The sequence below is a fragment of the Paraburkholderia tagetis genome (genome assembly GCF_022213065.1).
GTDB classification, from domain to species: Bacteria; Pseudomonadota; Gammaproteobacteria; order Burkholderiales; family Burkholderiaceae; genus Paraburkholderia; species Paraburkholderia tagetis.
Window position 1 is genome coordinate 1 of record NZ_JAKLJA010000022.1, and the last position, 115343, is coordinate 115343.

The following is a 115343-nucleotide window of genomic DNA, read 5'->3' on the forward strand; positions in this document are numbered from 1 at the left end:
CTGACTTACTTTAGTGTGAGACTCTTGATACTTTCGCTACTCCCGATAACCCCGAAGAATCATCAGGTCACGAAACCCGTCAAGCGCCCACACTTATCGGCTGTAAATTTTTAAAGAGCAATTCGTCTTAATCGCTTCGTTTTCGTTCGCAGCGATCAGCGAAGGAGGCGAATTATGCGGGTCATTCTCGAAGTCGTCAAGCGCCTTTTCGAAAAATCTCTAAAAATCTTTTCGGGCCATATTTCACCCTCGTCCGAGCCCAATAGCAAACGCCGTCACACTCCATGGCAGCGAGCCACCGTGGAATGTAACGGCGCATCTACGGCAGGCAGGCGCCGCCGCAAGGCAGAACCGAACGCGCTATTCCACCGTAACCGACTTCGCGAGGTTACGAGGCTTGTCGATATCGGTCCCGCGCAAGCACGCCACGTGATACGCCAGCAATTGCAGCGCCACCACATGAAGCACCGGCGAAAGCGCCCCGAACCAGGCCGGCATGTGAATCAGGCGCAGGCCGGACTCCACCGTCAAACCCGTGTCCGAATCGGCCAGCACGAATAGGCGTCCGCCTCTTGCCCGCACTTCCTCCATATTCGACTTTAGTTTGTGCAGCAGCGTGTCGTTGGGCGCGGTCACGATCACAGGCATCGCGTCGGTCACGAGCGCGAGCGGTCCGTGCTTGAGTTCGCCCGCCGGGTAGCCTTCCGCGTGGATATAGGAAATCTCCTTGAGCTTAAGCGCGCCTTCCAATGCAATTGGATAGTGAGTACCGCGCCCGAGGAACAGCGCATGATCGGATTGATAAAGCGCTTCAGCCCACGCCATGATTTCCGGTTCGCGCGCCAGCACATTGCGCATCGCATCCGGCAGCGCCGCGAGTTGGCGCATGTAGCTCGAGGCTTCGCTCTCGCTCACGTGCCCGCGCTGTTTGCCTATCTGGATCGCAAGCAGAAATAGCGCGACGAGTTGGGTCGTGAAGGCCTTGGTCGAAGCCACGCCCACTTCGGGGCCGGCCTCCGTGATGAATGACCAGCGGCATTGCCTGACCATCGCACTCGCCGCGACATTGCAGATCGCCAGCGTTCGCTCCTCGCCCATCGACTGCGTATAGCGCAGCGCCGCAAGCGTATCGGCCGTCTCGCCCGATTGCGAAACCGCGATAACCAGCGTATTCCCCGGCGAGACATAATCGCGATAGCGATATTCGCTGGAGATTTCCGCGCGCGCGGCAACGTTGGCAAAGCGCTCGAACCAGCCGCACGCAGTCAGCGCCGCGTAATGACTGGTGCCGCAGCCGAGCAGCAGCACGTTCGTGACATCGGCCAGTTCTTCCGGCTTCGGCATGCCCGTCTGATGCCGTTCGCGGTCGGTGACTGTTGCGATCGTGCGCGCCACCGCCACCGGTTGCTCGAAAATTTCCTTCTGCATGAAATGGCGGTAGGCCCCAAGCTCCGCATCCGACGCATGGCGCACGAAAGCAATCTCGCGGCGCGCAACTGCCTGTCCCGCCTTGTCGATAATCTTGACGTCCTTGTCTTCGATATCGACGAGATCGCCCTCCTCGAGATAAACGAATCGTTCGGCGCAGCCCGCAAGCGCGAACGTATCCGAGGCAAGGAAAACGCCCTCGGCTCCGATACCGATCACGAGCGGCGAACCCTGCCGCGCACCGATCACGCGTCCGGGCTCGTCGCGACACATCACGGCAATCGCATACGCGCCCTGCAGCAACTGTGTCGCGTTGTGTACAGCAGCGAGAATATCCCCGCAATAGTGCTCGTGAACGAGATGCGCGATGACTTCGGTATCGGTTTGACTCGTGAACTCATAGCCTTTTTTGCGCAGCGAATCGCGCAATTGCTCGTGATTCTCGATGATGCCGTTATGCACGACCGCGATCTGCTCGCCGGAAAAGATGGGGTGCGCATTGTCGATCACCGGCATGCCGTGTGTCGCCCAACGCGTATGCGCGATGCCGGTCGCACCATCGAGATCGACCGCACGCGCATCGGCCTCCAGCGTGCACACGCGTGAAAGCGTGCGAACCCGGCGTGCTTCGCCGCGCTGGAGCACCGCCACGCCACATGAGTCATACCCCCGGTACTCGAGCCGCTTCAACCCTTCCAGCAACGAAGGAACGATGTTGCGCTGGGACACGCCCGCAACGATTCCGCACATGATCGCCTCCTTTACTCGTTCGACACTTCCGACTGTTTTTGTGCGCTTTCGGGGCGGCAGCGATCCGATGCGGAAGGCGCCACTTCGTCGCGCACGTTGAAGTCCGCTTCACGCAAGCCCTCCGGCGAAAGCGAAACAAAATGAACCGTGCCGGGACCATCCGGAATACCGATCGCACCCGTGTTGCCCCATGCATACGGGGCACGCATCATGCCGCGCAAATCGATCGAGTCCTCAGTCAACGCAAGCGCCATCAAGCGACCATCGCGCGTGGGTACATACGCGACGTTATCGTTCACCGCGATGCCCGCTTCGCGCACCGAAGCGGGCAGACATCCGAGTTTCGCCGTGATGCGCCCCTCCTCGTCGATCAGCAATATCGAAGAACGCCCGTCCTCCAGCGTTGCCTCGATAACGAAGCGATTCACCGCCGGCACCCAGGCCGCGGCATAGGTGTAGTACTGCACACGGAAAACATTGAAGCCGTCCTTCGGCCGCACGAGCTTGCCGTTCACCGGGTCGTACACAGCGAATTGCAGTTGCGCGACAAGCTCACCGGGAATGTATTTCTGCCATACGAGGAGCGCCCGCGTTGGCGAGCCTGCAATCATCGGCCACCACTCCCGCACATGCGCCGCCACGTTCTCGTGGCGCAGCAACTTGCCCGAGCCGTTGTAGACCTTCACATACACGCCCTTGCCGGTTCCAAGGTTGTCGACGCCGCCGCCCTCCACCCAGTCTTCCGAATAGAACACGACAAAGCGCTCGCCGACCGCCGCTACGTGGCCGGAATGGCCGCCCGATTCGACATCGTTCGGATAGGGCTTGACGGGCGACAGGTTCGAACGATAGACACCGTAGCGCTGGCTGACTTCGTTCGGCGTATTCCAGCCGTCCTCGAAGCTGACAAAGATATTGCCCTGCGTGTTTTGCGCGATGGACACAGGTTCCTGCGCTTCGGGCTTGCTGATGAAAACATGAACGTTGTCGACGCGCCGATGTGCTGGCGACCATTCGCCGACATAAACGTCGTGCGGCCAGCTACCGTCACGAGTCGCTCCGCGCGGCGGCAGACCCGAGCTGCTGAAGAAGACCCAGCTCTTGTCGCCCCCGGCGCTGGCCCGGCCGATGCCGTGCATGAAGCGCCGCTCATCGCCAAGACCGGGCGCGGGCACGGCGACGACCGCGCCCGCCGGCGCACGCCACGCGCCGAGCACCTGCGCGTCAGCGCTACCGCCCGACGTCGGCCAGGCGGCGGCCGGAAAGGCAAGCCCAAGCGCCGCCAGCCAGTTGAACCAGCAACGGCAGCGGCAACGGCGACCGTGCCCGGCGCGCTCGATTGTGCGATCCATGTCGACGTCCGTTTCGTCCGTTTCGCTGTGGAATAGCGAGAGTCCGTCGACTCAATGCCGCGGCGGCCGGCGGGACGAATCGACCGGAGGTGAATACTCCGGCTGTTTCGCATTGCCGTATGCACCGCCACTGGCGGGCTGGCGCTCGCCCGCACCGTTTGTATCGGGCCCTGTCACGGACAGCACGCGCAGCGCCGCGATGAGTCCATTGGCATCGTGCGAGGCCACGAACACCCGCGCTACCGCGTTCAGGTCGCGCGAGGTTGCGCCGGTGAATGGCCCCGGCTCGACCGTAAGCCCCGCCTTGCGGCGCAGCAGACGCTGGGTACGCGACTTCGAAGCAAACGGGTGAGCCACGCGCGCGAGAATCATCCACATCGTCAAGACTGAAGCGATGGCGCCAATCGCCGCGAAATACGACACCAGTTCGGGCCACGAAAGGTCGCCCTGCTCGAACGGCAGCAGATACCGGTACGCGTAGATCGTGATGCCCGCCCACATCGAACCGACGCAGGCTGGCCGCAGCAGCCTGAACCACAGCACCAGCAGGACACCGCGAGCGATGCCCTGGTCGGAGATGATCTGTTGCGGAGCGCGAAGGGAGAGGTCAATGACGGGCGTGTTGTTCATGCTGAATACCTCGATCAGGGCTAGTCCAGACTGCACGCTTGCCGCGGCGCCCGAAGACGATGACCGGCAGCGCGACAACAGTGGTGATCATGTTGATCAGCCAGAAAGCAAGCGGATACCAAACGGTGTCCATCACGTAGAGCAGCAGCTTCTCGTCGTAGCGCCGATCGATCACGCATCCAACGATGATCTGCAATACGCAGGTCGCCACCAGCAACATGCCGTGCCAGTGCGGCAGCAGGGAGACGTGCCAGTCTGGCGGCAAGGTGTAGAACGCGTTGAGCAGCGCGAGCAGCAAAATGAACGCCATCGAATAGGCCCATGCGATGCCGAGCGCGTACTCGATGAAGAGTGGCCACATCATCACGCGCGGCCCGAACAGGAGTCTTCCCGCGTACCTGAACAAAACCTGAATCCCGCCCTTGGCCCAACGCAGGCGCTGCTTGTACAAGCCCTTGACCGTCTCCGGCATGAGGATCCAGCTCAGCGCATGCGGCTCGTAGGCGACGCGCCAGTCGTTGCACTGGAGTTTCCAGCTGATGTCGATATCCTCGGTCAGCATGTCCGAGCTCCAGTAGCCGACATCGGCGAGCGCGCTCTTGCGAAACATCGTGATCACGCCGGAGACCGTGAAGATGCGCCCATAAACTTGCTGCGTGCGCTTGATTAGTCCGACGATCGACGAAAACTCGCCTACCTGCATGCGCCCAAGCAGCGACGTGCGCGTGCGGATGCGCGGGTTGCCCGTCACCGCGCCCACGTTCTGGTCGGAAATAAAGTGCTCCAGCATCCATTCGATCGCGTCGTCGCCAAGAAGCGAATCGCCGTCGATGCACATGAGGTAGGGCGCGTTAGTAAGCGCCGCGGCAGTGGTCAAGCCAATCGCCTTGCCCTCGTTCTTCGAATGATGGATCACGGTCAGGTGCGCAATTTCGGTGGCGAGCTGGTTCAGGACCTCGCCGGTGCGATCACGGCTGCCGTCGTTGACTGCGATGATTTCGTAGTTGGGATACTTGAGCGTCGCCAGATGCTGAAACACGCGACGCGCATTCGACTCTTCGTTGAAGCACGGCACGATGACGGCGACCTTCGGCATCCCCGACATTCTCAATGCGCTGGGCGAGCGGGAGCGGCCGTGCTCCAGCGCGAGAAAGTGGACCGTTCCCCCGATCATCCACAAATACGACATGAAGAACGGGTAGAAGAAAATAAAGTCCTGCAGCCGGTTGATCACGAGATGCATCATTGCCGCACTCCTCCGCCTGGGGCGCTATGGAGCAGCGCATTGATCGATGTGGGATCGAGACGCTGACGCGTCGACATGACGTCACGTAATGCGACCACGCTCGGCAAATCGTGAGCGAAGTTGTCGGGGTAGTACCCGTAGCTCACCATTCCCACCCCGCGCAAATGGCGCATCTGGTCGACAAGGCGTGTGCTCGGCACGCTGTCGCCCGTGCGCGAATCAGTTGCTTCGAGCAGAAAGACCGTTCGGCGCGGTCCATCCGGCACGGCCTGCACCACGCGGCCGAGCTTGTCGAGCCAGCTATCCACGGACGTGATGCCCTGCCGCGACGGCAAGGCGAGCAGCCCAACGAAGTCGTATGCGCTCACAAAGGTCGGATAGTTTTGCGCATAGCGCGACTCGTTGTCGGGGTCGAGTACGGCATCGGGAAAGATCGTGCGCACGGTCAGCACTTCGTCGCTGTTCTGGCTGTCGAGCACGACCTGACGAATCTCCTTCGTGAAGTCAAGCAAATAGCGGGTTTTACGGGTACTCCAGCGCTTCAGCATTTCCGGATTGGCACGAATTTGCTCAACACTGCCTGGCAAGTTCCAGCTCGCATAGGTCTGGCGGGCATAGCGCCCATCGTCCTCGAAATCGCTGAGCGTCGCGTCCTCGCCGAACAGCACGCCGTTGAAGGCGGAGTATTTGCCGAGGTCCTCATACAGTTCGCGGATGTAATTACGCGCAGCCGGATCGAAGGGGCTGAGCCGCCGCACACCGGACGCGCCGGGCGGCGCAGTAGCGCCATTGGCCGCCGTGACGAACTCGACGCGCCCGTTGAGCTTGTCCGGCACTGCGAATGCAAGCACTGGCATCCACGCATAAACTTCCACATGCGCGCGCGTGTTCAACTGCCACGCCGCGCGGCAGAACAAATCGGAGCGCATCGGCAAATGCCGGTTCGGGAAATACAATGCCCGCGCGAGCCCCGAGCGCGAAGGGTCGGAGTAGGCTTGCAGGTACACCGAGCTCGGCTTCAATTGATACATCCGCTCGATCAGCCCACCGAGTTTCTTTTCCTGCACGTCGGGCGAAGGATCATAGACATCGTCTAGCGAAACCACCACGGCGCGCTCCACCGGATTGATCTGGCCGCGGTTTTGAGCGGGCTCGCGCACCGAGCGCTCGAAATCGCCCACGTTGATGTCGTATGTCGCGAGAATGCGGCGCAGCCGGTCGAGTGGAATGTCCGGTGTATTCGGGCCGGACTCGAGCGTGAATTGGGTGGGCATGCCAAGGCGCGAGGAAACAGTGCGCACCGTGAGGTTCTGCGCCCCGTAGGGCCACACCATCGCGCGAATCGACACGCCCGTCTGCTGCTTCACCTGATTCATGCAATTGCCCAGGTCGTTACGCACGCGCGACTCGAATTCGGCGTCGGTCTCATAACGCTGCTGATCTTTCAGGTACAGATGCGAGGTTGCCGCCGGCAATTCATTGCCCTGCGGATTGGCGAGCGCACCGTGATGCAGGTCGTGCGTGTGACACGCCAATTCGACGAGCCCCGACGAGGCCACATTGCGCACGTCGTCCCACGACATGAACGTATTGCGCGGCACGACGACGGTATTCGACAGTCGAATGCCCGAGTTGACGGGCGCATCGATCCACGACGTCACGATGCCCATGACAGCCGGATACTTGAACTGCTTGAGCAGCGGCAACACCTTGTCGTGGTGACTCCTGAAGCCATCGTCGAAAGTCAGCAGTACGGCGCGCGGCGGCAACGGCTTGCCGCCGTTGCGCGACGCCACGATTGCACTGAATGTCACCGGGTTGTAGCGGTTCGTATCGAGCCACGAAAAAATCGCTGTCAACGTGCCGGTATCGACCGCGTATGGGTCCATCACGTTGTTCCCGGTGAATTCCGCACGCAGGTTGTCGCGCACATCGTGAAAACAGATCACGCGAAAGGTCTTGCCATCGGCCGGGTCGGCCGGCGGGAGGATGTCGATCAGCTTTGCTGGCGCGAGGGACGGAAACAGCGAACAGCCTGCCATCGCACCCATACAGCTACAAATAAAACGTCGACGAGATTGCATCGCCCGCCTCCCTCCTCTCGGATTTCAAAGTCAGAACGGAACCGTGAGCGTGGCGTAAGCAAGCTCTGAAAATTCGCGTGAACCGTCGTAGGCATGGCTGAGCACGCCAAAACCATACCTGAGTGTGACGTCGTGGCTGAATGTCCAGTTGTGTTCGATGCGAGCCCCAAGCTCCGGGCTCGTACCAAAGCCGCGCTCGTTATACGCGCCCGCGGTCAGATAGACGCGCTGCACCAGGGACTTCTCCCCGCTGCGCCAGATCGCCCATTGATGCATGGCGACCACTTCCGCGGCGTAATCGCGCGCAGGCGCGTAATACGCCGCATTGTTTATCGTGTTGCTGCTGGTGCCGAGATTCAGCGAAACATTCACCAGTTGATTCGCGGCGGTGAATACACGCTGCGTCCCGCTCAACGCAATCTCCTGATTGAAGTTCGAATCGCTGTAGCGCGCGGCAGTGTAGGACAGTGATGCGGAACGCCGGTCGCCATCGTTGAAATTAATACTCGCCTGAGCGGTCTTTCCCCAAATGTGGTTGAGGTAGGCCTTCATTGGCAGCGAGTTGCTGTCACTGTCGACCCCAACGCTGGCCGACAAATAATCGTTGAACGCATACGAAACTTCGCCGTTGCCGCCCGTTCTTCCGTCGCCGCCCATTGAACGCGTGACCTCGCCGGTCACGTTCAGCGAACCGCTGCGATAGTCGCCCCCCACACCGGTGCGGGTACGGTTGACAGTGCCGATGTCCGTAACCGCATGACCATAAAACGTATGAGCAAATACGCGCCAGTTGTCGAAAATCGGCGGTGAATACAGGGTCGTGTCGATGCTGAACTGGGTGTCCGCCAGCTTCGAGGCACCATGCTCGCCGTTAACTTCGACCGTCAGGACCGGTGCACGGTACGCCTTATAGTCGCGCTGGAAGTTGCGCACGGAGCCGTTCTCGGGGAACGTATTGTCGAACGCGGTATTGATCCGGTGCGCGTTGGCATAGTCTTCCAGCGCAAGCGATGCGCGGCCGAGGCCAGCCATCGCCTCGACGTTGTCGGGGTGATCGGTCAAGGTGGCGACATACATGTCGCGTGCACTCCGCGTGTGGCCCAGGCCGAGCGTCGCGTCCGCCTGCGCGTCGCGCACTTCGGCGCTGAACGGCACCTGCTCTTCGAGCCGCTGCAATCCCGCCATGCCCTCATTCGTCTGGCCAATGAAAATCTGATACTGCGCGAACAAACGGTAATAGCGCAGGTAGTCGTCGTTAGCGGGATCGGTCGGAGCAAGATTCTTGGTCGGCGGCAGCGAGCCGCGAATGTCCTCGAGCACCTGATGCGCCTGCGCATATTTGTTCTGGTCGGTTAGCGCGTAGAAAAGGCCTTCGCGCAAATCGATCAGACGCGTGTGCGAACCGTACTGGTATCCGAGCGTTGCCGCGTCGCTGGGCTTCGCGAGCGTCTGTTGCACGGCGCGTCGATAAACCACCTCCGACTTCGCCGGTTGCTGGAGATAGGAATAAGCATCGCCCACCGACGCGAGGGCTTCGGCCGATACCTCGGCATTCGGCGGAATGGTCTCGAACACGGCGACGGCATCCTCCATGCGCCCGCGCGCTGCGTACGCAACGGTGCGATCACCCGCGAGCGACGTGCGCACTTGCGCGTACTCGGGCGTATTCGGCAAACGCTTGTCGAATTCTTCCGCATGACGAATGGCACCATCGAGCGCGTCGAAGCGGTCCACGCTGCTCATCGCGCGGACCTTGGAGCGGCCGCCCCGCACTTCCTGCCGGATGGCGAGTTCTTCGATCTCGGCGAGATCGACCGCCGAAAACATATCGGGTCGCTTCTTCGCTTCCTCGAGCGCGCGATTGGCGCCGCCGCTCGTTGCAAGGCCAAAGATCTGATGGCGCAGATCTTCACCAGCCTGCGGACCATTGCCGGTAGTGGGCAATTGCATTTCCGGCGTAACAGGCGCGGTTCCCGGTGCCGGCTGCGTGGGACCGCTTCCCTGCGCTTGTTGCGCGGGCGAAGATGCGGAGGTGGGTGGGGGTGCGGCCGCTGGAGCAATCGTCGGCTCGGTCTTCGGCGACACGACGGGTTCCGGCGCCGGCGACGAAGGCGCCTGGGCCAGCGTCGCAACGGGCGCCGCCGCAGCGCGCCCGGAAGGCTCAGTGACCGCAACGCCAGCCACGTCGCTCACTGTGCTTTGAGGCACGTCCGCCGACGCCAGGACGGCATAGACGGTACTTCCCCCAGCATCGGTCATCACGGGGTGAGCAACGGGATCACTGCTCGTGTTATCGGCAAGCGCGACCATGAAAACCACGGGCTTTGCCGTGTTGGCTTCTTGCGCGAAACCATTCTTGCTTTCGAGGACTGCATAGGCTGACAAAAGCATGACCGCCGCCGGTGCACATGCACTTAGAGGACGCCGGCGAGGCGACGTGTACAAACGTTTGTTCTCGTCCATTTTCTTATTCCCCTTGCAGTACGTTGTCGTTGATTACCACCACGCGGAGCAGTCGCAAGAGCCGTACCGCTTTCCGCGTACGAATATCACCTCTCCGCAACCTCCCCCAAGCAATGCCGTTCACGCGACCGAAGTGGTCTGAACGGCGGTCAATGGGCGGACCTGTCAACACGCAGCAAGGGTCGCCCCCAGCATCGCTCGCCCCATAGCAGGCGAGCGTCCCTCACTCGTCATTCATCTGATCGGTGAAGCGATTTTTATTGCGAACTCAATCAAATCTGCAATCAGGTTCCAATCACAGCCGGTCTGCTCTTCGCTCGCGAGCAGCGAAGAATTGGTCAGCACATCCTGGACTATCGAGCGCTACGGTGCGCTCGCGGATCGGCAGAACTGGAACAGCCGGTTTACGGCGTTCTTGCCATTGCCTGAGAAGGGCACTACCGGCATCGACACACCGGATAAGACATCGAAGCGTTGCAGACGTATTTCAATGTTTCGCGCCCGCTCGTTGCGTGCGCGCACTTCACCTGCCACAGAACCCTGCGGTACATGACAACACTCTAGCTCACGCTCATGAGCAATTCATTGGCGCGTTTCAACCAGTTACAAGTGCATGATCTTCTTCATTTAGTTAACACAACTATCCTGCATGAACTCGGGCTTTTTTTCTCAGTCCGGAAAACGTGGGAACACATACATGGGAACAAATTACTGACAAACCGTGAACAGTTGCTTTTCGCTCTCGCCGTTCCTATGCTAGTTGCACATCAAAAGAGGGAGATAAACATGGGGACATTGATGCAACGAGGTCTGCTTGTGCCCGCGGGCGTCTTGCTCATCGCCAGTGCATGTTCAGTATCTGCCTGGGCACAGATCGCCAGACCAGTCGGAACGCAAAGCGCGCAATCCACCACGCCAATGGCTCCGGCAACTCCATCGGCACCCGCTGCACCAACCGCTTCGCCCACCTCCGCTGCGGCCACTGCGGCTACTGCGGCCACGCCTCGAACGACCTCGCCAGCCGCGCCGCAGCAAATGCTCTATTACGTCTGTGGAAACACGAATATCGACGCTCACGTAACATCGCCGGATCCTCAGCACCCGTTCAATCTTGGCGTGACGTTCGTCTCTTCCTCGGGCGGTGCGCCCTTGGCCGACGTTTCCGTAAAAGTGAGGCGGCATGGCCGCGTGCTGATGGAGTTCGTCGCATCGGGACCGCATTGCCTGTTTTCCATGCCGGACGCGGAATACCGTGTCGAAGGGACCTACCGGGGCGAGATGAAATTCGAAATCGTTCAGACCGGCACCATGAATGCCCAGATCAAATGGTAAGCACACGATGGGGGTAAGCCCGCACGCGACAAAACCCGCTCTTCCATGGTTTCGGGAGCGGGATTCGCAGGGGCGCTGCCAGAATCACTAACGTTGCCTGTGCAAGCAAATTCCAACGAGGCGCGGGTGCCGTCCGGTGCGATATCTGCCGGAGCATGCTGGCGCGTCAAAGCGTAATGCAGCGCGGCTCGTTCACAAACGAGCCGTATTCAACCGCGTAAAGCTCAGGCACGCGCGAATTTGAGCGCGGTTTCTATAAAACGCCCCACTTCCTGCCCCGCCTCACCATAGGCCGAAGCGGTGCTCCAGTTGGAGATTTCCGCGAAGCGGCCCGCAATCGCTTCCGGGTTCAGGTCACTATCGGCGATATGGCACGGAGCGGTTTCAACCACCGTCGCCGCCGCAAACGAGCCTCCGCCCGCGGACAGCACGACACGCGAAGGCGCATCCTCGCTGCACAGGAAGAGCACGGCGGGCGTCACGCGTTCGGGCCGAATGGCTTGCAGCGCCGCCTCGGGCAGCAGCTCCGCAGTCATGCGTGTGGCCGCGATAGGCGCAATCGTGTTGACCTTGACGTTGTTCTTGATGCCTTCCTGATGCAGCACATTCATCAGCCCGACGAGCGCCATTTTCGCCGCGCCGTAGTTCGCCTGGCCGAAATTGCCGTAGAGTCCGGCCGCCGAGGTCGTCATCACGATGCGACCATACTTCTGCGCGCGCATCGTCTCCCATACCGCCTTCGTGCAATGCATCGAGCCCATCAGGTGCACGTCGAGCACGGCGCGAAAATCGGCCACATCCATTTTCGCAAAGCTCTTGTCGCGCAGAATGCCCGCATTGTTCACGAGAATGTCGATACGGCCAAACGCATCGATCGTCTGCGCGGCCATCGCCTCCACCTGCGCAAAGTCGGCCACGTCCGCGCCATTGGCAATCGCCGTGCCTCCCGCCGCGCGAATCTCCTCAACCACGGCCAGCGCCGCTTCCGACGTCCCGCCGCTGCCGTCGCGCCCGCCCCCGAAGTCGTTAACCACGACCTGCGCGCCGCGTGCCGCGAAGGCCAGCGCGTGCTCGCGCCCCAATCCGTCACCGGCTCCCGTCACAATGGCGACTTTGCCGTCAAAACGAATACTCATGTCCTGCTCCTCAGCGTCAGTGTTTCGATGTCGAAGGGAATTAGCGGAAGAAGCGCAGAATCGGCTCGGCCACGCACGCGGGCTTCGTTGCCCCCTCGCGCTCGATCGTCATCTCGATCTTGACCTGTACGGCGTGCACGGCGCCGTTGCCGATCGCGTCCCATTCGAGCAGCCGGAACCGGCCGCGAATGCGGTTGCCAACCCGTACTGGCGCCGGAAAACGAACCTTGTCCAGCCCGTAGTTCACGCCCGCCGATGTGCCGCGGACCTCGAAAGCCGAGGCGATGAGTCCCGGCATCAGGCTCAGTGTCAGGAAGCCGTGCGCGATGGGCGTACCGAACGGGCCGCTTTTGGCGCGCTCCACATCGACGTGGATCCATTGGTGATCGTCGGTCGCATCCGCGAACAGATTCACGCGCGCCTGGTCGATCAGCAGCCAGTCGCTCGTGCCGATGGTTTCCCCCTTCAACGGCTTCAACGCATCGGGCGTTTCATAAACTTTCATCAGACGTTCCTTGATATTCAGGTCAATGCGCGTTCGAGCGCGGCCGCGCAGGCCGCTTCATGCTGGTCGCTGCTGCCGAAGACGAGATCCGCCACCACGGCCCGCTTGAAGTAGTGGCCGATGGCATATTCCTCGGTCATGCCGATGCCGCCATGCAGCTGAATTGCTTGCCCGCACACATTCTTCGCGGCGCGGCAGACAAAGGCCTTGCACGCGGACGCTGTGTACTGCAGCGCGGTTTCATCACCGCCTTCGAACGCCGCGAGCAGCGCGAACAGCATCGAGCGCGCGAGTTCCATTTCCGCCGCCATATCGGCCATGCGGTGCTGGAGCGCCTGGAAGCTGCCGATCTGCACACCGAACTGTTTTCGCACTTTCAGATAGCCCGAAGTCGCCTCGATGGCCGCCTCCATGGCCCCGATCAGCTCGGCGCTCTGCGCGGCAACGGCATGAGCCAGCCCGAGGCGCAGCGCCGGCAGGCCATCGCCTCCGTAGCCGACGCGCGCGTCGGCACTCACTTGTACGCCGTCGAGCAACACGTCCGCGGCCCAAGTGCCATCGTGCAACGGCAGCGCCCGCTGCGTGAGCCCTGCACTGCCGGCTTCGACGAGGAACAGTGTGACGCGGCCCGCATCGCCCCCCGCGCCGTCAATGCGTGCGGACACCAGCAGCATGTCGGCCGCCGGCGCACCCACGACCAGCGTCTTGTGGCCGTGCAGCGCATAGCCGCCCGCATGGGGTACGGCTTTCGTCTTCACGCGCGCGGGATTACCACGCGCATCGGGCTCGCTGCAGGCGAGCGCGATGCGCAGCGTCCCTTCGGCAAGACGCGGCAGCAGGGCTTCCTTCTGCGCATCGGTCGCGCACGCGGCCAGCGTCTGGGCAGCGAGCACGCCCAACCCGACGAACGGATCGCTCACGAGTCCCCGCCCCAGCTCCATGCCGATCAGGACATTGTCGACCACCGTGCCGCCCAGGCCGCCATACGATTCGGGCAGCGCCGCCGCCAGCCAGCCGTTCTCCGCGAACGCCCGCCAGTTGCGCGCGCTGGCCGACGGCCCTGCCTTGATCTGCGCCATCCGGTTTTCGAAGCTGCACGCTTTCGTCACGAAGCGGCGCACACTGTCCTGCAGCATCTGCTGCTCGGAATTCAGATTGAAGTTCATGGTTGCGTCCCGCTCAGAGTTCGAACATCAGCTTGGCGATAATGCCGCGCTGGACCTCGCTGGTGCCGCCGTAGATCGTCGACGCGCGGCGGAAGAACATTTCACTGGCGATGCCGGGCCCCATGCCCGCACCGGGAACCGGCCACGCATCGCCCTCGTCCGCATGCGATTCCGGATAGGCAATCGCACCGTAGTCGCCGAGCGCCTCGACAAGGAACTCGCTCATCTTCTGCTGCAGTTCCGTGCCGCGTATCTTCAACATCGACCCCATCACATGAGCCGTGGGACGATGGTCCTGCTCCAGCACGGCAACCCGTTGCACCATCATCGAAACGGCTTGCAGCTCGGCCTCCAGGCGCGCGAGACGCAGGGCGAACGCCGGTTGGCGCACGAGCGGTTCGCCATTGGCGCGCAGCGTAGCCGCAAGCGCGCGCAGTTGCCGCTGGAAACGGACCAGGGTTGGCAGGTCGGCCGTCGCGGCGTGTTCGTTGTTGAGCAGGAACTTCGTGACGTTCCAGCCCGCGCCCTCGCCCCCCACGCAGTTGGCCACCGGCACGCGCACGTCGTCGAAGAACGTTTCGTTCAGGTGATGACAGCCATCGATCGACACGATCGGGCGCACCGTGATGCCGGGCGTCTTCATGTCGACCAGCAGGAAGCTGATGCCGGCCTGCTTCTTGACCGAGGCGTCGGTGCGCACGAGCAGGAAGATCCAGTCCGCCTGGTGCGCGTAGCTCGTCCAGATTTTCTGGCCGTTGACGACGTAGTGATCGCCATCGCGCACCGCCTGCGTGCGCAGCGAAGCGAGGTCAGAACCCGAGCCCGGCTCGGAGAAGCCCTGGCACCACAGGCGCGTACCGGCAAAGATATGCGGCAGGTGTTCGGCCTTCTGCTCCGGCGTGGCGAAGTGATTCAGGACCGGCCCGAGCAGACGCTGCCCAAAGACGTCCTGGCTCGGCGTGCCCGCAACCGCGCACTCCTCGTCGAATGCGAGCCGCTGTTGCGGCGTCCAGCCGGTGCCGCCATGCTCCTTTTCCCAGTAAGGCGCGCCCCAGCCGTGCTTGTTGAGGATGCCTTGCCAACGCACGAGCGCGGCGCGTGGCGAACGCACGCCATGTTGCGAGCCGGCCAGTTCGGCCGGCAGATGCGTGCGCAGGAAAGCGCGCACCTCCTCGCGGAATGCGGTCAAGCCCGCATCGGGTTGAAGGTCCATCGGACCATCTCCTGAATGGATTGAGTGATTCGCAGTCCGACAAATCAGACGCGTTCGTAGAGGGTCACCACGCAGGCGCCGCCAAGGCCCACGTTGTGCTGGAGCGCAAGGCGCGCGCCTTCCACCTGGCGATCCTGGGCCGTGCCGCGCAGGTGCTGCACCAGCTCGACGCACTGGGCAAGGCCGGTCGCCCCGAGCGGATGGCCCTTCGAAAGCAGCCCGCCCGACGGGTTCGTCACGTACTTGCCGCCGTAGGTGTTATCGCCGTCGAGCACGAACTTTTCGGCGCCGCCTTCCGGGCACAGGCCAAGCCCCTCGTAGGTCAGCAGTTCGTTGTGCGCGAAGCAGTCGTGCAGCTCGACCACATCGATGTCCTGTGGCGAGACGCCGGCCGCTTCGTAGACCTGGCGAGCCGCCGCCTTCGTCATGCCGACGCCCGCAATCTCGCGCATGTCGCGGGCCTCGAAAGTGGCGGCGAAATCGGTGGCCATCGCCTGGGCCGCGATGCGCACCAGGCGGTTCAGACCGTGGCGCTTCGTGAAGTCTTCCGAGCACACGACCGCCGCCGCCGCACCGCTCGTCGGCGGGCAGGCCATCAGTTTGGTCATCACGCCTTCCCAGACCATCGGCGCAGCCATGACGTCGTCCTCTGTCACGACGTTGCGGAACACCGCTAGCGGGTTGCGCGCAGCGTGCCGGCTCGCCTTGGCGCGAATCCTGGCGAAGGTCGAGAGCTTCGTCCCGTACTGCTTCATATGCGCGAGCCCAGCGCCGCCGAAATATCGCAGAGCAGGCGGAATGTCACTGGCGCCCATCAGTTCGTCGGTGAGGGCATCGATACGGTCGAACGGCGAGGGACGGTCCTTGAACCAGGTGCCAAGCGCGCCCGGGTTCATCTGCTCAAAGCCGAGGGCCAGCACGCATTCGGCTTCGCCGCTGGCCACGGCCTGGCGGGCCAGATACAGCGCGGTGGAACCCGTCGAGCAGTTGTTGTTGACGTTGATGACGGGAATACCCGTCATGCCCACCTCATAGATGGCGCGCTGCCCGGCGGTCGAATCGCCGTAGACGAAACCCGCATAGCACTGCTGGATCTGCTCATAGGCGAGACCCGCGTCCTTTAGCGCGAGACGCGCGGCCCGCGCGCCCATCTGCGGATACGGTTCGCAAGCGCCTGGCTTGGTGAAGGGAATCATGCCGATGCCGGTGACATAGACGTTTCGACTCATTGTGATGCACTCCTGATAGATTGATGTGTGCCGTCATGCTCTCAACCTGTTCCACGAGACGTTGAAAAGCGCGCGGCCGAAGGCTAGACGATCCTGCTCATCAAAGGCTGCGCGCGATGATGAGCTTCTGGATGTGGCTCGTGCCCTCGTAGATCTTGCACACGCGCACGTCGCGCGCATAACGCTCGACCGGGAAATCGCTCAGGTACCCGTAGCCGCCGTGAATCTGGATGGCGTCCGAGCACACCTTTTCAGCGATCTCGCTTGCATACAGCTTGGCGATCGACGCCTCCTTCACGCACTCGATGCCTGCGTCGCACAGGCGCGCGGCATGCAGCGCGTACTGGTACGCGATTTCGACCTGCACGGCCATGTCGGCGAGATCGAAGCTCACGGCCTGAAGCTCGGCAATCGGCTTGCCGTAGGCCTCGCGCTCCTTCGCATAGGCGACGGCCGCGTTCAGCGCGGCGCGCGCCACGCCCGCCGCGATGAAGGCGATGCCGATACGGCCATCCGAGAGTCCGCCCATGACGAGGCGATAGCCGTCGCCTTCCTTGCCGAGGATGTTCTGCGCGGGCACGCGATAGCCTTCGAGCGCGATCTGCGCCGTGTGCGCCGTGTGCTGGCCCATCTTGCTTTCCACGCGGGTCACGGCATAGCCCGGCTCTTTCGGGTCGATGATGAACATGCTCGCGCCACGCTTGCCCGCGGTCTTGTCCGTCACCACGAAAGCGAGGCCGACGCCGGCTTCATTGCCGTTCGAGATGAACTGCTTTGCGCCGTCGAGCACATAGTGGTCGCCGGCGCGGCGGCCCGTGGCGCGTAGCGCAGCCGTATCGGACCCCGCCTGTGGCTCGGACAGCAGGAAGGCGCCGATCGATTCGCCGCGCGCCATGGCCGGCAGGTAGCGGCGCTTCTGCTCCTCCGTGCCGTGCACGGCGATGCACAACGCCGCGAAGTTGTGAACGTGAAGGATCGTCGCGAGACCGGCATCCGCACCCGCGAACTCATACTGGGCCAGGCAGAAGTCGCTGACACTCGCACCGGCGCCGCCGTATTCCTCCGGCACCAGCATGCCGAGAAAGCCGAGGTCCGCGAGCGCCTTGAGTTCGGCATGCGGCCAGGCCGACGTGCGATCGCGTTCGGCGGCCGTCGGGGCGATCACTTCGGCGGCCACGCGCCGCGCCGAATCGCGAATCAGGATTTGCTGCTCAGTCAAAAAAGCGCTCGATGCGTCTGCCATATTCGTCTCCAAACTTTATGGGTGGTCGGCCAGTCACTGCGGCTGGCCGGTCATGTCTCGCTCTCGTCGCGCACGCCGTCCGATATACGCTCGAGTCACCCAGATTCTACTCATGAGTTAATCAAAAATCCATAGAGTTAATTTTGTGGTGTCAACCGCTGCGGCAAGGCAACGACCGGCCCCAGAGCCGGATATCACCCCATGAATGACGCAAGCGGATGCCACCAGCCGTCAGCACCGGCCGTCGGCCAGGCCACGCCCCGTCAAACGATCGACTACGTGGTAACATCGATATACTCAACCCTTACCCAACTAACCATGACCGCGACCGCCCCCAAACCCCGCGCTGCCCGCAAGCCGAAGGAGTCGACCGCGCGCTGGAAAGATGCACTGCCATCGCGCGAGGATCTCCAGAAGCTCAAGAAAACGGCGCTCATCCGCGAGGCCAGCCGTGCCTTCAAGGAAAAGGGCTTCCACAACGTCTCCCTGGACGATGTCGCGGAACGGCTCAACATTACGAAGGCGGCGCTGTACTACTACGTCAAGGGCAAGCGCGAACTGCTGTTCGAAACGCAGAGCGTCGCGCTCGATCTTGGCGACATCGCGCTTGCCGAAGCCAGCCGAGGAACAACGGGGCTCGAAAAAATCGCGCTGGTCATCAGCCGTTTCATCTTGCTGGTGACGGATGATGCGGTGCTCAGCGTGTTCGTGTCGCTGCTGGACGACCTGCTGCCCGAGCATCAGGAGATCGTCCGCAAACGGCGACGCGCATTCGACCTGCGTGTGCGCGAGCTCATCCAGGAAGGTATCAAGGACGGTTCCATCGCGCCCTGCGAACCCAAGCTTGCCGTCGCATGGCTGATGGGCGCCTTCAACTGGATTCCACAATGGTTCCGGCGTGACGGCGAACACAGCCCCGAGGAACTCGCGCAAACGCTCGTCCAGTTCATGACAAGAGGCCTCGCGGCGGACCCAGCCGGCCTCGACAATCGGTTCGCGCAGATTCTGACGCCCGCGCGGTGATCCGCAACGGGGGCGCAAGCGCCCCCGCCCGGACGGCCCGCCTCACTGCACGGCAACTTCCAGGTCGCTACTGGTCGCTACCTGGTCGCTACTGGCCGCTACCTGGCGCTCACCAGCGGCGGCGGCGCCCCGTTGCCCGACGCGATTCGCCTGCCTTGTCCAGTGAGCGCGCCAGCAGCATTGGGCCTTTTACTGACGCACAGTGTCGACGAGCGGTGGCGGATAGTAGGGTGCCCCCGTTGCCGTGGGTAATGCGCCATACAACCGGTAGGTGAGCGCGTAATGCTCGCCGGCCAGTGTCGGCAGCCAGTTCGACTCGGGCACGCCATCTGGCTTGTGCGGCCCGAACGCCAGTGTCAGCGAGCCGTCCGGATTGGCTTGCGGGTTGGCCTCGCGGTTGAGCACATACCGGCCGAGCGGGTTAGGCATGACCTTGTACTGAACAGCGTCAACGGCCGCGACCGACCAGAAGTAGTGGACCGTGCTCTGGGGCAACGCGCCCTTCGGGAAGGTCTGGAGGTAGGTTTTCCCGCCGTCCAGATGCGTCCTGCCGAAATAGATCACCTCGGCGGCGGTATTGGCCCAGATGCCGACGAGATCGATAATGCTGCGGCGAACGTAATCGCTGCCGTATGTGCCGACCGCAGCGGACCGGATCCAGCCGTTGCCGACCGGCCCGAGCGTGCGGAGGCGCTGCGCGAACATGGGCAGCGCAACCCGGCCGATAACGTCGTCGACGCGCTGCCGGCCGGCCTCGCCGGACTGCACGAGCGCCGTCACGGCCTGCACCTTGCGACGCACCTCGTCCATCCCCGGGTTGCCGTCCGGCGCACCGACGAGAATCGCCGGTGCGAAATCGAATGCCTGCGCTCGCGGCAACTTCGCATTGCTAAAGAGTGGCACGCGAACCAGGGGCTCGGGATTGACTGCGCCGATCGGCGTCAGCTTGATCTCGTGCTGAAGATGCACGGCCTTTTCCGGGTGCTCGCCCATCTCGATACGCGCCAGCGCCCGCACCGTGCGAACCGGGAGATCGACGCGCAGTGCGTCGGCGGGAATGTCGACATGGCTGCCTCTCAGGCACAGCGCGTAGCGGCCGTAGGGATGCTGCGGGAAGGTTCGCTCGTTGATGTTGAGGATCGTTTCGCCCCACCCGTCCAGCATTTGCCAGGTGTAGTAACGCCCCTCGATGCGCGGCAAGTCGAGCAGCACGCAGTTTTTTTCGTCGACCGAGATCCAGGCTTCCGAATAGACGACGTCGAGATTCGGGTTCGCCCACTCCACGCCACCCGGCTTGCGATGCACGATCTCGTTCCAATGGAAGCCGTCGCGCTCGAAGTCGAGCTGTTGCTGCCGCAGCACGGCCAGCCGGCCGAGCAGGTAGAACCAGGCATCCGTGATGTCCTCGTCGGACACCGCGTGCGCCGGTTGCTGAGCGAGCGCCGAGGGCTCCGGGGTTGCGGCCGGCTGGGTGACGCCCTGGCAACCGCCCAGCCCGATGGCAAACGACATCGCGCAGAACGCGGTACCGGTCATGGCAAACGCATTTCGCCTCATGGTTTCCTCCTTGTTATGCAATCAGCGCCCGGTGAAGCGCGGCGCCCGCTTTTCCTGGAACGCGGCAAGGCCTTCGGCAAGGTCCTCGCTGCGCTCGTGAAGCGCGACCATGACCAGTTCCTGGCGCAGCGCGACTTCCACCGGCTGCTCGAGCCCATCGTTCACGAGCGCCTTCATGCGGCTCACGCCAAGCGGACTCTTCACCGCGATCTTCGCGACCAGTTGGTCCACTGCTCCGGCCAACAGCCCGTCTTCCACCACCTGATTCACGAGGCCAGCGGATTCCATGGCCGCCGCCGAGACGAATTCGCCTGTAAACATGAGGTATTTCGCGCGCGCGGCGCCGATCTTGCGCGGCAGCCGAACCGAGCCGCCGCCACCCGGCAGGAGTCCGAAATTCGCGTGCGCGTCGCCGAAGCGGGCCGATTGCGCGGCAAGCACCAGGTCGCAACAGAGTACGAGTTCGAGGCCGCCCGCCAGGGCAAGCCCATTCACGGCGGCAATCACCGGACGCGGGAACCGTTCGAGACGGTTCAGCAACGCCAGCAACGCACCGAGGAACCGCGCGGAGTTCGATTCCCCGCTGGTCGTCTCGCCGCGCACGAACTTCAGGTCCGCGCCCGCGCAGAAAGCCCGCCCAGCCCCCGTCAGCACGACCACGCGCGCGTCGTCACGTGACAGGGCTTCGTCGAGCGCGCGATCCACGCCCGCGACCACCTCCGGCGAAATCGCGTTCATGGCCTCCGGCCTGTTCAAGGTGATCCACATCGCGCCGTTGCGCACTTCGGTGATGACGCCCTTCTCTTCCATGCCTGCTCCTCCAGCCACGAGGCTGATTCGTCGCCCACTCAGATACAAGATTAACTTCTAAGAATTAATATTAACTCATAAGTAGAAATATGCGACCATACGGTCGGACCCTACCCCGTTCACCCTGCGCTCGAAAAGCGCCCGCCATTCCAATCCGAAAGGAGACACCATGAGCCTGCCGCTCAAAGGCATCCGCGTCATCACGCTGGCCGAACAATATCCGGGACCTTACGCGACCCTCGTTCTCGCCGATCTGGGGGCCGACGTCATCATTGTCGAGCGCCCCAACGGCGGGGACCCCGCGCGCCAGTTGCCCGACTTCCACGCGGCCCTGAACCGCGGCAAGCGCGCGGTGGCGCTCGATCTGAAGAGCGAGGCGGACCGCGCAGCGCTGCGCCGGCTCATCGAGTCGGCGGACGTGTTCATGGAGGGCTTCCGCCCGGGCACCATGGCGCGCCTCGGGTTCGGCCATGACGACGTGGCGAAGATCAATCCGCGCACGGTCTACGTCTCGATCTCCGGCTTCGGCCAGACCGGCCCGTACCGCGACCGCCCGGCCCACGACCTCTCGTACCAGGCCATCGCCGGCCTGCTCTACCGCCAGGCGCAGACGGGCCAGATCGAGGCGTCGCCGGAACTGGCTATCGGCGACCTCTCCTCCGCGATGTTCGCCGTGGCCGGCTGCCTTGCGGCGCTGGTCGAGCGGGCCGCCACGGGCCGCGGCAAGTACGTGGACGTCTCGATGACGGATGGCCTCGTCTCGTGGATGAGCGTGTTCCTCGCCCCGGTCATGAACGGCGGTGAGCTTGGCATGGCGCACATCAACGGCCAGCCCGCCTACGGCGTGTTCCGCTGCGCGGACGACCGCCTGCTCACGCTCTCGATCACGCACGAAGACTGGTTCTGGGCGCCGCTGTGCGAGTTGCTCGGGCTGCGGGAGCTTGCGCCCATCAAGGGCCCCGAACGCACGGCGCGAGAGGGCGAGCTCAAACCGCTGATCGCCGCCGCCTTGCTCAAGCGGCCCCGCGACGAGTGGGGCCCCATGCTGGATACGGCCGGCGTTGCCTGGGGCCCGGTGAACAGCCTCGTGGAAGTCGTGCAGGACGCCCACTTCCGCGAGCGCGGCATGTTCCGCCAGGTCGCGGAATACAACGGCAAGACATCGTGGTACGTCGCACAGCCGCTCGTCTTCGACGGCGGCGAGCATCCGGGGCCTGCCGCCGGCGTGCCGGGGATCGGACAGCACAACGAAGGGATCCTCGCGCCGGCAACTCACCCGGAAACCCTGGGGTAAACGTCACAGCTTTCTCTATAGACACATTTTTTACTCGTGAGTAATCTATGTGTCAATCCGGTCGCGGAATCGAAAATTACATCAGGACAAACCTAATGAAAGACATTTATGTGGTTGGCGTCGGCATGACGCCGTTTGGCCGCCTGCTCGACCAGAGCATGAAATCGCTGACTCGCGTCGCCACCGAGGCGGCACTGAAGGACGCCGGCATCGCGAAGGAAGTCATCGACGCGGCCTTTTTCGGCAACACGTCGCAAGGACACATGGAAGGCCAGCAGATGATCCGCGGCGAGATCGCGCTGCGCGACATGAGCATCGGCGGCGTGCCGGTCGTCAACGTGGAGAACGCCTGTGCGAGCGGCAGCAGCGCTTTCGTGCTCGCCGTCAATCACCTGCGCGCGGGCGCGGGCGAAGTCGCGCTCGCGATCGGCGCGGAAAAGATGTTCGCGGAAGACCGCGCGCGCATGTTCTCGGTGTTCGACAGCGCGCTCGACGTCTCGCGCTCCGAGGCGATCTTCGCCGAGCTGCGCAAGATCGGCGAGGGGCTCGAGATTCCGCCAGGCACGACCTCGCCGCGTCCGTACAGCGTCTTCATGGACGTCTACGCGGCGTTCTCGCGCGCGCACATGAAGCGCTTCGGCACGACCCAGCGCCAGATCGCGGCCGTCTCCGCCAAGAATCACCAGCACTCGGTCCACAACCCGCTTTCGCAGTACCGCAACGCCTACACGATCGACGAGATTCTCGCGGCCCCGCCGATCACCTACCCGTTCACCGTGCCGATGTGCTCGCCGGTCTCGGACGGCGCAGCCGCCGCCATCCTCTGCACGGGCGACGCGCTCAAGCGCCTTGGCATCGACCCGAAGCGCGCGATCCGCGTGCTGGCTTCGGTCATCCAGACCGGCACCGACCGCGCGCCGGACGATATTGAACAGCACGTGACCGTGCGCGCCGCGCGGCTCGCCTATGAACTCGCCGCGGTGGGCCCGAAGGACGTTTCGGTGGCCGAAGTACACGACGCGACGGCAATGGGCGAGATCGTCCAGATCGAAAACCTCGGCTTCTGCGAATTCGGCGCGGGCGGCATGCTCTCCGAGCGCGGCGACACGACGATCGGCGGGCGCATTCCGGTGAATCCGTCCGGCGGCCTCGAATCGAAGGGCCACCCGGTCGGTGCGACGGGTCTTGCGCAGGTTCACGAATTGGTGACCCAGCTGCGCGGCGAGGCCGGCGCCCGCCAGGTCGATAACGCCCGCATCGCCGTGGCCGAGAACGGCGGCGGACTGTACGGCGTGGAAGAAGCGGTCGCCTGCATCACGATCCTCGGCCGCTGAGGCGAAACCGGGCCGGCGCGGCGGCGGCAGCCCCCGCCGGCCCGCGTAGCATACTAACGAAAGCGTGGCGCGCGTCGCTACGCCATTGGAAGGAGACTCAAGTGCGCCTCGCGGACTATTTCGATTGCGCGGTGTCCCGCAACCCCGACCGTGTCGCCTTCGTCGACGGCCCGGCACGCGTCACGTTCACCGAGGCGCAGCGGTTCGTCCATTCGGTCGCAACCGCGCTCGTCAACGACAGGACGATCGCGCCCGGTGCGCACGCCGCCATCTACGCGCCCAACGACTACCGCATCAGCCTGCTGCAGATCGCCATCAACCGGGCCGACATGGCATGGGTTTCGGTCCACACGCGCAATACGGTGGAAACCAACGCCGCAGTGCTCAACTTCGCGGATTGCGCGCTCGTGTTCTTTCACAGCGCCTATGAAGCCATTGTGCCGACGCTGAAGGCGGGTTTGCCTGCCGCTTGCCGCTTCATCTGCATCGACCGCGCGTCGGTGCACGGCGAAGCCCTGGATACCTGGCGTGCCAGCGCGCACACGCGCTTCATCGCGCCCGCCGAGGATCCCGAACGCCCAGCGATGCTCCAGCCCACCGGCGGCACGACCGGACCGTCCAAGGGCGCGCTGCACAGCAACCGGTCGCTCGAGATGGGGCTGATCTCCGTCTTTTCCACCCTGAACATCGACCAGAATTCGCGCGTGCTTGCCGTGGCGCCGCTGACGCACGCGGCGTGCATGCTGACGCTGGCCGCCGCCGTGCGTGGCGGCTGCACGGTGGTCCTGCCCGGCTTCGACGTGAAGACCGTGCTGCGCACGATCGCCGAAGAGCGCGTCACCCACCTGTTCCTGCCGCCCACGATCGTCTACGCGCTGCTGAGCGACCCGGCGCTGGCCGACGCCGACCTTGCGTCGCTGCGCTGTCTGGCGGTCGGCGCAGCGCCTATCGCGCCCGAGAAGCTCAAGGAAGCCGTGCGCCGCTTCGGCGCCGTGATCCACGAAGTATATGGACAGAGCGAATGCGGCTTTCCCGTGGTCGCCAAGGTGCCGACGGACTATCTGTGCGAGAACGGCAGCTTCGACGAAGCCGCGTTACGCTCGGCCGGCAAGGCCGCCCAGTTCGCATGCGTCGAAATCATGGATGACGACGGCAGGATTCTCGGCCCCGGCGAGCGCGGCGAAATCGTGGTCCGCTCCGCGACCGTGATGCTCGGCTATTACAAGAATCCCGAGGCGACGGCGGAAGTCTCGCGGTTTGGCTGGCACCACACGACGGACATCGGCATCAAGGACGAACGCGGCTTCATCACGATCGTCGACCGCAAGAAGGACATGATCGTGAGCGGCGGCTTCAACGTCTTTCCGGGCGAGATCGAGGCCGTGATCAATTCGCATCCTGCCGTGCTCGACTGTGCCGTTATCGGCGTGCCGGACGAAAAATGGGGCGAGTCGGTCAAGGCCATCGTCCAACTCAAAGCCGGCGCGAAGGTGGACGCCGAATCCCTCGAAGCCCTGTGCAAGCGCGAGCTCGGCAGCGTGAAGACGCCCAAGAGCATCGAATTCTGGGAAGAGCTGCCGCGCAGCGCGGTCGGCAAGGTGCTCAAGCGCGAGATTCGCGGCAAGTACTGGGAAGGCCAGTGGCGCGCCGTCTGAGCGGCCGCGCTGGCTGATCCCGTGAAGCCGGTTACGCGCCGATCCAGACCAATTATTTAGTAACCCTTAATCAACGGATAACGAAACATGAATCTGCAAGACAAGGTTGCCATCGTGACCGGCGCCGCTTCCGGACTTGGTCTCGCCACCTGCAAGGCGCTCGCCGCGGCGGGTGCGAAAGTGGTCGGCTTCGACCTCGATCAGGCGCGACTCGACGAAGCACTTGGCCCCGGCATGGAAGGCATCGCCGTGGACGTATCCAACGAGGCCAGTGTGCGGGCCGGCGTCGAACGTGTCGTGCAGCAGCACGGGCGCTTGCACGTCGCGGTGAACTGTGCCGGGATCCTCGGCCCGTGCAAGACCCTCTCGAAGGGCGAGTTGTTTCCCACCGAACTCTGGAATCGCGTGCTTGGCGTCAATCTCACCGGCACGTTCAATGTGCTGCGCCACGCCGCGCTCGCCATGGCGGCGAACGAGCCGGAAGAAACGGGCGAGCGCGGCGTGATCATCAATACGGCGTCGGGCGCGGCCAGGCAAGGGCAGATGGGGCAGGCGGCCTATAGCGCCAGCAAGGCCGGCGTCATCGGCATGACGTTGCCGGTCGCGCGCGACCTGGCCGATTACGGCATCCGTGTGGTTTCCATCGCACCCGGGCTGTTCGAGTCGGGCATGTCGTCCGGCATGCCCCCGAAGGTCTCGGAAGCCATTGTCAACATGATGCTGTTCCCGCGACGCATGGGTAAGGCGCCGGAGTTCGCCGCGCTGGTCCAGCATGTGATCGAAAACGCTTATCTGAACGCGATGACGCTCGATATAGACTGCGGCACACGCTGAGAATCTGGCCGGATATGCCGGCCATGCCCCAAGAGGATCCGCTGCCCCCGCGCAACGGACCTCGGGGTCACCGAGCCTCAGCGCGCCGCGCGAAGCCACACAGCACAATAACCAAAGGAGACTTGCATGCGTTTCATCAACCAGGGCATCTGTGGCGCAACCCTTGCTCTTGCAGCGGGCAGTGTGGCGGCGCAAGGCAGCGTCACGCTGTACGGCGTTGCGGACACCTACATCCAGTACCTGAACAACGGCGGTTCCGGCTCGGTTTCCGAAAGGAGTGGCGGCTCCACGGGATCCATGATCGGTCTCAAGGGAAGCGAGGATCTGGGCGGCAAGCTACGCGCCATCTTCGACCTGGAAGCCGGCTACAACACCAACAACGGCACGTTCCTCGCCGACAGCAGCGCGCTGTTCTACCGCCAGGCCTGGGTGGGCATCCAGCACGAGAGCTACGGCTCGCTAACCTTCGGGCGCCAATATCAGCCCAGCTTCTGGGCCGTCTACTATGCTGAGCCGTTCCGCGGCAACGAAGTCCTCTCGCCGCTTTCTGCCTTCGACCTTGCTGCAGCAACGGACCGCAACACGCTGGCGACGCAGTATGCGCCGGGCCGGATCAGCAACACGATCTTCTACCGCACGCCGAACATGGGCGGGGTGAAGCTTTATGCCATGTACGGTTTTCCCGCAAGCCAGAGTCAACCCGTGCGGATGACAACCGGGAACATGCTCGACGTGGCGCTGACCTACCAGGGCTATGGCCTGTACGCGGCATTGGCCTACTTCAAGCAGCACGGCGGCACCGAAACCGCGCAACTCGCGCCGCAACCGTTGGGCGCCACGACCTTTGACCTCGTGGGCACCGACCACTACACGGCAGCCCTCGCCTATCGCCTCGGCATCGTCAACCTCCAGTTCAACTACTCTTATGCGCGCACGAGCGACGTTGCATCGAACGCTGTCGTGCCCGTGGTGCCGGGGCGCGTGAACCTGCCGCTCAGCTCGCTTGCGCACTCGCTCAGCTACATGGAGTTCGGCGCGACCATCCAGGCGACGGCAGCCGATGAAATCCAACTGGCGGCTCTCCAGCGCAATGTGCGAGGCGCCCACGACAATTCGGTCGGGTTCGAAGCGGGCATCGACCACAATATTTCAAAGCGCACCACGCTCTATGCGCGCGCCGGCTATATCAAGAACAACGGCACGGCCACCACCACCTGGCCGGGGTACACGGCGACCAGCAAGGGGGCGTCGCAAACGCTCGTTGCAGTCGGCATCAATCACCGCTTCTGATTCGGTCTGGATTCCGTCTGGATTCTGTCTAGCGCCGGTTCGCAGGAGCCGGCGCCGTGAATCGTCGCCCGTCGTCGCCCGATCACATTGCACAAACTACGTATCAATGTTCCGCTGATTGCATTTATGGTTCCGCATACATCATGGGCGGTCGAAACCCGGAGCTTTCACCGTGCCACCCGTGCATTCCATCTTTTCTGAAGTGCGCAGTCGTATTCACGGAGCATGTCATGAAGAAATTATCGGTCGTACTGCTGTTCGCAACCAGCGCGGCTGCATTTGCCCAGGCGCCGGCCGTGTATCCGGCCCATGGTCAAAGTCCGCAAAAGCAGCAGCAGGATGAGGGGGCTTGCTACGCGTGGGCCAAGCAGAATACCGGGATCGATCCGGCAGTCGTCGCCGCAGCCCCGCCTCCCGCCCAGGCGCAGAACGGCCAGCGCGTCAGAGGCGCTGCGGCCGGCGCGGCGATGGGCGCTGCGGCCGGGGCTATCGGCGGCAATGCCGGCCATGGCGCCGCCGTAGGCGCTGTGGCCGGCACGGTCGCCGGCGGCGTTGCGCATCGGCGCCAGGAACGCGCCGCTGCCGCCCAGAATGCGCAAACACAGTCCAATCAGCAAGCGGCGCTCAGCACCTACTATCGCGCCTGGAGCGCCTGCATGACGGGGCGCGGTTATACAGTGCGGTAAAGCTATATCGACGCGGGCAGAACGGCGGCGCTACGTTGCGGTTCTGCCCGCCCGACTGACCCGGTAAGGCTCGGAAAAAGCGGCGGCCCCCATTCCTCACCGCCCGCACGAAACACAAAAATCCGATCGCGTGTCACCCCAACGGACCCAGTGGGCACTCGCCCAAAATGCGGTCTTCCTGTCTGTCGATAACTAACGCCCCTATTGAAATCAGTGTCATCGCCCATATCGTCAAAATGCGATATATGATTCGCACAGTTACGATGCAACTCCGATGAAGAAATCTCAACCGACCCCAAAGCTCGACGTCGACGCAATCTACAAGGCGCTTGCCAATCCCGTGCGGCGCGAGATTCTCGCGTGTCTGCGCGAGCCGAAGGCGCATTTCGCCGATCAGGAACTCCTGCTCGAACATGGCGTTTGCGCGGGCCGGATCGACGCGCACTGCGAACTCTCGCAATCCACCGTGTCGGCGCATCTCGCCGCACTGCAGAAGGCGGGGCTCGTGACGTCGAAGCGCGTTGGCCAGTGGGTGTTCTTCAAGCGCAACGAGCCCGTTATCGAGGCGTTTCTCGCTCACATGAACAAGCAGTTGTGAGCGCAAGCATCGTCGGTGCGCATCGCAAACCCATCGTCTTTTCCGTATCGATTCAAGACCGCGGGCCATGCCCGCAACAAGGTGAACACATGGCAACGCTTTTCGACCCCATTCAGATCGGCGACCTCACGCTACCCAACCGCGTCATCATGGCTCCGCTCACGCGTCAGCGCGCGGGCGAAGTCCGCGTGCCCAACGCGCTGATGGCGAAGTACTATGCGGAGCGCGCGTCGGCGGGCCTCATCATCAGCGAGGCGACGTCGGTCACGCCGCAGGGTGTGGGCTACGCGGAAACGCCGGGCATCTGGTCGCAGGAACAGGTCGAGGGCTGGAAAGTCGTGACCGAGGCCGTGCATGCCGCGGGCGGGCGCATCTTCCTGCAACTGTGGCACGTGGGCCGCATCTCGGACCCGCTGTTCCTCGACGGTGCGCTGCCCGTCGCGCCGAGCGCCATCGCGGCGCAGGGCCACGTGAGCCACGTGCGTCCGCAGCGCGCGTATGTCACGCCGCGCGCCCTCGCCATCGACGAGATTCCGGGCGTCATCGCCGCATTTCGCCAGGGCGCGATCCACGCGAAAGCGGCCGGTTTCGACGGCGTCGAGATTCACGGCGCGAACGGCTATCTGCTCGACCAGTTCCTGCAGGACAGCACGAATCAGCGCACCGACGCCTACGGCGGCTCGATTGAAAATCGCGCACGCCTGCTGCTCGAAATTACCGACGCATGCATCGAGATCTGGGGGGCAAATCGCGTGGGCGTGCATATCGCCCCGCGCGGCGACGCGCACACCATGGGCGATTCAAACCCCGCGGCAACCTTCGGCTACGTGGCGCGCGAACTCGGCAAACGCAAGATCGCGTTCCTCTTCGCCCGCGAGTCGCTCGGCGAAAATCGTCTCGGTCCGCAATTGAAAGCCGAGTTCGGCGGCCCCTACATCGCCAACGAAAAGTTCACGCTGGAGTCGGCGCAACGCGTGCTCGCGGACGGCGAAGCCGATGCCGTCGCCTGGGGCCAGCTCTTCATCGCGAACCCGGATCTGCCGCGCCGCTTCGAATTGAACGCGCCGCTCAACGCGCCGAATCCGTCCACCTATTACGCGCGCGGCGAAACGGGCTACACGGACTATCCGTCGCTCGAAAGCGTGGCGTAAGTCATTGACACCCACGCGGCACCCGCGCGACTTCCTCACGGCGCCGCATGGTGCCGTTTAGCGGCCCCGCTCACGACGCCATGTCGTGGCCGGGGCCGCTTTCATTGACATGCGTGTGCGATGTTTTCCGGTATTTTTTACAGCGATTCCGATAGGCCGATTCAATTGGCGTCGTGCGCGAGTTTGTCCTTGAATTCGAACTCCGCCTACCTCGCCCACTCCGCTGACTGGAGAACCGTCATGCCCAAAGTCGACGCCGAGACCATCGTCCACAGCATCGCCGCTGAGACCAATACGCCTGAGGAAACGGTAGCCCGCATCTACGCCGACGCGCTCGACACCTATCGCGCCGACGCACGCGTCCTCGACTATGTCCCGCTCTTCGCCGCGCGCAAGGTCCGCGCGACCCTGCGGCAAAACAGCGCAAAACCGCACTGATCGCGCGCCGCGCTCCTCCTTAGGCTTCGTTGCAATCCCCGCCGCGCGAACAACGGTTCGCGCGGCGGGCGTTCGTGCATCCGCCACGTCCGCCACCGTCCGCCGCAACCGCGCGCGCACGTCCAGAGCGCCGCTCATACGGCAAACTCCCGGCCAAACCCGGCCGACGCCTCGGCTGCCCCCCCTCTTAAGTCTGGTTTAATTCTTCGCTGCAAACATACGCTCACCCCTGTTGAGCCGCCGGAACATCGGCGGCGTTTTTTTGCGCGGTTAGTCGAGGAGGAGCGAGGTCATGGTTGAAGACGACGATGTGCTGATGCACTTGCAGTCCCTGCTGCGCGACGGCTCGACTACGCGTATTGCGTCGTGCCGTGTCTCCACGCCGCTCCAGAATCCCTGGGGCCGCGCGTACCGGCTCGTCGAATGGACCACGCCGCTCGACGACGGCGCGCGCCGCCAGGTCGTGCCCGCCGAGAGCTCGGCGCTCGACATCGCGCGCCTCGTGGCGGAGCACGTGCCGGGGCGCCGCATCCTGCTCAACGGCGAAACGGTGGACGCCGAACGCCCGCGCACGCGACGCCGCTCGCGCAGCACCGCAAAGCGCAGCACCGCAAACGCAGGCGCGCACATCGCGAGTTAAGGACTCCGGCGCGTCCCATACTCCAGGACGCGCCAGCCTGCGCCCGGCGATTTTCGCCATCCGCTTTCGTCCCCCGCTTTCGCCCCTCTGACCATCCGATTGTTGGCGCGCGGTTTTTATCGCCGCTCATGCCAGCACTTACGCCACCATCCTTCCCAGCGTCTCCTCCAGCGCCGCGCTCACGCAAGTCATCGGCGCGCGCAACTCATTGCGAATGAGCCCCCGCCGCGCGAGCGCCGCCTTCACTGGCCCCGGATTCGGCTCCGCGAAAGTCGCGCGCACGAGCGGCACGAGCGCGTGCCAGAGCGCGCGCGCATCGGCGAGACGACCCTCGCGCAACGCGCGCTCCATCGCGACGAAACGCTGCGGCAACAGATGCGCCGATGCCGCAATCGCGCCGCTCGCGCCCGCACACAACGCGCCGAACATTTCGATGTCCTCGCCGCAGAGCACTTGCAGGCGACCGTCGAGAATCAGCGCGAGCGTCTTCGCAAGCGAGCCGCCGCAATCCTTCACCGCGACGATGCGCGCGTGGCCCGCAAGATCGAGCAGCGTCGGCAATTCGAGCTGTACCCCCGTGCGCGCGGGAATGTCGTAGAGGATCACGGGCTTGCGGCTCGCATCGGCGAGCGCCGTGAAATGGCCGATCACGCCGGCCTGCGACGGGCGAATATAATACGGCGCCGCCGCGAGCACGCCCGCAACCGGCGTCTCATTGAGCGCGGCAACGCGCTCGCATACCGACTGCGTGTGATTGCCGCTCACGCCCGCGACCACCGGCAGGCCACCGGCGCTCGCGAGCACGGTGGCGAGCACGGCGTCCTGCTCGCGCTCGTCGAGCGCGGCCGGCTCGCCGGTCGTGCCGAGCGCGACGAAGCCCGCTACGCCCGCCTGCGCGTAGTGGCGCACGAGCGCGTCGAGCGCCTCGTGATCGACGGCGCCGCGGTTGAACGGCGTGACGAGCGGAATCCAGATACCCGAAAACGAAGACATGACTTTCCCTTGAACGCGACCGTATGGAAGGTCCGTCGATCCGTACGCGGGAGTCGGGCAAGCCAGGAGGGAGAAAGAGGCGGGGCGCCGCCGGCAGGCCGTTCCATCGCACATCCGACGGAACAGCGTGCTCCGGTCAGATGAGCGACTGTTTTTTGGCTTTGGCTTTCACGCACGCGCACGAGGCCTGCGCGCGCACCGGCATCGCGCGCGAAGCGGCGACGGCGGATGGCGTTACGAAGGGACTCGGCTGACGTGGCATGCCGAGCAGTGTAATGGAAAAAGCGGGAAAAAGCGGAAAAAAACGCGCGGGCCGGCGCGCGCCCTTTCAGGAATCAGCTACGCACCTCGACGTCCACGATGGACGTATCGAGCAGCAGGCTCGGCGCCTCGCCCGGGTCGCGCTTCGTGAGCTTGCCGTCCACGCTCGCGCCGCAATCCATCTGCAATTGCTGGTAGTAGATGTTGCCGACCACGTGCGCATTCGCCTGCAGCTCGACGAAATGATCGGCGATCACGTCGCCGACGATGCGCCCGTTGACCACGATGTCGTAGCCGTGCACGTTGCCCTGCACGGCGCTGCGCTCGCTCAGCACGAGCAGCGTCTGCGCGCCCGCCTTGCTGCTGACGTTGCCGCTGACCTTGCCGTCGAGCCGCAGCCCATCGGCGAATTCCAGATTGCCCGTGATGTGGACATCCTCGGCGATCAGCGTCGCGAGCTTGGTTTGGGCAATGCCCGGCTGGGGTTTCTTCTTGTTGAACATGAGTGGCACCGTTGCGATGAATTTGAAGTTGTCTCGTCGATGTCGAATCGATGTCGAATCGATGTCGAGTTGAGGTCGGGTTGAAGCGCGTGCGGAGGCGGGAGCGGCGCAGCAGCGCGGGATCAACGCGCGTTCGTGCGCGCACCGTGGTTGCGCAGGAACACCAGTTCGGCTTGCAGCTTGGCGGCTTCGGCCTGCGCCGCGTCCGCCGCCTTCTGCAAGGCCGAGCGTGCCGCGCGCTCCTGCTCCAGCGCGAGTTCGGCATTGGAGAGCCGCGTTTGCAGCAAATCGGGCTCGACGACCGGGCAGCGCCCGGCGTCGCCGGCATGCAGCGCCCATGCGGCGAGCCCCGCGCCGGCCGCCGCAGCCGCGACGGTCCATGCGAGCGCCACGCCCCAGCGCCATGCGCGCGAGCGCACTGGCTGCAATTCGAAAGCGCGCTGCGCGTCGCTGCGCATGCGCGCGGAACGTCGTAGGTCAGCCATGGCTACGTCCGCCGCCGTTTCTCGTTCCGCTTCCTGCCGCGCTTCCTGCCGCGCTCCCTGCCGCCCTTCCTGCTACGTTTCCCGCTATGTTTCCCGCCGCGCCGTCAGCCGCACTCCCGGCCCGATATGCGCTGAAAAGCGCGAGATAGTCGTCGGGATCGACCTGGGTGCCTTTCACGATCACCTCGAAGTGCAGATGCGGGCCCGTCGAGCGCCCGGTCGAGCCGACCTCGGCGACAGGCTCGCGCGGCAGCACGATCTGCCCGACCCGCACGTCGATCTTCGACGCATGCCCGTAGCGCGTCACGAAGCCGTTGCCGTGATCGATCTCCACCGCGTTGCCGTAGCCCGCCTTCTGCCCCGCGAAGATGACGCGTCCGCCAGCAGCGGCGAGAATCGGCGTGCCCGTGGGCGCGACGATATCGAGCCCCGGATGAAAACTCAGGCGCTTCGTGAACGGATCGATGCGGTTGCCGAACGGCGAGCCGGGCCGGCCTGCTCCGGTGGGGCGGCGGCCGGGAAACCCGTCCCACGCGGCCTCGTGCTGCGCCACGGCCTGCTCGAGCGCGGTGAGCGTGGCGGCCATGCAGTCGACCTCGCTGTTGATGGCATGCGCGTTGGCGCGCGCGGCGGATGCTTCGACACAGCGGCGCGGCGCGAGCGCGGGGCCGCCCTCGCCGCCGTCGTCATCGTCGCCCGAACGGGCGGCAGGAGTTGCGGGCGCGGCGGGAGCCATGGCCGCCCCGCGCGGCGGTTGCGCGCGCAAGCGCTGATCGAACTGGCGCAGATCGGCAATCTGCGCGGCAAGACGTTCGATGCGCGGATCGAGCAGCGCAATCGAGGCGTTCACGCGGCCAATTTCGCCCACGACGTAATGGTGCGTGGCCGCGCCGGCCGGGCCGGGTCCCGAGGGCGCGGGCGCCATGCCGCTATAACGGCCGATGGCAACGCCGCCCGCGAGCGCGAGCGACGCCGCCGCGCACGCGGCGACGATCACCGTGCGGCGCGCGGCGCGGTGCGTGACGAAACGGGTCTCGCCGCTGGAAAGCTCGTCGACCGAACTGGACCACGGCATTTTCATGGCTGGCTCCGGCGCTGCCGCTTCGCGCGCACGAGCGCGGCGCACGACACCAGGGTACAGAACAATGCATACATCTCAGGCTGCCAGGCCGGCAAACGCCAGCCCGTCCAAAATCGAAACCGCGATTATCGTGGCGCCTCAAAAATGCTCATCCCGATAAAAGCAGGCTTTTCGAGGCAGCGTGGCGCCCCCACCCTCGTACAAAAGCCTTGACTTCTCGCACCGCCACACTAATATACGCACCGCGTACATCAACCAGCCATCACAGGTGCCCAGCATGAGCGTTCCGCAACAAGCCTTCCTCCGCGACGCCATGCGGCGTCTGAACATGACCCGCGACGCCTTCGCGAGCCGTATCGGCGTGTCGCGCCGGGCGCTCGATACCTGGCTGCTGCCGGAAGAGTCGCAGGAGTCGCGCGCCATGCCCGAGATCGTCGAGCGCTTCGTCTCGGAAATCGTGGGCGGCGGCGAGCCGCGCGAAACCTATACGCAAAGCGTAGATCCGCGCTCGCTGGCCAGCCAGATGCAATTCGAAGGCAAGCCGCAACTGCTGTCGGTCGAGCAGTTTTCGCGCGACTCCGTGGAAGCCCTGTTCCGCGTGGCCGACATCATGCAGCCCATCGCGCGCCGCCGGAAAATCTCGCGCGTGCTCGAAGGCGCGGTGCTCGGCAACCTGTTCTTCGAGGCCAGCACGCGTACGCGCGTGAGCTTCGGCGCCGCGTTCTGCCGGCTGGGCGGATCCGTGTGCGACACCACGGGCTTCACGTTCTCGTCGATGGCCAAGGGCGAATCGATCTACGACACGAGCCGCGTGATGGCCGGCTACGTGGATGCGATGGTGATTCGGCATCCTGAACAAGGCTCGGTGGCCGAATTCGCACGCGCCGTGAACATTCCCGTGATCAACGGCGGCGACGGCCCCGGCGAGCACCCGAGCCAGGCGCTGCTCGACCTCTACACGATCCAGCGCGAGTTCTCGCGCCTCGGCAAGATCGTCGACGGCGCCCACATCGCGCTCGTGGGCGACCTCAAGTATGGCCGCACGGTGCACTCGCTCGTGAAGCTGCTCGCGCTCTATCGCGGCATCAAGTTCACGCTGATTTCGCCGCCGCAGCTCGAAATGCCGGCGTATATCGTCGACAAGATCTCGACCAACGGCCACGTGGTCGAGCAGACGCACGACCTGCGCGAAGGCCTGCGCGGCGCGGACGTGGTGTACGCCACGCGCATCCAGAAGGAGCGCTTCAACGACGAGTCGTTCGAAGGCTACACGCCCGACTTCCAGATCAATCAGGCGCTGATGGACGAGTGCTGCAGCCCCGAGACGCTCGTGATGCACCCGCTGCCGCGCGACAGCCGCCCCGGTGCGAACGATCTCTCGACCGACCTGAACCACGACCCGCGCCTCGCGATCTTCCGCCAGACCGACAACGGCATTCCGGTGCGCATGGCGATCTTCGCGGTGCTGCTGGGTGTCGAGAACCTCGTGCAGCACTCGATGCGCGATGCCGTGTGGCGCCCGCCCGCGTACCTCGGCCCGGACGACGCCGTGTTTCACGGCATCGACTGAGGCAGGCGAGCGGCACGGCGCGTGAATGCGCTTGAATGCGCGCCCCGCTGTGTCCATCGACAATCGGCCCGCAAGCGCACATCGCGCTTGCGGGCCGAATCGTTTTTCAGCGGCTCGCGACGCTTCGTCGTCGCGGCGAGCGACCAGTGCGTGGCCGTGCTCGGCCTGCCGCTGATGATCGAGTGGGCCCGCCTCGCCGGGCCTGGCGTCCAGCCTTGGGTCAGCCCTAGGTCAGCCCTGTGTCAGCTCCAGGCCAGCCCGGCGCCAGTTCCATGACAGCGTTGCGCCAGCAAACAATTCGCGCCTCAAAACACGCGCGCCGGCGCTTTACTTTCGTCTTCCACAAGCGCAACGTGCTGTCCTGATTGAGGGCACAGGAGCGCCATGCGCAACTCAGCGCGGCACCGGATTTGCTGCATCCGGACAGCCGCGCCACGAAACCCCCACGCATCCCCCATTCGGCCACGCGCCTCGCGTTGCTGCTTCGTTCCGCGCCCTACGTTCCGTCTTCGTTTTGGAGTCTGTCGAACGCCATGTCCAACGAACGCCCCCTCGATGCGCCGCGCGAACGCGACGACGCCTCCCCCGCTCCCGCCGACGTCAAGCGCCGCCGCTTCCTGCAATCGGCCGCTGCTGCCGCCGCATTGGGCACCGTGCCTCATCTGCATGCGCAGAACGCGCCACCCGCCGCCGATACCGCCGATACCACCGATACCGCCGCATCACCCCCACCGGCAGCACCCACCCAGCCGGTCAAGCTCGACATCAACGGCCGCGAATACGTGCTCCATATCGAGCCGCGCGTGACGCTGCTCGACGCGCTGCGCGATTACGCCGGCCTCACCGGCACGAAGAAGGGCTGCGACCGCGGCCAGTGCGGCGCCTGCACGGTGCTCGTGGAAGGTCGCCGCATCAATAGCTGTCTCACGCTCGCGGTCATGCACGAGGGCCAGCGCATCACCACCGTCGAAGGCCTCGCGGGCACGGATGCGCCCAGCGCCGTGCAACACGCCTTCATCGAACGCGACGCGTTGCAGTGCGGGTACTGCACGCCGGGCCAGGTGTGCTCGGCCACCGCATGCCTCGCGGAGTTCGCGGCCGGTGCGGCCAGCGCCGTGACGGCGGACGTGCGCACGCCGCCCGCGCAACTGAGCGACGCCGAGATCCGCGAGCGCATGAGCGGCAATATCTGCCGCTGCGGCGCCTATGCCAACATCGTGGCCGCCGTGCGCGACGCGCACGCGGCCAGCGCCTGAGAGAAGGAGCACGGCCATGGATGCCCTCTCTTACCAGCGCGTCACCGATGTCGACGCCGCCATTGCCGCCGCCCAGCAGCCGGGCACGGACTTCATCGGCGGCGGCACCAATCTGCTCGACCTCATGAAAGGCGGCATCGCGCATCCGCTCAAGCTCATCGACATCACGCGCATTGCCGCGCTCGACCACATCGAGACGCTGCCCGACGGCGGCCTGCGCATCGGCGCGCTCGTGCGCAACAGCGACGCAGCGAATCACACGCTCGTGCGCACGCGCTATCCGCTGCTCACGCAGGCGCTGCTCGCGGGCGCGTCGCCGCAATTGCGCAACATGGCCACCGTGGGCGGCAATCTCATGCAGCGCACGCGTTGCGCCTACTTCTACGACACCGCGTTCGCGCAATGCAACAAGCGCGCGCCCGGCAGCGGCTGCGCCGCGCGCGAGGGCTTCAATCGCATGCACGCGATTCTCGGCGCGAGCGCGCAATGCGTGGCCGTGAATCCCTCCGATATGAGCGTGGCGCTCGCGGCACTCGACGCCACCGTGCAGGTGCAAGGTCCACGCGGCGCGCGCGCGATTCCGATTGCGCAGTTTCATCGGCTGCCCGGCGAGCGCCCCGATCTCGACACCACGCTCGCGCCCGGCGAGCTGATCACATCAGTGGATCTGCCGCCGCCCGCGTTCAGCGATCACACGCACTACCTCAAGCTGCGCGACCGCGCGAGCTACGCGTTCGCACTCGTCTCCGTGGCGGTGGCCTTGCAACTCGAGGACAAACGCGTACGCGCCGCGCGCATCGCGCTGGGCGGCGTCGCGCACAAGCCTTGGCGCGCGAGCCGCGCGGAGCAACATCTCACCGGGCGCACGCTCGATACGGCGACGCTGCGCGGCGCCGCTGCCGCTGAACTCGCCCAGGCGCACCCGCTCTCCGGCAATGCCTTCAAGGTCGAACTCGCGCAGCGTGCGATCGTGCGCACCGCAATGCTGGCCGCTGGCGGCCCCGCAACCGGCACGGGAGAATTCGCATGAACAAGCTGATCGGACAACCCGTCGATCGCATCGACGGCATGCTCAAAGTCACGGGCGGCGCGAACTATGCGGCGGATTTTCCCGAGGCGCGGCTCGCGCATGCCGTGCTGGTGACGAGCACCGTGGCAAGCGGCACGATTGCGTCGATCGATACAGGCCGCGCGCAGGCCATGCCGGGCGTGCTGCTCGTGATGACCTGGCAGAACGCGATGCGCCTGCCCAACGCGGGGCGCCCGCCAATCTCGCCGCCCGCCGTGCGGCGCCTCACGCTGTTGCAGGACAACGTCGTGCGCTATAGCAACGAGCCCGTCGCGGTCGTGGTGGCGGACACGCTCGAGCACGCCACCGACGCCGCGCAGCACGTGAGCGTGACCTACGCGGCCACGCCCGCGCCCCTCGCAATACTCGATTTCGCGCGCGCGAAAGCGCAAGCCCACACGCCGCCCGGCATGTCCGAACGCCCGATCGATTCGCAGCGCGGCAATGTGGAAGCGGGCATGCACGAAGGCGCGGTGCGCATCGCGGCGGTCTACACCACGCCCACGCAATTCCATAACCCGATGGAGCCGCACGCGACGATGGCGCGCTGGGACGGCCCCGCGCTCACGCTCTACGACGCCACCCAAGGCGTGACGAACGATCGTACCGCCGTGGCCGCCGTCTTCGGCATACCGGCGGACACCATCCGCGTGATCTCGCCGTTCATCGGCGGGGGCTTCGGTTGTAAGGGATCCTCATGGTCTCACGTGAGCCTGTGCGCGATGGCCGCGAAGCAAACGGGCCGCCCCGTGCGCCTCGCCCTCACGCGGCCGCAGATGTTCGGGCCGGTGGGCTCGCGTCCGCACACGGAGCAGCATCTCTCGATTGCCGCGCGCACGGACGGCACGCTCACCGGCGTGCGCCACGACACGCTCTCGCAGACCTCGACGTTCGAAGACTGGACCGAGATGTCGGGCCTCGTCACGCGCATGATGTATGCGAGCCCGAACCTGAGCACGAGCCATCGCGTCGTGCCGCTGAACGTCGGCACGCCCACCTTCATGCGCGCACCCGGCGAGACAACGGGCTCGTTCGCGCTCGAATCGGCGATGGACGAACTCGCGTGGCGCCTGAAGATGGACCCCGTCGCGCTGCGCCTGAAAAACTACGCCGAAGTGGAGCCGCAGGACGGCAAGCCATGGTCGTCGAAGGCGCTGCGCGAGTGCTATGCGGCGGGCGCGCAGCGCTTCGGCTGGTCGCGTCGCGTGAACGCGCCGCGCGCGATGCGCGAGGGCAACACGCTGATCGGCCTCGGCATGGCGGGCGCGACCTATCCGGCCAACCGCAGCGAGGCGGCAGCCATCGCGCGCATCCTCCCCGACGGCACCGCGATGGTCGCCTCGGGCACGCAGGACATCGGCACCGGCACCTATACCGTGATGACCCAGGTGGCCGCCGATGCACTCGGCTTTGCGCCCGACCATATCCGCTTCGCGCTCGGCGACTCGACGCTGCCGCGCGCGCCAGTCTCGGGCGGCTCGCAATCGGCGGCGAGCGTCTCGCCCGCCGTGCAGGCGGCGGCGCGCGCGGCGCGCGACAAGCTGATTGCGCTCGCCATTGCCGACCCCGCGTCGCCGGTCCACGGCGCGGCGCCCGGGGACGTCACAGTCACCGACGGCTGGGTCGTGTCGAACAGCGCCCCTTCGCGCCGCGACCCGGCCGCCGCCATCATCGCGCGCGCGGGCGGCAAGCCGATCGAAGCGCAGGCCTCGGAGAAACCCGGCGCAGAGCGACAGCAGTACGCGTTCCACTCGTTCGGCGCGGTGTTCGCCGAAGTCCATGTGGACGCGGAGCTGGGCACGCTGCGCGTGGCGCGTATCGTCGGCGCTTACGACGTGGGGCAGGTGCTCAACGAAAAGACGGCGCGCAGCCAGTTGATGGGCGGCATGGTCTGGGGCGTGGGCACCGCGCTGCACGAAGACGCTCTGCTCGACACGCGCATGGGCCGCTTCGTCAACGGCAATCTCGCCGAGTACCACGTGCCCGTGAACGCCGACATCGGCGATCTGGACGTGCTGTTCGTGGGCGAGCCGGACTTGCGCTTCAATCCGCTCGGCGTGCGCGGCATCGGCGAGATCGGCATCACCGGCGTGCCCGCGGCAATCGCCAACGCGGTCTATCACGCAACCGGCGTGCGCGTGCGCGATCTGCCGATCACACTCGACAAGGTGATGCTGCCGCGCCACACGCTTGCTTGATGCACGCGACGCGCGGTGCGCCGCGCGTCTTTCCGGGGTTGCCTCAGACGCGGTTGCACCGCACAATCAGCGCGTTCCCCTCTCGCGCGGTACCCCCAATGGCCTATGCATCGCTTGCCACCGGCGTACTGCTCGCCGCCGGCACCGGATCGCGCTTCGACCCCAACGGTTTGCGCAACAAGCTCCTCGCGCCGCTGCCGGATGGCGTGAGCGTTGCCCAGGAGGCCGCGCGCAGGCTCTTGATGGTCACACCGAAGGTGATTGCCGTCGTGCGCCCCGGCGCCGAAGCGCTCGCGCACCTATTGAACGACGCGGGCTGCGACGTGGTGTTCGCCGCCACCGCCGTAAGAGGCATGGGTGCGAGTCTCGCGGCGGCTGTCGAGGCGGATACCGAAGGAGAAAGCTGGATCGTGGCGCTCGCGGACATGCCGCGCATTGCGCCCGCGACCATCGAGGCCGTCGCACGCGAACTGGATGCGGGCAAGCCGCTCGTCGCACCGTTCTATCGGGAACAGCGCGGCCATCCGGTCGGATTCGGGCTCGCGCACCGCGCGGCGCTGCTTGCGCTCGATGGCGATACTGGCGCTCGCGCGCTACTGAAGTCACCTACGCTTACCCGGATCGATGTGGACGATCCCGGCATCCTGCGCGACGTCGATACCCCCGCCGACCTGAACGGCCTCTAGGTTGCTTCAGTACCGCTCACGCAACCTCGGGCACGCGCACCGCACGTTGCCGCGCGCGTGCGAAATTCCGCACGAGCAGCGCCAATCGCCTACGCTATAAAAACCATCCACACGTCGTGCCCGATTGGCCACGCCTGCGCACGAGGTACCCGCGATGATCTGCTCGCACACCAATCCGCTGCCCGATCCGCTCGCCGATCCGACGCGCGACCCAGAGCGCGATCCGCTCACGCCTCCGCCACCCGGACATCGCGGCGAGGAGCCGCAACGCCCGGACGGTCCGCCGAACAAGGACCCGGTGTAGCAAGGCACTGCCGGCCGCACCCGTCGCCCTTCCCCCACACCGCCGGCTTCCCCCTGCTTACGCGAAGCTTGCGTTCGCGCGCGCTCCTTCGTAGAATGCAAACGATTCGCATTTGCAATCAAGATTCCGCTCAACCCGAATTCCACCCGAATTCCACCCGATCCGCCCAAGCCACCGTGACCGCCTTCCAGACCGCGCCCGCCTGCGCGGACCACCGCACCCTTCTTGCCACCGTCGCTCCCGCATGAGGGCCCTGCTGGTTCGCCTGCACCGCTGGCTCGGCCTTGCGACGGCGGCTTTCCTGTTTCTCGCCGGTCTCACGGGCGCCGTGATCGCATGGGACCACGAGCTCGACGCGGCGCTCAATCCATCGTTCTACCGCACCGCCACGACGGGCGCGCCGCTGCCCGCGCTCACGCTCGCCCAACGCATCGAAGCCGCCGATCCGCGTGTGCTGGTCAGCTACATGCCGCTCTCGGTCGAGCCCGGCCACACGTTCGTCGTGCGCGTGGAACCGCGCCTCGACCCGAAGACCGGCGAGCCGTTCGCGCTCGATTACAACCAGCTCGCGATGGACCCGGTCACGGGCGCCGTGCAAGGCCGCCGCATGTGGGGCGCGCCCTCGCTCTCGCGCCTGAACCTGATCCCGTTCCTCTACCAGCTTCACTACACGCTATTCCTGCCGACGAAGATGGGCATCGACCTCGGCATCTGGACGATGGGCGTCGTGGGCATGGTCTGGCTGCTGGACGGCTTCATCGCCATCGTGCTCGCCTTTCCGAACCTCAAGAGCTGGCGCAAGTCGCTCGCCTTTCGCGTGAAGCGCGGCGGTTATGCGCTCACCTTCGACCTGCACCGCTCGGGCGGCGTCTGGCTCTGGGGCCTGCTGATGGTGGTCGCGCTCACGTCGATTTCGATGAATCTGGGCACGCAGATCGTGCGCCCCGTGGTGTCGCAGTTCTCGACGCTCGCGCCGGACCCGTTCCGCACCGCCGCGCCCGGCCCGGCTCTCACGTCCGCAGAAACCATCGCGGCGCGCGCGCGCATCGCGGCACAAGCGCCCGCGCTGGGTCGCCGCGAAGGCATTGCCGCGCCGCCGGGCGGCTTGTTCGCGATGCCCGCGCTCGGCGCCTACGGCGTGGGCTACTTTGCGGCGGGCAACGATCACGGCGACGCCGGCCTCGGCAACCCCTGGCTCGTCATGAATGCGCGCACCGGCGAGGTGATCGGCAAGCAGATACCCGGACGCGGCAGCGCGGGCGACATCTTCATCCAGGCGCAGTTTCCGCTGCACTCGGGGCGCATCGCCGGGTTGCCGGGGCGTATCGCAATGAGCTTCGCGGGCGTGGTTGTCGCGATGCTCAGCGTGACGGGCGTGCTGATCTGGATGAAGAAGGCGCGGGCGCGCCGCAAGAGCGCAAGCAAGCCCGCGAGAGCGACTGTGAAGGAAACTGCGGCGGTGCGCGCGGGAGAACGCGCGGCGGGGTAAGCGGGATGAGTGGTTAAGCGAGCTAAGTGGGCTAGGCAAGCGAAGCGGGCGCCCGCACGACGCCCTGGCATGACACCTTACTTCGCCACCTCGTCGAACACCGCGAGCAAACGCTCGATATCGGCCGCGTGAATGTCGCCCATCGTCGAGATGCGGAACAGTTCCTTCGACAAACCGCCCTGGCCCGCGTAGATCACGAAGCCGCGCGCCTTGAGCGCGTCGTGCAGCGTCGGATAATCAACGCCGGCCGACAGGCGGAACGCGCGCAGCACCACCGAGGATGCATCCTTCGGCAACACGCTTTCCATCCCGCGCGCGGCAAGCCCCGCGCGCACCTGCTCCGAAAGCGCCGCATAGCGCGCATGACGCGCCTGCCAGCCGCCTTCGTCGGCGAGTTCGCGCAGCGCTTCGACCAGCGCGTAGTACGCATGCACCGAAGGCGTGAACGGCGTATTGCGCTGATCCTGGAGCGTGGCGAGACGCTTGAGATCGAGATAGTAGGTGCGGCTCGACGCATTCGCGAGCGCCGCGCGGCGCACCACGACGAAGGCCGCGCCCGGCACGCCGTGCAGGCACTTGTTCGCGGTCGCGGCCACGGCGGCAATGCTCGTGTCGGCGAAATCGATGGCCTCGGAGCCGAAGCTGCTCACGCCGTCCACGAGCATCTGCACGCCGCGCGCGCGGCACGCTTCGCCCAGCGCGCGCAGATCGTTGAGCCGGCCCGTAGTGGTTTCGTGATGGATGATGGCGACGTGCGTGATCGCACGGTCGGCGTCGAGCGCGGCGCAGATGCGCGCGAGATCGGGCGCCTGCATCCACTCGTGCTTCACCACTTCGTGCGCGATGCGGTACTGCGCGGCCATCTGCGAAATACGCTCGCCGTATACGCCGTTCTCGACGATCAGCAATTTGCCGTCGGCGGGCACGAGCGAGGCAATCATGCTCTCGACCGCCGCCGTGCCGGAGCCGGTCATGAGCACCGCCTGCCACTGCGCGGGATCGAGATCGTAGACGCCCACGAGGCGCGTGCGCGCCTCTTCCTGCACATCGAAAAACTCGCTTTCGCGGTGGCACAGGTCCTCTTGCAACAGGCTGCGGCGCACGCGCTCGGTGAGCGTCACAGGGCCGGGATTGAGCAACAGCATCGGCATTTCCTTATCGTTCAACAGCAGGTTTAACCGCAGGTTCGAGCGCGGGTTCGAGCGCCGGTTCGACCGCATGATCGGGCGCGCCGATGTGGCGCATGAGGCGCGCCCTCACCTCGGGCGGCGTGATGGTCGGGCGCGGCAGTCCATCGGGCGTGCCACGGCGGATTGTCAGGCATACGAAGCGCGCGCCGTTAATGTTCGAAGCGCCCGAGGCGCCTGTCGTGCCGCTTGCGCTGCTTGCGCCCCTTGCACCTCGCGCGCCTTCCCGCACGGCCGCAAGCACGGCGTCGAGCGCCGCGAGGTCGTCGCTTTCCACCGCATCCGCGTAACCGCAGGCAGCGGCCACGCTCGCGAACGACACCTGCGCCGAAACGGTCGCCTGGCCGCCCGTCGAGTCGTGCGCGCCATTGTCGAGCAGCACGTGCGTGAGGTTCGACGGACCATAAGCGCCAAGCGTCGCAAAAGCGCCCATGCGCATGAGCGCCGCGCCGTCACCATCGAGCGCCACCACGTTCAGGTCCGGGCGCGCGAGAGCCAGGCCGAGCGCGAACGGCGTGACGCAGCCCATCGAGCCCACCATGTAGAGCTGGTTGGCGCGGTCGTCGAGCGCGTAGAGCTCGCGGCCGCAAAATCCCGTGGAGGCCACCACGACCGTCGATTGCTCGGGCGTGGCCGCGATCACGCGTTCCAGCGCCTGCTGGCGCGTCGGCAATTGATCAGGAGTCCGTCCCGCCCACTGCGCCTGGGCAATGGGCAGCGCGTGCTTCTCGGGCATCGCGCCGCTGCCCTTCAGCTCGAACGGCGCCACGCTGCCCTTCTGCATCACGAGCGCGTAGGGGCGGCCCGTGTCGTCCATATGCTTGAGCGCGCGATCGAGCGCCGGGCCGATGGCCTCGGCTTCGGTGGGAAACAGCTCCCACGGAATCTCCATCGTCTCGAGCATCTGCGGCGTGACGGGGCCCATCAGCGCGTGCTGCGGCTCATCGGAGACACCCGGCTGGCCGCGCCACGTCACGATCAGCAGCTGCGGCAGGCGGAAGGTCCACGTGAGCGAAGTCAGCGGGCTCACGGCATTGCCGAGCCCGGAGTTCTGCATCATCGAAATGCCGCGCTTGCCCGCGAGCGCTACGCCCGCGATGAGCGCGACGGCGTCGCCTTCGTTCGCCGCCGATACGTAATGCAGCGACTCGTCCTGCAACACATAGTTGATGAACGGCGTGAGGAACGAGCACGGCACGCCCGCATACCATTCGAAGCCGCGCGAACGCGCCGCCTCGACGAACTGTGCGGCGTCGATCATGCCTTGCCCTCCGCGGCCTTGGCCTGGGTTTGCGCGGCGACGCCAGACGTAAAGACCCCCTGCGCGAAATCACCCGCGCGGCGGAAGTCTTCGAGATCATTCACGCCGCGCCAGTGGCCATGCACGTATTGCACCTCGACCTTCTCGCCGTCCGCGATCAGCGCATTGAGAAGCGCGGGCATATCGAGCGTGTCGAAGTCCGCGCGCGTCTGCAGTTGCGCGAGCGTGTTCGCGAGCTTTTCGCGGCCCGCGCCACGCACGTTCATGAGGCCGATCCAGCGGCCGTGCGGCGCCTCGCCGTTCGCTGCCGGCTCGCTCGCGATGCGCGTGAGCAGCACCTTGTTGCCGAACAGGCCACGGTCGTCGCCCGACGAGCACCACGCAAAATCGCGCGTGCTGCTGCTTTCCGACTCCGGTGAAGAATCAATCACCACGCTAAACGCCGCTTCGCTCTCCACCAGATCGCGCAGGATGTAGCTGCGAAACAGCAGGTCGCCATAAGAAATCACGGTGTCGTTCTTGAGCGTGTCGATGGCGCAGGCGAGCGAGGCCAGTTCGTTGGTTTCGCCGTAGCGCTCGTTGCGCACGAGCTTGATGCCCGCGGTGTCGATGGCGTCGGCGCGATAGCCGCCCACCACCGTGATGTCGTTGACCGACTGCTTCTTGAACGCGTCGACGAGCCAACGCAAGAGCGGCTTGCCCGCCACGGGCAGCATGACCTTGGGCTTGTCTTCGGTGAACGCATCGAGGCCCGAGCCGCGGCTCGCCGCCAGCACGATCGCCGAGCCCGCCGTGCGCGAAGTCGACAGGTAGCGGTTTTCCGCCTCCGAATATTCATCGGCGTCCTGAAGACGGAAAATCTCGTTGACGGGCGCGATGCGGTCTTCCACATCCACGAGCGTCTGCGTGTCGTGAATCGTCTTCGCGACAGCCTGCATGGCCGAAGCCGAAGCGCGCACGAGATGGTTCGCCCAGATCACCACGCTGATGCCGGCCTTGCGAAACACGTCGGTGGGCGTGCTGTAGTACTTGGTGGGCACGATCACGAGCGGACCCCGGCCCGCCCATTCGCGCGCGAACGTGAGAATCTCGTCGGGTTTCGAGAGCTTGCTGTGGATGAGGATGGCGTCCGCGCCCGCAAGACGGTAGGCCTCGGCGCGCTTGAGCGCCTCGTCCATGCCCCAGCCCGCGATCAGCGCCTCCACGCGCGCGACGATCGAAAAATTCTCGTCGTCCTGCGAGTCCTTGCCGGCCTTGATCTTGCCGCAGAATTCGTCGATGTCGGCTAGCGGCTGCGCTTCGCCCTTGATGAAGCTATTGGTCTTCGGGAACTGCTTGTCCTCGATGCACACGCCCGCGATGCCGCGCTGCTCGAGCTTGCGCACGAGACGGCGCACGTTGTTGAAGTTGCCGTAGCCGGTGTCGCCGTCGAGCAGGATGGGCAGATCGCTCGCGTCGGCCATGAATTCGAGGTTGTCGACCACCTGGGTCCAGCTTGCCTCGTTGTTGTCGCGCACGCCGAACTGCGCGGAGATCGACAGACCCGAGCCCCAGATCGCCTTGAAACCTGCCTCGCGGGCAATACGCGCAGATAAACCATTGTGCGCTTCCATCAGGAATTCGAGTTCGTTGCTCACCAGCATCTGACGCAGCCGTGCGCTGCGGGACGTGGGAGCCGCAGCGGAAAACATGGCGGGTTCGCGTGCGTTCATTGTGTCGCTCCATTGGACGTCGTCACGTCTGCAGCCGTGGCTGCGCCGCGCGCGTCGCTTCGTTGGGAAACCGGGTTCTGGGCCGCGGAAGGTGCTGCGTCGCCGATGGTCTACGGCGGCGGCAGGGGTCGAAGTCGCGACTATAACCGAAATGATTCGTATCCGCCTTCAATCACAGAAGGAAGTGGCAAATCATGGAATTACAGTGAAATTTGTGGCTTTAAACGGCCTTTTTCGGCGCATTTTTGCGCGGACGCCTGGCTCACAGGGTTCGTCCTGGCTCGCGCGCATGCTTGAGCGCGCCGTAATCACAAGCTGGCGAAGTTTCCGTTCGCCGCCCCAAGGAAAAGCCCTCGACCGACCATGCAGAAGATGACCCTCAACCAGAAACTCCGCTCAATGATCGCGATCCTCTGGATCGGCCTGCTTCTGATCGTAGCCTTCGGCGCGTGGCAAAGCCGCGACGACATGATCCGCGAACGGCGCGCGCAGCTCATCACGCTCGTGCAGGAAGCCACCAGTATCGCGAAGCACTACTACGCGCTTTCGCAACAGAACGTCCTCACCGAGGCCGACGCGCAAAAGCAGGCGCTCGCCGCGCTCGCCGCCGTCCGCTACGGAACGGACGGCTACCTGAGCATCAACAACTCGCAGTCGGTGATGCTGATGCACCCCATCAAACCCGAGATGAACGGCAAGGCGTTCGCCGACTTCACCGACCCGTCGGGCAAGCACCTCTTCATCGAGCTTTCGCAGACGGCGAGCCAGCCAGGCGGCGGCTTCGTCGACTATCTGTGGTCCAAGCCCGGCCAGACCGAGCCCGTGCCGAAACTGAGCTACGCCTACCGCTTCGCGCCGTGGGACTGGGTGATCGTGACGGGCATGTATATGGACGACGTGCGCACGGCGTTCTATGCGAACCTCATGCGCTGGCTCCTCGTGACCTTCGTGCTCGGCGGCACCGCCACGGTCGTGATGGTGCTCGTGGTGCGCAGCGTGCGCAGCAGCATCGGCGGCGAACTCGAAGTCGCGGTGGAGACGGCCAACCGCATTGCCCACGGCGACCTCACCTCGCACGTGGAGGCGCAAGGCGCCAACGCGAAAAGCCTGATGCGTGCGCTCGCAACCATGCAGGGCGCGCTCGTGAAAACGGTCTCGCGGGTACGCAGCGGCGCGGAGAACATCAACGTGGGCGCCAACGAAATTGCCGCGGGCAACACCGATCTTTCGCAGCGCACCGAGGAGCAGGCGGCCGCGCTCGTGCAAACCGCTTCGAGCATGGACCAGATGACCGCCAACGTGCGCCAGAACGCGGATAGCGCGCAGCACGCGGCCACGCTCGCGAGCCAGGCCGCCGAAGTCGCCACGCGCGGCAACGCGGTGGTGGGCGACGTGGTGCGCACGATGGGCGACATCACGACGAGTTCGCAGCAAATCGGCGACATCATCGGCGTGATCGACGGCATCGCGTTCCAGACGAACATCCTCGCGCTCAACGCGGCGGTGGAAGCCGCGCGCGCGGGCGAGCAGGGGCGCGGTTTCGCGGTGGTCGCGGCGGAAGTGCGCAGCCTCGCGCAACGCTCGGCGGCGGCGGCCAAGGAGATCAAGGCGCTGATCGAAAAATCGACGGGCACGGTGACCGAAGGGCAGCATCTCGTGACCAGCGCGGGCTCGACGATGAACGAGATCGTGCAGTCGGTGCGGCGCGTGCACGAGATTCTCGAAGAGATCAGCCATGCTTCGCGCGAGCAGAGCGCGGGCATCGAGCAGGTGAACCGAGCAGTGGGCGAAATGGATCAGGTGACCCAGCAGAACGCGGCGCTCGTCGAGCAAGCCGCGGCGGCAGCGCATTCGCTCAAGGACCAGGTGACGGGACTGCGCGAGTCGATCGCGAGCTTCAGGCTGCCAGCGGAGGTTTGAGGAAGAGGGGTTTTGGTGTGCCGTGAGCCGCGCGTGGGCGGTGGTTCACGGCTAATGCATCATTTGATGACCCGCATGCCCGCCCACGCCTTCAAAAATTTCAATTCACTTACTCTATGTTTACAATATTGCATCGCTAAATCCCCCGCCCCGCCCCGATGATCCGCTCCAGGAAAACGCCGCGCGACCCGCACGCCACCGCGACCCGCCATCCGATGCTGTCGCCGAAGCTGCCCGCGTGGCGCTCGAAGTTCATCGTGTTCGTCATGTTCGCGGCCTTCGCCGCGCTCGCGGGCCGCGCGCTCTGGGTCCAGGTCGTCAACCACGGCTTCTACGTCAAGCAAGGGCAAAAGCGCTATCAGCGCACGCTCCAGCTCGACGCCATGCGCGGGCGCATCGTCGACCGCAACGGCGCGCTGCTCGCCGTGAGCCTCGAAACCTTCGAGATCTGGGCCAATCCCAAGGTGCTCGACGAAGCCGCGTACGCGCCGCTCGCCAAGCAGCTCGACATGCCGCTCGCGGAGCTGCGCCGGCGCCTGCCGCCCGAACGCTCGTTCGTGCTGCTCAAGCGCCAGGTCGACGCCGAAACGGCCTCTCATATCGACGAAATGGCCACCGGCGGCATCACGCTGATCGCCGACTCCAAGCGCTTCTACCCCGAAGGCGAATCGGCGGCGCACGTGGTGGGTTTCACCGACGTCGAGGACAAAGGCCAGGAAGGCGTCGAGCTCGCGGCCAACACGCGCCTGCACGGCACGCCCGGCCAGCGCGAGGTGATCCGCGACCGGCTCGGCCGCGTGGTTTTGGAGCCGAGCGAGCGCGTGCTGCCGAAAAACGGCGACACGGTGCAGCTCACCGTCGACCGCCGCGTCCAGCAGCTCGCCTATACGCAGCTAAAGGCGGCCGTCGCCAAACACCATGCGGAAGCCGGCAGCGTCGTGGTGCTCGACGCACAGAACGGCGAGATTCTCGCGCTCGCCAACTGGCCGTCGTTCGACCCCAACAACCGCGCGCGCCTCACGGGGCGCCAGTTGCGCAACCGCGCCGTGATCGACACTTTCGAGCCGGGCTCGACCATCAAGCCGCTCGTCGCGGCGCTCTCGATGGACTTGCGCAAGGTCAGCGCCAACACGATCATCGACACCTCGCCGGGCACCTATCGCATCGGCCCGGCCGTGATCCACGACACCTCGAACCACGGCCGTATCACCGTGGCGCAAGCTATCCAGATGTCGAGCAACATCGCGCTCGCCAAGATGGCGCTGAACCTGCCCGCACAAACGATCTGGAGCAAGTATCAGGACTATGGTCTCGGCATGCGGCCCGAAGTGACCTTCCCCGGCGCCGCTGCGGGCCGCGTGCGGCCCTGGGCGCGCTGGCGTCCGATCGAGCAGGCCACCATGGCTTACGGCTATGGCCTCTCGGCCTCGCTCCTGCAGATCGCGCAGGTCTACACCGCCTTTGCCGGCGACGGCACGATGTACCCCGCGAAGCTGCTGAGCGGCACGCCGGGCTCCGCTACCGCGGGGACCGCGCCGCGCGCCGTAACGACGCCCGCCACGGCGGCGTCCATGCGCAAGATGCTGGAAATGGCGACGAGCGAAGGCGGCACCGGCCGCGCGGCCAACGTCGAGGGCTACCGGATCGGCGGCAAGACCGGCACCGCGCGCAAGCAGATCGGTTCGGGCTACGCGAAGAATCGCTACCGCGCGCTGTTCGTCGGCATGGCGCCGATGAGCGCGCCGCGCGTGGTCGTCGCGGTGATGATCGACGATCCCGCAGGCGGCTCGTTTTATGGCGGCACGGTTGCGGGTCCCGTTTTCTCAGGCGTCATGCAAGGCACGCTGCAACTGCTCGGCGTTCCGCCGGACGCCTGAGCACAGGTCGCGAACCGCTGCGAAACCACAGGATTCTTAATGATGCAAATAAGCCGCCGGTTCGCCGCTGCCCACCGGCGCAGGGCCGCCGGCCTCGCCCGTCTGCGCGGGCTGTGCACCATAGCCCGATTGCGCGAGATCCTGCTGCTGCGCCATCCGGGCCTCGTTGGCGCGCTTGGCCTCGAGGCGGCGCATCGCGGCCTGCACGTTCTCGGGATAGTTCACTTCGTCGGCCATCGCGGGGTGATAGCCCACCGATTCCAGATCGATCAATTCTTGCAGCACTTGCGCGCGCGTCACCGGGCCATCGTGGCTGGACTGCGCGAACGAGATCGCCGGCGCGATCGCGATCATCGAAACAAGTGCCGTGCGTAATATTGCGTTCTTCACCGTATTCTCCGAGGGTCTGAGCAGACTCGCTGCATGGCCGTCTTTCAGGAGCGGCCCGCGAGTCGATACGGCAAAGTCTACGCAGCGCGCCCGCGCGTAAAAATGGGCCCCGGAGGGAAAGATATTTGCTGAGCGCGGAAGATTGGTGAGGACTTCTGCGCGAGACGCGCAGCCGCTCAAATCTGATCGCGCCCGAAGGCGCGCAACGCGCCGAGATCCACCACATCCACGCGGTTATACGAGAGCGTGACGAGCCCTTCGCGCTCGAGCATCTGCAACGCCTGATTCACGCGCTGCCGCGACGCGCCCGCAAGCATGCCGATCTCCTCCTGCGAGATCTCCAGCGCGTTGCCCGTCTCCGGATACAGATCGGGATTGAACATCTGCGCGAGCGCCTGGGCCACGCGTGCATCGACGTCGAGCAGCCGGCTGTTCTGGATCAGCGCGATGAACTCGCCCATGCGGTTGTTCAACTGATGAATCACGAAGCGGTTGAACGGCAGGCTGCTGTCCATGAGCCGATGAAATGTATCGGCCGGCACAGCCATCACAAGCGAAGGCTGCAACGCGATCACGTCGTACTTGCGCGGCTCGCGCTTGATCACGCTGCCCTCGCCGAACCAGCCGCCGTGCGGCACGCCCGAGAAGGTGCAGCCGCGCCCCGACGCGTTGAAGATCGCCAGCTTCACGAGCCCGCTGCTCACGCCCAGCCAATGTGCGGACGGCGCCTCGCGCGCGGCCACGGTCGCGCCCGCCTGCCAGGACTGCGCATGAGCGGTTTCGAGCACCCATGCGCGGTGCTCGGGCGCGAGCGCGCGAAACCAGACGCAGCGCTCGAAGAGCGCCGCGAGCCGTGCCGCGTCGCGCGCGTCGATCCGGCCCGGGCAGGGGCGGCTTTCATCGGGGGGCATAATGGGCTGCGTCATCGCGCTTACCTTGAAGTGGGCGTCGCAGAGAGCGGACGCTCTGTCGCGCCGGCGACAGACTCCCGCGCATCGTCCTGCTACGGTAGCGCGAATCATACCGACAAACCGGCAAGCGGCCCGTCCTTCGGGCCCTGCATGGATCGCCTCAGGAGACAGCATCATGTCGCATCCGTACGAAGAAGGGCTCGCACAACGCGAGGCCAATTACGTCCCGCTCACGCCCATCGACTTCATTGCGCGCGCCGCCGAAGTCTATGGCGAGCGTCCCGCCATGGTCTACGGCAAGGTGCGACGCAACTGGCGCGAGACCTACGCGCGCACGCGGCGCCTCGCGAGCGCACTCGAGCGCGCGGGTATCGCGCACGGCGACACCGTCGCGGTGCTGCTCCCCAACATCCCGGCCATGGTCGAGGCGCACTTCGGCGTGCCGATGGCGGGCGCCGTGCTCAATACGCTCAACACGCGGCTCGACGTCGCGACCATGCTGTTCATGCTGCGTCACGGCGAGGCGAAGGTGCTCATCGTCGACACCGAATTCGGCGCGCTCGCGCAACGCGCGGCGCTCGAATTTCCGGAGTTGAAGATCATCACCGTGGCCGACGTCGCGCCCGCCGACCCGGAGCATTTCCCGCGCGGCATCGACTACGAGGCCTTTCTCGAACAGGGCGACCCCGAGTTCGCCTGGCAGCCGCCCGCGAACGAGTGGGACGCGATCGCGCTGAACTACACTTCGGGCACCACCGGCGACCCGAAGGGCGTCGTCTATCACCATCGCGGCGCGCATCTGAACGCGGTGAGCAATATCCTCGAATGGGATATGCCCAAGCACGCGGTGTATCTGTGGACGCTGCCGCTGTTTCATTGCAACGGCTGGTGCTTCGCGTGGACCGTGGCGGCGCGCGCGGGCGTGAACGTGTGCCTGCGCAAATTCGACGCGAAGCTCGTGTTCGAGTTGATCCGCAGCGAAGGCGTCACGCACTATTGCGGCGCGCCCATCGTGCAGGGCGCGCTGGCCGATGCGCCTGCCGAATATCGCGCGGGCATCGCGCACACGGTGCGCACGATGGTGGCGGGCGCGCCGCCCGCGCCGGCGGTGATCGCGAAGATGAAGACGATCGGTATCGAGCTCACGCATGTCTACGGGCTCACCGAAGTCTACGGTCCAGCTTCGGTGTGCGCGGTTCAGGAGAGCTGGAAGACGCTGCCCGAGGACGAACAGGCGCGCCTCGCCGCGCGCCAGGGCGTGCGCTATCACCTGCAAAGCGGCATCAGCGTGCGCAATCCCGAGACGATGGCGCCCGTGCCGGACGACGGCGAAACGCTCGGCGAAATCATGTTCCGCGGCAACATCTGCATGAAGGGTTATCTGAAGAACGAGCGCGCAACGGAAGAAGCGTTTCGCGGCGGCTGGTTCCATACCGGCGATCTCGGCGTGATGACGCCCGATGGCTATGTGCGTATCACCGACCGCAGCAAGGACATCATCATCTCGGGCGGCGAGAACATTTCGAGCATCGAGGTGGAAGACACGCTGTATCGCCATCCCGCGGTCGCACTCGCGGCGGTCGTGGCGATGCCCGACGCGAAATGGGGCGAAGTGCCATGCGCATTCGTCGAGCTGCGTGAAGGTGCGAGCGCAACGATCGAGGAGATCATCGCGCATTGCCGGCTCTTCCTTGCGAACTACAAGGTGCCGCGCGTCGTGAAGTTCGGCGAATTGCCGCGCACGGCCACGGGCAAGATCCAGAAGTACGAACTGCGCGCACAAGTGGGCTCGCAAAGCGCGATTGATATGAACACGCAACCCGATGCTGCAAAGCACCCGAAGTGAAGGCTATTTAAATTAATAACGATATAAAAATGAAAGAATAGCCCATTGCGGCCGGTGGATTCGAGCGTCCGCCGGCCAACTTATGTTACGGCTCTTGACACCCCGGTCCTTTGAATTTCGCAACCAATCTTTAGAAACCGGCAGTAATCCGTTACGCATCAAGGCTCGACTGTCAGGTGCGCATTTTTTGTGCAGCGATTGGCTCGAAATTAAAGATTACAAGTGCTCACGTATTGATCGTCTTGCCCTCGATAAGCTTTGCTGCATGGTCGAGTACAACGCAATGTGTTGTGCGTCACGACAAACTCGAAGAGGAGCAATGCCTATGAATACGAAGAACTGGAAGATCCCCGCACGCGCTCTTGCTGCTGCGCTGGTCGCAAGCGGTGCGCTGATGGGTGCCTCGAGCGCCTTCGCGCAATCTTCGCCATACGGGCCGCACGCCGGCTCGGCGCCGCAGTATGGCCAGGCGCACATGGTCCCGGTGGGCGTGGAATTGTCGATCGGCTGGCACGAAAACCGTTACTGGGACGGCCACCGCTACTGGGAACGCGAAGAGTGGATGCGTGATCATCCGCGCGATGCAGGCCCTCCGGGATGGCACGAAGAACATCACGAGATGCGTTACGACGAGCGTCGTCCGCCGCCCCCGCCGCGTTATTGATCGACGGGAAACCGCGCTGCCGCCCCTCGCGGCAGCCTGCCGAGGCCGGACTCCCCCGATGGGAGACCGGCCTCGCTGCATTTTCATCCAATTGATTCGATGTCCGAATCAGGGCTTTTTTCGCCCCGGCTTCAGTCGATGAGCTTGTTCAAGGTGGCGAACTCGATGAGCGCCGCCAGCGACGACACACCGAGCTTGTCGAGCACGCGCGTCTTGTAGGTGCTGACCGTCTTGTCGGAAAGGCCGAGCCGCGCCGCCACGCCCTTGTTGCTCATGCCGCGCGCGAGATATTGCAGCACTTCCACCTCGCGCGGCGAGAGCCCGTTGAGCGCCACGTCGCGGCCGCCACCGCAACTGCCTGCCGGAAAGCAGTCGTAACCGAGCAGCACCGCCTTCACCACGCTGCACAGTTCTTCCACGCCGCGGCTCTTGCTCACGTAGCCATTCGCGCCCGCGATGCGGGTGTGATTTGCCATGACCTGCTCGGGCTTCGCTGAGAGCACGAGGACGCGCGTGGCGGACTGCCTCGCGCGGACGCCGCGAATGACCGACAGCCCGTCCAGCTTCGGCAATTCGAGATCGAGAATGACGAGATCGGGCTGCAATTCATGCGCGATGCGCAGGCCCTCTTCCCCGTCGCTGCATTCGCCCACCAGTTCATATTCGGTATTCAGAACGTTGGCGAGCATCTTGAGAACGATGGGGTGATCGTCGATAACCACGACGCGCTTCATTTTTTGTTCCATTTTTAGGGGCGGTATCGGATGCGCCTTTCGGCGGGAATATGACAGCCTGAACGACCACCCCACCTTTGTGTATAGGAAAGGTCTGAAACAAAGCCAGCCAATTGAGAAGGGTTAACCCCTGCCGTACAAGTTTGAACCTAACTAACGCGTGAATTAGACTGGATCAATGAATGCGCGCCGCGCCACCACCGCATCGCCTCTCTCCCCCATCGCGACCGGGGCCGGCAAGCCTCGCGGGCGCCGCCCCGCCAATGCCGACCTCGATATGCGCGAGCGGCTGCTGGCCTGCGCGACCCAGCTCTTCGCCGAGCAGGGCATCGCCGCCACCACCATGGCGCAGATCGCCGCCGCAGCGGGCGTCACCTCGGCCATGGTCCACTACTACTTCACCAACCGTGAAAAATTGCTCGACGCCGTCGTCGAAGAGCGCATCGCGCGCTCCATCGCCTATGTGTGGGACAGCGCGGACAGCGAGGCCGCAGCCGACCCGCACACGCTCGTGCAGGAGCTCGTCGCAAGGCTCTTCGAAGTCACCGAGCGCCTGCCGTGGCTGCCGCCGCTCTGGCTGCGCGAAATCGTCAATGAAGGCGGCCTGCTGCGCGAGCGCATGCTCAAGCGCCTGCCCATCGAGCAATTGCAGCGATTCGTTGTCCATATCGCTGCCGCACAGCGCGAGGGTGCGGTGAACCCCGCGCTGGAAGCGCCGCTGCTTTTCATGTCGATCCTCGCGCTCGTCATGCTGCCGCTCGCGACCTCCCGGCTATGGCAGAGCACGCGCGGCCTGCCGAAGGTCGAGCGCGACGCGCTGCGCCGCCATGTCACCGCGCTGCTCGCGGGCGCCATGCAAGTGCCGGCGCCCATGCCCGGCGATGCGCCCGGCGCGAGCGCGGCGCCCGCGCGGACGCACAAACATCCCGCTCCCAGGAGCGCGTCGTGAGCGGCCGAAGCGAGCCCGGCATCCGCGCATGCGCCTCGCGCCAGGCTCGCGGCCCTTCACGCCGCAACGCCTTGCCGGTGCGCGCCGCAACGCGTTCGATCGGAGCCGCGCTCCGGAACGCATTCGTCGCCCTCATCACCCTCATCGCCCTCGCTGGCCTGGCCGCGCTCGGCGCGTGCTCGCGCCACGAACCGCCCGTCTGGCAAGGCTACGTCGAAGGCGAGTACGTCTATCTCGCGTCGTCGCAACCGGGCACGCTCGCCAGGCTCGACGTGCAGCGCGGCCAGACGGTCGCCGCCTCGGCCCCCGTGTTCGCGCTCGAAGCCGTCGACGAAACCGCCGCGCGCGATGAAGCCCAGCACCGTCTCGCCGCCGCGCAGGCGCAGCTCGACGACCTGCAAACCGGCAAGCGCCCGCCCGAGGTGCGCGTGACCGAAGCGCAGCTCGCGCAGGCCCAGGCCACCGCGCGCAAGGCGGCGCTCCAGCTCGCGCGCGACGAGGCGCAGTTGCGCGCGGGCGGCATCTCGCAGGCGCAGCTCGACGACTCGCGCGCCCAAGCCGCATCGAGCGCTGCGCAGGTGCGCGAGTTGCAGAATCAGGTGCGCGTGGCGAACCTGCCCGGGCGAGGGGCGCAGATCGCGGCACAGGCCGCCGATGTCGCGGCGGCGCAGGCCACGCTCGCCCAGGCACAGTGGAAGCTCGATCAGAAGCGCGTGGCCGCGCCGAATGCGGGGCTCGTCTACGACACGTTGTATCGCGTGGGCGAATGGGTGCAGGCCGGCAACCCGGTTGTGCAGATGCTGCCGCCGCAGAACGTCAAGCTGCGCTTTTTCGTGCCCGAGACGGTAGTGGGCTCGCTCGCGCCGGGACGCAAGATTCTCGTGCATTGCGACGGCTGCGCCGCGGACGTGCCCGCCACCGTCACCTGGGTCTCCAACGCCGCCGAGTACACGCCGCCCGTCATCTACAGCAACGAGCAGCGCGCGAAGCTCGTGTTCATGATCGAGGCGCGCCCCGCCGTTCAGGACGCCGGGAAGCTCCATCCGGGCCAGCCGGTGGAGGTGCGGCTGCAATGAGCGCATCGGGCGCCGGCACGGGCAAGGGCAAGGCCAACGGCGGCCCCTCGCCGCATGACCCAAACAACGCGCACGACGCGCACGACGGGCCGCGCTACGCCATCGACGTGCGCAATCTCAACAAGCATTTCGGCGACAAGCACGTGGTCAACGACGTCTCGCTGCGCGTCGCGCGCGGCGAAATCTTCGGCTTTCTCGGGCCCAACGGCAGTGGCAAGACCACGTCGATCCGCCTCATGTGCGGCCTGCTCACGCCCGATTCGGGCTCGGGCACCTGCCTCGGCTACGACATCGTGCGCGAGAGCGCGCAGATCAAGCGCAGCGTGGGCTACATGACGCAACGCTTCTCGTACTGGGACGATCTCACCATCCGCGAAAATCTCGACTTCGTCGCGCGCATCTACCGCATGCCGCGACGGCGCGAGTGCGTCGATCGCGCGCTCGAATCGCTCGGCCTCGCGAGCCGCGCGAACCAGCTCACGGGCGCGCTCTCGGGCGGCTGGAAGCAGCGTCTCGCGCTCGCTGCCTGCATGCTGCACGAGCCGCAACTGCTGCTGCTCGACGAGCCCACGGCCGGCGTCGATCCCAACGCGCGGCGCGACTTCTGGGAAGAGCTGCACCGGCTCGCCGCGCGCGGCATCTCCGTGCTCGTGAGCACGCATTACATGGACGAGGCCGAGCGCTGCCACAAGCTCGCGTATATCGCTTACGGCAAGCTGCTCGCGCAGGGCAGCGCCGCCGAGGTGATCGCTTCGCAAGACCTCGAAACCTGGGCGATTCACGGCGAGCAGCTCACCGCGCTCTCGACGCAATTGCGCGCCATGCCGGGCGTCGATCAAACGGTGGTGTTCGGTTCCGTGCTGCACGCGAGCGGCCGCGATCATGCAGCGCTCGCGGCGGCCGTCGAACGCGCGACCTCCGGCACATCGTTGCGTGCGCAACGTATCGAGACAGGCCTGGAAGATGTATTCATCTACCTGATGGGCCACACGCGCGACAACTACGGAGGCGCGGCCTGATGTTGAAACTGAACCTCGCATTCTCCGTGTCGCGCTGGTGGAGCATCGTGCTCAAGGAGTTCCTGCAACTCAAGCGCGACCGCGTGACGTTCGCGATGATCGTCGGCTTGCCGATCATCCAGCTCACGCTGTTCGGCTACGCGATCAACACCGATCCCAAGCACCTGCCCACGGCCATCGTCGTGGGCGAGGACAGTCCGTTTTCGCGCAGCTTCGTAGCGGGCATGAAGAATTCGGCCTACTTCGACGTGATCGAGACACTGCCCGACGAAGCCTCGGCACGGCATGCGCTCGCGCGCGGCAGCGTGCAGTTCGTGCTGAGCATTCCCGTCGACTTTTCGCGGCGCCTGTTGCGCGGCGAGCGCCCCTCGCTGCTGGTCGAAGCGGACGCGACGGATCCTACCGCCATCACCACGGCGCTCGCGGCGCTGCCGGGCCTCATCGCGCCCGTGGCCGCGAAAGACCTGACCGGGCCGCTCGCGCATCTGAACGGCGCGCCCGCCGCCTTCGACGTGCAGGTCCACCGCCTCTACAACCCCGAAGGCGTCACACAGTACAACGTCGTGCCCGGCCTCATGGGCGTGATCCTCACGCTGACGATGGTGATGATGACCGGTCTCGCCATCACGCGCGAACGCGAGCGGGGCACGATGGAAAACCTGCTCGCCATGCCCGTGCTGCCGATCGAAGTCATGACCGGCAAGATCGTGCCCTACGTGGCAATCGGCCTCGTGCAGGCGACGATCATCGTGCTCGCCGCGCGCTTCGTGTTCGACGTGCCGTTCGAGGGAAGCCTCGTGGCGCTCTATCTTTCCGCGCTGCTGTTCATCGCCGCGAATCTCACCGTGGGCATCACGCTCTCCTCGCTCGCGCAGAACCAGTTGCAGGCCATGCAGCTCGCCGTGTTCTACTTCCTGCCGAACCTGCTGCTCTCGGGCTTCATGTTTCCGTTCGCGGGCATGCCGCGCTGGGCGCAGTGGATCGGCGAGCTGCTGCCGCTCACCTACTTCAACCGGCTCGTGCGCGGCATCCTGCTCAAGGGCAACGGCTGGGCCGACCTGTGGATTTCCGTGTGGCCGCTCGCCGTGTTCGCGGCGGTCGTGATGGCAATCGCGGTGCGCTTCTACCGGCGCACGCTGGATTAGGGCCGCGATCATGAAACGCCACGCGCTGCCGTTTGTGCCCATCGCATCTGCCGCCTTGCCGGCATTGTCTGCGTTGCCTGCATTGCCTGCATTGCTGATGACGCTGTTGATAATCACAGCGCTCGCGGGTTGCACCGTCGGCCCGGACTTCCATTCACCGGCCGCGCCGCAGGCGCCCGGCTACACGCGCGCGCCGCTGCCCGCCGCCACGGTCAGCGCGCCCGGGCCGGGCGGCGCCATGCAGGCCTTCGCGTCGACCGCGCATGCGCCGCGCGCATGGTGGAAGCAGTTCGGCAACCCGGCGCTCGATAGTCTCGTGGATGAAGCACTGCGCGCCAGCCCGACACTCGATTCCGCGCGCGCGAAACTTGTCGAGGCGCGCGAAAACTACAACGCGCAGGCGGGTGCGGCGCTATTCCCTTCCGTCGACCTGAAGCTCTCGGGCACGCGCCAGAAGCTCGACCTCGCCGCCTTCGGCATCACCCAGATGCAGAATCCGCCGCCGTTCACGCTTTACGATGCCTCGGTCAGCGTCTCGTATGTGTTCGATCTATTCGGCGCCAACCGGCGCGCGCTCGAAGCCACGCTCGCGCAAGTCGATTATCAGGAATACGAACTTGAAGCGGCGCGACTCACCGTGGCGGGCAATGTCGTCGCGACGGCAATGCGCCGTGCCGCGCTGCGCGACGAGATCGGCCTCACGCAACGCCTGATCGGCGCGCAGGCGCAGCAGTTGTCGATCATGGAAGCGCGGCTCGCGGCGGGCGGCGTCGCCCGGCTCGACGTGCACAGCCAGCGCACGCTGCTCGCGCAAACGCGCGCCACGCTGGCGCCGCTCACCACACAGCTCGCCCAGACCGATCATCAGCTCGCGATCCTGCTCGGCGAGGAGCCATCGAGTTCGGCTTTCGCGCCGCAACTCGATGCGCTCACGCTCGACACGCTGCCGCTGCCCGATACGCTTGCGCTCACGCTGCCTTCCACGCTCGCGCGCGAGCGCCCCGACATTCGCGCCGCTGAAGCGCTGCTGCATCAGGCGAGCGCGAACGTCGGCGTGGCGACGGCCAATCTCTTTCCGCAGATTTCGATTTCGGCGGGCGTGGGCTCGGAGCGCACGCGCATCGAGGACGTGATCACCGGGCTAAACATCTGGAACGTGGGGCTCGGCCTCACGCAGCCGATCTTTCATGGCGGCGAGTTGCGCGCGAAGCGGCGCGCGGCCCAGGCCGCTTATGAAGCGGCATTCGCGGACTACAAGCAGACGGTGCTCCAAGCGCTCCAGCAGGTCGCCGACACGTTGCATGCATTGCAGGACGACGCGCTGGAATTGCAGACCCGCGACGACGCCGCGCGCGAAGCGCAAGCGAGCGCGGCAATCGCACACGATCGCTACACCGCGGGCGGCGTGAGCGAGTTCGATCTGATCGACGCGCAACGTCAGGTGCTGCAAAGCGCGCTCGACCGCACACGTGCGCAGGCCACGCGGCTCACGGACACAGCGGCGCTCTATCAAGCGCTGGGCGGCGCGGCGCTGCCCGAGGAAGCCGCGCACGAGGAAGCCCCGCAACGTGGCAACCGTTGATTCATGCGGCAACTGTCCGTTTCCTTTTGCTTGTACGCGTGCTGCGCGACAATGAAACTCCGTTTGCTCCATCCGCAACCATCGGCCCACGAGAGTCACGCATGAATCAGGCATCGCATTCCCCCGCCCAAGCTGCGCAAAACAGTGCGCAAGCGCTCACGCACGGCGAAATCGTCGCTGCCAACGCGCTCGAACTCTCGCAATGGATCCGCCTTCGCAAGATCTCCTGCCGCGAAGTGATGAACGCGTTCCTCGACCATATCGAGCGCGTGAACACGCCGGCCAACGCCATCGTGTCGCTACGCGAGCGCTCGGTGCTATTGGCCGAAGCCGACGAACGCGACGCCCAGCTCGCGCGCGGCGACTATCTCGGCTGGCTGCACGGCATTCCGCAAGCACCCAAGGACCTCACCGCGACGGCGGGCATCCGCTCCACGCAATGCTCGCCGATCTTCCGCGACGAAGTGCCGAAGGCCGATGCCCTCGTGGCCGCGCGCGTGCGCGCGCAAGGCGCCATCTTCATCGGCAAGACCAATTCGCCGGAGTTCGGGCTGGGCTCGCACACCTACAACCCGGTGTTCGGCACCACGCTCAACGCTTACGACCCCACGCGCAGCGCGGGCGGCAGCAGCGGCGGCACGGCCGTGGCGCTCGCGCTGCGCATGCTGCCGGTGGCGGACGGCAGTGACATGATGGGGTCGCTGCGCAATCCGGCGGGCTGGAACAACGTCTTCGGCTTGCGGCCCTCGCAAGGGCGCGTGCCCTCGGTCCCCGCCGTCGACGCGTTCTACAACCAGCTCGGCTGCGCCGGGCCGATGGGCCGCAGCGTTCCCGACCTGGCCATGCTGCTGGCCACCCAGGCGGGCTACGACGCGCGTGCGCCGCTCTCGATTGCCGAAGATCCGGCACAGTTCGCAGGTCCGCTCGCGCGCGATTTCAGCGGCACGCGCATCGGCTGGCTCGGCAACTACGACGGCTATCTGGCGATGGAAGACGGCGTGCTCGCACTCTGCGAGAACGCTCTCAAGGACTTCGAAGCAATCGGCTGCAAGGTCGATGCCGCGCGCCCCGATTATTCGATGGAGAAGCTCTGGGACTGCTGGCGCACACTGCGCCACTTCTCGGTGGCGGGCTCGCTGGGCGCGCTCTATCGCGACCCCGCGAAGCGCGCGCTACTCAAGCCCGAGGCGCAATGGGAAGTGGAAGGCGGGTTGAAGCTCTCAGGCGAGGACGTATGGAACGCAACGGTCGCGCGCACGCAGTGGTACAACGCGCTGCTCGCGCTGTTCGAGCGCTATGACTATCTCGTGCTGCCGAGCGCGCAGATCTTCCCGTTCGATGCGAAGGCGCATTGGCCGAAGTCGGTCGCGGGCCGCACGATGGACACGTATCACCGCTGGATGGAAGTGGTGATCGGCGGCACGCTCGCGGGTCTGCCCGTGATGTGCGTGCCGGCGGGCTTCAACGCGCAGGGGCTGCCGATGGGCCTGCAAGTGATCGGCAAGCCGCAAGCCGATCTATCCGTGCTGCAATTGGGGCATGCCTACGATCAGGCCACGCAGTGGGTGACGCGGCGTCAGCCCGCCTTGCTCGCCGCGTGACAACATTCAGGCCTTCAGGCCTTCACCGCGCGCGCCGCATTCCTGCCGCGCAGCCATTCGAGCGCCAGCAGCAAGCTGGTCGAGAACACGATCAGGATCGTTGCGAGCGCAGCGATCGTCGGGCTGATGTTCTCGCGGATGCCCGTGAACATCTGGCGCGGCAGCGTCGTCTGATCGGCGCCCGCGAGGAACAGCGTCACCACCACCTCGTCGAACGATGTCGCGAACGCGAACAGCGCGCCCGAGATCACGCCTGGCGCAATCACGGGCAGCGTGATGCGAAAGAACGTCGAAACCGGATTCGCGCCGAGCGACAGGCTCGCGCGCACGAGGTTGTAGTTGAAGCCCTGCAGCGTGGCCGATACCGTGGTCACCACGAAGGGCACGCCCAGCGACGCGTGCGCGAGAATCAGGCCCAGATAGGTATTGGCGAGCCCGAGCGGCGCGAAGAACAGATACATGCCCACGCCCACCACCACCACGGGCACGATCATCGGCGAGATGAGCACCGCCATGAGCACGGCCTTGCCGCGGAAGTCGGCCTTCGTGATGCCGATTGCCGCCAGCGTGCCCAGCACCGTCGCCACGAGCGTCGCCGCCGGCCCGACGATGAAGCTGTTCTTCGCGGCCATGCGCCATTCGTCGGACATCACGAGGTTCTGATACCAGCGCAGCGACCAGCCCGGAATCGGATAGACGAGAAACGTGCTCGACGAAAATGAAAGCGGCACGATCGCGAGCACGGGCAGGATCAGATAGAGCAGCGTGAGCACGGCGAGCCCGCGCAGCGTGAAGTACCAGATGCGTTCGATGCCGGAGGTATGGGGCGCAAACAGCGGTTTGGCGAATTTCATGTGCAGTGCCTCCGTTAGCCGAGGCTCAGTTGCGTGCGCGTGAAGCGCCCGTAGACGAAGTACAGCATGGTCGTCGCCACGAGCAGCAGCGCTCCGAGCGAGCACGCCATGCCCCAGTTGATCGACACGTTCGTGAAGTACGCCACGTAGTAGCTCACCATCTGGTCGGCGGGACCGCCCAGCAGCGCGGGCGTGATGTAGTAGCCAATCGAGAGAATGAAGACGAGCAGCACGCCCGCGCCGATACCCGGGTATGTCTGCGGCACATACACGCGCCAGAAGGCCGCGAACGGATGGCTGCCGAGCGAGACGGCGGCGCGCTGGTAGGTGGGCGGAATCGACTTCATCACGCTGTAGAGCGGCAGCACCATGAACGGCAGCAGGATGTGCGTCATCGAGATATAGACGCCCACGCGATTGAACAGCAGCGTGAGCGGCGTGGAAATAATGCCGGTGCCGATCAGCGCCTTGTTGACCAGGCCTTCGCTTTGCAGAATCACGATCCATGCGGCCACGCGCACGAGAATCGAAGTCCAGAACGGAATCAGCACGAGGATCATCACGAGATTGGCGCGGCGCTCTGGCAGCGTCGAGATCCAGTACGCAAGCGGATAGCCGAGCGCAAGCGCGAACAATGTGACGAATACGCTGATCACGAAGGTGCGGCCGAACACGGCGAGATAAATCTGCTGATCGGGGTCGGCGGAAATGATGCTGCCGAACGCGTCCTGCTTGTGGTCGAGCGAGGCGAGCAGATAGAACGGCGAATAGTGGCCGCTGTTCTTCGCGATGGCCTGCCAGTACGTCACGTCGTTCCAGCGGTCGTCGAGCTCGACGATTTTGGCGCGCGTTTGCGCGGGCGTGAGCTTGAGCGGATGACCGTCGCCATCGGCGAACGGCATCGCGCGCGCCGTCTTCGCCACGAGCGAGCGATAGCCCGCGATCTCCACATTCAGGCGGCGTGCGAGCGCGCCCATGGCGTCGCCGTCCTGCACCGCGACGAGATCCTGCGCGAGCGCCGCATAGGCCGCATCGGGCGGCGCGCTCTTGCGGTCCCAGCCGCCCAGCGCGGCAACGGTATGCGGCAGCGCGGTCGCCACCTCGGGATTCTGCACGGCGCGCGTGAGCAGCGCCGCGATCGGCACGACGAAAATCAGCAGCAGAAAGATCGCCAGCGGCGCGATCAGCAAGAGCGCCATCGTGCGCTTCTTCGCCTGTGCGAGTCGCAGTTCGCGCTTCAGACGCGTGCTCGATTCGCCCGAGTGGTCGGCTGCGTGTGCCGCGGTCGTCATGGGTGTCAATTCAGTCTCCTGCGCAGTCTCCTGCGCTCGCCGCAAAGGCTCTCGCCCCGAAGCGGCAAGCCGCGCGCGCCCCGTGCGTGGCACAGCGCGCGCGTTCCTCCGTTATCGCGCGGGCGCGCATCCATCGTTCAGGACATTCGATGTGCGCCCGCCCGTCATGCTTCCAATGCCGCTTCTAATGCCTCTGCTACCGCATCGCGCCAGCTTACTTCGCGGCCCACGAGGCGAAGCGCTGCTCCAGTTCGTCGCCGTGATCGGTCCAGAACGTGAGGTCCTGCTGTACCGCGCTCTTGCCGTTCTTCGGCGAATTCGGCAGGTTTTCGAGCGTCTTCTCGTCGAGCGTCTTGATCGCCGTTTCATTCACCGGGCCGTAGGCGATGTGCTGCGCGTAGGTCTGCTGCGGCTTGGTCGAAAGCGTGTACGCGATGTACTGCATGGCCTGGGTCTTGTTCGGCGTGCCCTTCGGAATCGCCCAGTAATCGAGGTCGTAGATGCTGCCGTTCCACACGACCTTGAGGTTCTTGCCTTCGCGCTGCGCGGCGTCGATGCGTCCGTTATAGGCGGTCGACATCACCACATCGCCGGCCACGAGGAACTGCGGCGGCTGCGCGCCCGCTTCCCACCACTGGATGTTGGGCTTCAGCTCGTCGAGCTTCTTGAACGCGCGGTCCTGGCCCGCCTTCGTCGAAAGCACCTTGTAGACGTCGTGCGGCGCAACGCCATCGGCCATCAACGCGAATTCGAGGTTGTACCGCGCGCCCTTGCGCATGCCGCGCTTGCCCGGGAATTTCTTCACGTCCCAGAAGTCGGCCCAGCTCGCGGGCGCGGTCTTGAGCTTGTCGGCGTTATAGGCGAGCGCCGTCGACCACACGAAAATGCCCGCGCCGCACGGTTGCTGCGCCGCCTTGAGGAGATCGGCCTTGTTGCCGAGCTTCGACCAGTCGAGCTTCTCGTAGAGGCCTTCGTCGCAGCCGCGCGCGATGTCGCCGGTCTCCACTTCCACGACGTCCCAGTTCACGTGCTTCGCCTCGACCATCGCCTTGACCTTGGCCTGCTCGCCGTTGTATTCGACGGCCGTGACCTTCGTGCCGGTCTGCGACTGGAACGGCTCGTTGAAGGCCGCCTTCTGGGCGTCGCCGTTCGCGCCGCCAAAGTTCACGACCGTCAGTTCCGCGGCGTGCGCCACGCCACACGAGAGTGCAAACGCGGCCGCAGCCGCCACCGTTACAACGCGCAAGTTGCCGATCTGCTTCATGGTGTAGTCCCCTTCTCCTTGGTGGTTTGTTTTCGCGCGCTTCAGTGCGTCAGGCAAAAATACGCAAATGCTCCGGCGCGAACTCGAGCGCGACCGGCTGGCCGGGCGCGAAGCCTGCGAGCGCTTCGGTGCCGAGCGGCACCTTCACGAAGCACTCGTCCTGGTGAGGCAGACCGCAGCGCATGCGCACGTGGTCGCCGAAATAGATGAGACCGCGCGCCTCGCCCGCCAGCGCGTTCGCGCCGTTGTTTGCGCCGTTGTTTGCAAAGCCGGCGGCGAGCTTCATGCGCTCGGGCCGGATGCACGCGATGGCGTCCGCGCCCATCTGTGCGCCCGCCACGTTACGGCCTTTGAGGCGCGTGCCGTCGGCGAGATGGATCTCGCAGAATTCGCCGTCGACGGCGGCGACCTTGCCGCGCAGCCGGTTGCTGTCGCCGATGAAGTTCGCCACGAACTCGTTGCACGGCGATTCGTAGAGGCGGTCCACGCTGTCGAGCTGCTGCACGATGCCCTTGTCGAACACCGCCACGCGGTCCGACATCGTGAGCGCCTCGCCCTGGTCGTGCGTGACGTAGACGAACGTGACGCCGAGCTTCTCGTGCAGCGACTTCAGTTCGTATTGCATATGTTCGCGCAGTTGCTTGTCGAGCGCGCCGAGCGGCTCGTCCATGAGCACGAGCTTGGGCTGGAACACGAGCGCGCGCGCGAGCGCGATGCGCTGCTGCTGGCCGCCAGAAAGCTGTGCAGGGTAGCGTTTGGCGAAGCCTTCCATGCGCACCATCTTGAGCGCGTCGTTCACGCGGGCGGCGCGCTCGGCCGTCGGCACCTTGCGCACGCCGAGCGGATACGCCACGTTCTGCTCGACGGTCATGTGCGGAAAGAGCGCGTAGTTCTGAAACACCATGCCGATGTCGCGCTTGTGCGGCGGCACGTTGTTGAGCAGCTTGCCTTCGAGACGGATCTCGCCGCCGGTGGGAAATTCGAAGCCCGCCAGCATCATCAGGCAGGTGGTCTTGCCGGAGCCGGACGGCCCGAGCAGCGTCAGGAACTCGCCCTGATAGATGTCCAGATCGAGTTGCTTCACCACCAGCGTTTCGCCGTCGTACGTCTTGCGCACGCCGCGAAAGCTGACGATCGCCTCCGAGGTCTTCATCGTCGTGTCTCCTGTGTTTCCGGCTCAGATCTGACGCGATTAAATTTATTCTGACACAAAGGTTAGTCAGATCTGACGTGCGGATTACTATAGACGCTCACGGCTCTATGCAATGGAGCCATTTCATTATTCTCGATGGAACCACTTCGCCATGGTCATTCCGTCCGACTGGCTTGCCGCGCAACTCGACAAAACCTCGGCGGAACCGGTCTACCGCCAGTTGCTGCAACTCATGCAGCAAGCCATCCTGACCGGCCGACTCGCGCCCGGCACGAAGCTGCCCAGCTCGCGCCTGCTCGCGGGCGATCTCGGCATCGCGCGCAATACGGTGCTGCACGTCTACGACCAGTTGAGCGCCGAAGGCTACGTGCTCTCGACCACCGGCAGCGGCACCTATGTCGCGGACACCCGCCCCGACTCGGCCGCCGTGGGCCCGCGCCCCGACGCCACCACGCGCGCCGTGCCCGCGCCCTCCCCGCGCGGCGACATGTCGATGCGCGGGCAGCGCCTCATCGACGAAGCCGGCGTCTCGGCCAGGCAATGGGGTGCGTTCATGCCCGGCGTGCCGGACGTGACCGAGTTTCCCGCGCGCACCTGGAGCCGCCTGCAATCGCGGCTCTGGAAGTCAGCCAGGCCCGATCTGCTCACCTACGCGCCGGGCGGCGGTTACCGGCCCTTGCGCCGCGCGCTCTCCGACTATCTGCGGGTGGCGCGCTCGGTGCGCTGCACGCCGGACCAGATCATCATCACGACCGGCATCCATCAGTCGATCGATCTCACGGTGCGCCTGCTCACCGACACCGGCGACCGCGCATGGGTCGAAGAGCCCTGCTATTGGGGCGCGCGCAGTGTGCTGCAAGCCTCGGGCATCAAGCTCTCGCCGATTCCCGTGGACGACGAAGGCCTCAACCCGCGCGACTCCGATCTGAGCCATCCGCCGCGCATCGCGCTCGTCACGCCCTCGCATCAGTACCCGCTCGGCATGGTGATGAGCCTCGCGCGCCGCCGCACGCTGCTCGAATACGCGCGCCAGCACAAGGTGTGGATCATCGAGGACGACTACGACAGCGAGTTCCGCTACGGCAGCCGCCCGCTCGCCTCACTGCAAGGGCTCGACGACTCGGGCCAGGTGATCTATGTGGGCAGCCTCGGCAAGCTGCTGTTTCCGGGCTTGCGGGTGGGCTATATGGTCGTGCCCGAGCGGCTCGTGGACGCGTTTCGCACCGGCGTGGCCGAGCTCTATCGCGAAGGCCAGCTCATGCAGCAGGCCGTGCTCGCCGAATTCATCATGGACGGCTATCTCACCACGCACGTGCGCCGCATGCGCACGCTCTACGGCGAGCGGCGGCAATTGCTGATCGACGCGGTGACGCAGCATTTCGGCGACGCGCTGCCCGTGATGGGCGACGAAGCGGGCCTGCACTTCGTGCTGGGCCTGCCCGAGCATTGCGACGACCGGGTGCTTACCGCGGCTTCGTACGATGCGGGCGTGATCGTGCGGCCGTTGGCGTCCTATTACCTGGGCAAGCAGCAACGCAAAGGATTACTGACGGGTTATGCATGCGTGCCGCACGAGCAAATCGCGCCGGCGTTCGCGACGCTCGCGCGCGTGATCGAAGCGCACGCGTTCGGGGCCGCCCGGACTACTGGAATCACTGGAGTCACCAAGGCGCCGCGCGTGCGCGCGGCGTGAAAAACGCCAGCGGCATGCGAGGCATGACGCCCCGCATGCACGCCCTCACTTGAGCCCGAAGTCCACGCGCGTGGTCGCACCTTTATCGGTGATGCCCGTCGCGTCGAGCTTGGGCGCCACCACGAACACGCGGCTCGGGTCGACCTTGCCTTCGAAGTACTGCTGCACGGCCTGCGCGCGCCGCTGCGCTAGCTCGCGCAGCGTGGCGTCGTCCACGGGCGCGTGCTCGGCGAGCGCCTGCTTCATGTCGTCGACGGGCAGCGTCTTCGTGAAGCCCACCATGTTGCGCGGCTTTTTGAAGTCCGCATCCTTGTACGCCTTCGTCAGATATTTTTCGTATTCCTTCTGATCGACCTGCACCTGCGAGGTATCCACGCTCTCGCCGTTGCCCACGGTGTCCTTCACCTTCTGCTGGCGCACGAGGCGGTCCACATACTTCTCGCGCAGCGCGGGCGTGTCCACGGCCGGGTCGACGCGGCCGATCAGGTCGATCTTGATCGATGGCTTGTCGTCGAGCGCCTTCGCAATCGTGTCGAGCTTCTTGTCGTCGCCGTCCGAGAGCTTGGCCGAGCCCGCCGGGAATTCCACATAGCCGAGCTCTTCTCCGCCGCCGCCGCCAAACGCGTTCGCGAGCAGCGAGAACGGCGCAGTCACGGCCTTCGCGATCAGGTTGAGCACCGCATGCCAGATCAGGCCGCCCAGGCTGAACTCGGGGTTCGAGAGCGAACCCGACACCGGAATATTCACGTCGATCTCGCCGCGCCGGTTCTTGAGCAGCGAAATCGCGAGACGCACGGGCAGCTTCGTGGCGGTGTCGTTCTCGACGTGATCGCCGAACGTGAGCTGGTCGATGAACAGATGGTTGTTCGCCGTGAGCTGGTCGTTCGCGAGCTGGTAGTGCAGGTCGACGTTGAGCTTGCCCTTGGTGATCGGATAGCCCGCGTACTTGGACGAATATGGCGTGAGATTGGTGAGCTCGACGTCGTGCGCGCTCGCGGTGATGTCGAGCGAAGGCTTCTCGATGAGCGGATTCACCGTGCCCTTGATGGCGATAGGCCCGTTCGCCGCGAGCTTGGCCGACACGTCGACCGGCGCGGGCGTGGTCGACTCGGTGCCGAACGCGCCCACCGTGCCCTGAATCTGCACGAGGGTGGCGCTGTAGTTCGGCTTGATGAAGTTGTCGGTGTAATTCACGCGGCCGCCCTGCAACACGAGTTCGCCGAAATGCAGGCGCACCGGATGCTTCGGCGACTGCGCGGCGGTCACCGTCGCGGAAGCAGTCGCGGGCGCCGAGGCCGCCACGTCCATCGCAACCGGCGCGGAAGTGGGTGCACTCGCCGCCTGCGGCGAAAGCGGCACCGGCTCGTGGCCGTCGGCATGGGCATCGCGCGTGAGCGACTGCGCTTGCCCGCTTTCGTGCGCCACCACGTCCTTGAGATTGAGCTTGCCTTGCGCGTCGAGCAGCACGCGCCCGTAGAAGCCGGCGAAGGTCACGCGGCTCGCGTCCACGTCGGTGCCGCGCACGTCGTCGTAGCTCGCCTTCAGGTTCGAGAGCGCGAGCGAGCGCCAGCCCGCGAACGGGTCGGAGGTCGCCTTGTCGAGCATGCGCACGTCCACGAGCGCCGCATCGCCGCGATAGTTCGCCTTGAGCGCCTTGCCCTGCTCCACGGCAAGCTGCCCCTTCATGTTGAGCAGCGCGCTGGCGACCACCGCGTTGAGCTGGTTGCCGAAGTACGGCTCGAACGCAGCGGCATCGAGCCGGTTCGCGTCGATCCTGAACTTCGCCGTGAGCGGCGTGGGGTTCACGTCGCCATTGAGCGCGAGCGTGCCCTTCTTGTTGACGGTCGCCTTCAGGTCGATGGGCAGCGCGTGCTTCATGTCGTCGCTGATCTGCTGGACCTTGAGGTCGAGCGGCGCGACGGCAAGTTTGACCGGACGCGGCGTCGTGCTGTCCGTGAAGTTGACCGAGCCGCCGCTCACGCTCAGCGAATCGATCTTGTAGTGCCACGCCGGGCCTTCCTTCACCGACTTCTGCGCCGCGTGAATGGCCGTGCGCTCGGGCGCGGCCTCGTGCCCGCCCGCCAGTTGCAGCAGATCGATCTTGCCGTCCTTCTTGCGCTCGACGTTGACATCGAGGCCGCTCGTCTCCACTGAAGCGATCTGCGCGGTGCGCGCCGCGAGATCGACCTGGCTCACCTGCACCGTGCCCTTCGCGAGCGCCACGACCGGCGTCTTCGAGCCGCGCGCGGCGAGCTTGAGCGCCTCCAGATTCAGCGTGCTCGCGCCCACTTGCACGGCAGCCGGCGCTTTCGCCCAGTCCGCCTTGATGGCCGAGTCGAGGCTCAGCTTGCCATCGAGGATCTGCGCGGCCGTCACGCCGTCGAGATAAGGCTGTGCCAGCGGCAGCGCCACGTTGTTCAGGACGATCTTCGCGTCGGCGCTCTTCGCGGCAAGGCCGAGGGTGCCCGAGATCTTCGCCGTGCCGCCGTCGCTCGCCTTCAGCGCGAGCGTGTAAGCAGCGGGCGCCTTGGCCACGGTCGAGAAGTTGGTGAGCGTCGTGGCGACGTTGCTCAGGTCCAGCTCCACCGGCCGCGACGCAGCTTCGTCGTGCACATGCACCGTGCCGTCCGCGATCGCGAACTGGCGAATCGAGAGGTCGAGCGGCGGCGCCTTGGCCGCCGCCGCGGGCTCGGCCTGCGCACCCGACGCCGCGGGCGGGGCCGCTGCAACGGCCAGCTTCTCGAGGTTGAGCACGCCCGCCTTGTCGCGCACGACCGTGGCCGTGGGCGCATCGACGCGGATCGTGTCGAAGCGATAGACGTTGCTGAACGGTTCGAGCGACGCCGCCGCCACATGCAGGCTGCGCGCGCCGAACAGCGGCGCGTTGGCGTTGTCGGTGGCGTCGACGTCGTTGAGGTCGGTCGTCCCGGAAACGCGCAGCGTGGGCTTCTCGCCCGACATCACGAAGTCGAGCTTGAGGTTGGTGGAGAGCGTGCCGCTCTTGAGCGTCACCGGCAGTTTCGTGGGCGAATAGGTGAGCAGCTTCGGCAGGTCGAGATCGGTGAGGCGCAGTTCGACCTCGGATTCGCGCGACGCGGCGAACGGCTTGGTCTTGCCGTCGATGGCGAGCGTGCTGGCGCCGTCGATGCGCGCGCGCAGCATCGGCTGGACGAAGATATTGGTCTTCGAAGGCAGCGTGGCGATGAACGGAATGCCGAGCGACCAGCGGTCGATCACGTGCTTTTCGTTGAGCAGGCGATCATCGAAGGTGATCTTGCCGTTCTCGATGTGGATGTTCGAAACCGAAAACTGCGCGGGTTTGCTGCTGGGTTTTTCCGAGGGCTTCGAGAACTTCTCGATGAGGTCCGAGAAGTTGAAATGCTGCGCATCGAGCCGCACGATGGTCGCGCGCGGCGAATCGAGCCGCACTTCGTCGACGATGGGCGCCGCGCGAAAGATCGACGACCACGACGCCTGCACGACGAGCCGCTCGACGTCGAAGAAGTCACCCTGGCCGCCGCGCTCGCCGATATGCACGCGGTCCGCTTCGAGCCGCAGCGTGTAGGGATTGAGCCCGATGCGCGCGATCGTGACAGGCCGGTCGAGCTGCTGGCTCAGTTGCTGTTCGGCGATGTGCCGGATGAGCGGCGGCGCGGCGAAGAAGCCGAGCAGGCCGAACACCACGAGAAAGATGGCGATGCCGGCAAGGATGCGCCGTGTGCGGGGCGCGCGCGCCACGGCGCGCACCGATTGCAGGGAAGTCGTGAGCGATGCTTTGTTGAGGCTTGCCATACTTGCTGGCCGGTGACGCGGAAACAGGCTCGCCGCGGATAGTGAAGATAGTGAGACCGGATTGGCTGTCAGAGAATCCGACAGCCGAAAGTATAGGCCCGATGCTGCATCGCGCGACTGCAATGCGCCGCCAGGACGGTGGGGCCGCCGCCCTGGCGCGCACGCGTCACTGCCGCTCGACTGCCGGCGGTTGCCACGAGCCATCCGTAGCCTGGGGCTTCGGCGCGTACATGCGCAACACGAGGCGGAAGTCGCCCTTCGGCGCCGGCACCCAGTTGGCGCCGCCGCGCGGCCGCTCCGCGCTCACATGCACGTCGAGCGAGCCATCGCGATTGCGCCGCGCTCCGCTGCGCTCGCCAAACGCGACGCGCACGGGCATGTCGCCGTCGAGCGCGCCATCGGGCGTGTAAGCCGTGATCGACCAGAAGCCGCGCACCGGCGGCAATTGCTTCGCGCTGAAATGAATCACGTAGCGGTTCGCGCCGTTCAGTGTGTGGCCGTCACCGTCCTGGGCCACGCGGGCGCGTGCTTCGTCGCGGCTGGTGGGCAGGCCCGGCGACGCGTAGGCCGCGTAGCCGCGCAGGGCGTAGTCGGTGCCGTAGTTGCCCGCATCGTCGCCGACCCAGAGCCAGCCGTTGCCGGCGAGCAGATTCGAAGGCGGCGTGGCGACGCGCGCGCGGCCGTCGGCGAAGCCCGCGTTCACGACGGCGGCATCCTTCGATCCGGACGGCAGTTGCACCCCATCGCCGGGATGCACGCCGATGTCGCCGAGAATCTTGAGCGCATGCGGGTCGTCGGGCACCGGCGCATTGTCGTCCAGCGCGAGCGCGAGGCGCTTGAAGAAGCCGTTGGCGTCGAGCGCCGCGACCTGCGCGGCCGGCGTGCCCGTCGCGACGGGGTCGCCGGCCAGGCTCGCGCCCGTTTGTGCGTCCGCCTGGGCAACGCGCTTGCCGCGCGCGTCCCACGCGGAAAGCGGCGCCACGCGGATACCGCGCTGCAGGCGGCGCGCGCTCGAGAGGTCGCCGCCGCCACGCGTCTCGATGCGCGCGAGGAACCAGACATAGCGCGTGGTCACATCCACGCGCTTCGCGCGCGCGGGCAGCGTGCCCTTCCAGCCGGCGGGCACGAAGGCAATCGTTTGCGCCGTCAGACCGCTTGCGCGCTCATTGTTTTTCGCCGCCGTCGACCAGAGCACGTTGGTCCACATGTCGAGCGCGCGCGCATCGGCATAGCGGCCGTGCGTGTCAGGCAGCGCGACGAGCACGGGTTCGCGGCTCACGTCGAGCCAGCCGGTCGAGGCCAGCGTGTCGAGATTGGGCTCGGGCGGGCTCGAGGCGCCGACGGGCGGCAGCGACTGTGCGTGGCGCAGCGTGTTCGGCGCGGCCTGGCCGGGCGCGTTGCCCGTGGCGGCTTCGCGCGAGATGTCCATCAGCACGAGCGGATAGCCGAACACATAGGAATCGGAGACCTCGTCCTTGACCCAGCCATTGCCCTTCGACGCGGCGCCTTGGGGCGTCGATGCGCAGCCGGCAATAAGGACGACACCTGCCAGGGCGGCGCAGGTGCGGAAAAAAGGAATGGTTCGGCGTTTTTTTGTCATTTGTTGATTACGTGCCAAGCAGGCGGTCCATGAATTGACGTCGACTGGCTTCCGACGCCGCGCGACGGCCCCCCGGGCCGCGGTCCAATGCGCGCGGCATGGTGCCGATGCCGCCGGGTGGTATCGTATCGCCCGCATCAGCCCCTGAAAAGTCTGCTGTACGAAATTCTGCGCGGCTGCGGACAGGGCCCTTGACCTTCCCATCATGGGAACGTGGATACTGCGTAACGTCGAATACTTATCGCGTTTGCGCGTCATCATCATGAACGATCCCCTCGTTGCAGAAACCGGCGAGCGTGCCGGGCACCGCGTGGCGGAACTGGAAATCCGCGGCATGACCTGTGCCTCGTGCGCCATGCGTGTCGAGAAGGCGCTCGCGAAGGTGCCGGGCGTCACGCGCGCGTCGGTCAACCTCGCCACGGAAAAGGCTACCGTCGAGGTCAGCGCCGAGGTCAACGCAAAAGCCGGCGGGAGCGCGGCGCAAGCGCTCACCCGCCAGCTCGTGGCAGCCGTGGAGAAGGCGGGCTACGAAGCCGAACCCGTCGCGGACGCTGGCGCCGATGCATCCGCCGATGCCAGCGCTTGCGCCGCCGCCTGGACCGCGAGCTTCGCCATCGGCGGCATGACCTGCTCGGCCTGTGCGAACCGCGTGGAGAAGGCCCTCGCGAAGGTGCCCGGCGTGGCGAGCGCCGCCGTCAACCTCGCGACCGAAAACGCTGCGGTGCGCCTCGATGCGCCACTCGACGCCGCCATGCGCGAGCGTCTCGTCGCCGCCGTGCAAAAGGCCGGCTACGAAGCCACGCCGCTCGCCGATGACCCGCACACCGCCGAAGACCCCTCCGCTGACACGACGCAAGCCAGCGCCGCAGCAGGTGCGAGCGCAGCCGGCACAGCACGCGCCGCTCCGTCGCGCGCCGCCGCAGCCGAAGCCGCCGCGCGACGCGAGTTGCGCGATGTGCTGATCGCCGCTGTGCTGAGCGCGCCGCTGCTCGTGCCGATGTTTGCACCGATGTTCGGCGGCTGGCTCGGTTTGCACTGGATGCTGCCGGCCGCCGCCCAGCTCGTGCTCGCCTCGATCGTCCAGTTCGGTTTTGGCGCGCGCTTCTATCGCGCCGCCTGGAAGGCCGTGCGCGCGGGCGCCGGCAACATGGATCTGCTGGTGGCGCTCGGCACCTCGGCGGCGTGGGGCGTGAGTGTCTACGCGATGCTCGCGCACCCCGGCGACGCCGCGCATCTGTATTTCGAGGCGTCGGCGGTCGTCATCACGCTGGTGCGCTTCGGCAAGTGGCTCGAAGCGCGCGCGAAGCGCCAGACCACGGATGCCATCCGCGCGCTCAACGCGCTGCGCCCCGAGCGCGCGCGCATCCGCGAAAACGGCGCGGAGCGCGAGGTGCCGCTCGCGCAGGTGCGCGTAGGCGCCGTGGTCGTGGTGCGGCCGGGCGAGCGCGTGCCGACCGACGGCGTCGTGCTCGAAGGCCGCAGCCATGTCGACGAATCGCTCATCACCGGCGAAAGCCTGCCCGTGCCGAAGGCCCCCGACGACCGCCTCACCGCCGGCTCCATCAACGGCGAAGGGCTGATGGCCGTGCGCACCACCGCCATCGGCGCCGAAACGACGCTCGCGCGCATCATCCGCCTCGTGGAAAGCGCGCAGGCCGAGAAGGCGCCGATCCAGCGTCTGGTCGACCGCGTGAGCGCCGTGTTCGTGCCCGCGATTCTCGTGATCGCGGCAATCACGCTGGGCGGCTGGCTGCTCGCGGGCGCTAGCGCCGAAACCGCAATCCTCAACGCGGTGGCCGTGCTGGTGATCGCCTGCCCCTGCGCGCTCGGGCTCGCCACGCCCGCCGCGATCATGGCCGGCACCGGCGTGGCCGCGCGCCACGGCGTGCTGATCAAGGACGCCGAAGCGCTGGAAACGGCGCACGACGTGAGCGTCGTGGCCTTCGACAAGACCGGCACGCTCACGCTCGGCCAGCCCTCGCTCACCGCATTCGAGACGGCCGGCGAGATCGCGCGCGCCGAAGCGCTCATGCTCGCCGCCGCCGTGCAGCAGCACAGCGACCATCCGCTCGCGAAGGCCGTGGTGAAGGCCGCAGTGAAGACGCTCAGCGCCGAGTCTCCGGGGGGGCGCTGCCCGCTGCCGCGCATGCGCGCGCGGTGCCTGGACGCGGCGTGGAGGCCGAGGTGAACGGCCGGTATCTGGCGATCGGCAGCGCGCGCTGGCTCGATGAGCTCGAGCTCGCCGTGCCGCCCGCGCTCGCGGCGCGCGCGCAGGCGCTCGAATCCGAAGGCAACACGGTGTCCTGGCTGATGGGCAAGTCCGGGGGCTCATCGGGGCAACCGTCAGCAGTCCACAACTCAGCGGGCCACAACTCAGCGGGCCACAACTCAACGGGCCACGATTCGGCGGCCCACGAGTCCGGCGACGCACCCGCGCAGACATCGCCCAGCGGGCAATCCGATTCGACACTCGTGGTGCTCGCATTGCTCGCCTTCGGCGACACGGTGAAGCCCACCGCGCGCGAGGCCGTGGCGCGCCTGAAGTCGATGGATATCCGCAGCGTGCTCGTGACCGGCGACAACCCAGGCAGCGCGCGAGCCGTGGCGGCACAGCTCGGCATCGACGAGATTCACGCGCAGGTGCTGCCCGACGACAAGGCCCGCACGATCCGCGATCTGAAGATCCGCACGGGCGCGGTGGTCGCGATGGCGGGCGACGGCATCAACGACGCGCCCGCGCTGGCCGCCGCCGACATCGGCATCGCCATGGCCACGGGCACCGACGTCGCCATGCATGCGGCTGGCGTCACGCTCATGCGCGGCGACCCCGCGCTCGTGGCCGCCGCGATCGACATCTCGCGGCGCACGTGGCGCAAGATTCAGCAGAACCTGTTCTGGGCGTTCGTCTACAACCTGATCGGGATTCCGCTCGCCGCCCTCGGGCTCCTGAATCCCATGATCGCGGGCGCCGCGATGGCGTTTTCGAGTGTGAGCGTGGTGACCAACGCGCTCTTGCTGCGCACCTGGCGCGAACGCCGCTGACCCGGCTACGCGGTGGGCCGTGGGCCCACCCGCCGCCATCACGCAGCGCGCGCGTTACTGCACGATGGTCGCGCTCTGCACCAGTTGCTTCACGAGTTGGGCCGCGCCTGCGTCCATGGACTCCGCGATGATCTGGCGACGGATCTGATCCTTCACCTCGTCGAACGACTGCACCTTCATCGCACGCTTGTCTTCGAGCTTGACGACCACCCACGCCTGGCCCGACTGCACCGGCTGCGGCGCCACGCCGCCCACCGGCAACTGCGCGAGCGCCCGCGCCACGGCCACCGGCACGCCGCGTGTCTTGCCCTCGGCCACCGGCGTCTTGAAGCTCACCCACGGCATTTCGCCGCCGTTCTCCTTCGAGGGAACGATGCTGTACTGGCGCGCAAGCGCGTCGAACGGCTTGCCGGCCTTCGCCTGCTCGATCACGGCCTTCGCCACCGCCTGATCGGCCAGCACGACGAACTGCGGCTTGTACTCGTATTTGCCGAGCTCGGCGTTCACGCGGTTGTAGCGCGCCCGAATCTCGCGCTCGGTGGGCGTCCGCACGTGCACGTTGTCCTGCAACCACGACTGGATCTCGAGGTCCGCCTTCTGGCTGTCGCCTGCCTGAGCCACCTCGGGGCGCTGGTCGTAGTGCGCGCGCACCGCCTGCTGACGCAGCACTTCGCGGATGATCAACTGCCGCTTGAGCGCCGCGCGCAACTGCGGTGTATCGACGTCGCCGCTGTGGCTCACTGCCGTCGTCACGGCGCTCTCGAGCGCGGACTGCGGAATCTCCACGCCATTGACCACGGCGACCGCTCCCGCGGGCAGCGCCTGGGATGCGCCGGCAGCGGCGGTGACAGCGCCGGTGGCAGCACCGGTGGCAGCACCAGTGACAGCGCTGGCAGCACCAGTGACCGCACTGGCAGCGGCGCTCTGGGCGTGCGCGAGGGTGGGCAGCGCCGCGCTCAGCGCGACCGAGACGACGGCGCTAGTGCACAGCGCGCGAATCAGGGGGGACATGCGGAACATCTCGATTCACTCCAATGGGTCAGGCCGGCTGGCCCGCCGCGCATTATCGCCTGCTTGAGCCAAAATGCCGAAACGCCGGAATTTAACGGATGTTTCGGCCGCCACGCATCAATTCTTGTCAAAGGCGCGGGCAAACGCGCCCGGTCTTGATGCTCATCACCACAAATATCGGCTGCTTAGTGGCCTGATTAGTGGCCTGCCTGGTGGCCTGCTTCATGCCCGCAAGAACAATTTGTTTCAAGATCAACGCCTTGGCGCGGCTGCGGACAGGTTGTCCACAGCCCTTTCCACGAAATCTGGGGATAACTGCCGGTACACTGCGTCGCTTGCGCACAATCAATCGCTCCGCCGCCGCATGGTCGCAAGCCAGCGAGATGCTGCTACCGTGCGCCGTCGTCTGCGTCAGACCAGCCGCCCATTCGCCGTGTTCAGGATTGCCATGACCCGATTCATCCGCCCCTACGCTCTCGCCGCAACCCCCGGCACGCGCATGCGCTCGCGGCCAGACCCTCGCATGACACCACCATCGAAGGCCGAGCGACCGATGCCCATCGGCATTCCGGCCCGCATCGTCTGCGCGGAAGGCCTCGCCGCCCAAGCCGTGACACGTCACGGCGCCTGCGCGATCGACCTCGCGCGCACCGGCCCGCTACCGGCCGGCGCCTGGGTGCTCGCGTTTCGCGGCGTGGCGCGCGCCGTCATCGACGCCGAACGCGCCCGCGACATCGACGTCGCGCTCGATGCGCTCGAAGCCATCGCCAGCGGCGAGCTCGACGGCGCGCACGCGTCGCAGGGGCTCGTGCACTACCTTACGGTCGTGCATGGGCGCGGCGGCAACCGCTCGGTCCAGGACCGGTAAGCGCCGCGCCCTGGATCAGTTGCCCTGCGGCTGCGTGGCCGACGGTGTCGCTGAGGTCGGCGGCTGCGGGGTCGATATCGGCGGCGTGTATTGCGCGCCCGCGCTGTTTCCCGCGCTGTTTCCCGCGCTATTCCCCGAATCTGAGTCGTCGGGCGTGGGCGTCGGCGCGAGCGTCGGCTCCTGCGGCGGATAAGGCGCCTGCTGCGGCGATGGCCCAGGCGGCTGCGCGCCGGAGGCACCGGAAGCACCGAGCACCGGCGGCTGGCCGAACATGCGCGCGATATCCGGCGGCACGCCAGTACCCGAAGCCGCAGATGCCGCCGATGCCGCGCCCGCTTGCGCGACGCCGCTCGAAGGCGGCACCTCGGCGGGCGCGGGCGCAACCGCTGGCGGCCGCGGCGCCGGGGCATGGGCCGGCGCGTGCGGCGTCCCGGTGGGCGCCTTCGAGGTGAACAAGCCGTCCATCCACGTCTTGAGCCGCTCGCGGAAGGTCTCGAATGCGCCCGGCGCGACTTCGGTATCGAAGCGCGCGCGCGGATCGACAATGCGCGCACGGAACGCCCGCGAGAAGAAGTCGCCGACGATCGGCAACGCGCTGCGCGCACCTTCGCTCTGGAGCGTGACGCGGCCGTCGTCGAAGCCCACCCACGCGCCCGCCACCAGTTGCGGGTCCATCAGGATGAACCAGCCGTCCGCGTTGTCCTGGGTCGTGCCGGTCTTGCCCGCCACGTCGGCGCGAATGCCGAAGCGCGTGCGGATGCTCGAGCCCGTGCCGCGATTCACGACATCGCGCATCGTGTCGAGCAGCGTGCGGTCCGCGGACGCCGAAAGCGCGCGCTCGGGCGATGCGCTTGCGAATTCCGCGAGCACGTCGCCCTTGCTGTCCTCGATGCGCGTGACCATGCGCGGCTCCAGGTACTCGCCATCGTTCGCGATGGTGCTGTACGCCGACACCATCTCCTTGAGCGTGACCGGGCTCGTGCCGAGCGCGAGCGAGGGCACCGGCTTCAGCTCGCTATCGCGCACGCCCATCGCACGCGCGAGACGCGCGACCTTGTCCGGGCCCACTGCCTGCATCACCTGCGCCGTGATGCGATTGCGCGAGAACGCGAGCGCGTCGCGCAGTGTCATCGGCTTGTTGCTGGGCGGCACATCGTCGTTGGGACGCCAGATTTCGCCGCCTTCGAGCGGCATTTCCACGGCCTGGTCGACGATCGTGTCGGTCGGCTTGGCGCCGGCCGCGAACGCGGCGCCATAGACAAACGCCTTGAACGTCGAGCCCGGCTGACGCCGCGCCTGTTGCACGTGATCGAACGGCTCGCCCGCGAAATCGCGGCTGCCCACCCATGCCTTGATCTGCCCGTTGCGCGGATCGATCGCGAGGAAGCCCGCCTGCACCGTGGTCTTGTCCTTGCATAGCGCGCGCATGAACGTGCGGTCGGCGGCGAGCTTCTTGAGCGCGGCCTCGTCGCTTACGCCCGAATTTGCATCCCCAGCGCGCGCGCTCTTGTAATCGGGCGTCTCGCGCATGAAGGCCCTGAAAAGATCGTTGCCGGCAAAGCAGCCGTTGCGTCCGCTCCACGCGCTGTTCGCGCTGCCCTGCAACTGGTTGGCGTGCTGCTTGAGCGCGGCGGTGGCCATCGCCTGCAGCCGCGAATCGATCGTTGTGCGCACAACCAGACCGTCGGAATAGACGTTGTAGTCGTTGCGGTCGGCCCACGCGATCAGCCATTTGCGCAGTTGCTGCGCGAAGTGCGGCGCGGGACCGGGCGGCTCGGTCTGCCGCTCGAAGTCCAGACGCAGCGGCTTCTTCGCGAGCGTCGCGTACTGCGCATCCGTGAGCTTGCCGTACTTCACCATCTGCGCGAGCACGGTGTTGCGCCGCGCGAGCGCGCGCTCGGGATTGATCACCGGGTTGTAGTAGGCGTTGCCCTTGAGCATGCCGGTGAGCGTCGCGGCTTGCAGCACGGTGAGCTGATCCGCGGAAACACCGAAATAGGTGCGCGCCGCCATCTCGATGCCGAACGCGTTGTAGAGGAACGGCACCGTGTTCAGATAGGTTTCGAGGATCTGCGGCTTGCTATAGACGGCCTCGATCTTGAACGCGGTGATCGCCTCCTTGATCTTGCGCGTGAGCGTGGGCGCGCGGCCGATCTCGTCGGGGTAGAGATTGCGCGCGAGCTGCTGCGTGATGGTCGAGCCGCCCTGGCGGTTGCCCGAAAACGTGTGCAGCGCCGCGCCCGCCGTGCGCTTGAAGTCGATGCCGTGATGCTCGTAGAAGCGGTGATCCTCGGTCGAAATCAGCGCGTCGACCATATGCGGCGAGATCTGCGAGAGCGGCACCCACTCGCGGTTCGAGGGCTTGAACTCGGCGAGCAGCTTGCCATCGGCGGAGAGAATCTGCGCGGGCTGGTCCACGCGCGCCTTGCGGATGTCGCCGATGCCCGGCGTGAACGGAATCAGCACCAGCACATAGAGCACGAGCGCAGCGGGCAACGCGCCGATGGCGATGAGGATGCCGCGCCGGGTGGGATGGCGCAGATGATGTAGCCCCTTGCCGAGCCACGGACTCACGAACGCGCACAGGCGCGACATGAGGGGCTTCAGGCGGGAGGACCATTTCGCGGCTTGAGCGCGGATGAACGACACGGAACGCTTCACGCGGGCAACTGGATCGGCTGGCAAAGCGTGCATCGTACCAAAACTGCCGGGCACGCCTTTAATCGCACCGATGAATGCATCTGCGCCACACCATGGCAGCAATTCATGACACGGCGATGAAAAGTTTATTCCAGTGCACGAAAGAATCTTCTCCAGACACAGCGGATTTTCTGGCGGCTGCCGGTCCTTACACTCCTGACGCTGCTTGCCGGCCTTCGCTCGCGTCGCGCGCAGCAAGCCATTTTCAAACGCCAAGAGAAAACCGCCTCAGGAACTTCACACGTGAAAAAGAACGCCCCCTCTCTCGCCACCAGCGCCGCGCGCCGCGCCTTGAGCGCCTCGGTCACCACCGCAGCGGCCACCGCCGTCGGCCTCATCGGCGCCATTGCCCCGGGCGTCGCGCACGCGCAAAGCTCGGTCACGCTCTACGGCATCATCGACGCCGGCATCATGTACACGAACAACGTCGCGAGCGGCAAGTCGGGCGGCGCGCTCTGGCAGGCGACGAGCGGCAACATCAACGGCAGCCGCTTCGGCCTGCGCGGCAGCGAAGACCTGGGCGGCGGCACGCGCGCCGTGTTCCTGCTCGAAAACGGCTTCAACCTGCAGAACGGCAAGCTCGGCCAGGACAACCGCATGTTCGGCCGCCAGGCCTGGGTGGGCCTCGCGAGCGATCGCTTCGGCACGCTCACGCTGGGCCGTCAGTACGACGAACTCGTGGACTTCGTCGCGCCGCTCTCGGCTACCGCGGGCACCTTCGGCGACACGGGCTTCACGCATCCGTTCGACAACGACAACCTCAACCACTCGGTGCGCATCAACAACTCGGTCAAGTACACGAGCAACAGCTATGGCGGTTTCAAGTTCGGCGCCCTGTATGGGTTCTCGAACCAGACTGACTTCGCGGTCGATCGCGTCTACAGCTTCGGCGCGAGCTACAACAACGGCCCGCTCGCCGTGGCCGCCGGCTATCTGCAGATGAATGGCACGCAAGGCACGAGCGCAAGCAGCCCGGGCGCGGTGGACATCGCCGAATCGGCGGCCAACGGCAAGGGCGGCTTTTCGCTCGGCGCGCAGCGCCTGCGCGCGTTCGGCGGCGGCCTGAACTACACGTTCGGCCCGGCCACCGCGGGCTTCGTGTTCACGCGCAGCGAGTACTCGGGCACGAACTCGTTCGGCTCGCACGGCGGCGACGTGAGCTTCAACAACTACGAAGTGAACGGCAAGTATCAGTTGAACCCGGCCTGGAGCCTCGGCCTCGCCTACACCTACACCGACGGCCACGTGGACCGCACGAGCTGGGGCGGCGATCCGAAGTGGCAGCAGGTGAACGCGCAGGCGGTGTATCGCCTCTCGAAGCGCACCGACCTCTACGCCGAAGCGATGTATCAGCACGTCACGGGCCACAACTACGTGGCATTCGTCAACACGGCGGGCGGCGCTTCGTCGACGGCGAATCAGGTGGTGGGCACGGTGGGCCTGCGCGCGCGCTTCTGACGCGAACGCTAACCGAGGACGGCGACAGCGCGATCGAGATCCACACGGCGCACGCGCCCATGCGGACGCTCATGCGGAAGCAGCGGCGCGCGAGCCGGAAGCGCGACTCGTCGCCGGGCTTCGCGGGCGATCGCGTGGCCCGCGAAGCGCCAGCATCTCAGGCCGTGGGACGCACCATCTGGAACATTTCGCCGATCTGCGCGTAGTCGGCGCGATAGCCCGCGCGCATGACGGGCTGCGCGGCATGGGTATCGAAGAGCCCGTCTTTCAGATACTGCTGCCGGATGTGCACGCCCACGACCTGGCCGAGCGCGAGCCAGTTGTTCATGGGCGAGCCGTCGAGCGCATTCAGCCGCACGATCTGCAGCAGCTTGCATTCGAGCGCGGCCGGCGCTTCGGCCACGTGCGGCACCGCCACGTTGCGGCCCGGCGCGGGCGTGAGGCCGGAGAACGTGAACTCGTCGATATCGGCGGCGACGGGCGCGGAACTCTGATTCATCCGCGCGGCCAGCGGACGCGAGGCGAGATTCCAGACGAACTCGCCCGTCGCCTCGATATTGGCGATGCTGTCCTTGCGGCCTTCGCTGCAAAACCCGATCACGGCCGGCGACGAGGCGAACGCGCCAAAGAAGCTGTACGGCGCGAGGTTCAGCACGCCGTCCGAAGAGCGGCTCGAGATCCAGCCGATCAGGCGCGGCGCGACGATCGCCTTGAAGGGATCGTGCGGCAGGCCGTGGCCGGTGGCGGGGTCGTAGAAGTAGGTGTCGGACATAGGTGAGCGGTGGGTGGTCTTGCGGCCCACACTATGACATTGGTTCAGCGGCGCTGCATGGCGCGGCCCACGCAGGCTTTATCCACAGATTTTGTTGAGAGCCCTGTGGACAAGCTCTGGGCGATTCACGCAAGTGCCTGTCGCCAAAGGAAAACCACACCGTGCGCATCGGCCACGACGATAGCGGTGCCGCACGCCATTCACTGAGTCTTCCACTACGCGTCAGGCCCAGACGCAACAAAGCCGGCTCTCTTAAAAGAACCGGCCTCGTTCGATGTCACGACTGCTGGAGCGAAGTATCCGGGCAGCGCATTGGCTCCGCCCTATCGCTCCGACTGCGGCGAGATTAGTCGCGCGGCAGGCTGAACGGCTTGTAGTGCGAGCGGCGGATGCGCTCTGCTTCGCGGTGACGCGCTACGTACGAATATTCGGCATCCATCGGCAGATACGGCGACGCGAAGAGGTCGCTCACCTTTTGGAAAAGTGCAAGGATAAAGCTCATGGCGACTCCCGGTTAGACAAGAATATAGGGTTTTCCCTAGGAACAGATGCATTGTAGGGTTTTCCCTAGCTCAATGCTAGTGCAGCGCAACAAAAAAACTGCGGCGCCGCGTCGCGGCTCGATGGCAGGCCATCCATGCGTTGCATCAGCGCAACACGCGGGCGGCCTGTGATTCCGGGGTCAAAACCAGATGGAGGTTGGCGGTCAGTTTTTCGCCGCCGCCTGGCGGGAGGCGTGCTGCGAGCGCGCCTTGGCCGACTTGCTGCCCGCGGCATGCGAGGCGGACTTTTCCGTCGATTTCGTCGCCTTGGCGGTCCGCGCGGCATGGCGCGGCGGCGTTGCGCTCTCCGGCTCGCGAGCGGCGCTCGCCGCAGCCGTTGCGGGCACCGCCGCCATTGCCGCCGCAACGGGCACGGCGGCGGCCGGCGCGGCCAGGCGCGCCGCCACGCTGTCGAGCGCCGCCTGCTGGTTCTGCATCAGCACGTCGAAGCGCTGTTGCTGCGCTTGCGCATCGGCCGAGAGGCTCGCGAGCAGGACAGTCTGTGCGATCGCCACGCCCGCCGTCACCACCAGCGCGGCAACGGCGGCCGTCAACATCCACTGGGTCCTGCGCGTCTGGGCGGCCATCGCCGCGACGATCTCGGAGGGCAGCGCCGTCGCGGCGCGTTCGGCGCCAAGGCTTGCCGCGCGCTCGGGCACCAGGCCGTGGACCGCCGGGTCGACATCCACGGCATGCACCGCCGAAATCATGTGCGCGGCGTTGCCTGTCGCGCTCGTGGGCGCGTAGGTGTGGCCGCTTGCGCTCAACGGCACGGCCACCGGTTCTTTGGCAACGTCGTGCAAGCCAGGCAGGGGTTCGGCCTGCGGTTCGGGCTGCTTCCGCGCCTCTGTTGCCGCCATCCCCGACGCTTGCGCGCCTGCCTTCTCGTCCGTCGGTCCGCTTGCGTCGGCTACGTTCGACTCCGATGCGTCGATCTCCCTCGCAACGGGCAATTCCAGCGTCTCGGCGTGGGCGGAAGCCGCCACTTTATCGTCCGCGTCGCCGCCGGCGCTCGCGGCATCCTCTGCCGGCCCGGCCGCCTTTGTGCGGGCCGCGCGCCGCGCGGACGTCGCGCGACTGCCCTGCGCCACGCCCTCTGCTTCGGCTTCGGGCGCCGGCTCCGGGTTCTCGTCGAAAAGATCGAGCATGAGCTCGCCGTCCGGCTCCCCCTGCTGAGGGTCCGCGGACTGCGTAACTTCTGTATGGGTAGGAGGCGTCGGCATTCGACGCCGGGACGACGCGCTGCGCGCTGCGCGCGCGGTGTTCGAGGGTTCGTTTTCTGCGTGTTCTACGTGTTCGGCCATGGATCGACGATGAGACTCGCTTCAGGTGAACGCGCGTCGCACGTCCATCACGCCTGGCCGCAGCGTGACAGCCGCGTTTCGCTTCCCGCAACGCGCATCCTTCACATCCTTCAATAAAGCCGCGCGCCGCTGGTCAGGCATCTTAGCCGCAAACGTTAAACCTGTGAGCCCCTCGAATATGAACCATGCGTGACGCATCAATCCTCGCCATCCGCTCGAAGCCAATCACGCTGCCGAGCGCGGCGGCCAGCACCAGCCGGGAAATGAGTTCCCAGTTGCCGAGCATGGTTCGTGCAGCTTGTCTTGCACCGTACGCTGCATGACAGAGACAGAGTTGCCCCAGCGTACAATCGCTGGCACCTGTTTTCCTTGTGCCAGCGCCTGGCGCGCCCATCACTCATGAACGCTCTCACCGACGCAGCGAGCCTGCGCGATCATTTCGACCGCACGATCCTGCCGTTGTGGCGCGGCCCCGGCTTCAACGCGACGCTGCGCCTGCCGCACGAAGCGCTCGACGCATCAGGCACGGCGCCGCTGCCCGACGTGCGCTATCGCGCGATGGCCTGCGCCCGCCAGCTCTTCGTGTTCTCGCAGGCGGGCGATGCCGCGCATGCGCACACGCTCTTCGAGTCGCTGCGCCATACCTTTGCCGACCGCACGCGCGGCGGCTGGTTCTATAGCGTCGACGCCCAGGGCGCGCCGCTCGACACCACCAAGGACCTCTATACGCACGCATTCGTGGTGTTCGCGTGCTCGGCATACGGCCAGCGCCTCGGGGTGCCTGAAGCGCTCGATACGGCGCGCGAGACGTCGGCGCTGATCGTCGAGCGCTTCAAAGTCCACGGCAAAGCCCACGACCAGGCACTCGACGGCTTGCTGAACGCGGCGCTCGATGCGTCCTTCGCGAGCGTCACGAGCGGGCCGCTGCAAAATCCGCTGATGCATCTGACCGAAGCCTGGCTCGTGGCCCGCGAGGCAACCGGCGACGCGGCCTTCGATACGGCGATCACCGGGCTCGTCGAAGCGCTGGCGCGCAATTTCCTGCACGCGCCCACGGGCTGCATCGCGGAGTTGCCGCTCGGTACGCGGGACAATCGTCTCGAGCCCGGACATCAATTCGAGTGGTTCTGGCTCGCGCAGCAGGCGGGTGCGCAGCGGCTGGGCGCCTCGGGACTTCAGGAGGCGCTCGCGCGCGCATTCGCATTCGCAGTGAAGCACGGCGTGGACCCGGTCACGGGCGCCGTGGCGGCGGCCCTCGACGAGCAGGGCCGCGTGATCGACGCCACGCAGCGCATCTGGGCGCAGACGGAGTATCTGCGCGCGATCGCGACGCACGGCGATGCCGTTGCGCGCGCAACCTTGGACGAACAGATCGGGAAATTCGCGCAGCGCTTTCTCACGCCGCAAGGCTGGGTGGAGTGTAGAAGCGCGAGCGGGGAAGTCGCCCGCGCGGATATGCCATCGACTACGCCGTATCACCTGTTGACGGCGTACCGCGCGCTGCCCTAGCCCGCCAGTACGCCTACCGGCTCCGCGCGCACCGGCGCGGCGTGCTGCGCGAGCCCACGGCCTTCGGCCAGCACCGCCGGAGAAATTTCGAACGCCGCCACCGCCTCGGCCAGTTGCCGCGTCTGCTGATGCAACGAAGCCGCCGCAGCGGCGGCCTCTTCGACCAGCGCTGCGTTTTGCTGCGTCATCTGATCCATCTGCGAAACGGCGGTGTTCACCTGATCGATGCCGGAGCTCTGCTCGAGCGCCGAAGCGCTGATGCCCGCCATCATTTGCGTGACGCGCGAGATCGACGTCGACACCTCGCGCATGGCCGAGCCCGCGCGCTCGACCAGCTCCGAGCCGCCGCGGATCTGCGTCACCGACTCGCTGATCAGCGTCTTGATCTCCTTGGCCGACTGCGCGCTGCGCTGCGCGAGGCCACGCACCTCGCCCGCCACCACCGCGAAACCGCGCCCCTGCTCGCCAGCGCGCGCCGCTTCCACAGCCGCATTCAACGCAAGAATGTTCGTCTGAAACGCAATCCCGTCGATCACGCCGATGATTTCCGCGATCTTGTCCGAGCTCTGCGCGATGCCATGCATGCGCTCGACCACTTCGTCCACCACGGCGCCGCCGCGCGCGGTCGCGTCGAGCGCCGCCTCGGCCAGCGCGTTGGCCTCGCGCGCGTTGTCGGCGGTGTTGCGCACCGTGCCCGTGAGCTCCTCCATGCTGGCCGCCGTCTCTTCGAGCGAAGCCGCCTGCGACTCCGTGCGCGCCGAGAGATCGGCGTTGCCGGTTGCGATTTCGTTCGCGCCCACGTGGATCGAGCCCGCCGCTTCGCGCACCGTGTGCACCGTGCGGGCGAGGCTCGCCTGCATCATCGCGAGATCGCGAAAGAGCAGACCGATCTCGTTGTCGCCGCGCGCGGCCACGGTTTCGTTCAGGTGCCCGCGCGCGATGCGCTCGAAGTGGCGGCCCGCTTCCTCCAGCGGCGCCACGACGCCCCGGCGCAGCGCCACGTGCACACCCATGGCGAGCGCGATCAGCACGATCAGGATCGCAATGCCCACGGTCCGGAACAGCGTGAGACGCGCATCGATCGATTCGAGCGAAGCGTGACTGGCCGCCGCGCTAAAGCGCGCGAAGTCGTGCAGCTCGGCGAGATAGGCGTCCTGGTAGGACTGGGTCGGCTGATCGAGGAACGCCTGGATGTTATTGGCGTTGAGGTCGTCGATCAGTTCCGCGAGCGCCTTGTGGTAGACCTGATAACGCTGGCCGAGCGCGGCCACGCGCGCACGGTCCTCTTCGTTGACGGGCTCGACCGCCGTGAGCTCCGCGTACGAGCGGTCGGCGGCGCCCAGTTGCTCCTGCGCGTGGTTGATGATGTCGGTCGGGGCCGCGCCGCCGCCGCGAATCAGGCGAGTGCCCGCGCGCGAGAGGTTGATGCGCGCGTCCATCAAATGCTGGGTGGTTTCGTTGGCGGCGCTCGCCTGGCGCAGCGCCACGCGCGAGAGGTCCTTCACGTCGTCGTGTGTGCGGGTGAGCGACCAGAAGCCGAGCCCCCCGGTCACGAGCTGGAGCACGCAGAACGCGACTAGAACACACAAAAGGCCGGATGCGACCTTGATCTTGCTGAACATTCGTGAACACCTGGGGATGGCGGTTGAACAGGTTCGGCGCGCGCGGGATAACGCACGCACCCGCACGGGTTTACGGCCTCGCAAACGTTGGATTGAGACCAAATGCGCGAAATTTCTGCGCTAAATGCGCGAAGGCCGGTGTAACAGCGTGTTTCAGAAATGATCGCCGCGGGTCTTTTGTCGTTTTTCGCAACAATTCCGTGGCGATGGCCTCGCGATTCACCTTGCGCCACCGCACGGCACTTCCTACAGTGGTTAAGAAACTACGTGGGCGTGGCCCCTGGGAATCCGAAGATGACCGATCTGGTGGATCGCGCGCGCGGCGCACTTCACGCACAACCGTTCAGCATGCTGCTCGGCACCGAACTCATGAACGTCGGTGCCGACGAGCTGACGCTGCGGCTGCCCGTGCGCGACGAACTCAAGCAGCAGCACGGTTTCGTGCACGGCGGAGTGATCAGCTATCTCGCCGACAACGCCCTCACGTTCGCGGGCGCGCTGGCGCTCGGTCCACGCGTGGTGACGGGCGAGTACAAGATCAATTACCTGCGGCCCGCCATGTCCGGCACGCTGGTCGCGCGGGCGCGCGTGGTCTTTGCGGGGCGCCAGCAGGCCACCTGCCAGTGCAGCGTGTTCGTGATGGAGAACGGCGACGAGCGACTCGTGGCGCTCGCGCAAGGCACGGTCAGCCGAATGGGCGATGCGGGGGGCACGAACCACGACGGCGCGCACGGAGAGACGCCGCCCGCGTGACGGGCGCTGTGTGGAAAAGCAGGCAGAAAGCGAAACAGCCGCGGTTGCATTCCGCGGCTGTTTGTCTGTTATCTCTGTTTACCTCTGTTTATCTATCTATGCGGCAGGATCCGTAAAAACGCGCTCACTCCGCCGCGCGCGTCTTCTGCGTCTGCACGCCGAGCCCTTCGATCCCCAGGCGCACGGTCTGGCCCGGTTTCAGGTACACCGGCTCGGGCTTGATGCCCATGCCCACGCCCGGCGGCGTGCCCGTGGTGATCACATCGCCCGGCTGCAGGCTCACGCACTGCGAGAGATACGACACCAGCTTCGCGACCGTGAAGACCATCGTGCGCGTGCTGCCGTTCTGATAGCGGTGGCCGTCCACTTCGAGCCACATCGAGAGATTCTGCGGATCGGCCACCTCGTCGCGCGTGACGAGCCACGGGCCGGTCGGGCCGAAGGTATCGAAGCCCTTGCCCTTGTCCCACTGGCCGCCACGCTCGATCTGCCACTCGCGCTCCGACACATCGTTGATCACGCAGTAGCCCGCCACGTAGTTCAGCGCATCGGCCTCGCTCACGTTCTTCGCATGCTTGCCGATCACCACGCCCAGTTCGACTTCCCAATCGGTCTTCTTCGAGCCGTGCGGGATCTCGATGTCGTCGTTCGGGCCGACGATGCAACTCGTCCACTTGTTGAACACCACCGGCTCGCTCGGCACCGGCATGCCCGCTTCCTCGGCGTGATCGGCGTAATTCAGGCCGATGGCCACCATCTTGCCGATCTGGCCCACGCATGGCCCGAGGCGCGGATTGCCCTCCACGAGCGGCAGCGTTTCCGGATCGATCGAGCGCAGTTGCGCGAGGCCGGCGTCGGAGAGCACGTCGCCGGCGATGTCGGCAACGGCGCCCGACAGTGCGCGAATGCGGCCCTCTGCATCCAGGAGGCCCGGTTTTTCGTGACCCTTGGGGCCATAGCGAAGCAATTTCATTGTCTCTGTTCCTTGTCTGTCTGTGCGAGGATCGCCGCGAAAAACAGGAAGTCGCCTGCTTGCCGCGTTACCTAAGATAATTCTACGGCACAGGCGCACCAGGCGAGCCGGGCACACGCGACCGTTCATTGGCACGGCGGCTTGACCGCCGTGCCCCGCGGCTATCAGCGCAGCAGGTTCGTTTCGGCCATTTCGACGACTTCCCGCACGCGGCCGTCGAGCAACGCACGCACGCCATACATCATCGTACCCGTTGCCATTTCGACCTCCACCTTGGGCGGCATCACCAGTTCGTCCCGGTTCACGTGCACATTGAGCAGCGCCGGGCCGGGATGCGCGAGGAACGCCTGTAGCGCGGCCTCGAGTTCGTCGTTCTGGCGCACCGTCCAGCCACCGAAGCCGATCACTTCCGCGAGCTTGGCGAAGTCGGGATTCTGCAAGTCGGTATACGCATTCAGCAATCCCTCGACTTTCATCTCCAGCTCGACAAAACCCAGCGTGCCGTTGTTCAGTACAACGATCTTCAGCGGAATGTTCTCCTGTACCGCCGTGATCAGATCTCCAAGCAGCATCGACAGGCCGCCATCGCCGCAGATCGCGATCACCTCGCGCCCAGGAAGTGCCTTCTTGATACCGAGAGCCTGCGGCATTGCGTTGGCCATCGTGCCGTGCAGCAGGCTGGTGAGCGTCCGTCGCTTGCCGTTCACGCTGATGTAACGCAGCAGCCAGACCATTGCCGTACCCGCGTCGGCGGTGAAAATCGCATCGTCGGACGCGTGACGATCAAGCAAGCTGACGAGGTGTTGCGGATGAATGAGCCCGCGATGGCCGGGCTCGGCTTGACTGGCCCAATTCTTCAGCATGTTGCGATGATTTTTCCGCGCCTGTTCGAGGTATGAGCCGTCGTCGTGATGGGCAAGGCGCGGCAACAGCGCATCCAGCGTCGTGGCAATATCGCCAACCGCGCCGATCTCCACGGGATGGCGCCGCCCAAGATGGGTCGGGTCGATATCGATCTGCACGATGCGCGCTTGCTTCGGATAGTACTGCCGCCATGCGAAGTCGCAGCCGAGCAGCACCAGCGTATCGCAGTTCATCACGGCTTCGAAACCGGCGCTGCCCCCCATCATGCCGGTCATGCCGACGTTGTACGGATTGTCGTGTTCGACAAAGTCCTTGGCGCGCGACGTATGCGCCATGGGCGCATTCAACGTTTCGCAAAGCCGCATCACCTGATCGCGGGCGGCTTCGCATCCCGCGCCCGCATAAACGGCGATGCGCTTGCCCGCGTTCAGCACGGCGGCCATGCTGTCGAGTTCCGCATCAGACGGCCGCGTCAGCGGCTTCGACGTATGCACCCTCAGACCCTGAACATGCGCGAGTTCCATGCCTGCGATGTCGCCCGGCACGATCAGGACCGCGACACCCCGCTTCGTCAACGCGGCCTGCGCGGCGAGCGTCACGAGCCGCTCGGCCTGCTCCGGATGATTGACGGTCGCGCAGAAAACACTGCATTGACGATAGATCGGCTCGAAATCCACTTCCTGGGGGAAGTCGATACCCAGTTCGGACGTGGCGACCTGGCTCGCGATCAGCACGACCGGTGCGCGATTGCGATGCGATTCGAAAATGCCGTTGACGAAGTGCAGGCTGCCGGGGCCGCAACTGCCCGCGCACGCGGTGAGCCTGCCGGTCATGAAGGCTTCGCCGCCCGCAGCAAATGCACCCACTTCCTCGTGACGCATATGCACCCATTCGATGCTGCTGCGCCGGATCGCGTCCGTTACGTGATTAAGCGTATCGCCCACCACACCATAGCAGTGCTTAACGCCTGCGCTCTCCAATACATCGACGATGACTTCGGCAACTTTTTTTCTGGCCATTGCAGATCTCTTCTTGACAGAACGGACGAGGATCATGAAGACCGGTGTGCGTGCCGCCTGCTCACTCGAGCGATGGTTTCATCGACACCGCCTTCATCCAATGCGCATTTGGCAAATGCGCCGCGCAGATTGTCCGGACAACCCGCCATACTGTCTCACCGGCCTATGGATTCATTGCGCGCTGTCAAGCAGAAAAAATTCAATGAAGCGGTGTTGTCCGGTCATCGTCGATCGAGTGGCATCTTCGGCGGAGATCGATGTTTCCCGTTGCGCCAGCATTGAGCAAACCCGTCTAATTTGACCACCCGCCGTCGATCACATGCGCCTGGCCGGTCGTGAACGCCGACTCGTCCGAGGCGAGATAGAGCGCGAGCGCCGCGATCTCTTCGGCCTTGCCCACACGGCCCATCGGCTGGCGCGCGACGAAGGCCGCGCGCGCCGCGTCCACGGTCGTGCCCTGCGCCGCCGCCTGGGTGGCGATGCGCTCCTCGAGCGACGGCGAGGCCACGGTGCCGGGACAGATCGCGTTGCAGCGGACGCCGCGCGTCACGAAATCGGCGGCCACGGCCTTGGTCAGCCCGATCACAGCCGCCTTGGACGTACCGTAGACGAAGCGGTTGGGCACGCCCTTCACGCTCGACGCCGCCGACGACATATTGATGATCGACCCGCCGCCCGCCTCCAGCATCGCGGGCAAGAAGGCGCGGATGGTCCGGTACATCGACTTGGCGTTGAGCTCGAAGGCGAAGTCCCAGTCCGCTTCGCTCGCTTCGAGAATCGAGCCCGCGTGCACGAAGCCCGCGCAGTTGAACAGCACGTCGATCGCGCCCAGTTCGCGCGCGAGCGCCGCGATGGCCGCGCCGTCGCGCACGTCGAGCTTGCGTGCCTCGACTGGCAGGGACGCGAGTGCGTCGATGCGGATGTCGGTGGCGATCACGCGTGCGCCCTCGCGCGCGAACAGATCGGCGGCCGCATAGCCGATGCCCTGGCCCGCCGCGGTGATCAAGGCCGTCTTGCCGGCCAGTCTTTGTGCCATCTGCTACTCCCGTTGATTCGGATGCTCACTCAGTTGATAAAACGCCGCCGCGTTGCCGCCGAAAACGGCGGCACGCTCGCGCTCGCCCAGATGCGCGAGCAAGCGCTGCGCGCTCGCGTGCCAGCTTGCGTAGTCGCCGTTGAGGTTGAGCACGGGCCAGTCGCTGCCCCACATGAGTCGATGCGCGCCAAAGCACGCGAGCAGATGCTCGATCCACGGGCTCAGCGTGGCATCGCTCCAGCCCGGCGCGGCCTCGGTCGCGAAACCCGAGACCTTGCAATGGACTTGCTCAAAGCGCGCGAGGCGCGTGATCACCTGCGACCATGCAGCGAAGCCTGGCGTGCCTTCGCCGCCCTCGCGGATGGGCGGCTTCGCGCCATGATCGATCACTACGCGCAACGCGCGATGGCGCGCGAGGAACGTTTCGAGTGCGCTTGCGTGGCGCGTGAAGATGAGCGCATCGAAGGCCAGGTCGTGGGCGATCAGGGCCTCGACGGCGCGCGCCGTGTCGGCTGTCGCGATCCAGTCGTCGTCGGGCAGATCCTGGAGCATCGGGCGCACGGCGCACAGCTTCGGCTCGCGTGCGAGTTCATCGATCAGTTCGGGCGCCAGCGGATCGTCGAGCGGCACCCAGCCCACCACGCCCGCGATCGAATCGTCGTGGCGCGCGAGATCGAGCAGATACCAGGTTTCGTCGACCGTGGGCGCGGCCTGCACGAGCACCGTGCGCGCGACGCCGCAGCGCGCGCGCAACGGCGCGAGATCGGCGGGACCGAAGGGACGATAGAGCGCGGCAAGCGCGGGCGTGAGCCAGCCGTAGTCGCCGCGCGCGGGATCCCAGTAATGCTGATGCGCGTCGATCTGCGGGGTCGCGATGTGCCTGGTCATGGGATGGGCGCTTTATTTTCAGTGCACTTCAAGGCAGCGGCGCGCGTGCATCGACGAGACCTTCGTCGCGCAACGCGCGCCAGAATCCGGGCGGCAGCTTCGTTTCGAACGACGCCACATTCTCGCGCAATTCGTCCGCGCTGCGCGCGCCGGTGAGCACGGTCGCCACGACCGGATGCGCGTAGGGAAATTGCAGCGCCGCCGCCGCGAGCGGCACGCCGTGCGCGCGGCAGACCGCTTCGAGACGCGCGACGCGCTCGATCACGTCGGGCGGCGCCTCGCCGTAATTGAACTTGCGCTCGCCTGCGAGGCCGCGCGCGAGAATGCCCGAATTGAACGCGCCGCCCAGCAGGATGCTCACACCGCGCTGGCTACAGGCGGGCAGCAGATCGTCGAGCGGCGCCTGTTCGAGCAGCGTGTAGCGGCCCGCCAGCAGCGCGCAGTCGATCTGGAATTCGCGCATCGCTTCGAGTATCACCTCGCGCTCGTTCACGCCGAAGCCGATGGCCTTCACCGCGCCCGACGCGCGCAACTCGTCCAGTGCGCGAAAGCCGCCGCCTTCGGTAAGCTGCCGCCAGTAGTGCGCGTTGCGCTCGCCGTGCGTGACGCGGCCGATGTCGTGCACGAGCAGGATGTCGATATCGACGATGCCGAGCCGCTGCTGGCTATCCTCGAACGAACGCAAAATACCTTCGCGCGTGTAATCGAAAATGGCCTCGAAGGGCAGCGGATTTTGCCAGCCTTCACTGCCGTCGTAGGGATGGGTACGCGGCACGAAGTGGCGGCCCACCTTGGTCGACAGCACGTATTCGCTGCGCGGATAGCGCCGCAGCGCATCGCCTAAGCGATGCTCGGCTTTCGTGTGACCATAGTGCGGCGCGGTGTCGAAGAAGCGCACGCCGGCAGCCCAGGCGGCATCGACGGTGGCCTGCGCCTCTTCGTCGGTGAGATCGCGATACAGGCCGCCGAGCGGCGCCGTGCCCAGACTCAGCGCGCTCACTTCGAGCGCGGTGCGCCCGATGCGGCGGCGCTGCGCAACCTGCGGGTGAGGCTCCTGCGCCATGCGGAATTCTCCTCGATATCGTGAGCGTCAGTGCGAAGCGGCCACCGGCACCGGCACGCGCGCGCTTGCGGGCAGGCACGCCGGGCCAACCGGTTCGAAGGTCTTGTACGTGAGAATAAACTCTTGATGGCCAAGCGTCTCCGACTTCGAACGCGCGCCTTGCGACACCGCGAGCGTGACGTCGAACACCTCGCGGCCCACTTCGTCTAGCGTGCCGCGGCCTTCGAGGATGCGGCCCGCATCGACGTCCATGTCGCCGGAGAGGTTGCGATACGTCTGCGGATTCGCGCAGACCTTGATGACAGGCGCAAGCGCCGATCCCACCACGGAGCCGCGCCCCGTCGTGAACAGGATGATGTGCGCGCCGCATGCGATCAGCTCCGCGATCTCCGCGTTGTCGCTGATATTTGGGAATCCGAATCGTGGCTCGCCATCGGGCACCACGTCGAGCAGATAGAGCCCGCCCGTGGGCGGCACGTCGCCCGGCTTCACGATGCCGACGATAGGCGACGCCCCGCTCTTCGCATACGCGCCCAGCGACTTTTCCTCCTGCGTGGTGAGCCCGCCGTCCGCATTGCCGACCGCGAACGAGCCGTGCCCGAGGATCGAGTAATAGCGCGCGGCCTTCGCCACGCTGGCGACGATCTCGTCGCCCAGTTCGGGGCGCGCGGCACGGTTCTTCATGTGGTATTCGCAGCCCACCAGCTCGCCGGTCTCTTCGAACAGACATGCCGCACCCGCCGCGACCAGGTGATCGAACGCACGGCCCACGGCCGGATTCGCGGTGATGCCGCTGGTGCTGTCCGAGCCGCCGCAGATCGTGCCCACCACGAGTTCGTCGAGCCGCATCGGCACTTTTTGCTGTCGCGCGAGTTGGGCGCGCGCCTCGCGTACCCAATCCACGCCGTATTGAATCGTGCTGCGCGTGCCGCCCTTTTCCTGAATCGTCAGCACCTCCACGGGGCGCCCGCTCGCGCGCACCCGATCCACGAGGTAGTGCTTGTTCATGCTCTCGCAGCCGAGCGAGACGAACAGCACCGCGCCCACGTTCGGATGTGTCGTGAGCTGCGTCATCATCTTCTCGGCATAACTATTCGGAAAACAGCCCGGAAAGCCGATCAGATGGACGGGCGGCTCCTGCGGCGCCTGCGGGTCGTCGAACGCGTGGGCGGCATCGTAGAGCGGCTCGCGAAACCGCGCGACGATCTCGCGCGCCACGTGATGCGCGCATTCGACGAGATACGCCACCGCAACCACGTTGCGGATACCCTTGCGTCCGTCGCTGCGCAGCCACCCTTCGAGCTTCGGTTCGGCCCAGTTTCCTGCATTGGCGTTGAGTTGGGTTTCGGTCATGGCATTCGTCCTGCGTTCGTCGTGCATGCGGCGCGGGCTGCGTCGTTCATCGGCATCTGTGCAATCAGTGAGATACGAACTCGTGGCCCGCGTCGTGCGTGTAGGTCGGCAGATAATCGCTTTCGAGGTTGTGCGTATGCAGATGCTCGCCGCGCGCCACGTTCGCCGTCACGTGGCCGATCGGCGCGCCGTAGCGCACCACCTTCTCGTCCTTTGCCAGCGCGCGGCGCGCCACCTTGTGCCCAAGGTCGATCGTCTTCGCGAGCGTCACGCGCTCGCCCTCGATCTCGAGCGTCTCGCCCGCGGCAAGACGCGCCGCCGCGATCAGGCAGTTGTCTTCGGGCGCGAGCAGGATGAGACGCGCGTCGGTATGCGGTGCACTGCTGTTCACGATAGGGCTCAAGTCTCGCCTCCGCCTCTCAGTTCTGGGCTTCGCCGCCCGCAAGCCGCGCCACCATCAGCGAGCCGAGGATGATCGCGCCGTAGATCGCCTGAATCCAGAACGACGGCACCTGTGCGAGCGTGAGCAGATTCTGCACCACGCCGAGCAGCAGCACGCCCGAGAGCGCGCCGAACATGGTGCCCTTGCCGCCGTCGAGCGAAATGCCGCCGATCACGGCCGCCGCGAACACCGTGAAGATCATGCCGTTGCCCTGGTTCGCGTTGATCGCGCCCACGTAGCCCGTCACGATCAGCCCGCCCAGCGCGGCGAGGATGCTGCCGAGCACGAACACGCCCCACGTGATGCGCTCCACGCGAATGCCGGCTGCGCGCGCGGCGTCGGGATTGCCGCCGATCGCGTAGAGCGCGCGGCCCACGCGGTGGTAGCGCAGCATGAACGCGGCGAATGCGAAGGCGGCAGCCGCGAGCCATACCGAGAGCGGCAGGCCGAGCACGATGGTCGTGGCGAGCGCGAAGAACGACGACGGCATGTCGAACAGCGTGCCGCCCTTGGTCGCGCCCACCAGCATGCCGCGCAGCACGATGAGCATGGCCAGCGTGACGATGAACGCATTCAGGCGCAAGCGCACGACCAGGAAACCGTTGACGAAGCCGATCAGCGCACCCACGACCACGATCGCAAGGAGTCCTGCAAGCGCGGGCCATTGCGTGCCGAACCCTGCGGAAGCCGCCGGCATCACGAGCATCGCCCCTACTGCGGGCGCGATGCCGACGGTCGATTCGAGCGAGAGATCGAACTTGCCGGTGAGCACGATGAGCGATTCGGCGAGCACGACGAGCGCGAGCGCCGCTGAAGCCCCGAGCACGCTGATGAGGTTCGCCTTCGTGAGAAAACTCGGGCTCACGAAGCCGCCGATCACGATAAGCAGCAACAGCGCGGGAAGCAACGCGAGTTCGCGCAAGCGTGCGAATTCGATGCGCTTGCGCGCGCCACGTCCCGATGCGGCGCCTCGTGCCGCCTCGGATTGCACGGCCGCAAATGCGGTTGTCGAAACGCTATTCTTCATGAAGTTCGACTCCTTCAATCGATGCAATCATTTCGTGGTCCTGCCAACCCGCCGCGAATTCCGTCACCACGCTGCCGCGAAACATCACGAGCACGCGGTCGCAAGTGCGCAGATCGTCGAGCTCGCTCGACACCACGAGCACGGCCTTGCCTTCGTCGCGCACACGATCCACGACCGAGAGCAGCGCCTCCTTCGATTTCACGTCCACGCCCGCCGTGGGGTCGATCAGCACCAGCACTTGCGGGTCGCTCGCGAGCGCGCGCGCCATCACGACCTTCTGCTGATTGCCGCCCGAGAGCCCCGAGACCACATGCTCCGGCCCTTGCGCGACAATGCCAAGCGCCTCGATCATGCGCTTGCCCACCTGATTCTTTTTCGCCGGCGATGCGAAGCCGAGGCGCCCGAGCAGGCCCGCAATCGTCATCGACGCGTTCTCGGCCACCGACTGCGTGAGCACGAGCCCTTCGTGGTGCCGGTCCTTCGGCACGCAGCTCACGCCCTGCGCGAGTGCGGCGGGCACATCGCCGGGCTTCAGAAGCGCGCCGTTCACGCGAATCTCGCCCGCCTGCTGGCCCGCGAGCCCGGCGACGGCTTCGCCCACGCTCGTGCGCCCGCTGCTGGTCGCGCCCGTGATGCCCACGACTTCGCCGCGCCTCACCTGGAAAGACACGTCGCGGTAATCGGCGCCCGAGATGCCGCGCACGTCGAGCGCGAGCCGCGCGTCGCCGGGCAAGGCCGCGCGCGCGGCGGCATCGGCGACATTCAGGCCGCCGTGCTCGCCCGTCATCGCTTCGATCAGGCGCTCGCGCGGCAAGTCGGCCACCGGCGCGCTGACGATGTGGCGCGCGTCGCGCAGCACCGTCACCGCCTGGCAAATCTCGTAGACCTCCTGAAGATGGTGCGAGATGAAGAGAAACGTCACGCCCTCGCGCTGCAATTCGTCGATGCGGCGAAAGAGCCGCTTGATCTCTTCGCCGTCGAGCTGCGCCGTGGGTTCGTCGAGGATGATGAAACGTGCGCCATATGAGAGCGCACGCGCGATCTCGACAAGCTGGCGCGCCTCCACGCTGAGGTCGCCCGCACGCGCGTCCTCGCGCACGTCGATGCGCCAGTGGTCCAGCAGCGCGCGCGCGTCGCGGCGCATGGTCGTCCAGTCGATCACGCCGTGTTTGACCGGCTGGCGATTGATGAACAGGTTCTCCGCCACCGTGAGGTCGCGGATGATCGTCGAGTGCTGATACACGCAGGCGACGCGCTCGCGCCATGCATCGCGGTCCGCGATAGGCGGCGCGAGTTCGCCGTTAAAGCGCACCGTGCCCTCGTCGGGCTTGCGCAGACCCGTGAGGATCGAAACGAGCGTCGACTTGCCCGCGCCGTTGCGGCCCACGAGCGCGTGCGACTCGCCCGCCATCACGCGCAGGCTCACGTTCGCGAGCGCCGCCGTGGAGCCGAAGCGCTTGGTCACGCCGCTCGCCTCCACCACCAGCGGCAGCCCAACGGCTGCCGCTGGCTGCATGGCAAGCGCCGCCGGGTGCGGCGCACCGCCTCGCGGTGGCGCGCCTGCTTGCTGCACGTTTGAACCGTTGCTTATCCGATCGCGCATTTGATCGCTCACCTGATCGCTCACTTGATCGTATTGCCCCACAGGTTCTTGTCGTCGACGTTTTGCTTCGTCACGAGCGGCGCCGGCAACTGGTCTTCGAGAACACCGGGCTGCAACTGGATGATCGTGCTGTCGTGATCAGTCTTGCCCGGCTTGAACGTCTTGCCCTCCAGGGAGGCCTGAATGTAGTAGAGGCCGTACTTCGCGTAGAGATCGGCAGGCTGCGAAACGGTGGCGTCGATCTCGCCCTTGCGGATTGCTTCGTATTCCTGTGGAATGCCGTCATTGGAGACGATCACGATGTGCTTCGGATTGCCCGCAGGAAAGAGCAACTGCTTGCGGCGCAGCGTTTGCAGCGTGGGCGAGAGATAGACGCCGCCCGCCTGCATGTAAATCGCTTTCACATCGGGATTCGCGGTAAGCAGGCTGTCGAGCGCGCTGGCCGCCACATCGCCCTTCCAGCCCGCCGGAATCTCCAGCAGCGAAAGATTCGGATAGCCCTTCAGGCATGCGCGAAACGCCTCCGAACGGTCGCGTCCGTTCACGGAAGCGAGGTCTCCCATGATCTGCACGACCTTCCCCGACTTCACGTGCTCGCCGATGTACTTGCAGGCCTTCTCGCCGTAGGCGCGGTTGTCGGCGCGCACGACCATGGCGACGCTGCCTTGCGTGGGCGCGACGTCCACGGCCACCACCTTCACGTTCTTCTGCGCGGCATTTTCGAGCGCGCGGCTGATGGCCGCCGAATCGATCGGCCCCACGACAATGCCTTTCGCGCCCAGATTGATCATGTTGTTCATGTCAGTGATCTGCTGCGCGGGGTCGTTGTTCGAGTTGACGGGCGCGAGGATGTCGATGCCAGTCTGTTTCGCGTACACGCCCAGATAGTTGTTGTACGACTGCCAGAACGGCGAGGTCAGCAACGGCAGCCCGAGGCCCACCTTGCCGATTTCGGCGGCCTGGGCCTGTGCCGGCACGCCGAACGCAGCGGCACAGGCCGCCACGGCGCACAGCGTCTTCGCAGCCGAGCGCATGAGCGCGCGCGCCTTGCGGGTTTCAGTGAAGCGGCGGGCCTCGATCGGCCCGGATGCGAACGCCATGTCTGTCTCCTTGTCGGTCCCACCTGGCGCTTTAGCGCCTGGTGCGATCCCATGCAAAGCTGATTCTGTCGTTGTTGACCCATCCATGTGCCGCCATGTGAACGCGAAACGCGTGGGCGGCACTGCCTCTACAACCGCAACTGCCCCTGCCTTTCCCTTTCAGACGACGCTGGCATATGTTCACCAGTGAACCTATTATTCATATACGCACGATCCGAGGTCAAGAAATGTTGGTGCGGCAAGGGTCCGGAATTTCCCTGGGCCTATCAGCGCCCCCGTGCGGACCCACAATATGGGAGACGGCGCGAGTCGTCGGATAACGCCGGATAACAAGCAAGGAAAGAATGAATACGAACGCACGCAAGCATCGAATGGATGCGCCGCCGGGCGAGCCGGAGCCGGACGAGAAAGACGATGGCGACCGCTATCGCGCGCCCGCGCTGGACAAAGGGCTCGACATTCTGGAACTGCTCGCCGAGCAGCGTGGCGGCTTGACGCGCGCGGAAATCACGAAGGCGCTTGGCCGCAATGCGAGCGAGATCTACCGGATGCTGGAGCGGCTGGTGGCGCGCCAGTACGTGATGCGCTCGGAGGCTGGCGACCGATACACGCTGAGCCTCAAGCTCTTTGCGCTCGCGCATCGGCATCCGCCCATGGAGCGGCTGATCGCCGAGGCGCTGCCGCTCATGCAGCGCTTCGCCAACGACGCCGAGCAGTCGTGTCACCTCGCGGTGTACGACCGTGGCAACCTGCTCGTGATCGCGCAGGTGGATGGGCCGGGCACGTGGGGCATCGCGGTGCGGCTGGGCTCGCGCGTGGGTCTCGTCGATACGAGTTCGGGGCGCACGATCCTCGCGTACCAGAACGTGGAGCAGCGCGCGCAGATGCTCGCGGAACATACCACGGTAAAAGGCGAAGTCGCCATCGACCACGCAGCGCTGGAAGCGGCCTGCGAGCAGATTCGCGCCGCGGGGTTCTCGCGCAAGGACAGCCAGCAGATATTCGGGGTGACGGACGTCACGTTTCCGGTGCGCGGGCCGTCGGGGCAGGCCATCGCGGCGCTCACCTGCCCGTTCCTCAAGCGCATCGACGAATACGTCGCGCCGTCGCTCGAGGAGGCCACGCAGATGCTTGGCGAGACCGTGCAGGCGTTGTCGATGTTTCGGGAGGGAGAGGGGGCTTGAGGCGGGGCAAAGGGACTCCGAACAAGCCACCCCCTCACGCCCCCAAAACCACCGCCCCTCCACCTTCCCCGCCCTTCGCCTCGCGCTCCACGATCGCCACGAAGAGCCGCTCCAGATCGCGCGTGAAGCGCGCCGTATCGAAGAGCGGCGCATCGGCCTTCGCCGCCGCGAGCCGTTTGCGGATCTGCGCATGCCAGGCCGGATCGCTCGCGAGCGCGAGCGCGATCTGAAAGTAAGTGTCGAGGTCGCGCGCGACCAGCGTGTCGAGCCCGACCGCGTGCAGCAAGCTCGCGCCCACGCGCCCCGCGAACAGCGAGCCCAGTGCCGACACCATCGGCACGCCCGCCCACAGCGCGTCGCTGCCGGTCGTGTGCGAGCCGGTCGGCAGCGTGTCGAGCGCGAGATCGGCCAGTTGCAGCCGCGCGAGGTGCGCCTCCTGCGGCAGGCGCTTCGCGAAAATCACGCGCATGGGCGCCACGCCCTTCGCTTCGAAGAAGTTGTGCAGATTCGCCTGCGCGCGCTCGCTGCCGGGGTCGAGCAGCCATAGCACGCTGCCCGGCGTCGCCGCGAGCAGGCGGCACCAGACCGACGCCACCTGCGCATTGAGCTTGAACGTCTGATTGAAGCTGCAGAACACGAAGCCGCGCTCGGGCAACCCCGCTTCGGCGCGCGTCGGCCGAGGCCCGCACCGGCGCCGATGGTCGTTGGGCTGATAGCAATGCGGCATCAGCGCGAGCGTCTCGCTATAGAACGGCGCGGCGGACGGCGGCGTCACCACGGTGTCGCCGATCAGGTAATCCGCGAGGCGCGGCGCACCGAGCGAGCCTGGATAGCCCAGCCAGCTCACGATCATGGGCGCGGGCCGCAGCGCCGTGATGCCCAGGCGCGTGCCGGTCGTATAGCCCTTCAGATCGACGAGGACGTGGATGCCGTCGTGCGCGATCTTGGCGGCCGCCCGCGCGTCGGCGAGCGCGCCTATCTCGTGCAGCGTGGCGGGCAGCGCCGCGAGCCGCTCGCGCCACGCGGCATCGGGCGCGGCCTCGCCATACGAATACAGATGGATATCGAAGCGCGCGGCGTCGTGCAGTTCGAGCACGCCCGCCAGCAGGCGCAGCGTGGCGTGATCGTGGAAGTCGGCGGAGAGATAGCCGATGCGCAAGCGCGCGCCCGCCGCGAAGGCCGCCAGGGCATCGGCAAGCCCAGCGCCGCGCGCGACGAGCGGCGGCGCGGCCAGCTCGCCGCGCCAGCGCGACTGCGCGAAGCGCCGCCCGGCCTCGCGATGCAGCGCCGGCGTGAGCGCCGGGATGCCGAGCAGCCCCCACGGCGTGAGATTCTCGGCCGCGCCCGACGCGACCATGTCGAGCGCCGCCGCATCGATCTTGTCCAGATCGCGCCAGTGCGCAACGCGCCGCCGCACGTACTGCGCCGACTCCCAGCGCCCGCCCCGGCAGTACGCTTCGTCGGCTTCCTCCGGACGGTTCAGGCGCTCCAGCAAGCCGCCGTAGCATTGCCAGAAATGCGCCGACTTCGGCTCGAGTTCGAGCGCGCGCTTCAGGCTCGCCTCGGCGGCCTCGTATTGGCCCGCCTCCTGCTGCAGCACGGCGAGGTTGCCGTGCGCAAAGGCATAGGCAGGGTCGATCTCGATGGCCGCGCGATACGCGGCTTCGGCGTGCGTGACGTCATGGTGTTTCTTGAGGAGGTTGCCCACGTTGTTGAACATCCGCGCCTCGCGCACGCCCAGATTGATGGCCGCAAAATAAGCCTCGATGGCCTCGTGGTCGCGGCCTTGCCAGAGCAGCGTCCACGCGAGGTCGCGTTGCAGCGCCCCGCTCTCGCCCATCGAAAGCGCCTTGCGGATCGCCTGTTCGCCCTGGGCGTAGTGCGTCTGGCGCGCGAGCGCCACGCCAAGCTGATGCCATGCGTCGACGTGCCGCGGATCTTGCGCCAGGATCTCGCGAAAGAGGGACTCGGCGAGTGCGTACTGTTCGGCGTTCAGACGGTCGATGCCGCGTTTGAGCAGTTCGTCCGAACGGGAGGACGGAGTCGGAGTGGAGATTTTCATCGCACCATCGTAGGAAGCGTGATGGGGTGCGAACATCAGAACGTTCCTGGTTTGCTGCGGCGCGCACCGCCCCCTTGCGCATGCCCCGGCTCTGGCATCACAACTGGAAGCCCGGCGCGCAAAACGGTTAGAATGGCGACCCTCTCAAAATACCGTCCGGTGTGCGCAAGACGTGCCGGACGCGCATGCATACCTCATGGCGAAACTTCTGACCGATCAAGAATTCCAGCGTTTTTCCGAGCTTCAGCAGAAACAGGCCAGCTTCACGATTTCGAGCGAGGAAGCCGACGAGTTGCGCGAAATCGTCGCGCGCGCGCAGAAAAAGCGCGACGACCGCGCGGATGCGATGAAAACCGTCGAAACCGCGATCGAACAGTTCGAGATCACGCCCGACGAGCTGTTTTCGGCGGAGCAGATCGCCGAAGCCGCCCGCAACTTCGGCCTGATCCCGGCCACGCGCAAAGAGCGCGTGCTGCCGCCCTCGCTTACCTTCAACGGCAAGACGCACCAGTGGACCACGCGCGCCCTGCCCGACGAAGTCCGCGTGCCGCTGTTCGAAGCGTTTCAAGGTGGCCAGTCGGTCAAGGCGTTTATCGCCACGCCGAAGGACGGCGCGCGCTGCGCCGCCACTATCGCCCGGCTGGAAAAGGAAACCGGCGCGCAATACGCGCAGGGCTGGCTCGAAGAGCTTTCGGTCACGCGGGCGCAAGTGGATGACGCGCTGGCGAAAATTGCTGCCTGATTCTGGGGCGTGCGTTTCGTTGCTGTGTCGCGGTTCCTTGCCGTGTCGCGTTTCCTTGTGTGTCGCGTTTCCTTGTATTCGTGTCGGTCTATTAGCGTTGCCCCTGTGCGGGGCGGCACCTACTTTTCTTTGCAGCCGCAAAGAAAAGTAGGCAAAAGAAAGCGGCTCAAACCGCTAGTGTGACGCCGTCCACCCCTTGCCTGTGATCGAAGTGGTTCCGGGGCATCCGTCACCTCGCACCTTCAAACTCAGTGACAAAGGACTCATGCATCCCGCTGCTCGCTACGCGCGCAGCGGTCGGGTCTGCATGGGAAACCATACGTACTGCCAAGTACTCGAATACGCATGCGCTGCATCGATTCGTATGCATTCCTCTGGTTTTGGATTATGCCCCACGGCGCGCGTAGCGCCGCCGGAGGAATGAGTCCTTAGTCACTCCGTTGTACGACGCGTGGTGGCAGACGCTCCGGAACCGCTCCGATAATGGGCAAGTGGTCCACTGCGTCACACTGGCGGTGTGAGCGGCTTTCTTTTGCCTACTTTTCTTTGCCGCTGCAAAGAAAAGTAGGTGCCGCCCCGCACAGGGGCAACGCTAATAGACCACCACGAAAACAAGGAAACGCGAACCAAAACACGAAAACACCCCCAACCGCAAAAAATACCCACACAGCGGCCGGCAGCCCGCCAAATCACTCGAGCGGCATCCTGAACCCCACCACGCCCGGGTCTTCCGTAGGCGTCACCGTAAAACCACACACGCGCGCAAGCCCAATCATCGGCGCATTCTCGCGCAGCGCCTCGCCCAGCAGCCAGTGCGTGCCGCGCGAGCGCACATAGGCAATCATGCGCATGAGCAGCAAGCGCCCAAGGCCGCCCCGCTTCAGATTGGACTGGATGGCGACGGCAAATTCGGCGGTCTCGTTGTCGGGGTCGGCCACCGCCCGCGCCACGCCCAGCGTGCGCGGCTTGCCGTCCTCGCCTTCGACGGTCGCGATGAGCGCCATCTCCCGGTCATAGTCGATCTGCGTCATGCGCGCGAGCTGCGTGTGGTCGAAGCTGCGCACCGCCGAGAAAAAGCGCAGGCGCAGGTCGTCGGGCGTCATCGTGTCGATGAACGCGCGGTGCATCTCTTCGTCCTCAGGACGGATCGGCCGGATCGTCAGGCGCTCGCCGTGCCAGTCGAGCGTCTCTTCGAGCCGGCGCGGATACGGCATGATCGCGAAGCGGCTGCGCTTTTCCGCCAGCGTCAGCCGCGGCGCGACCAGCACCGCCGCATGCGGCAGCACACGCAGTGTCAGTCGCATCCCGACGATCTCGCGCACCTCGCACACCGCCTGCGAAAGCTCGGTGAGCACTTCGAGCGTGGGCTCGGGCGCGGTGCGGCGCGCATACGGCGAGTGCGCGACGATGTCGCGCGAGAGCACCGGGTTCAGCGGCGGCAGGCTGTAGACGCGCAGCGGCGGCGAGAAGCCATCCGGCGACGGCGCCACGAAATGGAACACGGGGCCGAAGTTCTCGTCGTCGCGGAACTCCACGCTCACGTCGACAATCGCTTGCTCCGCCCCCTGCTCCGCGCTTTCCAGCGTCTCGATCCCAAACGCGCCCAGCAGCCGTGCCGCCTCTTCGCCCTCCAGCGTGTCGCGCCCCGCCGCCAGCGCGGCGCGCGCCTCGCCCTGCGCGATCTCGATCGCCGCCGCGCCTTGCGCGGGCAGGCTCTCCGGCGTCTGCATCAGGAGCTGGCGCCCGAGGCGGTAATCGACGAGACGCGCGAACGCCCGCGCGAGGCGCCGCGGCGTGGTGTGCACGGGAATGCCGTGCGCATGCAGCGCGTCGCGCGTGGTGTCGTCCACGCCGCCGAAGAAGCACGCGAGCATGCCGCGATACGCGAAGCGCTGGTTTTCGATCAGCGTGCGCGCGACCTCGGCCACCGGCGCGCTGTGCGTGGGCGCGTGCACGACGAAGGCGGTGCCGGTCGAGCGCTGCGAAGCGAGCGTTTGCAACGCGAGGCCGAAGTGCTCGGGTTTGGCCGTGTCGCCGAGCACGAGCGGATTGCCGGCCTGTGCATGCGGCAATGCCGCTTCGAACGCCGTGCGCGCCTCGTCGCTCCAGTGCGCGAGCGTGTCGCCGGCCTTCATGAACGCGTCGCGCGCGAGCATGGCCACGCCGCGGTCGCTCGTGATGAGCGTGGCCGTGTCGCTCGCGGCCACCCGGCCCACGCCCAGCGTTTCGATTTCGTCGAGCAGGTCGTCGAGCGTGTCCACGCGCACGATGCCCGCGCGCCGGAACGCCGCCGTGTAGAGCGCGTCGCCCGGGTCGTCGCGGCCGCTGCGCAGCGCGAGCACCGGTTTGTTGCGCGCGGCCGCGCGCGCCGCCGACATGAATTTGCGCGCCGCGCCGATGCTATCCACTTCGAGCAGGATCGCGCGCGTGGACGGATCGCTCGCGAGGTAGTCGAGCACGTCGCCGACATCGACGTCGGCTTCGTCGCCGAGCGCGACCGCGTGCGAGAAGCCGAGCCCGCGCGGGCCGGCCCAGCGCAGCACGGCATTGGTGAGCGCGTTGGACTGCGAGACCCACGCCACGCCGCCCGTGCGCGCGACCGTGGCGGCGGCGCCAAGCTGCGCGTTGAGCGCCGGCGTGAGCGCGCCGAGCGTGCCGGGCCCGAGAATGCGCAGCAGATGCGGACGCGCCGCCGCGAGCGCGTGGCGCAGGTCGGCAGCGTCTTCCTCGTTCTTCACCTCGCCGAGGATGATGGCCGCGCGCGTGCCCATGCCGCCGAGGCGATGCACGAGCGCGGGCCACGTCGATGGCCGCGTGCAGATGAGCGCGACGGTGGGCGCCTCGGGCAGATCGCCCGTATCCGCGAGCACGGGCTTGCCGTCGAAGCTGGCGAAGTCGCCCGCGTGACGCGGATTGACGGCCCACAGCGGGCCGGCGAAGCCGCCTTCGATGAGGCGCTGCCACACCATCTTGCCGATGCTGCCCGGCCGCTGCGAGGCGCCGATCACCGCTACGGATTTCGGCTGGAATATCGCATCGAGATTGCGTACGGTCACTGCTCCTCCTCGCTGTCCGGATGGGCGCGCACCGCGTGGGCGCCCTGCTTGCTGGATATCGTCGTGAACCCGCTCAGGATAGGCGAACTGCTGCTGCGCTGCGCGCATTTCGCCCGCGCGCCGGCAGCGCAGACGGCAGGGAAAAGCCCGTCATCGCGAGGGCAGATTTTCAGCGTAGAATGCCCGACGCTGCCGTGATTTACCGGCGTAGCACCTTTGCCGCCCGCGATGCCCGTCGATCTTCTCACCCTTTATATCCTCGCGATCGGAACGCTTTTCGCCAGCGCTGGCATGACGCTCTGGGAGCACCGCACGCATCCCAGGCGCAGCAAGGAACTGAAAATCCTGGCCGGCGGCTATGGCACGCTCGGCGTCGGCGTCGCGCTCGCCGTCGGGCGGCACGCCCTGCCCGGCGCGTGGGGCGGCGCCATCAGCAATCTGGTCATCGTGAGCGGCTATCTGCTGGTCGCGCATGGGCTCGCCGTCATGAACGGGCGGCAATACCGCGTGGCCTCGGCGGTCATCCTCGTCCTGCTCGCGCTCGCGTGGGCCATTGCGGGCGCGCGCGGCCAGAACCTCATGTGGCTCTATCTCACCGCGATTCCCATTGCGGTGGCGTCCGCTATGGCGATGCGCGAGCTGCTGCGCAACGACGTCCTCAAATGGGCCCAGGCGCGGCGCATCGCCGTGATCGTGACGGGCGTGCACGCGGTGCTCTACGCGTTTCGCGCGTGCGTGCTGCCGTGGCTCGCGACGCATTACGGGCAAGCCCTGCTGCCGGTCGTCAGCAAGATCACGATGTACGAAGGCGTGCTGTATTCGGTCGTGCTGCCAATGACGCTGCTGCGCCTCGTGCGCGACGAAACGCACGGCCAGCTTGTGCAGGAATCCCAAACGGACTATCTGACCGGGCTCGGCAACCGCCGCTGGTTCTTCGAGGAAGGCGCGCGGGTGTTAGGCCGCGCGAAGACGCGCGAGCGCGTGGCGCTGCTGGCGTTCGACCTCGATCGCTTCAAGGCGATCAACGACCGCTACGGCCACCAGACCGGCGACGAAGTGCTGAAGACGTTCGCCGCCATCGCGCGCGGCGAGATGGGTCCGGATGCGGTGCTCGCGCGCATCGGCGGCGAGGAGTTCGCGGCCTTGCTCGCAGGCCACGGCAGCGATCGGGCCAAGGGGATCGGCGAGAGAATCGCGGAGCGCTTCGCGCAGACGGCCGCGCACCATATCGATGGCGTGGGCGTGCGCGCGACGGTCAGCATCGGGCTCGCGTGGGCCGAGCCGCAAACACAGTCGCAAGCACAGCCGCAAGCACAGCCGCAAGCACAGCCGCAACATGCATCGGCCGCGCTCGCCACGCTGCTCTCGGCCGCCGACGCGGCGCTCTACAACGCGAAGGCGCTCGGCGGCAACCGCCTCGAGCTTGCGCAGCGCGCCGAGCTTTCCGCGAACGCATGAAGTTCGGGCCGCACGAGGCGGCCCGATCGGGGTGCATCCATCGACTCAAGCGAATCAACCGAATCCAGCGCCCAGGCGCGGGCGGCGGCTGTGGCGTTACAAGAATTTTTTCACTTACACGACCTCTAAGTGTTTGATTAACCACGAGTGGCACGCAGCGGCACTCACGAAGAGTTTTCCGTCGTTGAAACGAACTTGTAACAACTGTTCGAAAACCATGCCAAAAAACTCTTCAGTCTTGTACTCGAACCGCCCCGAGGTCTCGGCCGCCTGCAACCCACCGAGCAGTTCTCCGCGCACAGCTCAACAGTTTCCACCTCCGACTCTCGTTACCGTCAGGATTCAATCACAGGCCCGGGCACAGCAATAATCGCCATCGCCCCGCAAAGTCTAGCTAAAACTCAGTGCGCCCCATCGTTGATAAGTCTCTCAATGAATTCGATGACCGCCGGTGAGGCCTTTCCCAAGGTCACACGTGCCTCCTTTCGCAATCTCCACGCCGTAAGCGGAACCTCTGCCCGCCAGTGGTCATAAACCCATTTTGCCTTTCGACACTGGAAAGCCTCCAAGGTTTCGGTCAACAGCGCTAGGGCAGTAGCCGTCTCAGGGAGCTTGTTGTCTCTGAGCTTGGTGGTCAACGAACGGTCACCTATGAACCTCTTGATGCCCGCTCTCGTCACCTGTTGCGGCGGCGTAGAGGCCGTAATCTTCAGCGCAGCCTCACGCACTTTCTCGCTACATTTCTTATCACGGGCAGCCCAGTCAATAGGCCCTTTTGAAGTACTCGTCGACGTTATCGTATCTGGACGAATCATCCTCAAACGCATCTTTCGCGTAAGCTGGCTCGTTCCGTTGTGACTACGTCGCCTATCTGCTCCGGAGAGTATCCGACGAGCAATCCTTAGGTTAACACCCAACATCTTAGCGACTGTGGTGTGCGGATATCCAGCGCCAACAAGCTCGTGAACCTTTTTAGCAAAAACTTCGCCGAATCTTGTAACGCGCATTTTGACTGGTTGCCCTTTATCGTCTACTTTGTCTAAGCGGGCCGTGAACTCATATCCACACCCGCAGAGAAACCTCCCCGCTCGACTCCCGACCTTGTTATGCTTGAGAATCGTATAGCTTGTTATCGTGGCCAACCCAAAATGGTCGGCCGCAGGATTCTTACATTGCCAAGGTCCGCTACGAATGGCTACCTTATTGTGATTTCTATCTGCACTCTCGTCGAGAAAGTTAGTCAATAAAACGTGACGCAAAGGATGATGCGTTCCTACCCGCACCTTTACATATTCTCTGAGCCAGCTGTGGATGTATCCCATCTTGAAGTCGGAGTGAAGAAGCCCGAGCAATCGGCCACCATAAAAAGCCTTGAACTCGCTCTCGAATTCAAGGCAATCCACCATGTGGCTGTTCCTCATGAAACCAGCGTTATGCAACTTGTCAAGGTAGAGGGCGCGATGTTCGTCCAAAGTGCTGGACGATTGGCCCTTGAGCAAGGCAACAGCGAGTTCCGATATCTTCAATAACAAAGCTTCTTCGCGGTCTGATAGGCCGGTTAGATAGGGCCGAGTAGCCATGCGCAAATCCGCGCAGTGCTGTTCGTTCTGCCCTCCCCCGACCGGTCGTATTTGGACCTCCGTTTCCACAAGAGCGGTGGCGTGCCGAACGCAAAAGTGCACACCTTGTAACTGATGCGCCCTGCGCCAATACGTCTCCCCTAGAACCCTAGCGTCCTCCTCAAGGCAAGCCGGACAAGTGCGCAAATATTCCGGTGCCAGAATTCCGGTGAAAGCCAGTCCCAACCGGCTAAACATACTTCCACGGAACTTTACCTTATCCTTCATCACGGCTGATAGGGCTCTCTGGCGCTCTGGACCTACAAATGCGGCGTAATATGGGAAGAGCGTTCTATTCCAGATAAGTTCGTCGACTGTCTCCGGAATTAAGTCGCCAACATGCAGCTTGAAAGCCTCCAAATAGACTGGAAACTCGACGGCAACCTGAAAAATGTTATCGCCGTATACCTCTCGAAGTGTGTCTCTCCACGACCGCGCCATGGTGTGGCGGTGATAGCGGCCAACCGCACTGAACAACAGTTCGTCTTCGTAGAAAGGCGGAAAATAGCCAATCATTAGGAACCTCCTAAACGTAATCATGTTGCGTGCACGCGGCGACCGACGGCGATAGCGGGCCATCCGCGTTTTTGTCCATGAACTCGACTACGCGAGTGGGTGGTATCGGGCAAAAAAGCAACATCGAAGCTCGCCTTGATATCATTAGGACACGCAAACAATCTGCCACCTCCTCCTAAGTCGAAAAGAAGGTGGACGGCCCGCAAATCACTCCGGCTGTGGCAAGTGCGTCATATGCCACGCGGTCGCTACAATCAGTCGACGTAATGCGCCGCAAATCGCTCAGCGGAAGACAGGCGATATCGACCGGAGTCTTTTTCCGGCCTGCTCTCGACCTTGAGTGAGTTTGCGAGGGAACCGCCATCCCTGACTTCGCCTCTTCAGGCTTGGAATCCCCCTCTGAAGTCCCGAAAACCACGTTAGCAGCTAACTCTGCGCTCGCGGCATCCATTCCAGCATCCTTCATCAACTGAATCATCTTAGCCCGCCGCAGCTTTTCATCGTCCTCCACCGTACGCCTCAATTCGATGACATCAATCTTTTCCTGAAGGTGGAATTGCTCTCTTGCCAACTGCTGCTCGAAATCCAAGGGTCGCAGGTCATCGAACTTGGCAATACGGACCATATCTCCCGACTTCAGTGCGTCAAGCATTGGCTTCAGCAATTTGAACTCCTCCTCTGCTACCTCATTCAACAGCGCTGGCGTAACTACCTCCATTTTGTTGGCCATAGCACGGTACTGCGCCAGCACGTAAAGCTTTACTGCAAGGTCGACTATTCCTTGAGTGCGCTCATAGAGTACGTCAGCCACGTCGGTGGAGAAGTCAGTCTTATTCTTCGTCCATTGGTAGCGCCAGAGCGATTTCATAAGATATTCCCACTCCTTGTCACGTTCAAACCGGGGCCACACTAGTCCCCCCAACCCCGCCCCGCGTCTCGCTTGCCTAAAGTCAATCTGCAATAAGTGTTGCGCAGACATCGTACCCACGAGAACAACCGGCGCTTCCGACAGATTGACCATGGTTACAAAGAAGTTGAGCATTTTCTCAATGCCCAACGGACCGGCAGGGCGAATATGCTGAAGCTCGTCAAAAACGATGACGCCAATGTTGTGCACACAGGCGATTTGAGCAACCTCAGCCAGACGCCCCTCATTCGTCATACCTTTGCCGCCGAAGCGCCGTGCATAATTGGTGTCCCCCAGTACCTTGTCTACATTTTTGAAGAACGACAGGCAGAGCTGCTTCACACTGCCATCGTGGGGGCACTCAACAATAAGCCACGGAATCTGGTACATCTGATGTTCAGGGTGCCAAATGACTTGCGGGTAACGGGCAAGACTTCGTCTCAGCGACCTCGTCTTTCCAGTCCCTGAAACACCTATGAGCGACATCGACATTGAGGGCGCTGGAGTTTCAAGAAGACTCCCGTCGAAAGCTCCTTCCTGGCTCATCCGATAGATTTTTTGCATACGCGCCCTGTACTCTGGTGTTTTTGGGTTACGCTTACGGTAGCCTGCCCGCATCATCATGTCGATGCGCATCCCAATGTCAATGTGCCGTCCAAGTGGCTGAAAAAAATCGAATAACCGTGAAACCATCTGCGCGCGTACAGCTCGAGGCAGTTCACGCTCTGATTCAGAGTACGGTGGAAACTCCTGCAGCGTCAGAAGCAACTCTTTCTGTGTAGCGATAGCGGGCAATGCCTCCACAAATGGATTACCCGCGTGCTCCGGAAGAGTCGCTGGAATGTAGTGAGCTTCAACCGCGTAACATTTTTTTAGTGGTCCTACGTTTCTAGTCATTTTTTATTCATCATCAGAAAGTTCAAATATTGAAGGCATCCCATAGCTCGCCTTTTGTGGCTTGGGTAATGGCAAGACGCTGTTCGATGTGACACTAGTCGGTTCAATGAACGGAAAGTGCTCAACTTTTCGTTGCACGTCTCTCTCACGCTCACCGTTACCTTTTATATTTCCAGTACGTTCTGCCTTACTACGTCTGTCCGGTCCGGCCTCTTCCTTCCTATGCCTTGCCCGCTCGACAATGCGAGAAATTTCTTCTTCGCGATTGATTTTCTCTTCAAGAATGCCGTGTACGGCTTCGGCCTCTCTCCGTCGTGACTGTCTTTGCATACTGAGCAATTCCTGAAGCGATAGCCCATATTGCTCGGTGTCCTTGGTTGAAAGGCGGCAGACCTTGAACAGCCTTCTATCAAACGTGTCATGCAAGAGAATCACATCCAGATTTCTCGGGTCATAAGAAATATCAACCTTCCATTTGCCGTCGCGCCGCGCTTTGGAAAACCACCCCCGCTCTAACGCGTATTCAGACAGATACTGTCGCGAATGAAACTCAATTCCGGAGCCCGTGACGGTGGCCTTCGCCGTATGCATCAAGGCGAACCGCAGCGTGTCAAGGCTGTACCTTTTGAGAGAGCCAGAACGCTTTCTAATGCCCCATTTCCAGAGTTCGTTCGGAGAAGGTACGACACCGTCACGCGACATTTCCACCGTCAGGGGATAACCATCGATGACGGACCCATTGTGCTCGAGAACCGAGTGGATGATTACGCGGAGAAAATCATCGAGGGTAAGCGTTGCATCGAGGCGATAGTCACGACCTCCACGCTCCTGATAGTCAACATCGATATAACCGTCGACCAGAGGCGCGAACTTCGTATGCAGTGAACCGAAATTGCGCTCAACGATACCCTTCCAGTCTGCGCGGTAAGGCGGAGTATTCTCGACTTTGACTTGAAGGACATTCGACAGCCTCTCTGCGAGTTTCGATTCCAGCTCACCACGGTCACCGAGAAGAACACTACTCAAACTTTCACAAGGCCACTGCTCCGCCTCAATCTCGATTCCATATTGCGCACAAAATTCCACTTTGTTCGAGCCGGCGTTGAGCAACGCCATCATCGCCGCCGCCCAGGAAGCCTTTTCGATGCCTACATATATGCCGGCAATCATGCGAGACCACACATCGATAACAACATACAGCACAGGACGACCAATGATGTCCTTCGGGCTCGCCTTCGACACAAGATATACGTCAGCGATAGTCGCATCTATCTGGTAGCGAAAACCCGGTCCGATTGCCTCATTAGTCGAATTTCCAAGAAGTGGGCGGAGCGTCTTCTCCCAAAACTTTCTCCCTTTTCGCGCAACTACTTCTTGCCGTAGATTTCTCGTTTTCCGAAACCAGTAATCGAAGCTCCGATATGAGGGAATGCGGTCGACGTCACGAAG

The 115343-nt window shown here is 65.3% G+C and carries 87 protein-coding genes and 4 pseudogenes (1 of these 91 running past the window's edge); 39 read left to right on the plus strand and 52 right to left on the minus strand.

The annotated features are described in order from the left end of the window. Positions 1 to 360 precede the first annotated feature (360 nt). Genes glmS through L5014_RS22770 form a run of 6 tightly spaced genes read right to left on the minus strand, consistent with a single transcriptional unit; the run spans position 361 to position 9881 of the window. Positions 361 to 2178, minus strand: coding sequence for a glutamine--fructose-6-phosphate transaminase (isomerizing) (gene glmS, locus L5014_RS22745; RefSeq protein WP_238466002.1), 1818 nt, complete (start codon positions 2176 to 2178; stop codon positions 361 to 363). A gap of 11 nt (positions 2179 to 2189) precedes the next feature. Next, a complete protein-coding gene (locus L5014_RS22750) occupies positions 2190 to 3530 on the minus strand; it encodes a hypothetical protein (protein WP_238466003.1) in 1341 nt (446 codons plus the stop codon). 51 nt (positions 3531 to 3581) lie between these two features. Beyond that, positions 3582 to 4160 carry a Biofilm PGA synthesis auxiliary protein PgaD gene (locus L5014_RS22755; RefSeq protein WP_238466004.1) on the minus strand — a complete coding sequence of 193 codons (579 nt, stop codon included), beginning with the start codon at positions 4158 to 4160 and terminating at the stop codon, positions 3582 to 3584. Then, complete coding sequence (gene pgaC / locus L5014_RS22760) at positions 4138 to 5406, minus strand: poly-beta-1,6-N-acetyl-D-glucosamine synthase (protein WP_238466005.1); 1269 nt, start codon at positions 5404 to 5406, stop codon at positions 4138 to 4140. Before pgaC ends, L5014_RS22755 begins: the two co-directional genes overlap by 23 nt. Next, a complete protein-coding gene (pgaB, locus tag L5014_RS22765; protein WP_238466006.1) occupies positions 5403 to 7490 on the minus strand; it encodes a poly-beta-1,6-N-acetyl-D-glucosamine N-deacetylase PgaB in 2088 nt (695 codons plus the stop codon). The genes pgaC and pgaB overlap by 4 nt, the downstream gene beginning before the upstream one ends. A 30-nt stretch (positions 7491 to 7520) precedes the next feature. Then, positions 7521 to 9881 carry a PgaA family protein gene (locus L5014_RS22770; RefSeq protein WP_238466007.1) on the minus strand — a complete coding sequence of 787 codons (2361 nt, stop codon included), beginning with the start codon at positions 9879 to 9881 and terminating at the stop codon, positions 7521 to 7523. Between the two features lie 645 nt (positions 9882 to 10526). On the opposite strand from L5014_RS22770, the gene L5014_RS22775 reads away from it, so the two are divergent. Continuing rightward, entirely contained in the window at positions 10527 to 11285 is a 759-nt protein-coding gene (locus tag L5014_RS22775) for a hypothetical protein (RefSeq protein ID WP_238466008.1), read from the plus strand. Positions 11286 to 11509: 224 nt separating this feature from the next. Here L5014_RS22775 and L5014_RS22780 read toward each other — a convergent pair whose 3' ends face one another. The 6 genes from L5014_RS22780 to L5014_RS22805 form a co-directional block, all read right to left on the minus strand. Then, entirely contained in the window at positions 11510 to 12421 is a 912-nt protein-coding gene (locus tag L5014_RS22780; protein ID WP_238466009.1) for an SDR family NAD(P)-dependent oxidoreductase, read from the minus strand. A gap of 40 nt (positions 12422 to 12461) precedes the next feature. Beyond that, on the minus strand, positions 12462 to 12926 hold the full coding sequence (locus L5014_RS22785; protein WP_238466010.1) for a MaoC family dehydratase: 465 nt from the start codon (positions 12924 to 12926) through the stop codon (positions 12462 to 12464). A gap of 17 nt (positions 12927 to 12943) precedes the next feature. Then, positions 12944 to 14092 (minus strand): acyl-CoA dehydrogenase family protein, encoded by a 1149-nt coding sequence (locus L5014_RS22790; protein WP_238466011.1) that lies wholly within the window; start codon positions 14090 to 14092, stop codon positions 12944 to 12946. Between the two features lie 13 nt (positions 14093 to 14105). Further along, a complete protein-coding gene (locus L5014_RS22795; protein ID WP_238466012.1) occupies positions 14106 to 15305 on the minus strand; it encodes an acyl-CoA dehydrogenase in 1200 nt (399 codons plus the stop codon). 44 nt (positions 15306 to 15349) lie between these two features. After that, a complete protein-coding gene (locus L5014_RS22800) occupies positions 15350 to 16534 on the minus strand; it encodes a lipid-transfer protein (RefSeq protein WP_238466013.1) in 1185 nt (394 codons plus the stop codon). Between the two features lie 100 nt (positions 16535 to 16634). After that, the gene (locus L5014_RS22805) at positions 16635 to 17777 is read right to left on the minus strand and encodes an acyl-CoA dehydrogenase family protein (RefSeq protein ID WP_238466014.1); all 1143 of its coding nucleotides are present in this window, start codon (positions 17775 to 17777) and stop codon (positions 16635 to 16637) included. Positions 17778 to 17978: 201 nt separating this feature from the next. On the opposite strand from L5014_RS22805, the gene L5014_RS22810 reads away from it, so the two are divergent. Continuing rightward, positions 17979 to 18800: a TetR/AcrR family transcriptional regulator gene (locus L5014_RS22810; RefSeq protein ID WP_238466015.1), complete on the plus strand. Its 822-nt coding sequence runs from the start codon at positions 17979 to 17981 to the stop codon at positions 18798 to 18800. Between the two features lie 189 nt (positions 18801 to 18989). Here the strand turns inward: L5014_RS22810 and L5014_RS22815 are convergent, their stop codons facing one another. Further along, positions 18990 to 20357 carry a DUF1214 domain-containing protein gene (locus tag L5014_RS22815; protein WP_238466016.1) on the minus strand — a complete coding sequence of 456 codons (1368 nt, stop codon included), beginning with the start codon at positions 20355 to 20357 and terminating at the stop codon, positions 18990 to 18992. Between the two features lie 21 nt (positions 20358 to 20378). Then, on the minus strand, positions 20379 to 21167 hold the full coding sequence (locus L5014_RS22820) for an enoyl-CoA hydratase/isomerase family protein (RefSeq protein WP_238466017.1): 789 nt from the start codon (positions 21165 to 21167) through the stop codon (positions 20379 to 20381). A gap of 169 nt (positions 21168 to 21336) precedes the next feature. Between L5014_RS22820 and L5014_RS22825 the strand changes: the two genes are divergently transcribed. From L5014_RS22825 to L5014_RS22870, 10 genes and pseudogenes are all read left to right on the plus strand, one after another. Further along, positions 21337 to 22461 (plus strand): CaiB/BaiF CoA transferase family protein, encoded by a 1125-nt coding sequence (locus tag L5014_RS22825; protein WP_238466018.1) that lies wholly within the window; start codon positions 21337 to 21339, stop codon positions 22459 to 22461. A 95-nt stretch (positions 22462 to 22556) separates the two neighbouring features. Beyond that, on the plus strand, positions 22557 to 23795 hold the full coding sequence (locus tag L5014_RS22830) for a thiolase family protein (RefSeq protein WP_238466019.1): 1239 nt from the start codon (positions 22557 to 22559) through the stop codon (positions 23793 to 23795). Between the two features lie 101 nt (positions 23796 to 23896). Beyond that, positions 23897 to 25450, plus strand: a complete 1554-nt coding sequence (locus L5014_RS22835) for a class I adenylate-forming enzyme family protein (RefSeq protein ID WP_238466020.1) — start codon at positions 23897 to 23899, stop codon at positions 25448 to 25450. 87 nt (positions 25451 to 25537) lie between these two features. Beyond that, entirely contained in the window at positions 25538 to 26284 is a 747-nt protein-coding gene (locus tag L5014_RS22840; protein WP_238466021.1) for an SDR family NAD(P)-dependent oxidoreductase, read from the plus strand. Between the two features lie 126 nt (positions 26285 to 26410). Next, positions 26411 to 27574 (plus strand): porin, encoded by a 1164-nt coding sequence (locus L5014_RS22845; RefSeq protein WP_238466022.1) that lies wholly within the window; start codon positions 26411 to 26413, stop codon positions 27572 to 27574. Between the two features lie 230 nt (positions 27575 to 27804). Continuing rightward, positions 27805 to 28260 (plus strand): YMGG-like glycine zipper-containing protein, encoded by a 456-nt coding sequence (locus tag L5014_RS22850; protein WP_238466023.1) that lies wholly within the window; start codon positions 27805 to 27807, stop codon positions 28258 to 28260. A gap of 274 nt (positions 28261 to 28534) precedes the next feature. Further along, on the plus strand, positions 28535 to 28858 hold the full coding sequence (locus L5014_RS22855; RefSeq protein ID WP_238466024.1) for an ArsR/SmtB family transcription factor: 324 nt from the start codon (positions 28535 to 28537) through the stop codon (positions 28856 to 28858). A gap of 89 nt (positions 28859 to 28947) precedes the next feature. Then, positions 28948 to 30009 (plus strand): alkene reductase, encoded by a 1062-nt coding sequence (locus L5014_RS22860; RefSeq protein ID WP_238466025.1) that lies wholly within the window; start codon positions 28948 to 28950, stop codon positions 30007 to 30009. A gap of 240 nt (positions 30010 to 30249) precedes the next feature. Continuing rightward, a complete protein-coding gene (locus L5014_RS22865; protein ID WP_238466026.1) occupies positions 30250 to 30447 on the plus strand; it encodes a DUF3562 domain-containing protein in 198 nt (65 codons plus the stop codon). A gap of 292 nt (positions 30448 to 30739) precedes the next feature. After that, positions 30740 to 30973: pseudogene (locus L5014_RS22870) on the plus strand (DUF2866 domain-containing protein); the annotation flags it as partial. A 252-nt stretch (positions 30974 to 31225) separates the two neighbouring features. On the opposite strand, the gene dapA reads toward L5014_RS22870, so the two are convergent. The 4 genes from dapA to L5014_RS22890 all read right to left on the minus strand — a co-directional run bounded on the left by dapA (position 31226) and on the right by L5014_RS22890 (position 34410). Beyond that, positions 31226 to 32080: a 4-hydroxy-tetrahydrodipicolinate synthase gene (gene dapA, locus L5014_RS22875; protein WP_238466027.1), complete on the minus strand. Its 855-nt coding sequence runs from the start codon at positions 32078 to 32080 to the stop codon at positions 31226 to 31228. Between the two features lie 335 nt (positions 32081 to 32415). Further along, a complete protein-coding gene (locus tag L5014_RS22880; RefSeq protein ID WP_238466028.1) occupies positions 32416 to 32844 on the minus strand; it encodes a bactofilin family protein in 429 nt (142 codons plus the stop codon). A 122-nt stretch (positions 32845 to 32966) separates the two neighbouring features. Beyond that, complete coding sequence (locus L5014_RS22885; RefSeq protein WP_238466029.1) at positions 32967 to 33329, minus strand: hypothetical protein; 363 nt, start codon at positions 33327 to 33329, stop codon at positions 32967 to 32969. Next, complete coding sequence (locus L5014_RS22890; protein WP_420800118.1) at positions 33322 to 34410, minus strand: M23 family metallopeptidase; 1089 nt, start codon at positions 34408 to 34410, stop codon at positions 33322 to 33324. Before L5014_RS22890 ends, L5014_RS22885 begins: the two co-directional genes overlap by 8 nt. A gap of 277 nt (positions 34411 to 34687) precedes the next feature. Between L5014_RS22890 and L5014_RS22895 the strand changes: the two genes are divergently transcribed. The 7 genes from L5014_RS22895 to L5014_RS22925 all read left to right on the plus strand — a co-directional run bounded on the left by L5014_RS22895 (position 34688) and on the right by L5014_RS22925 (position 42982). Continuing rightward, a complete protein-coding gene (locus L5014_RS22895; RefSeq protein ID WP_238466030.1) occupies positions 34688 to 35980 on the plus strand; it encodes an aspartate carbamoyltransferase in 1293 nt (430 codons plus the stop codon). Positions 35981 to 36513: 533 nt separating this feature from the next. Next, positions 36514 to 37236, plus strand: coding sequence for a (2Fe-2S)-binding protein (locus tag L5014_RS22900; RefSeq protein WP_238466031.1), 723 nt, complete (start codon positions 36514 to 36516; stop codon positions 37234 to 37236). A 16-nt stretch (positions 37237 to 37252) separates the two neighbouring features. Further along, positions 37253 to 38266: an FAD binding domain-containing protein gene (locus L5014_RS22905; RefSeq protein WP_238466032.1), complete on the plus strand. Its 1014-nt coding sequence runs from the start codon at positions 37253 to 37255 to the stop codon at positions 38264 to 38266. Continuing rightward, positions 38263 to 40503, plus strand: a complete 2241-nt coding sequence (locus tag L5014_RS22910; RefSeq protein WP_238466033.1) for a xanthine dehydrogenase family protein molybdopterin-binding subunit — start codon at positions 38263 to 38265, stop codon at positions 40501 to 40503. The genes L5014_RS22905 and L5014_RS22910 overlap by 4 nt, the downstream gene beginning before the upstream one ends. A 98-nt stretch (positions 40504 to 40601) precedes the next feature. After that, complete coding sequence (locus tag L5014_RS22915; protein ID WP_238466034.1) at positions 40602 to 41189, plus strand: nucleotidyltransferase family protein; 588 nt, start codon at positions 40602 to 40604, stop codon at positions 41187 to 41189. Between the two features lie 154 nt (positions 41190 to 41343). Next, positions 41344 to 41493 carry a hypothetical protein gene (locus L5014_RS22920; RefSeq protein ID WP_238466035.1) on the plus strand — a complete coding sequence of 50 codons (150 nt, stop codon included), beginning with the start codon at positions 41344 to 41346 and terminating at the stop codon, positions 41491 to 41493. A 244-nt stretch (positions 41494 to 41737) separates the two neighbouring features. Next, on the plus strand, positions 41738 to 42982 hold the full coding sequence (locus L5014_RS22925; protein ID WP_238466036.1) for a PepSY-associated TM helix domain-containing protein: 1245 nt from the start codon (positions 41738 to 41740) through the stop codon (positions 42980 to 42982). Positions 42983 to 43059: 77 nt separating this feature from the next. Here L5014_RS22925 and L5014_RS22930 read toward each other — a convergent pair whose 3' ends face one another. From L5014_RS22930 to aepX, 3 genes and pseudogenes are all read right to left on the minus strand, one after another. Continuing rightward, the gene (locus L5014_RS22930) at positions 43060 to 44127 is read right to left on the minus strand and encodes a 2-aminoethylphosphonate aminotransferase (RefSeq protein ID WP_238466037.1); all 1068 of its coding nucleotides are present in this window, start codon (positions 44125 to 44127) and stop codon (positions 43060 to 43062) included. A gap of 268 nt (positions 44128 to 44395) precedes the next feature. Further along, positions 44396 to 45430 (minus strand): annotated as a pseudogene (aepY, locus tag L5014_RS22935) (phosphonopyruvate decarboxylase); the annotation flags it as partial. Further along, positions 45427 to 47142, minus strand: coding sequence for a phosphoenolpyruvate mutase (gene aepX, locus L5014_RS22940; RefSeq protein ID WP_238466039.1), 1716 nt, complete (start codon positions 47140 to 47142; stop codon positions 45427 to 45429). The pseudogene aepY and the gene aepX, both read right to left, overlap by 4 nt. Positions 47143 to 47514: 372 nt before the next feature. Between aepX and L5014_RS22945 the strand changes: the two genes are divergently transcribed. Together L5014_RS22945 and L5014_RS22950 are read left to right on the plus strand one after the other, a co-directional pair. Next, complete coding sequence (locus tag L5014_RS22945) at positions 47515 to 49062, plus strand: methyl-accepting chemotaxis protein (RefSeq protein ID WP_238466096.1); 1548 nt, start codon at positions 47515 to 47517, stop codon at positions 49060 to 49062. Between the two features lie 158 nt (positions 49063 to 49220). Next, positions 49221 to 50939, plus strand: a complete 1719-nt coding sequence (locus L5014_RS22950; RefSeq protein WP_238466040.1) for a peptidoglycan D,D-transpeptidase FtsI family protein — start codon at positions 49221 to 49223, stop codon at positions 50937 to 50939. A 36-nt stretch (positions 50940 to 50975) separates the two neighbouring features. Here the strand turns inward: L5014_RS22950 and L5014_RS22955 are convergent, their stop codons facing one another. Together L5014_RS22955 and L5014_RS22960 are read right to left on the minus strand one after the other, a co-directional pair. After that, positions 50976 to 51329: a DUF4148 domain-containing protein gene (locus L5014_RS22955; protein WP_238466041.1), complete on the minus strand. Its 354-nt coding sequence runs from the start codon at positions 51327 to 51329 to the stop codon at positions 50976 to 50978. Between the two features lie 176 nt (positions 51330 to 51505). Further along, on the minus strand, positions 51506 to 52255 hold the full coding sequence (locus tag L5014_RS22960; RefSeq protein ID WP_420800119.1) for a Crp/Fnr family transcriptional regulator: 750 nt from the start codon (positions 52253 to 52255) through the stop codon (positions 51506 to 51508). 160 nt (positions 52256 to 52415) lie between these two features. On the opposite strand from L5014_RS22960, the gene L5014_RS22965 reads away from it, so the two are divergent. Then, positions 52416 to 54086 carry an acyl-CoA synthetase gene (locus tag L5014_RS22965; RefSeq protein WP_238466042.1) on the plus strand — a complete coding sequence of 557 codons (1671 nt, stop codon included), beginning with the start codon at positions 52416 to 52418 and terminating at the stop codon, positions 54084 to 54086. Positions 54087 to 54411: 325 nt separating this feature from the next. Beyond that, positions 54412 to 54750, plus strand: a complete 339-nt coding sequence (locus L5014_RS22970; protein WP_238466043.1) for a hypothetical protein — start codon at positions 54412 to 54414, stop codon at positions 54748 to 54750. 131 nt (positions 54751 to 54881) lie between these two features. On the opposite strand, the gene L5014_RS22975 is transcribed toward L5014_RS22970, so the two are convergent. Beyond that, a complete protein-coding gene (locus tag L5014_RS22975; protein WP_238466044.1) occupies positions 54882 to 55484 on the minus strand; it encodes a response regulator transcription factor in 603 nt (200 codons plus the stop codon). Positions 55485 to 55662: 178 nt separating this feature from the next. On the opposite strand from L5014_RS22975, the gene L5014_RS22980 reads away from it, so the two are divergent. The 6 genes from L5014_RS22980 (at position 55663) to L5014_RS23005 (ending at position 62856) form a co-directional block, all read left to right on the plus strand. Beyond that, on the plus strand, positions 55663 to 56433 hold the full coding sequence (locus tag L5014_RS22980) for a TetR/AcrR family transcriptional regulator (RefSeq protein WP_238466045.1): 771 nt from the start codon (positions 55663 to 55665) through the stop codon (positions 56431 to 56433). A gap of 143 nt (positions 56434 to 56576) precedes the next feature. Further along, a complete protein-coding gene (locus tag L5014_RS22985) occupies positions 56577 to 57509 on the plus strand; it encodes an HlyD family secretion protein (protein WP_238466098.1) in 933 nt (310 codons plus the stop codon). Beyond that, positions 57506 to 58528 (plus strand): ABC transporter ATP-binding protein, encoded by a 1023-nt coding sequence (locus L5014_RS22990; RefSeq protein WP_238466046.1) that lies wholly within the window; start codon positions 57506 to 57508, stop codon positions 58526 to 58528. The genes L5014_RS22985 and L5014_RS22990 overlap by 4 nt, the downstream gene beginning before the upstream one ends. Continuing rightward, on the plus strand, positions 58528 to 59673 hold the full coding sequence (locus L5014_RS22995; RefSeq protein WP_238466047.1) for an ABC transporter permease: 1146 nt from the start codon (positions 58528 to 58530) through the stop codon (positions 59671 to 59673). The genes L5014_RS22990 and L5014_RS22995 overlap by 1 nt, the downstream gene beginning before the upstream one ends. Before the next feature lie 97 nt (positions 59674 to 59770). Continuing rightward, positions 59771 to 61255: an efflux transporter outer membrane subunit gene (locus tag L5014_RS23000; protein ID WP_238466048.1), complete on the plus strand. Its 1485-nt coding sequence runs from the start codon at positions 59771 to 59773 to the stop codon at positions 61253 to 61255. Between the two features lie 101 nt (positions 61256 to 61356). Next, a complete protein-coding gene (locus L5014_RS23005; protein ID WP_238466049.1) occupies positions 61357 to 62856 on the plus strand; it encodes an amidase in 1500 nt (499 codons plus the stop codon). A gap of 14 nt (positions 62857 to 62870) precedes the next feature. On the opposite strand, the gene L5014_RS23010 is transcribed toward L5014_RS23005, so the two are convergent. From L5014_RS23010 to L5014_RS23025, 4 genes are all read right to left on the minus strand, one after another. Then, on the minus strand, positions 62871 to 63710 hold the full coding sequence (locus L5014_RS23010; protein WP_238466050.1) for an ABC transporter permease: 840 nt from the start codon (positions 63708 to 63710) through the stop codon (positions 62871 to 62873). A gap of 14 nt (positions 63711 to 63724) precedes the next feature. Continuing rightward, on the minus strand, positions 63725 to 65002 hold the full coding sequence (locus L5014_RS23015; protein ID WP_238466099.1) for an ABC transporter permease: 1278 nt from the start codon (positions 65000 to 65002) through the stop codon (positions 63725 to 63727). Positions 65003 to 65216: 214 nt separating this feature from the next. Beyond that, positions 65217 to 66266: an ABC transporter substrate-binding protein gene (locus L5014_RS23020; protein ID WP_338019316.1), complete on the minus strand. Its 1050-nt coding sequence runs from the start codon at positions 66264 to 66266 to the stop codon at positions 65217 to 65219. 49 nt (positions 66267 to 66315) lie between these two features. Beyond that, on the minus strand, positions 66316 to 67419 hold the full coding sequence (locus L5014_RS23025) for an ABC transporter ATP-binding protein (RefSeq protein ID WP_238466051.1): 1104 nt from the start codon (positions 67417 to 67419) through the stop codon (positions 66316 to 66318). A 151-nt stretch (positions 67420 to 67570) separates the two neighbouring features. Here L5014_RS23025 and pdxR point away from each other — a divergent pair, with 151 nt between their 5' ends. Next, positions 67571 to 69112, plus strand: coding sequence for a MocR-like pyridoxine biosynthesis transcription factor PdxR (pdxR, locus tag L5014_RS23030; RefSeq protein WP_238466052.1), 1542 nt, complete (start codon positions 67571 to 67573; stop codon positions 69110 to 69112). Positions 69113 to 69157: 45 nt separating this feature from the next. Here the strand turns inward: pdxR and L5014_RS23035 are convergent, their stop codons facing one another. After that, positions 69158 to 72904: a DUF748 domain-containing protein gene (locus L5014_RS23035; RefSeq protein ID WP_238466053.1), complete on the minus strand. Its 3747-nt coding sequence runs from the start codon at positions 72902 to 72904 to the stop codon at positions 69158 to 69160. A gap of 166 nt (positions 72905 to 73070) precedes the next feature. Beyond that, positions 73071 to 74504 (minus strand): DUF1254 domain-containing protein, encoded by a 1434-nt coding sequence (locus tag L5014_RS23040; protein ID WP_238466054.1) that lies wholly within the window; start codon positions 74502 to 74504, stop codon positions 73071 to 73073. Positions 74505 to 74766: 262 nt separating this feature from the next. On the opposite strand from L5014_RS23040, the pseudogene L5014_RS23045 reads away from it, so the two are divergent. Beyond that, a pseudogene (locus tag L5014_RS23045) lies at positions 74767 to 77546 on the plus strand (heavy metal translocating P-type ATPase). A gap of 54 nt (positions 77547 to 77600) precedes the next feature. On the opposite strand, the gene L5014_RS23050 reads toward L5014_RS23045, so the two are convergent. Further along, a complete protein-coding gene (locus tag L5014_RS23050; RefSeq protein ID WP_238466055.1) occupies positions 77601 to 78557 on the minus strand; it encodes a peptidylprolyl isomerase in 957 nt (318 codons plus the stop codon). Positions 78558 to 79005: 448 nt separating this feature from the next. On the opposite strand from L5014_RS23050, the gene L5014_RS23055 reads away from it, so the two are divergent. Beyond that, entirely contained in the window at positions 79006 to 79425 is a 420-nt protein-coding gene (locus L5014_RS23055) for a HypC/HybG/HupF family hydrogenase formation chaperone (protein WP_238466056.1), read from the plus strand. Between the two features lie 15 nt (positions 79426 to 79440). Here the strand turns inward: L5014_RS23055 and L5014_RS23060 are convergent, their stop codons facing one another. Then, positions 79441 to 82119: a transglycosylase domain-containing protein gene (locus L5014_RS23060; RefSeq protein ID WP_420800120.1), complete on the minus strand. Its 2679-nt coding sequence runs from the start codon at positions 82117 to 82119 to the stop codon at positions 79441 to 79443. Between the two features lie 342 nt (positions 82120 to 82461). Here L5014_RS23060 and L5014_RS23065 point away from each other — a divergent pair, with 342 nt between their 5' ends. Then, positions 82462 to 83583 carry a porin gene (locus L5014_RS23065; RefSeq protein ID WP_238466102.1) on the plus strand — a complete coding sequence of 374 codons (1122 nt, stop codon included), beginning with the start codon at positions 82462 to 82464 and terminating at the stop codon, positions 83581 to 83583. Between the two features lie 157 nt (positions 83584 to 83740). Here the strand turns inward: L5014_RS23065 and L5014_RS23070 are convergent, their stop codons facing one another. The 4 genes and pseudogenes from L5014_RS23070 to L5014_RS23085 form a co-directional block, all read right to left on the minus strand. After that, positions 83741 to 84355: a flavin reductase family protein gene (locus L5014_RS23070; RefSeq protein WP_238466057.1), complete on the minus strand. Its 615-nt coding sequence runs from the start codon at positions 84353 to 84355 to the stop codon at positions 83741 to 83743. Positions 84356 to 84701: 346 nt separating this feature from the next. Further along, complete coding sequence (locus L5014_RS23075) at positions 84702 to 84857, minus strand: hypothetical protein (RefSeq protein WP_238466058.1); 156 nt, start codon at positions 84855 to 84857, stop codon at positions 84702 to 84704. Between the two features lie 204 nt (positions 84858 to 85061). Continuing rightward, positions 85062 to 86045 carry a hypothetical protein gene (locus tag L5014_RS23080; RefSeq protein ID WP_238466059.1) on the minus strand — a complete coding sequence of 328 codons (984 nt, stop codon included), beginning with the start codon at positions 86043 to 86045 and terminating at the stop codon, positions 85062 to 85064. A 367-nt stretch (positions 86046 to 86412) separates the two neighbouring features. Next, positions 86413 to 86487: pseudogene (locus tag L5014_RS23085) on the minus strand (MgtC/SapB family protein); the annotation flags it as partial. 113 nt (positions 86488 to 86600) lie between these two features. On the opposite strand from L5014_RS23085, the gene L5014_RS23090 reads away from it, so the two are divergent. Continuing rightward, on the plus strand, positions 86601 to 87710 hold the full coding sequence (locus L5014_RS23090) for an AGE family epimerase/isomerase (protein WP_238466060.1): 1110 nt from the start codon (positions 86601 to 86603) through the stop codon (positions 87708 to 87710). Here the strand turns inward: L5014_RS23090 and L5014_RS23095 are convergent. Next, positions 87707 to 89332, minus strand: a complete 1626-nt coding sequence (locus L5014_RS23095; protein ID WP_238466061.1) for a methyl-accepting chemotaxis protein — start codon at positions 89330 to 89332, stop codon at positions 87707 to 87709. The genes L5014_RS23090 and L5014_RS23095 overlap by 4 nt on opposite strands. 294 nt (positions 89333 to 89626) lie before the next feature. Between L5014_RS23095 and L5014_RS23100 the strand changes: the two genes are divergently transcribed. After that, the gene (locus L5014_RS23100; RefSeq protein ID WP_238466062.1) at positions 89627 to 90085 is read left to right on the plus strand and encodes a PaaI family thioesterase; all 459 of its coding nucleotides are present in this window, start codon (positions 89627 to 89629) and stop codon (positions 90083 to 90085) included. Between the two features lie 124 nt (positions 90086 to 90209). Here L5014_RS23100 and L5014_RS23105 read toward each other — a convergent pair whose 3' ends face one another. The 10 genes from L5014_RS23105 to L5014_RS23150 all read right to left on the minus strand — a co-directional run bounded on the left by L5014_RS23105 (position 90210) and on the right by L5014_RS23150 (position 101387). Next, positions 90210 to 91058, minus strand: coding sequence for an ureidoglycolate lyase (locus L5014_RS23105; protein WP_238466063.1), 849 nt, complete (start codon positions 91056 to 91058; stop codon positions 90210 to 90212). A 164-nt stretch (positions 91059 to 91222) separates the two neighbouring features. After that, positions 91223 to 92941, minus strand: coding sequence for a thiamine pyrophosphate-dependent enzyme (locus tag L5014_RS23110; protein WP_238466064.1), 1719 nt, complete (start codon positions 92939 to 92941; stop codon positions 91223 to 91225). Between the two features lie 292 nt (positions 92942 to 93233). Beyond that, the gene (locus L5014_RS23115) at positions 93234 to 93977 is read right to left on the minus strand and encodes an SDR family oxidoreductase (RefSeq protein WP_238466065.1); all 744 of its coding nucleotides are present in this window, start codon (positions 93975 to 93977) and stop codon (positions 93234 to 93236) included. A 3-nt stretch (positions 93978 to 93980) separates the two neighbouring features. Further along, entirely contained in the window at positions 93981 to 94865 is an 885-nt protein-coding gene (locus tag L5014_RS23120) for an amidohydrolase family protein (protein WP_238466066.1), read from the minus strand. A gap of 28 nt (positions 94866 to 94893) precedes the next feature. Then, positions 94894 to 95928, minus strand: a complete 1035-nt coding sequence (locus tag L5014_RS23125) for an aldo/keto reductase (protein ID WP_238466067.1) — start codon at positions 95926 to 95928, stop codon at positions 94894 to 94896. 27 nt (positions 95929 to 95955) lie between these two features. Next, positions 95956 to 97281 (minus strand): UxaA family hydrolase, encoded by a 1326-nt coding sequence (locus L5014_RS23130; RefSeq protein WP_238466068.1) that lies wholly within the window; start codon positions 97279 to 97281, stop codon positions 95956 to 95958. A gap of 64 nt (positions 97282 to 97345) precedes the next feature. Further along, entirely contained in the window at positions 97346 to 97672 is a 327-nt protein-coding gene (locus L5014_RS23135) for a UxaA family hydrolase (RefSeq protein ID WP_238466069.1), read from the minus strand. Between the two features lie 28 nt (positions 97673 to 97700). Then, positions 97701 to 98750, minus strand: a complete 1050-nt coding sequence (locus L5014_RS23140; RefSeq protein WP_238466070.1) for an ABC transporter permease — start codon at positions 98748 to 98750, stop codon at positions 97701 to 97703. After that, entirely contained in the window at positions 98740 to 100266 is a 1527-nt protein-coding gene (locus L5014_RS23145; RefSeq protein WP_238466071.1) for a sugar ABC transporter ATP-binding protein, read from the minus strand. Before L5014_RS23145 ends, L5014_RS23140 begins: the two co-directional genes overlap by 11 nt. 107 nt (positions 100267 to 100373) lie before the next feature. Continuing rightward, positions 100374 to 101387, minus strand: a complete 1014-nt coding sequence (locus tag L5014_RS23150) for a sugar ABC transporter substrate-binding protein (RefSeq protein WP_420800122.1) — start codon at positions 101385 to 101387, stop codon at positions 100374 to 100376. Positions 101388 to 101824: 437 nt separating this feature from the next. Here L5014_RS23150 and L5014_RS23155 point away from each other — a divergent pair, with 437 nt between their 5' ends. Continuing rightward, positions 101825 to 102637 (plus strand): IclR family transcriptional regulator, encoded by an 813-nt coding sequence (locus L5014_RS23155; protein WP_420800123.1) that lies wholly within the window; start codon positions 101825 to 101827, stop codon positions 102635 to 102637. Positions 102638 to 102671: 34 nt separating this feature from the next. Here L5014_RS23155 and L5014_RS23160 read toward each other — a convergent pair whose 3' ends face one another. After that, a complete protein-coding gene (locus L5014_RS23160) occupies positions 102672 to 104699 on the minus strand; it encodes an O-linked N-acetylglucosamine transferase, SPINDLY family protein (RefSeq protein ID WP_238466074.1) in 2028 nt (675 codons plus the stop codon). 196 nt (positions 104700 to 104895) lie between these two features. Here L5014_RS23160 and L5014_RS23165 point away from each other — a divergent pair, with 196 nt between their 5' ends. After that, a complete protein-coding gene (locus L5014_RS23165) occupies positions 104896 to 105441 on the plus strand; it encodes a hypothetical protein (protein WP_238466075.1) in 546 nt (181 codons plus the stop codon). Between the two features lie 689 nt (positions 105442 to 106130). Here the strand turns inward: L5014_RS23165 and L5014_RS23170 are convergent. Further along, complete coding sequence (locus tag L5014_RS23170) at positions 106131 to 108497, minus strand: bifunctional acetate--CoA ligase family protein/GNAT family N-acetyltransferase (protein WP_238466076.1); 2367 nt, start codon at positions 108495 to 108497, stop codon at positions 106131 to 106133. A gap of 48 nt (positions 108498 to 108545) precedes the next feature. Between L5014_RS23170 and L5014_RS23175 the strand changes: the two genes are divergently transcribed. Next, positions 108546 to 108695, plus strand: a complete 150-nt coding sequence (locus L5014_RS23175; protein WP_238466077.1) for a hypothetical protein — start codon at positions 108546 to 108548, stop codon at positions 108693 to 108695. Positions 108696 to 108725: 30 nt separating this feature from the next. Then, a complete protein-coding gene (locus L5014_RS23180; protein WP_238466078.1) occupies positions 108726 to 109955 on the plus strand; it encodes a GGDEF domain-containing protein in 1230 nt (409 codons plus the stop codon). 401 nt (positions 109956 to 110356) lie between these two features. On the opposite strand, the gene L5014_RS23185 is transcribed toward L5014_RS23180, so the two are convergent. The 3 genes from L5014_RS23185 to L5014_RS23195 all read right to left on the minus strand — a co-directional run. Continuing rightward, positions 110357 to 112090, minus strand: a complete 1734-nt coding sequence (locus L5014_RS23185) for a TnsD family Tn7-like transposition protein (RefSeq protein WP_238466079.1) — start codon at positions 112088 to 112090, stop codon at positions 110357 to 110359. 175 nt (positions 112091 to 112265) lie between these two features. Next, the gene (locus tag L5014_RS23190; RefSeq protein ID WP_238466080.1) at positions 112266 to 113894 is read right to left on the minus strand and encodes an ATP-binding protein; all 1629 of its coding nucleotides are present in this window, start codon (positions 113892 to 113894) and stop codon (positions 112266 to 112268) included. Between the two features lie 3 nt (positions 113895 to 113897). Next, on the minus strand, positions 113898 to 115343 hold the 3' portion of the coding sequence (locus L5014_RS23195; RefSeq protein ID WP_238466081.1) for a Mu transposase C-terminal domain-containing protein. It continues 645 nt past the right edge of the window; the window shows 1446 of its 2091 coding nt (coding positions 646–2091); its start codon lies off the right edge, out of view; it ends in the stop codon at positions 113898 to 113900.

What these genes read in the sequence shown, in the direction of transcription:
- L5014_RS22815 (WP_238466016.1), bottom strand. Translation starts at nt 20,357, where the DNA reads ATGAGGCGAAATGCGTTTGCCATGACCGGTACCGCGTTCTGCGCGATG.
- L5014_RS22975 (WP_238466044.1), bottom strand. Translation starts at nt 55,484, where the DNA reads ATGAAGCGCGTCGTGGTTATCGACGATCACCCCATCGTTCTCAAGATG.
- L5014_RS22790 (WP_238466011.1), bottom strand. Translation starts at nt 14,092, where the DNA reads ATGAACTTCAATCTGAATTCCGAGCAGCAGATGCTGCAGGACAGTGTG.
- L5014_RS22755 (WP_238466004.1), bottom strand. Translation starts at nt 4,160, where the DNA reads ATGAACAACACGCCCGTCATTGACCTCTCCCTTCGCGCTCCGCAACAG.
- L5014_RS23095 (WP_238466061.1), bottom strand. Translation starts at nt 89,332, where the DNA reads ATGTTCAGCAAGATCAAGGTCGCATCCGGCCTTTTGTGTGTTCTAGTC.
- L5014_RS23005 (WP_238466049.1), top strand. Translation starts at nt 61,357, where the DNA reads ATGAATCAGGCATCGCATTCCCCCGCCCAAGCTGCGCAAAACAGTGCG.
- L5014_RS23080 (WP_238466059.1), bottom strand. Translation starts at nt 86,045, where the DNA reads ATGCTCGATCTTTTCGACGAGAACCCGGAGCCGGCGCCCGAAGCCGAA.
- pdxR (WP_238466052.1), top strand. Translation starts at nt 67,571, where the DNA reads ATGGTCATTCCGTCCGACTGGCTTGCCGCGCAACTCGACAAAACCTCG.
- L5014_RS22810 (WP_238466015.1), top strand. Translation starts at nt 17,979, where the DNA reads ATGAATGACGCAAGCGGATGCCACCAGCCGTCAGCACCGGCCGTCGGC.
- L5014_RS23165 (WP_238466075.1), top strand. Translation starts at nt 104,896, where the DNA reads ATGGCGAAACTTCTGACCGATCAAGAATTCCAGCGTTTTTCCGAGCTT.
- L5014_RS23070 (WP_238466057.1), bottom strand. Translation starts at nt 84,355, where the DNA reads ATGTCCGACACCTACTTCTACGACCCCGCCACCGGCCACGGCCTGCCG.
- L5014_RS23055 (WP_238466056.1), top strand. Translation starts at nt 79,006, where the DNA reads ATGACCCGATTCATCCGCCCCTACGCTCTCGCCGCAACCCCCGGCACG.
- L5014_RS22775 (WP_238466008.1), top strand. Translation starts at nt 10,527, where the DNA reads ATGAGCAATTCATTGGCGCGTTTCAACCAGTTACAAGTGCATGATCTT.
- L5014_RS23035 (WP_238466053.1), bottom strand. Translation starts at nt 72,904, where the DNA reads ATGGCAAGCCTCAACAAAGCATCGCTCACGACTTCCCTGCAATCGGTG.
- L5014_RS23020 (WP_338019316.1), bottom strand. Translation starts at nt 66,266, where the DNA reads ATGAAGCAGATCGGCAACTTGCGCGTTGTAACGGTGGCGGCTGCGGCC.
- L5014_RS22905 (WP_238466032.1), top strand. Translation starts at nt 37,253, where the DNA reads ATGGATGCCCTCTCTTACCAGCGCGTCACCGATGTCGACGCCGCCATT.
- L5014_RS23130 (WP_238466068.1), bottom strand. Translation starts at nt 97,281, where the DNA reads ATGACCGAAACCCAACTCAACGCCAATGCAGGAAACTGGGCCGAACCG.
- L5014_RS22995 (WP_238466047.1), top strand. Translation starts at nt 58,528, where the DNA reads ATGTTGAAACTGAACCTCGCATTCTCCGTGTCGCGCTGGTGGAGCATC.
- L5014_RS22970 (WP_238466043.1), top strand. Translation starts at nt 54,412, where the DNA reads ATGAATACGAAGAACTGGAAGATCCCCGCACGCGCTCTTGCTGCTGCG.
- L5014_RS22890 (WP_420800118.1), bottom strand. Translation starts at nt 34,410, where the DNA reads ATGAAAATGCCGTGGTCCAGTTCGGTCGACGAGCTTTCCAGCGGCGAG.
- L5014_RS22930 (WP_238466037.1), bottom strand. Translation starts at nt 44,127, where the DNA reads ATGCTGTTGCTCAATCCCGGCCCTGTGACGCTCACCGAGCGCGTGCGC.
- L5014_RS22990 (WP_238466046.1), top strand. Translation starts at nt 57,506, where the DNA reads ATGAGCGCATCGGGCGCCGGCACGGGCAAGGGCAAGGCCAACGGCGGC.
- L5014_RS22800 (WP_238466013.1), bottom strand. Translation starts at nt 16,534, where the DNA reads ATGAGTCGAAACGTCTATGTCACCGGCATCGGCATGATTCCCTTCACC.
- L5014_RS23145 (WP_238466071.1), bottom strand. Translation starts at nt 100,266, where the DNA reads ATGCAGCCAGCGGCAGCCGTTGGGCTGCCGCTGGTGGTGGAGGCGAGC.
- L5014_RS22805 (WP_238466014.1), bottom strand. Translation starts at nt 17,777, where the DNA reads ATGGCAGACGCATCGAGCGCTTTTTTGACTGAGCAGCAAATCCTGATT.
- L5014_RS23185 (WP_238466079.1), bottom strand. Translation starts at nt 112,090, where the DNA reads ATGATTGGCTATTTTCCGCCTTTCTACGAAGACGAACTGTTGTTCAGT.
- L5014_RS23120 (WP_238466066.1), bottom strand. Translation starts at nt 94,865, where the DNA reads ATGACCAGGCACATCGCGACCCCGCAGATCGACGCGCATCAGCATTAC.
- pgaB (WP_238466006.1), bottom strand. Translation starts at nt 7,490, where the DNA reads ATGCAATCTCGTCGACGTTTTATTTGTAGCTGTATGGGTGCGATGGCA.
- L5014_RS23115 (WP_238466065.1), bottom strand. Translation starts at nt 93,977, where the DNA reads ATGGCACAAAGACTGGCCGGCAAGACGGCCTTGATCACCGCGGCGGGC.
- L5014_RS23155 (WP_420800123.1), top strand. Translation starts at nt 101,825, where the DNA reads ATGGATGCGCCGCCGGGCGAGCCGGAGCCGGACGAGAAAGACGATGGC.
- L5014_RS22920 (WP_238466035.1), top strand. Translation starts at nt 41,344, where the DNA reads ATGATCTGCTCGCACACCAATCCGCTGCCCGATCCGCTCGCCGATCCG.
- L5014_RS22950 (WP_238466040.1), top strand. Translation starts at nt 49,221, where the DNA reads ATGATCCGCTCCAGGAAAACGCCGCGCGACCCGCACGCCACCGCGACC.
- L5014_RS23110 (WP_238466064.1), bottom strand. Translation starts at nt 92,941, where the DNA reads ATGGCCAGAAAAAAAGTTGCCGAAGTCATCGTCGATGTATTGGAGAGC.
- L5014_RS22850 (WP_238466023.1), top strand. Translation starts at nt 27,805, where the DNA reads ATGAAGAAATTATCGGTCGTACTGCTGTTCGCAACCAGCGCGGCTGCA.
- L5014_RS22915 (WP_238466034.1), top strand. Translation starts at nt 40,602, where the DNA reads ATGGCCTATGCATCGCTTGCCACCGGCGTACTGCTCGCCGCCGGCACC.
- L5014_RS23040 (WP_238466054.1), bottom strand. Translation starts at nt 74,504, where the DNA reads ATGACAAAAAAACGCCGAACCATTCCTTTTTTCCGCACCTGCGCCGCC.
- L5014_RS23140 (WP_238466070.1), bottom strand. Translation starts at nt 98,750, where the DNA reads ATGAAGAATAGCGTTTCGACAACCGCATTTGCGGCCGTGCAATCCGAG.
- L5014_RS22845 (WP_238466022.1), top strand. Translation starts at nt 26,411, where the DNA reads ATGCGTTTCATCAACCAGGGCATCTGTGGCGCAACCCTTGCTCTTGCA.
- L5014_RS23125 (WP_238466067.1), bottom strand. Translation starts at nt 95,928, where the DNA reads ATGGCGCAGGAGCCTCACCCGCAGGTTGCGCAGCGCCGCCGCATCGGG.
- L5014_RS22860 (WP_238466025.1), top strand. Translation starts at nt 28,948, where the DNA reads ATGGCAACGCTTTTCGACCCCATTCAGATCGGCGACCTCACGCTACCC.
- L5014_RS23075 (WP_238466058.1), bottom strand. Translation starts at nt 84,857, where the DNA reads ATGAGCTTTATCCTTGCACTTTTCCAAAAGGTGAGCGACCTCTTCGCG.
- L5014_RS22770 (WP_238466007.1), bottom strand. Translation starts at nt 9,881, where the DNA reads ATGCTTTTGTCAGCCTATGCAGTCCTCGAAAGCAAGAATGGTTTCGCG.
- glmS (WP_238466002.1), bottom strand. Translation starts at nt 2,178, where the DNA reads ATGTGCGGAATCGTTGCGGGCGTGTCCCAGCGCAACATCGTTCCTTCG.
- L5014_RS23190 (WP_238466080.1), bottom strand. Translation starts at nt 113,894, where the DNA reads ATGACTAGAAACGTAGGACCACTAAAAAAATGTTACGCGGTTGAAGCT.
- L5014_RS23050 (WP_238466055.1), bottom strand. Translation starts at nt 78,557, where the DNA reads ATGTCCCCCCTGATTCGCGCGCTGTGCACTAGCGCCGTCGTCTCGGTC.
- L5014_RS22925 (WP_238466036.1), top strand. Translation starts at nt 41,738, where the DNA reads ATGAGGGCCCTGCTGGTTCGCCTGCACCGCTGGCTCGGCCTTGCGACG.
- L5014_RS22825 (WP_238466018.1), top strand. Translation starts at nt 21,337, where the DNA reads ATGAGCCTGCCGCTCAAAGGCATCCGCGTCATCACGCTGGCCGAACAA.
- L5014_RS23015 (WP_238466099.1), bottom strand. Translation starts at nt 65,002, where the DNA reads ATGACGACCGCGGCACACGCAGCCGACCACTCGGGCGAATCGAGCACG.
- L5014_RS22980 (WP_238466045.1), top strand. Translation starts at nt 55,663, where the DNA reads ATGAATGCGCGCCGCGCCACCACCGCATCGCCTCTCTCCCCCATCGCG.
- L5014_RS22840 (WP_238466021.1), top strand. Translation starts at nt 25,538, where the DNA reads ATGAATCTGCAAGACAAGGTTGCCATCGTGACCGGCGCCGCTTCCGGA.
- L5014_RS23060 (WP_420800120.1), bottom strand. Translation starts at nt 82,119, where the DNA reads ATGCACGCTTTGCCAGCCGATCCAGTTGCCCGCGTGAAGCGTTCCGTG.
- L5014_RS23105 (WP_238466063.1), bottom strand. Translation starts at nt 91,058, where the DNA reads ATGAAATTGCTTCGCTATGGCCCCAAGGGTCACGAAAAACCGGGCCTC.
- L5014_RS23010 (WP_238466050.1), bottom strand. Translation starts at nt 63,710, where the DNA reads ATGAAATTCGCCAAACCGCTGTTTGCGCCCCATACCTCCGGCATCGAA.
- L5014_RS22785 (WP_238466010.1), bottom strand. Translation starts at nt 12,926, where the DNA reads ATGAAAGTTTATGAAACGCCCGATGCGTTGAAGCCGTTGAAGGGGGAA.
- L5014_RS22780 (WP_238466009.1), bottom strand. Translation starts at nt 12,421, where the DNA reads ATGAGTATTCGTTTTGACGGCAAAGTCGCCATTGTGACGGGAGCCGGT.
- L5014_RS22895 (WP_238466030.1), top strand. Translation starts at nt 34,688, where the DNA reads ATGAGCGTTCCGCAACAAGCCTTCCTCCGCGACGCCATGCGGCGTCTG.
- L5014_RS22750 (WP_238466003.1), bottom strand. Translation starts at nt 3,530, where the DNA reads ATGGATCGCACAATCGAGCGCGCCGGGCACGGTCGCCGTTGCCGCTGC.
- L5014_RS23000 (WP_238466048.1), top strand. Translation starts at nt 59,771, where the DNA reads ATGACGCTGTTGATAATCACAGCGCTCGCGGGTTGCACCGTCGGCCCG.
- L5014_RS22855 (WP_238466024.1), top strand. Translation starts at nt 28,535, where the DNA reads ATGAAGAAATCTCAACCGACCCCAAAGCTCGACGTCGACGCAATCTAC.
- L5014_RS22820 (WP_238466017.1), bottom strand. Translation starts at nt 21,167, where the DNA reads ATGGAAGAGAAGGGCGTCATCACCGAAGTGCGCAACGGCGCGATGTGG.
- L5014_RS22965 (WP_238466042.1), top strand. Translation starts at nt 52,416, where the DNA reads ATGTCGCATCCGTACGAAGAAGGGCTCGCACAACGCGAGGCCAATTAC.
- aepX (WP_238466039.1), bottom strand. Translation starts at nt 47,142, where the DNA reads ATGAACGCACGCGAACCCGCCATGTTTTCCGCTGCGGCTCCCACGTCC.
- L5014_RS22900 (WP_238466031.1), top strand. Translation starts at nt 36,514, where the DNA reads ATGTCCAACGAACGCCCCCTCGATGCGCCGCGCGAACGCGACGACGCC.
- L5014_RS22960 (WP_420800119.1), bottom strand. Translation starts at nt 52,255, where the DNA reads ATGACGCAGCCCATTATGCCCCCCGATGAAAGCCGCCCCTGCCCGGGC.
- L5014_RS22945 (WP_238466096.1), top strand. Translation starts at nt 47,515, where the DNA reads ATGACCCTCAACCAGAAACTCCGCTCAATGATCGCGATCCTCTGGATC.
- L5014_RS22795 (WP_238466012.1), bottom strand. Translation starts at nt 15,305, where the DNA reads ATGGACCTTCAACCCGATGCGGGCTTGACCGCATTCCGCGAGGAGGTG.
- pgaC (WP_238466005.1), bottom strand. Translation starts at nt 5,406, where the DNA reads ATGATGCATCTCGTGATCAACCGGCTGCAGGACTTTATTTTCTTCTAC.
- L5014_RS22865 (WP_238466026.1), top strand. Translation starts at nt 30,250, where the DNA reads ATGCCCAAAGTCGACGCCGAGACCATCGTCCACAGCATCGCCGCTGAG.
- L5014_RS23090 (WP_238466060.1), top strand. Translation starts at nt 86,601, where the DNA reads ATGAACGCTCTCACCGACGCAGCGAGCCTGCGCGATCATTTCGACCGC.
- L5014_RS23150 (WP_420800122.1), bottom strand. Translation starts at nt 101,387, where the DNA reads ATGCGCTCGGCTGCGAAGACGCTGTGCGCCGTGGCGGCCTGTGCCGCT.
- L5014_RS23160 (WP_238466074.1), bottom strand. Translation starts at nt 104,699, where the DNA reads ATGAAAATCTCCACTCCGACTCCGTCCTCCCGTTCGGACGAACTGCTC.
- L5014_RS22910 (WP_238466033.1), top strand. Translation starts at nt 38,263, where the DNA reads ATGAACAAGCTGATCGGACAACCCGTCGATCGCATCGACGGCATGCTC.
- dapA (WP_238466027.1), bottom strand. Translation starts at nt 32,080, where the DNA reads ATGTCTTCGTTTTCGGGTATCTGGATTCCGCTCGTCACGCCGTTCAAC.
- L5014_RS22880 (WP_238466028.1), bottom strand. Translation starts at nt 32,844, where the DNA reads ATGTTCAACAAGAAGAAACCCCAGCCGGGCATTGCCCAAACCAAGCTC.
- L5014_RS22830 (WP_238466019.1), top strand. Translation starts at nt 22,557, where the DNA reads ATGAAAGACATTTATGTGGTTGGCGTCGGCATGACGCCGTTTGGCCGC.
- L5014_RS23180 (WP_238466078.1), top strand. Translation starts at nt 108,726, where the DNA reads ATGCCCGTCGATCTTCTCACCCTTTATATCCTCGCGATCGGAACGCTT.
- L5014_RS23025 (WP_238466051.1), bottom strand. Translation starts at nt 67,419, where the DNA reads ATGAAGACCTCGGAGGCGATCGTCAGCTTTCGCGGCGTGCGCAAGACG.
- L5014_RS22885 (WP_238466029.1), bottom strand. Translation starts at nt 33,329, where the DNA reads ATGGCTGACCTACGACGTTCCGCGCGCATGCGCAGCGACGCGCAGCGC.
- L5014_RS23100 (WP_238466062.1), top strand. Translation starts at nt 89,627, where the DNA reads ATGACCGATCTGGTGGATCGCGCGCGCGGCGCACTTCACGCACAACCG.